Origin of the sequence: Amycolatopsis albidoflavus (assembly GCF_039525725.1) — a bacterium.
Taxonomy (GTDB): Bacteria; Actinomycetota; Actinomycetes; order Mycobacteriales; family Pseudonocardiaceae; genus Amycolatopsis; species Amycolatopsis albidoflava.
Map to the genome: position 1 here is coordinate 132,153 of NZ_BAAAHV010000006.1, position 91,391 is coordinate 223,543.

Sequence of the window (91,391 nt, forward strand, 5' to 3'; positions counted from 1 at the left end):
AGGCGGGAAAGATGCCTTGACAAGCACCCCCGCGCCGCGTTTTTGGCTTCGTATCGGGGTGCGGGGGTGGGGTGGGTGCCTCGATGGTTGGGTGTATCGGTGCGGTTTGGGGCTTGCGCCCCGATGAGGTTTCTTAGTCGCGCGTGGGGGTCTTGCCTCAGGAGACGGGCCTGGTGCGTGGTGCCAGGCTGACGGACCTTCTGCCTGGCGAGTGACGCAGCTTGTCTCGTCGGGCGGTGCTCCGCGTCTCCCTGGCCAGTATCGATGCTACGAACTCGGTCGCGTTGCTGAGAAGATCCCAATGTGGCGTTGGGTGCGTGCGACGCACCGAACGCCACATTGGTTGCGTCACGGTGGTGGTGGGGCGGTCCGTGAAGGGCACCTTGAGAAGTCCGTGAGGGGGCACTCATGGACATCGGCGGGCCGTGAGGGGGCACTCATGGACATCGGCGGGCCGTGAGGGGGCCCTCATGGAGCTCGGCGGGCCGTGAGGGGGCCCCTCACGGACATCGGCGGGTCGTGAGGGGACCCCTGAGGGAATCAGAGTCCCTCAGGGGGTCCCCACGGACGGCGGCGGGCGGGTTCGACTGGTGCCGTGCTGGATCGCACCTGCGCGTCGAGTTGCTAGCCGCGTTCGATGAGGTGGCCTACTACTTCCGGGCCGGGGTGGGCGTGGCCTGAGCCGTCGCGGCGGAGGTCGATTTCGGGGAGTTCCACGGGGTCTCCGGTGCGGCTCGCGCCTGCGGGACGCGGGCCGATCCAGGCGACTTGTACTTGGGTTTCTCCCTTGAGGAACCGGTGGGTTCGCACGCCGCCGGTGGCTCGGCCCTTGGCTGGGTATTCGCTGAAGGGCGTGACCTTCACGCTCTGGCCCGTCGCGGTGACGACCATCGGTTCGCCGTGTTCTTCGTCGTCGGTGCGGATGGCGCCGAAGAAGACCGCGGTGTTGTTCGCGGACAGTTTCACTCCCGCCATGCCGCCGCTCTTGGTGCCTTGCGGGCGGATCAGGCTTGCGGCGAAACGCAGCAGGGACGAGTCCGACGAGACGAAGGCCAGGGTTTCGTTTCCGTCCGTCAGCCAGGTCGCGCCTACGACTTCATCGCCCGCCTTGAGGCTGATGATCTCGAATTCGTCCGATCGGACCGGCCAGTCTGGGGCGCAGACTTTTACGACGCCGGCGCGGGTGCCGATGGCCAGGCCTGGCGAGTCTCCTGCTTGCTCGCCGAGAGGGGCGATGCCTACTACGCGTTCGCCCTTTTCGAGCGGTACCAACTCTTTTGCAGCCATCCCGCCGCGCAGCGACACTGTGCCTGCTTGTTCTGGGAGCACCGGCAGCGGCAGGACATCAGTCTTGAAGGCGCGGCCTCGGCTGGTCACCAGCAGCACCTGGCCGCGCGCGGTGGTGTGCACGACGGCCGATACAGCATCGTGTTTGACTCGGCCGTTGCGGCGGCGGACTTCTGACGCCTCTTCGGATTCCGCCGCCGTGCGGGCGACCAGGCCGGTGGCCGAGAGGATCACCTGGCACGGGTCGTCGGCGACTTCCAGCGGGCCGGACGGCTTCGAGGCGGCCAGGACTTCCTTCAGGTCGCCGTCGATGAGGCGGGTGCGGCGTTCGGTGGGGAAGTCCTTGGCGATCTTCGCCAGTTCCGTCGAGACGAGCTTCTTCAGGACCGACTCGTCCTCGAGGATCGTGGTCAGCTCGGCGATCTCCGCGCGAAGCTTGTCCTGCTCGTTTTCCAGTTCCAGCCGGTCGTACTTCGTCAGGCGGCGCAGCGGAGTGTCGAGGATGTAGGTCGCCTGGATCTCGGACAGCTTGAACTTCGTCATCAGGCCGTCCTTCGCGGCGGCCGCGTTTTCGCTTTCGCGGATCAGCCGGATGACCTTGTCGATGTTCAGCAGCGCGACCAAGAGACCGTCGACCAGGTGCAGGCGTTCTTCGCGCTTGCGGCGGCGGTAGCGCGTGCGCCGCGTGACGACCTCGTAGCGGTGCCGCAGGAAGACCTCCAGCAGCGCCTTCAGGCCGAGCGTCTGCGGCTGTCCGTCGACGAGCACCAGATTGTTGATGCCGAACGACTGCTCCAGTGGCGTTAGGCGATACAAATCCGCCAGCAGTGCCTGCGGGTTGACGCCCACCTTGCACTCGATGACGAGCCGCGTGCCGTTCTCGCGGTCGGTGAGGTCCTTGACGTCCGCGATGCCGGTGAGCCGCTTGGACTTGTTGACCTCGTCGGTGATCTTCTCGATCACCTTCTCCGGGCCGACGCCGTACGGCAGCTCGGTGACCGTGATGGCCTGCCGTCCGCGGCTGCCTTCCAGCGGGCCGGTCTCGACGTTCGCGCGCATCCGCACCACGCCGCGGCCGGTTTCGTAGGCCTTGCGGACCTCGTCCAGGCCCAGCAGGCTGCCGCCGGTGGGCAGGTCGGGGCCGGGGACGTATTCCATCAGCTTGTCGAGCGTGGCGTTCGGATGGTTGATCAGCCACCGCGCGGCGCCGATCACCTCGCCGAGGTTGTGCGGGATCATGTTGGTCGCCATGCCGACCGCGATCCCGGACGTGCCGTTGACCAGCAGGTTCGGGTACGCGGCGGGGAGCACCGAAGGCTCTTCGAGCGAACCGTCGTAGTTCGGGCGGAAGTCGACGGTGTCCTCGCCGAGTTCGCCGACGAGCAGCATCGCTTCGGGGGACATCCGGGCTTCGGTGTATCGGCTCGCGGCCGGTCCGTCGTCCGGGGAACCGAAGTTTCCGTGCCCGTCGATGAGCGGGGCGTTCATCGAGAAGTCCTGCGCGAGCCGGACCATCGCGTCGTAGATCGCCACGTCGCCGTGCGGGTGGTACTTGCCCATGACGTCGCCGACCACGCGCGACGACTTCACGTACGCGTGCGTCGGGCGGTAGCCGTTCTCGTTCATCGAGAACAGGATCCGGCGGTGCACCGGCTTCAGTCCGTCCCGCGCGTCCGGGAGGGCGCGCGAGTGGATCACCGAGTACGCGTACTCCAGGTACGAGTCTTCGATCTCCGTCTTCAGCGGGTTGTCGAAGACCTGCGCGCCCGGCGAGTCGAACGCGCTCGGGTCGACCCGGGTCACCGGGGTCTTGCTACGGCGAGCCATGGCTCACAACTCCTTGGGAACGAACGGAAAACTCAGACGTCGATGGCGTCGCGGTCGACGCGGTCGGACGATTCGACCAGCCAGTTGCGCCGCGGCTCGACCTTCTCGCCCATCAGCAGTTCCAGCGCCAGCTCCGCGGCCTCGACGTCCTCCAGCGTGATCCGCCGGACCGAGCGCGTCGCCGGGTTCATCGTGGTTTCCCACAGCTCGTCGGCGTCCATCTCGCCGAGGCCCTTGAACCGCGGCACCGGCGTGACGACCGTCTTGCCCGCCGCTTCGAGTTCGGCGACCTTCTGCTCCATCTCGCGCTGGGTGAAGGTGAAGATGGTCTCCGAACCGCGGCCCTTCGTGGTGATCTTGTGCAGCGGCGGCATGGCCGCGTACAGCCTGCCGTCCTCGATCGCCGGGCGCATGTACTTCGCGAACAGCGTGATCAGCAGCGTGCGGATGTGCGAACCGTCGACATCCGCGTCCGCCATCAGGATCACGCGGCCGTAGCGCATCGTCGACAGGTCGAACGTGCGGCCGGTGCCCGCGCCGAGCACCTGCACGATCGACGCGATCTCGGCGTTCTTCAGCGTGTCGCCGAGCGACGCCTTCTGCACGTTGAGGATCTTGCCTCGCAACGGCAGCAGCGCCTGGTACTCCGACACCCGCGCCATTCGCGCCGAGCCGAGCGCGCTGTCGCCCTCCACCAGAAACAGCTCGCTGCGCGAGACGCCGGTGGTGCGGCAGTCGACCAGCTTCGGCGGCATCGCCGCGCCCTCGAGCGCGGTCTTGCGCCGGGCGGCGTCCTTCTGCTGTTTCTGGGTGAGCCGCACGCGCGCCGCGTCGACCACCTTCTGCAGCACGATCTTGGCCTCGGACTTGGTCTTCCGGTCCTCGGTCCAGGCGCGCAGCTGCTTGTCGACGATGCCCTGGATGACGCGCGTGATGCCCGCGGTGGACAGTTCGTCCTTGGTCTGCGAGGTGAACTGCGGCTCCGGCAGCCGGACGTGGATCACCGCGGTCATGCCTTCCAGCACGTCCTCGGTGGTCGGCGGGTCTTCTTTCGCCTTGAGCAGCCCGCGCGTCTTGCCGATCACGTCCTGCAGCGCGCGGGTGACCGCGCGGTCGAACCCGCGTCGGTGGGTGCCGCCGTGCACGTTGCGGATCGTGTTGGTGAAGCACTCCACGGTGCGCTCGTAGCCGGTGCCCCAGCGCAGCGCGACCTCGACCTCGGCGTGTCGCTCCACATTGGACTGCATGACGCCGTTGGCGTCCGCCGCGTTCTCCTTGTACGTGCCCTCGCCGGTGATCATCAGCGTGCCGCAGACGGGCTTTTCGCTGTCCGGGGCGAGGAAGTCGACCATGTCCGACAACCCGTTCGGGAAGTGGAAGGTCTCCTCGTTGATGGTGTCCTCGAACGTGGTGCGCAGCACGTACGTGACGCCTGGCACGAGGAACGCGGTGTTGCGCAGCTTCGCGCGCACGCCTTCCACGTCCAGCACCGCGCCGGTCTCGAAGTACCGCGCGTCGTACCAGTAGCGGATCGACGTTCCGCTGCGCTCGCCGCGCTTCATCTTGCCGACGAGGTTGAGCCCGGAGCGGCGGGTGAACTTCGCCTTCGCGCCGGGGCCGTCGAACACGCCGGGCACGCCGTGCGCGAACGACATCTGGTGGACCTTGCCGTCCTGCTTCACCGTGACGTCGAAGCGGTGCGACAGCGCGTTCACCGCCGAGGCTCCGACGCCGTGCAGGCCGCCCGACGTCTTGTACCCGGAGCCGCCGAACTTGCCGCCGGCGTGCAGCCGGGTCAGCACCAGTTCGACGCCGGAAAGGCCGGATTTGGCGTGCACGCCGGTGGGAATGCCGCGGCCGTCGTCGTCCACCTGGACGCTGCCGTCGCCGTGCAGCGTGACGACGATGCGCGAGGCGTGGCCCGCCACGCCCTCGTCGGTGGAGTTGTCGACGACCTCGGAGAAGAGGTGGTTGATGCCTCGGCTGTCGGTGGAGCCGATGTACATCCCGGGGCGCTTGCGAACCGCCTCGAGTCCCTCGAGGTGGGTCAGGTCATCGGCCCCGTACAGAGTCTCAGCGGTCACGAGGTCGTTCTCCCGGATCGAGGCGAGCTGTTCGGTGGGCAAACAGGCGGCCGGAGCAGGGGCCCCGGGCCGTCACCGTACTGCAGGATATCCGCACCCCCCGACAGGATCTGGCCGCTGCGCCCCCGATGGGGTCCGGCAGCGTGTCCCAGGTCACCGGTATAGTCCTGTTGGAATACATCTTCCACGCGAGTAGTTGTGCCGACAAGCAAGGTAAGAAGCAACCGGCTAGGGAGCGGTCATGCAGTTCGGAATCTTCTCGGTGGGCGACGTCACGACCGACCCCACCACGGGCGTCACGCCCTCGGAGCACGAGCGCATCAAGGCGATGGTCAAGATCGCGCTCAAGGCCGAAGAGGTCGGTCTCGACGTCTTCGCCGTCGGAGAGCACCACAACCCGCCGTTCGCCGCGCCGGCGAACCCCACGGTGCTGCTCTCGAACATCGCGGCGCAGACAAAGAAGATCGTCCTCTCGACGTCGACCACCCTCATCACCACCAACGACCCGGTGCGGCTGGCCGAGGACTACGCCATGCTGCAGCACCTGGCCGACGGGCGGCTCGACCTGATGATGGGCCGCGGCAACACCGGCCCGGTCTACCCGTGGTTCGGCAAGGACATCCGCGAGGGCATCCCGCTGGCCGTCGAGAACTACGCGCTGCTGCACCAGCTCTGGCGCGAGGAGGTCGTCGACTGGCAGGGCAAGTTCCGCACCCCGCTGCAGGGCTTCACCTCGACCCCGCGCCCGCTCGACGGCGTGCCGCCGTTCGTCTGGCACGGTTCGATCCGCAGCCCGGAGATCGCCGAACAGGCCGCCTACTACGGCGACGGGTTCTTCGCGAACCACATCTTCTGGCCGACCTCGCACTTCCAGCAGCTGATCGCGTTCTACCGGCAGCGCTTCGAGCACTACGGGCACGGCAAGGCCGACCAGGCCATCGTCGGGCTCGGCGGGCAGGCCTTCATCCGGCCCAAGTCGCAGGACGCGTGGAACGAGTTCCGGCCCTACTTCGACAACGCGCCGGTGTACGGGCACGGCCCGTCGCTGGAGGACTTCACCGAGCAGACGCCGCTGACCGTCGGCAGCCCGCAGGAGGTCATCGACAAGACGCTGACCTTCCGCGAGCACTTCGGCGACTACCAGCGCCAGCTGTTCCTGATGGACCACGCCGGCCTGCCGCTGAAGACCGTGCTGGAGCAGCTCGACCTGCTCGGCGAAGAGGTCGTGCCGGTGCTGCGCAAGGAACTGGAAGCCAAGCGCCCGGCGCACGTGCCGGACGCACCCACGCACGAATCGCTCAAGGCGGCTCGCGAAGCCCAGTCCGTCACCGCTTGACCTGGGTTCGCCTGACTTAGTGGAGAGGTCATGACTGCACGCACTATCGCCGTGGTCACCGCGGGGCTGAGCCAGCCGTCGTCGACGCGGCTGCTGGCCGACCGGCTGGCCGAGGCCACCCGCGCCGCCTTGGTCGACGACGACGTGACGGTGAAAGTGTTCGAACTCCGCGACATCGCGGTGGACGTCACCAACAACATGCTCACCGGGTTTCCCAGTCCGCAGCTGCGGGAAGTGATCGACACCGTGACGCGCGCGGACGGCCTGATCGCCGTGACGCCGGTGTTCACCGCTTCCTACAGCGGGCTGTTCAAATCGTTCTTCGACGTGCTGGACAAGGAAGCGCTCGACGGCAAGCCGGTGCTGCTCGCCGCGACGGGCGGTACGGAACGGCATTCGCTCGCGCTCGACTTCGCGCTGCGGCCGCTCTTCGCTTACCTTCGCGCGGCCGTGGTGGCGACGGGCGTGTACGCGGCGTCGTCGGACTGGGGCAGCGTCGAGGCGACCGGTGCACTGCAGCAACGCGTGGAGCGGGCTGGTCGCGAGCTGGCGCAGCTGGTCGCGGCAGCGCCTGAGGCGAAGCCGGATGACGAGTACGCGTCGGTGTCGTTCGAGCAGCTGCTGGCGGGTCATTAACGGCTCCTGGCAGTCAAGATCGCTTGCGGCGCCAGGGTTTCCGGATCGAGGAGCAGTTCGGCCTCGACGGTGAACCCGGCGTCGCGCAGCCAGTTCGTCATGCGTTCCCGTGGGCGGCGGTGCACCTGGAGCTTCATCGGGTGGCCGCCGTAGCCTTCGGTTTTGAGCCGGGTTTCGTCGCCGACGTGGAACAGCAGCTGGAGCAGTCCGCCGGGCCGCAGGGCTTGGCGGAAGTTCGCGAAGACGTCCGGGACCAGGTCGTCCAGCAGGTGGATGACCGACTGCCACGCCACGATCCCGGCCAGCGAAGCGGCGGGCAGCGGGTCGGTCATCGAGCCGACTTCGAATCGCAGCGCGGGGTGGTCGCGCCGGGCGACCTCGATCATGCCGGGGGACAGGTCGATGCCGTACGCGGTGACGCCCAGGCCGTTCAGATAGGCCGTCACTTGGCCGGGGCCGCAGCCGACGTCGGCGACGGGGCCTTCGCTGACCTGTTCGGCGAATAACCCCAGTGCGGCAAGCAGATACGGCTGTCTGCCGAGCGCGTCACGGACGAAGGCGGCGTAGTCCTCCGCGACGGTGTCGTACGAAGTCCGGGTGTCGGTGAGCCATTCCATGTCAGCCTGCCGGGGTCTGGGCGATGAGGACGGTGGCGCGCGTGGTCCAGCCCAGCGCTGAATACAGCTGTTGACCCTCCGCGGTGGCGATGAGAATCCCGGTGGTCGCGCCGTGCGCCACGGAGCTTTCCGCGAGCGCGCTCATCACGACGCTGCCGAGACCGCGGCGGCGATGCTCGGGCTCGGTGGCGATCCGGTCCGCGATTGCGTCCGTGCCGACCACGGCCATGGTTCCGCGCGCCGCGACGCCCGAGGGATGCCTCAGCACGGTTTCGCACACCGTTCCGTTCATGACGGTCTCGCAGGTGTAGGGCGGCGGAGCCGGACGCCGTGGATGTCGGCGCAACGGAATGGTCATGAGCGCTTCGCGTTCGTCTCGCAGCTTCAGACCGGCCTCGCGCACGATCGCCTCGACCGACTCGGGCCGGTTGGTCGGCACGGTCAGCCAGGTCGGGCGCGAAGCAGTGGCCGCCTCGTCGGCGAGACCGCGCAGGACCTCGGGTTCGGCGGACAGCGCGACGATCTCGCGGTGCCGACCCGGTTGTCCGACCAGGACGTGCAGCCCGCCTCGGGCTTGTTCGGCAGGACGGAAGCCTCGGGATGCGCCCCATCCCGCCTGCCAGCGGAGGATGAGGTCAGGCAGCGATTCGACCACGCTGAGCAGCTAAGCATTCAGCACCGACAAAAACGCGCGCTCCGTCGCGAGGACGGGGGTCCAGTATGGACAGTCCGGCAAGGTTTCGCCTGGCAGCACTGCGAGCCGGACGGCACACTGACCCGATGGGATTGGGCAAGCCAGTGCGCCGGGTGCTCCTGTCGGTCGTCGGCGGGGCGCTGGTGATCGTCGGGGTCGTGCTGCTCGTGCTGCCGGGACCGGGATTGCTGCTCGTGCTCGCCGGATTGCTGGTGCTGGCTTCGGAGTTCCCAGCGCTGCAGCGATTTGTCGACCCGGTGCGGACCCGGGCGATGCAAGCCGCCGAGGAAAGCGTGTCTTCGCCGTGGCGGATCGCCGGTTCCGTGCTGGCCGGGCTCGCGTTGCTGGCCGCGGGCATCGTGTGGGGGACGGTGCGCTCCCTTCCGCTGAGCGGGTGGAGCACCGGGACGAGCCTGATTCTGTCCAGCTTGATTCTGTTCGCGCTGCTGATCTGGAGTTACCGGCGGGTGCGGGCGAAGCGAGTCTCAGGCGAGCAAGGCGGCAAGCCCTAGATAGCCGCCTCCGCCGATCACGACGCCAGCCACCGCGCCAATGGTCACTTGCGCGACGGTGTGGTCTTTCAGCTCGACGCGCGACCAGCAAACCCACGCCACCGCGAGGAAAAGCAAGGCGAGCCAGGGGTGGTAGACCTTCATCAGCATCACGGTCGACCCAGCGGCAACCATGGCGTGCATCGAGATCTTGAACTTCAGCCCGAAAGTCACCGCCAGCGCGACGACCAGGCAGGCCAGCTCAGCGGCGGCCAGCGCGATCATCTCGTGCGGCGCGGAGCCGACGAGCAGCACCACGAATCCCAGCGCGAGGGAGCCGATGCACGCGGCGAACGGCACGAGCCGCCCGGCGCGGTTGGTGACGTGGTGGCTGTCCCACTTCCCGCGTTTCGCGCCGCGCACGATGACCGCCATCGGGATCAGCGAACCGGTGATGCCCACGATCAGGCCCCACAGCACGGCTTCGCCGAGTTGATGGCCGGTGACCTGCCAGGCGACCACGAGCGGCAGGCCGAGCACCCACACCCAGGGAGCGAGCACCTCCGTCGCTGCTCGTGCGAGGCGGCGGCGGGTGCCGGTGGGAGCCAGTTCGTCCGGCGGGGCGGATGGCACGGCTGGGCTCCTCGGGGCTCGGTGTCGGGGCCGGGGAATGGTATCGGGGCCGGGGAAATAAAAGCGCCTGGACCTGCGCGACTCACAGGTCCAGGCGCTCAGTTCAGCAGGCGTCAAGAGGCGTAAAGCTTGGCCACCTCCGCCGCGGACAGCGCCCGGTCGTACACGTGCACCTGGTCAACTGCCCCGTTCAGGAAGTCCACCGGGTTCCCGCCGTACTTCCCGCGCCCGATCACCGTGTGCCCGGTGGACGCCTCGCCGAGACAGACGCTCTTCGACGCAGCGAGCTGACCGTCCACGTACAGCGCGAGCTGCCCGCTAGCGGCGTCGCGGACACCGACCAGGTGGTACCAGCGTCCGGCCTCCGGCGTCATCGGCGCGAGCGCCCGCGTGCCCACGAAGCTGAACGCCAGCTTGTGGTCCGCGCCGGAGTACTGCAGGAAGAACGCGCTGTGGTCGTTGCCGTCCTGGCTCACCACGGTCTGGAAACCGTCGCCGACCGCGTTGAACTTCACCCAAGCCGCGACGCTGTAGCTCAGGTCGGTCTTCGCGAGCGCGGCACCGGTGTCGGCGTACTGGCCGGAGCCGTTCACCGCGAGGGCCGAACCGCTGTGTCCGGCGGTCCAGGAAGCGCCGCCGACGAGGGTCGCGTCGTGGTGGCCCACGGTGTCCGCCGCGGTGGTCCCGCTGTTCTCGTCGAACGGGTACGCGGCGATCCCGTCGATGCCGGGAGTGCCTGGCGGGATCACCGGACCCTGTTGCGGCGAACCGTCAACGCCCTTGATCACCGAAAGGTTCGCGGCGCGGACGGCGGCGAAGTCCATCTTCTTCACCTGGCGGTCGTAGGTGAAGAAGCCGTTGACCTCCTTCTCGACGTCGGTGGTTTGCGTGTACACGCCTGCCGACACCCCGCATTGCCGTCCGGCGAGCAGCAGGCGTTGCTGGAGTTCGCCGTAGCGCCGGGTGAGCGTGGCGCTGTCCGGTTCCATCTCGTAGGCGAAACTGCCGGCCGGGTCGAACTGGTGTCCGTCGACCTTCAGACCCAGGCCGCCGTACTCGCCGTCGACCGCGGCTCGGGTTGCGTCCGGCACCGGGGTTCCGGGGCCGGTGTAGGTGTGATCGTCGTAGAGATCGCCGCGCCCGCTGTCCGGTTCGGACCGGCAGCAGTTCACGCCCGACTCGGCGTCCACGAGCCGCGTCGGGTCCCAGGCCTTGACCTGGTCGGCGATCCGGCCGACGGCGTAGTCGCCCCAGCCCTCGTTGAACGGCACCCAGGTGACGATCGACGGGAAACTGCGGTGCTGGTCGATCATCCGGTGCAGTTCGGATTCGAAGTTCGCCTGGGACGCGGGCGTCGCCTCGATGTCGTCCTTCATCGCGGGCATGTCCTGCCACACCATGAGCCCGAGTTTGTCCGCGTAGTAGTACCAGCGGTCAGGTTCGACCTTGATGTGCTTGCGCACCATGTTGAACCCGAGCGCCTTTTCCTGCTCCAGGTCGAACTTCAACGCCGCGTCGGTCGGCGCGGTGTAGATGCCGTCCGGCCAGAAACCTTGGTCCAGCGGGCCGAGTTGCATCACGAACTTGCCGTTGAGCAGCATCCGCTGCTTGCCGTCCGCGGTCTTGCCGACGGAAACCGACCGCAGGCCGAAGTACGAGCCGACACTGTCCCCAGAGGACAGTGAGACGCGCAGGTCGTACAGGAACGGGTCGTCCGGGGTCCACAGATGCGGCCGGTTCACCTTGAGCTTCAACGGAGTGTTCGCCGGTCCGGACACGCGGCCGACGACGCGGCCGTGGTCGTAGGCGACCGCTTCCACGCGTTGCTTCACCGGTCCGCCCACGACGGCGTTGACGGTGACCGAACCGCTGGCGACGTCCGGCGTGGTGTCCACTTTGGAGATGTAGGCCGGGGTCACCGGTTCCATCCAGACGGTTTGCCAGATTCCGGACGACGGGGTGTAGAAGATTCCGTCGCCGGGTTTGCGCTGCTTGCCGAGCGGTTGCCCGCCCGCGTCATTCGGATCCGTGACGCCGACCACGACTTCCTGGTCTTTCCCGGTGGTCAGCGCATTGGTGACATCCGCGGAAAACGCGTCGTAACCGCCGGTGTGGCGGGCGACCTGATGGCCGTTGACCCACACCGTGGTGTCGTAGTCGACCGCCTGGAAGTGCAGGATCAGCCGCTGGTCCCGGCCGCCGACGTGCCAGTTCTTCGGCACCTGGAACGTCCGCCGGTACCACATCGACGTTTCGTGCCGCATGATTCCCGACAACGCCGATTCGACCGGGTAAGGCACGAGAATGCGTTCGTCGAGACCGCGGTTGATCGGTGGCGAGTCGCCCGGTTTGGCGGCGGAGAATTCCCAGACGCCGTTGAGGTTTTGCCAATTGTCGCGGGTCAGTTGCGGGCGCGGGTATTCGGGAAGGGCGTTGCTCGGCGAAACCTGATTCGTCCACGGGGTGGTCAGGGGAGGGGTGAGGCGTTGCCATTGCGGCGGATCTGCCGCGGCGGCGGGGACACTCGACAACCCGGACACGGCCACGGCGAGCGCGGCGGCCACCGTGGCCAAACGGCCGGGTCTGCGGGCAGGACGGACCATCGTCGAACCTCCTACTAACAGGTGGATCAGCGCGGATGGAACTGCACGGGGTTCAGGATCGGCGGGAACGGGCCAGGAGCCGCTGGATCACGACGACGACCAGCAGGAACGCGCCGCTGACCACCGTCTGGTAGTTGGAATCGAGAGTGCCGACCTGGTTGATGACGTTCTGGATCAGCGTCTTCAGCAGCACGCCGACGAGCGTGCCGACGACGGTTCCCGCGCCGCCGGTGAGCAGCGTTCCGCCGATGACCACGACGGAAATCGCGTCCAGTTCCGTGCCGACGCCGAGCACGGTGACGCCCGATTGCAGATACGCCGCGGTGAGCACGCCGGCGAATCCGGCGAGCGTGCCGCTGAGCGCGTAGAGGGTGATTTTGGTGCGGGCCACCGGAAGACCCATCAGCAACGCGGACTGTTCCGAGCCGCCGAGCGCGAAGACCGACTGGCCGAACCGGGTGCGGCGCAGCAGCAGCCCGCCGAGTCCGAAAAGGACCAAAGCGAGGTACACCGGTACGCCGACGCCGAAGATCTTGCCTTGCCCCAGCCAGAGCAAGGCCGATCCCGGCTCTACTTTGTACGTTGTCGCGCCCTCGTTGGTCAAGGCCAGCAAGAGCCCGCGAGCGAACAACAACGACGCGAGCGTGACGATGAACGGCGCCATTTTGGTACGGGCGATGAGAAGACCGTTGATGAACCCGATCAGTCCACAAACGACCAATGGCAGCAGGATCGCGACGACCAGGCCGTATCGGGAGCCGTACGCGGCCAGCACGCCGCCGAGCGCGTACACCGAGCCGACGGACAGGTCGATCCCGCCGGAGATGATCACAAAAGTCATGCCCAGCGCGATCACTGCCAGGAAGGAACTTTGCAACGCGAGATCGCGCAGGTTGTCCGCAGACCCGAAGCGCGGGAAGGCAAACCACGCAGCGGCCACGCCCAGCACGAGTACTACGGCCGCGCCTTGGCGTTGCAGGACCGCGGCGAACGCGGCACCCCGTTCTGATGGCGGGGCGGCGGTGGTCGCGATCATCGCGTGCTCCGTTCCCGGGCGACGTACACCGCGGCGACGATGATGGCGGCCTGCACCATTTGCGCGGCGGAATCGGGCAGATTGTGCTTGATCAGCGTGGCGTGCACCAATTGCATGAGCAGCGCGCCGAACACCGTGCCGAGCACGCGCACCCGGCCGCCGGTGAGCGGAGTGCCGCCGACCACCACCGCGGTGATCGCGGAAAGTTCCATCAGCAGGCCGAGATCGTTGGGGTCACTCGCGGCGAGCCGTGCGGTGGACAGCACGCCAGCGATCGCCGCCAGCGCACCGGACATCGCGTACACGCCGATCAGGACGCGTTTCACCGGCAGCCCGGCGAGTGTCGCAGCAGGACGGTTGCCGCCGACTGCGACCAGGTGCCGGCCAAACGTGGTGCGCCGCACCAGCAACCCGGCCAGCACGGAGAGAACCGCGGCCACCAGGACCATGATTGGCACGCCGAGGACATCGCCGGTGCCGAGCGCGAGGAAGTCCGGGTTGTGCAGCTGCACCAGCTGTCCGTGCGCGATCACGAGCGCCAGCCCGCGACCGCCGACCAGTAAGGCCAGCGTGGCGATGATCGGCTGAATACCGAGCTGTGCCACCAGAAATCCGCTGAACAGCCCGGAAGCGACCCCGGCGATCAGCGCCACCACGATCACCATCAGCGGGCCCGCACCGAGATACAGCGGGACGAGCGCGGCGGCGACCGACATCACCGAACCGACCGACAGGTCGATGCCCTCGGTGCCGATCACCAGCGCCATGCCGAGCGCGACGATGCACACGGGTGCGGCCTGCACCAGTTGCGTGCGGAAGTTGGCCGCGGAGAGGAAGTTCTGCGTGAACGCGATGTTGAACAGCAGCAGCACGACCACGGCCAGGTACACACCGTAGTTCTGCAGCCAGCTCGTGACGCGGGCGCGGTCAGGTCTCGTCAGTGTCGCCGTCGACATCGTTGTCACCCCCTGCGGCGATGGCCGCCAGCACGTTGTCCTCGGTGACCGCGTCGCCGGCCAGTTCGGTGGCGACGCTGCCGTCGCGCAGCACGACCACCCGGTCCGCGCCGTCGAGAATCTCTTCCAGTTCGGACGAAATCAGCAGGACGCCGAGCCCGTCCTGGGCCAGTTCGTCGATGAGCGCCTGCACCTCGGCCTTGGCTCCGACGTCGATGCCGCGCGTTGGTTCGTCCAGCAGCAGCACTTTCGGCCCGGTAGCGAGCCAGCGCGCCAGCAACACCTTCTGCTGGTTGCCGCCGGACAGCTCGGACACCTTCTGCTCCGGGCTGGACGCCTTGATCCGCAATCGTTCCATGAACTTCTTCACCACCCGGTCCTGTTTGGACCGGCTGACGAAGCCGAAAGTGGACAGTCGCGGCAGCGCGGCGAGCACGATGTTCTCGCGCACGGACAGGTTCGGAATGATCCCGTCCGCCTTGCGATCCTCGGCCAGCAAAGCGATCCCGGCTCGCATCGCGGCGGAGATCTTCCCGCGCTTCAACGGCTTTCCGGCTAGCAGTACGGTGCCGCCGTCGAGCGGGAACGCCCCTACGACGGCTCGCGCAGTTTCGCTCCGGCCAGACCCGAGAAGCCCAGCCAGGCCGACAACCTCGCCCGGCCGAACACTCACCGAAACGTCGTGCAGCTTGTTCCCGCCGGATAAATGAGAGGCCTGCAGTAGCGGTTCCTTCTCCGCATGATGCTCCTCGCCGAACGCGGTGACGCCTTCAGCGCGGATCTGCCGGATCTCCCGGCCGAGCATCATCGACACCAGTTCGATGCGCGGCAACGGCTTCAGCGGTCCACTGTGGACCACGCGGCCGTCGCGCAACACCGTGACGCTGTCGCACACCCGATACAGCTCGTCCATCCGATGGCTCACGTAGAGCACCGAGATGTCGTCGGCGTGCAACCGAGCTAACACGTCGAACAGGGTGTCCACTTCGCGCGGTTCGAGCGACGAGGTCGGCTCGTCCATCACGACTACACCGGCCTTTGTGGACACTGCACGGGCCAGCGCGACCATCTGCTGCGCACCGACCGCGAGCGTGTGCAACGGACGCCGCACGTCGGTGTCGATCCCGTACCCGCTGAGCAACTCGCGCGCCTGCTCGTTCATCGCCGACCAGTCCACCAATCCGGTGCGGGTGCGCGGTTCCCGGCCGAGGAAGACGTTGCTCGCCACGCTCATCAGCGGGACGAGGTTGACCTCCTGGTAGATGGTGGAGATCCCGGCGCGCTGCGCGTCGATCGGCTTGCGGAAATCGACGGGCTCGCCGAGGTGGCGGACCTCGCCCTCGTCCGGCCGGTACACGCCGGTGAGGACTTTGATCAAAGTGGACTTGCCCGCGCCGTTTTCCCCGACCAGCGCGTGGACTTCGCCGCGGCGCAGGCTGAAGGAGACGTCGTCGAGGGCCACGGTGCCGGGGAACCGCTTGGTCACCCCGGTCACCTCGAGCACTGGTGCGGTCATGGTCGCCACCTCGGTGTCGGCCGTGCTCGTCATCAGTACGCGTTCCCGACCTTCTGGGCCGCGTTCGATTCGTCGTAGGAGTCGTCGGTGATGACGATGCTCGGCGGGATCGGCTTGCCGTCCTCGAACTGCTGCAGCGTCTGGAACGCCAGTTGCCCGAACCGCGGGTTCGACTCGATGACCGCGTTGTAGCTGCCGTCCACGATCAGCTGCACCGCGTTGCGCGTGCCGTCGACGGACACGACCTTGACGTCCTTGCCGGGGTTCTTGCCCGCGGTCTTGAGCGCGTTGACCGCGCCGATGCCCATCTCGTCGTTTTCCGCGTACACGGCGGTGAGGTCCGGATGGCTCTGGATCAGCTGTTCCATCACCGACTGTCCCTTGGACCGGTCGAACTCGCCGGTCTGCTCGGCGACCACGGTCAGGCCGGGCGTCTTCGCGAGCTCGTCCTTGAACCCCTTGGTGCGGTCGGTGGTCACGTTGTTGCCCGAGGATCCGAGCAGGATCGCGACCTTGCCGTTGCCGCCGGTCGCCTTCGCCAGCGAGGCGGCCGCGCGGTGGCCCTGTTCGATGAAGTTGGACCCGATGAAGGTCAGGTAATCGGTGCACGCCTTCGACGTCACCTGCCGGTCGATGGTGACCACCGGGACCTTCTTCGCCTTCGCCGCGTCGAGGGCGGGCTGCAGGCCGTCGGAGTTCAGCGGGGCCACGATGAGCAGCTGCGCGCCCCGGTCCAGCAGCGATTTGATGTCCGAGATCTGCTTGTTGAGGTCACTCTGCGCGTTCGTGGTGAGCAGGTGGTCGGCCGGGATGCCGAGCTTGCCCGCCTCGCTGCGGATGGATTGCGTCTCGGCGATCCGGAACGGGTTCGCCTCTTTCTCCGACTGGGAGAAGCCGACGATCGCCGTCTTCGGGTCGAGCTTCGGGTATCCGGTCTTGTCGATGGTGCAGCCGTCGGCGCTCGGCGCGGCGGACGCGGCCGAGGCGGCCGGGCCGGAGCCGTTGCTTTGCGCGGCCGGGGTTTCCTCGCGGCTGGTGCAGCCGGCGAGCACGAGTGCCGTGGCGGCGCCGGCGACCAGAGCGAAGCGGGCAGGGACGGACGGGGACACGGCGGACTCCTCGCAGCCGACGACTGGGGCAACCCGCTCGGCGGCGTGACGCCCGTCACCCCGCTGAGCTCCGGCTATTTTTACATCGTTGGAACAACGTTGTAAACAGGCAAAACGTCGCTACACTACGTGGTCGTCGGGGCTGGTGCCGGAAGCCTCGCGGGCTCGTGATGGGCTCTGGGCGGACGAGATGAGGAGTCAGCGTGGCCGTGACCCTGAAGGACGTCGCTACGCTGGCGGGCGTTTCGGTGAAAACCGTGTCGAACGTGGTGAACGGCTACGCGTTCGTGAAGCCGGAGAACCGGCGACGCGTCGAAGAAGCGCTGGCCGCGACCGGGTACCGGCCGAACGTCGGCGCGCGCAACCTGCGGCGCGGGCGGACCGGGTTCCTGGCGTTGATGGTGCCGGAGTTGAGCATTCCGTACTTCGGCGAGATGGCCGGACTGGTGATCACCGCCGCGCAGCGCCGCGGGTGGAGCGTGCTGATCGAGCAGACGCAAGGGACTCGTGACCGGGAACGGGCCACTGTGGACTCACTGGGTCCGCATTTAGTAGACGGTGCCCTGGTGCATCCCGAAGCGCTCGAAGCAGGCGATTTCCCTGCTGCGGAAGGGAAAATCCCGCTGGTGCTGCTCGGCGAGCATGCGGTGGACGTCGCGCTGGACCGGGTGGCGATCGACAATGTGCGGGCCGCGCACGTCGCGGTGTCGCACCTGGTTTCGCTCGGCCGTCGCCGGATCGCCGCTATCGGCGCGAATCCCCAGCGCGGGACGTCGTCGCTGCGGCTCGCCGGTTATCGGGCCGCGCTGGCGGATGCTGGTTTGCCGTCGGCGGATTCCTTGGTGGAGCCGGTGGCGAAGTATCACCGGGCTGAGGGTGCGGCGGCGATGAAACGCTTGCTGGCAAAGGAAGAACCGCCGGACGCGGTGTTCTGCTTCAACGACCTGCTGGCCGTCGGCGCGTTACGCTCGGCGGCCGAGCACGGTCTTCGGGTGCCCGACGACATCGCGATCGTCGGCTTCGACAACACCGAGGAGAGCGCGTTCAGCCTGCCAGCGCTCACCACGATCTCGCCGGACAAGGCGGCCATCGCCGAGGCCGCGATCGATCTGATCCACAGCCGCCTCGCCGGAACCGAGAGCGCCGCGCCGCGTTCGGTGCAGCCGCCGTTTTCCCTGGAGGTAAGGGAAAGCACGGTCGTTTCCTAGAGCAGTCGCACCGCCAGCACGAGGATCACCGCGCTGGACAGCAAAGCGGTGCCGAGCCGTCCGCGCGGACCGGTCAGACCGCGTCCGAGCAACGCGCCGCCGATGGCGAGCAGCAGTTGCCAGCTGGCCGAAGCGGCGAACGCGGCGGCGGCGAACACGGTGCCGTTCGCCGGTCGTTCGCCGAGGACGAGTGCGGTGAAGTAGATGATGGTGGACGGGTTGAGCAGGGTCAGGCCGAGCAGAGTCGCGTATGCCTTTAGCGGGTGTGGTTCCGTTGCCAGCAAAGGAGTTTCGGCGGATCGATAACGCCGGATAGCCCGGACAGCGGTCCACGTGGCGAGCAGGAACAGGGCGACCGCGGAGGTCAAGCGCAGGGGCGTGGTGATCGGGGCGAGCAGCGGGGCCAGCGCGGCACCGCTGGTGGTGGCGAGAACGGCGTAGACGCCGTCCGCGGTGGCCACGCCCATCGCCGCGGCCGCCCCGACCCGCCACGACGTGCGCGCGGTGAGCTCGACCAGATACACGCCGATCGCACCGACCGGCATGGCGATCCCGTACCCGGCAACAAGCCCCGCGACCAGCGCGGCGCTCATCGGACGGCCTGGCTGGTCCCTTCTTGAGCCGTCTGCTGCTTGCCGCGGGAGGCAAGACAGCGGGACGGGGAACGGCGCGCGGGTTCGGTGGTCATGGCGGGAATACTCGGCTGTCCGATCGGGACTGGGCAACTGAATTTCCGCCGTGCCAGGATGGGCGGATGCCGGTTGAACTGCCTGTTCCGCTCGTGGTCCGGTACCGGGCGGTGGATCGGGAAACGGTGGGCTCCGCGCTGGTGGACACCCCGCGACACCTCGACGCCCTCGCCGAGGACATCGCGCGGCACGGAATCCGCACGCCGTTGCGGCTCGGGTTTTGCGAGGAGTTCGGCACGCTGGACGGCAACCATCGGATCGCAGTAGCGCTGCGGCTCGGGCTGGCGACGGTGCCGGTCACCGTGGTCTGGGAGCCGCGAACTCCGCGCCCCGGACACGCGCGACCGATGCAGGCGGCGGATTTCGAGGTCCTTAAAGCCGCTGCGGGGAAGTAGCCGCTACTCGCCGCGGGTAGCGATCTTGTCGATCACCGTCGCCACCGCCTCCGGCTGGGACAGCAGCGAGTAGTGGCTAGCCGCCAGCTCGACACAATCAGCCCCAGCCCGCTCAGCTAACCAGCGCTGCAGGTCCGGGTGGAGAATCCGGTCCTCTGTGGACACTGCGTAGGCCGTCGGCAGATCGTGCCAGGCACCAGGACCCGCGGGTACCGCGAAGCATTCGGCGCGAGCGCGTCGTTGCACCGAGGCCAGCGCGGCGGCTCGTTCGGGAGCCACGTCGGCGGCGAAGCCGTAATGGAAGCGATCCGGGTCGATCGACGACCACCCGTCCTCGCGGAACACCATCGCGTCGTTGCCGGGAGAGTCCGGGAACTTGCTGTTCAGCGAAGGCACGTTCTCGCCCTCGTCCGGGACATACGCCGCGAAGTAAGCCAGGGCGTTGACCTGCGGATTGTCCTTTGCCGCACCGGAAATCACCGCGCCGCCGTAGGAATGACCAGCCAGCACGACCGGGCCGCCGAAGGTCGTGATCTCCCGGCGGACCTCGGCGATGTCGTCCGCGAGCGAGGTCATCGGCAGGTGTGCCGCGCGGACCCGGTGTCCTTGCCGATGCAGCGCCGGAATCACCTCCAGCCACGCCGACCCGTCGCTCCAAGCGCCGTGAACCAGAACGATTTCCGCCATGAATGCCTCCCTTTCGTCTGAAGGCAAGCCAACCACCGGCGGCGTCCGGGGTTTCGCTGTCGCGGCGGAAAGAGGAGGATTCCGACCTCAACCCGGGCCCGAACGGCGCTATCTGACAAGGAAGCCTTGACAGCGAAGCGGCGGCCGGGACGCGCCCGGCCGCCGCTCGCTCAGCCGATCAGCCGACCGGCACCTGCTCGTAGATCCGCTGCTGCGGTCCGGCCGCCGCGCGGATTCCGTTGACCCACAACCGCTGCACCCGGGACGCTTCCTGCGAGTTCGGGTTGGCGTTGTGGCAGGACGGGCCGGGGCCGCCGCCCGACATCAGCTCCGAGCACGGGCCCGAGTAGTGGTCCGGCAGACCGAGCGCGTGGCCGGTCTCGTGCGCGGTGATCCGCGTGTTGTCGTACTGGCGGGCCTGGGTGTAGTCGATGAAGATGGTGCCGTAGCCGTGTCCGTCGGTCTGCGCGTACGACCCGCGCGGGTCGTTGCCCTCGACGTACCGCAGCGAGGCCCCGGACGAGCGCTCGACCAGCTTCACGTTGGTCACCGCGCGGTTCCAGTTCGCCGCGCCCGCGTTGATCGCGGCCCGGAACGACGGCGCGCCTGCCGTCGAGTAGTAGACCGTGGTCGCCGCGGCGACGGAAGGAGCCGGAGCAGCGACTGCTACGGCGCCGACGAGCGGCGTGGCGGCGACGGCGAGTGCGACCGCGCCGGACAGCACGAACTTCCTGGACATAAGAAAGCTCCTGGGGGATTGGGGAGTTTGCCGGGTTTGCGCGCGCTCAACCCAAAGTAGGCAGAAGCTCCCGGAATGTGACCCCCCATTCGTACGGTCCGGTAACTGGTGATTTCCCACCACTAACGACGGGTTGACAAGCCGTTACCAGGGCTGCATCTCGTCGTCGTCCTCGCCGGCGGCGCGTCGGCGGTGCGGGCCGGACGTCGGCCGGGGCGGTTCGGGCGCGGCCGGGGGCGGCGGGGTGGTGCCGGGAGGCGGCATCGGCGGACGGCTGTGGGTCGCGCCGGCCGGCGGCGGCATCGGGCGGCCGAAAGCGGCGCTGCCCGGCGGAGTGGTGCTGCCCGGCGGAGGTCCCGGGTACCGCGCGGGCGGTTCGGACCGCGGCGGCTCGGCCGGGGGTTCCGGCTCCCGCTCTTCCTCCGGCTCCGGCAGGTACGACTTGACCACGTTCATCATCTCGCTGTCGCCGGCGATCGGCTCGAACGCGTCGATGACGTCGCGCGACACCTGGCGCTGCGCCTTGCCGTAAGCGTCCATGATCGAGGCGGTGAGCCGGGCGCCACCGTGCCGGAGGGCGCGGTCGTCGATCTCGAGGTTCTTGAGCGTGCCGTTCGGGGCGACCGAAACCGACACGAGCCCGTCGCCCGATTTGGCGCGGCCCTCCGCGGTGCTCAGCGTCTCCTGCAGGGCAGCGCTTTTGGCCTGCATCTCGTCAATCCGCCGCTGGAAGTCGTCCAGCCACCCCTGATCGTCCACCGGCGAACGCTATCGGCCGCCCCCGCCCAGTTGGTGAACCTCGGATGGCTGCCGGGCGACGAAACGATCGACATCCGCGGCGGGCCGGAGCCGGATGAGGCAACGCGAGCGGTAACAATGGGCAAGTGTCCGAAGAAGTCCAGGCCCGCACGCGCAACCGCTGGGGCGAGGGCGAACGGCTGCGCGGGGAAATCCTCGCCGCGGCCAGCAGGCTCCTGTCGGAACTCGACGGCGAGGACGCGCTCACCATCCGCGGGGTCGCCCGCGCCGTCGGCATCGCCCCGGCCAGCATCTACCAGCACTTCAGCGACCGGGCCGCGCTCGTCACCGGGCTCGCCGAGTACGAGTTCGGGCGGCTGCGCGTCGCGATGGACGCGGCCGAGTCCCGAGTTCCCGCCCGCGACGCGGTGGGCCGGGTGCGCGCGCTGCTGCACACGTACTGCCGGTTCGCGATGGCCAACCCCGGCCACTACCGGCTGATGACGGCCAACGGGGCCAGCCGGCCGTCCCCGGAGGTCCGGCCGCACGGTCCGGCGGTCGATCTCGTCGACCGGATCACCGCCGCGTTCGCCCGCTGTGCCGAGTCCGGCGCCGAGCTCCGCGTGCCCGCCGAACGGGCCGGAGTGATCGCGTTCGTCGGCGCGCACGGCCGCGTCGCGCTGTTCCATTCGACCGGAAGGCAGCCGGGCGGAGACGAAGTGGTGAGCTTCGCCGACGAGCTGCTGGCGCTCATTTTCGCTTGAGCCACGGGCGTTTTCTCCCCGTTTGCCACGCTCGTCCACGGCCATCCCAGTGATCTTGAGCCGCACTGCTGGGCAATCGTTCACCACAACGCCTAACATGTGTTCAGTAAGTATCCGAACACTCGTTTGGTGACTTCTCCTCCAGGAGGCTGTGATGCCGGAGGCCCGGCCCGTAGAGCAATTCCCGATGGCCCGCGGGCGCTGCCCGTTCGATCCGCCGCCCGAGCTCGACCGCAGGCTGCGCGACGAGCCGGTGTCGCGCGTGCGGATCTGGGACGGCAGCGAACCGTGGTTGTTCACCCGCTACGAGGACGTTCGCGCGCTGCTCGCCGACCCTCGGGTGAGCGCCGATCCGGACCGGGCCGGCTATCCGCCGCAGACGCCGGGGATCAAGGCGCGGCGCAGCCGGTTCAAGTCGTTCATCGGCATGGACGAGCCGGAGCACGCCGCCCAGCGCCGGCTGCTCACCGGCGATTTCATGGTGAAGAAGATCCAGGCGATGCGGCCGCGGATCCAGCAGATCGCCGACGAACTGCTCGACGAGATGCTGGCCGGTCCGAAACCCGCCGACCTCGTGCAGGCGTTCGCGCTGCCGGTGCCGTCCTTGGTGATCTGCGAACTGCTCGGCGTGCCGTACGACGATCGCGACTTCTTCCATCGCTGCAGCAAGGTCCTGGTCTCCCGGGAGGCGACCGCCGAAGAGTCGCTCGCGGCGGCGGGGGAACTGCAAGGCTATCTCGGGCGGCTGGTCGAGAAGAAGATCGACGATCCGGCTGACGACGTGTTCAGCAGGCTCGCGACCGGACCGGTCGCCACCGGAGCGATGACCGTCGAGGAAGCGGCCGCGATGGGGCAGCTGCTGCTCGTGGCCGGCCACGAGACCACGGCGAACATGATCGCGCTCGGCACGGTCGCGTTGCTGGAGAACCCGGACCAGCTCGCCGCGGTCCGCGACGGCGACGACGCCTTGCTCGCCAACGCGGTCGAGGAACTGCTGCGCTACTTGACGATCGTCCACTCCGGACGCCGCCGCGTCGCGCTCGAAGACCTGGAGATCGGCGGGCAGACCATCCGCGAGGGTGAGGGCCTGGTCGCGGCCACGGACGTCGCCAACCGCGACGAGACGCAGTTCCCCGAGCCGGACAAGCTCGACGTCACCCGCAAGGCGCGCCACCACGTCGCGTTCGGCTACGGCGTGCACCAGTGCCTCGGCCAGCCGCTCGCGCGGGTCGAGCTGCAGGTGGTGTACCGGACGCTCTACCGGCGGATCCCGACGCTCCGGCTGGCGACGCCGGCGGACGAGCTGAAGTTCAAGCACGACATGGTCGTCTACGGGGTGCACGAACTCCCCGTGACCTGGTGAAAGGAGTCGCGAGATGAAGGTGGTCGTCGACCAGTCCCGCTGCGTCGGGGCCGGGCAGTGCGTGCTCGTCGCGCCCGAGGTGTTCGATCAGCGCGACGAGGACGGGATCGTGGTGCTGCTGCAGGAAAATCCGCCCGCGGAACTGCACGCGCAGGCGAAGGAGGCGGCTCAGCTCTGCCCAGCGCTCGCGATCGAGGTGGACGGCTGAGCCGGCGGCCCCGGCGGTCCTTTATCCTGTAAGGAGAAAGGGGTCGCCGGTGGTCGTGTTCGCGGGGCAGGGCGACGCCCGCCGTTCGATGGAGCTGTTGTGGCGCGCGGGCGTCGAATCGCGCAGCGCGCCGGGGCCGAAACCGGCGCTGAGCGTCGACCTCATCGTGGGCGCGGCGATCGAACTCGCAGACGCTGAGGGCATGTCGGCGTTGTCGATGCGCGCGGTCGGGGAACGGCTCGGGCGCACGGCGATGGCGCTGTACACGTACGTGCCGAGCAAGACCGAGCTGATCGACCTGATGTGCGACCAGGTGTTCGGCGATCTGCGCGACGACCACGACCTGTCCGGCGGCTGGCGTCCCGCGCTGGTGTCTTTGGCCGGCGACCTGTGGGACTTCCATCTGCGCCACCCGTGGCTGCTGCAGGTCTCCTACGCGCGCCCAGTGCTGGGTCCGGGGGAGTTCCGGATGCAGGAAACGGTGCTGCGGGTGCTGTTCGCGACCGGCCTGCCAGCCGGTCAGGTGCGGCGGCTGGTGGCCGCGCTGCTCAACGTCGTGCGCGGCGCTGTGCAGATCGCCGCCGAATCCCGGCTGGCGTTGAAGGAAACCGGACTGTCCGATGAGGACTGGTGGCGAGCGCGGACGTCCGCGCTCGGCGAGCTGGCTCCCGATCTGGCTGAGCGGTACCCGCATGTCGCGCGGCTAGGCGAGGAGAGCGCGCCGCCACCGCCCGCCGGAGTGTCCTATTTGGAGCATGAAGCGCGGCTGAGCTTTGAAGCCGGTGTGGCGGTGCTGGCGGACGGCATCGAGGCGGCTATCGCTTGCGCGCCTCGATCAGATACCGCGTAGTCGTCGCCACGAACGGCCCCTTCTGCAACTCCTCGTGCAGCTCGCGCAGCCGGGGCAGGTATTCGGCCACCGTAAACCCCGGAACCATCCAGATCACCTTGCGCAGGAAGTAAATCACCGCACCGATGTCGTGGAACTCGGTGCGCAGCTCCTCGAAGCGCAGGTCCACGACCTCAAGCCCGGCCTTCTCCGCTTCGGCCTTCGCACGGTCTGGATGCCTGCTGTTGCGAACCTCCGGCGTCTGCGGCCCGAGAAAGTACTCGACCAGCTCGAACACACTCCACGGCCCCACGTGCTGCGACAGATAGCTGCCGCCAGGTTTGAGGACGCGGGCGATCTCGTCCCACCAGACCGTCACCGGATGCCTGCTGACCACCAGCTCGAACGTGTTGTCCTGAAACGGAAGCGGCGGCTCGTCGGTGTCCGCGACGACGGTCGCACCGCGAGGTTCGAGCAGCGCGGCGGCCTTCTCGAGATTGGGCGGCCACGATTCGGTGGCGACCGTCAGCGGTGGCAGCACCGGAACGCCTGCCAGGACTTCACCGCCGCCGGTCTGGATGTCCACAACGGACTGGACGTCCCGCATCCGCTCGCCGATCAGCCGCTGATACCCCCAGGACGGCCGCTGTTCGCTGGCCCGTCCATCGAGCCACGAGAAATCCCAGCCGTCCACGGATACCGACGAGGCCTCGTCCACCAGTTCGTCGAAGGTGCGCATCCGGTGATCGTCACAAATTCGGCTCGGACGGGCCACTCGATTTTCGTTGCGGCGCCGGCGGCACCGGTTTGGCCGCGACCACCGCGGCCAACGGGACGACAACCAGCCCGCGTTTGGTCTCGACAGTGCAGGTCTCGGCGTCGCGAGCGCGGAGCGGGCCGAGGGCGTCGGTGAATCCACCCTCGATCCGGTATCGCACGACGACCCGCGTGCCCAGCGGGAGTTCAGTCAGCGGAGTCACCGCGACAGGTGTGCGTTGAGTTCGTCGTCGCTCGGTTCCACGAGGTGGCTGCCGTCCGCGAAGACGATGGTCGGGATGCGGCGCGCGCCGTCCTGCAGCTGGCGTACGCGGGCTTCGGCGGCGGGGTCGGCCTCGACGTCCACGTAGTCGTACTCGACACCCTTCGCGTCGAGCAGCGCGCGGCTGCGTTTGACGTCCGGGCACCAGCTCGCGCCGTAGACGATTGGGTTGCTCATGACACTACCTCCGAGGGGACGACAGCGGTTTTGTCTTTGGCCGCACCGGGTTCCGGATGGCCGAGGAACGTGAGCCAGTCGCGGAACACGCGGTGCACGGCCTCTGCGCCGACGGGTTCGCCGGGCGCGGGGAATTCTCGCGGATGCAACAGGAAGCCGCGCTGCTGCGGTCCGCCGAGACCGCCGTGTGAGCCGACGTGCCGTTCGAACGGCGAGGACTGGTCGGAGTCCGCGTCGTACCGGCTGTTGATCATGATGTCCGCGCAATGCGGGAAGCTGTCGACGCGCTGGACCAGCTCAGCGGCGTACGGTCCGTAGTCGGCCAGCGGATCTTCGCCGATCACGATGCCGGTCGCCAGCCGCTTCAAGCCGTCGCGGCCCAGCACCACCGGGCCGAATTCGCGGCTGCGGACCAGCAGGAATCCGACGCCGTCGTGATCGACCAGGGTCGGCAGCAGGTCCGGGTATTCGCGTTCGATCGTCTCCAGTTCGACCCGGCCCTCGTGTTCGGTGAACGACACCATCGCCAGGTGCCCGGACACCACGGCGACCACTCCGGGAGCCACGCGGGTGACCTGGCCCGGCGAGCCGGTCGCGGTGCGCGGCCGGTTCTCGGCTCCTTCCGCGCCTTCGACCCGGGCACGCAGCCGTCGCGCGATCAGACCGCCGGTCGCGGTCGCCTCGGCGAGGGCGGCGTTGACCTGCCAGCTTTCCGCCTGCCGGCGCTTTCCTTGCTCAGCAACAGGTTCGCCGCCGCAGAGCCGTCCGACGAGCGCCTCGACGGTCTCGCCGAACCGGTCGACGAACGCCTGGCCTTGAGTCTGTCCGTGATCCGACAGCCCGACGATGTGGTACTTCCGCGGCGAGAGCCGACCGGCTCGCAGCAGCCGCGCGAACTGCTGGTCGATCGAGCGCAGCACCTCCAGCGTGTCGAACCGTTCGATGCCGGAGTGGTGCGCGACCTCGTCGTAGCCGAGGAAATCGGCGTACACCACGGGCCGTCCGGCGAGCATGTCGCCGATGATCGCGGACACCACGACGTCGCGCGCGATCACCGTCGTGCCAGGCCGGGCGAGCGGGTAGACGCCGCCGCGCGGGATCCGCGGCAGGACGCCGGCGCGCCGTTGTTTGGCCGCCGCGGACAGCTCTCGGACGACGTCGGCGAGCGCGACACCGAAGGTGCGTAACACGTTGACCGGGTTGGCGAAGTAGGCGCGGTACCCAGCGCCGACGCGGTCCCGGCGACGCTTGCGCGGCGTGAGGACCGGCACCGAACTCATGGTCAGGCTGACGTGCGGGGCGTCGCCGGAGAAGAGGTTGCCGTGGCTCGCGCCGCCGATCGACAGCAGGCCTTGTCCGTCGCTGTGCCGCCGCTCGATCTCGGCCGCGTCGGACGGATGCGCGCACGCCATGACGTGGTCGCGATCCTTTTCGTACCAGCGGAAACCGAGGATGTCGTGGTTCGAACCGTGCAGGATCCCGCAGACGCTCGCGCCGGTCTGCGAACTCCAGTCGGTGTGCCAGCGGGTGAGCGAATGCGTGTCCTCGGACAGCCACTTGGCGAAGGTCGGCATGTCGCCGTCCCGGACAGCGCGGCGGACGGTGTCGTAACCCAGCCCGTCGATCTGCAGGAAGACCACGCCGGGCGGCTGGTCGGCGAAATCGGTGCGGTGCTTCGCTTTCCGCCGGCGGCGCGCGGCACGGCGGAAGAAGATCTCGTCCTCGTCGACGGCGAGCACGCTGGAGATCACCGCGCCCACCGCGGACATCGCGACGGTGATGACGACCGCGGTGGAGAACCCGTGCAGCTCAACCCCGGGCACGGCCTGCAGGATCGCCAGGGCAGCGGCGCTGAGCAGGATGTACGTGCCGACGCCGAGGGTGAAATACGCGATCGGCCACGCCACCCGGACCACGAGCGGCCACACCACGGAGACGAGCAGCCCGAGGATCAGCGCGCACACCGTCGGCTGCCACCAGGACTGCATCGTGAACCCGTCGAGCCACGCGTCGAGCAGCCGCAGCGCTCCGGTGACCGCCACCCAGACCAGCAGGACCCGCGCGACGACCCGGCCGCCGCGCAGCAACCGGCCCTTCGCCGGAGCAGGGTTCGTCATCGATGTCCTCCCGTCTGGTTGGCCGCCCGTTTCCTGGAGATCAGCGTGGTCAGCACGGTCACCAGCAGCACCAGGACGGTGGCGAGCAGCGTCGCGATGAGCGGCGAGTCGAAGATGCCGCCGCTGAGGATGCCGAGCAGCGAGTACGCCACTGCCCACAGCACGCAGGCCAGGAGGCCGGACGGCAGGAACTTGCGCCAGGGGTAGCCAAGTGTGCCCGCGGCCAGCAGGACTGGGATGCGTCCGGCGGGTACCAGACGGCCGATCACCACGAGCTGCCAGCCGCGTCTCGCGAATTGCTCTCGGCCTTTCGCGAGGCGTTCGGCTTGCTGGCGTCGTTCTACGAAGCGCAGCAGTGGTTCGCTGCCGAATCTCGGGACGGCGAAGGTGATCACGTCGCCCAGGTACGCGCCGAGTACTGCCAGCAGGATGACCAGGGGGAGCGAGAGATGGTCGGTGGTCATCGCGACCGCGGCCGCCGCGCCGACGACCGCGCCGGTCGGGACGATCGGGATGACGGAGCCGAGCAGTACTCCGCCGAACAGCGCCGGGTAGCCGATCGCTGACGGGTCTGTCCAGTTCACCCGCGCTCCTTGCGGGCCGGGAACAGGACGTCGGAGCCGGGGCGGGTGTGCAGGACCTCGGTGTCCAGTCCTAGGCAGCGGACGTGGTGCGCGAAGGTGCGCGGGGGTTCCACGAGGAGCCGGCGCATTTTGGCCGTGCGGTGGAGGCCAGGGAGGGCGAGGGTGCCCCAGTGGACGGGCACTGCCGTGCGGGCCCGGAGGAGGGCGGCGGCTTGGGCGGCTCGTTCTGGGGTGAGGTGGCCTGGGCCGAGGTTGGGGCCCCAGCCCCAGACTGGGAGCAGGGCTACGTCTACTGGGCCTAGGTCTGCCATGCCGGGGAAGAGGTCGGTGTCGCCTGCGGAGTAGATCCGCTGGTTGTCGGCTTCTAGGAGGTGGCCTAGGGCTGGGCTTTGCGGGCCGTGGGTTAGGCGGGGGCCCCAGCGGTGGCCTGAGTGGATCGCTTCGGTGGCGGTGATTTTTAGCGGGCCGGAGGTGGTGGATTGGCCTGGGGAGAGTTCTTCTACCTCGGTGAAGCCGCGTTTGGTTAGCCAGCGGCCTGCGCCTCGGGGGACGACGATTCTTGTGGCTTTGCCTAGGAGGTTGAGGGAGGGGAGGTGGAGGTGGTCGCCGTGGAGGTGGGAGATGAGGACGATGTCTACTGCTGACCAGGCGGTGATGTCCGGTTTGGGGACTACCCGGGTTAGGGGGCCGATCCAGCGGGTTAGCACTGGGTCGGTCAGGGCGACTTGCCCGGCTAGTTCCACGCGGGTGGTCGCGTGGCCTAGGAAGTGGAGGTTCGGGCTGGTCACGGTGTCGAGTATTGCTGGATGTTCCGGGAGATGCTCGGTGGAGTGGTGGGGGGCACCGTTTTGAGGGGTCGGCTCGTCGCCTGGCGGCGACATTGCGCGCCTTGGTTGCGTGGGGCACCCCGAAGGTTGATTGTGCTGACGGTCTGGGGGTGCTTGTCAAGGCGGGAAAGATGCCTTGACAAGCACCCCCAGACCGCAGGGAGGCTTCGTATCGGGGTTGGGGGAGGGGCTGGGTGCCTCGATAGTTGGGTGCAGCGGTGCGGGTTGATTGGGTGGGAGAGCCGGGTGCCTCGATCGTGGGTGCGCTGGCTGCGGTTTGGGTGAGTGGTGTGCGCGGCTGAGTGGCTGGTTGCGTTGGGTTCGCGGGTGGGGTTTAGCGCCCCAATGTGGCATTGGGTGCATCTGACGCACCGAACGCCGCATTGGGTGCGTGCGGCGCACCGAACGCCGCATTGGGTGCATCTGACGCACCGAACGCCACATTGGGTGCGTGCGGCGCACCGAACGCCACATTGGGTGCATCTGACGCGCCCAACGCCGCATTGGGTGCGCCGCACGCACCCAGCGCCGCATTGGGTGCGTGCGGCGCGCCGGATGCCGCGTCGGGTGTGTGGGATGTGCCGAGGACTGCGTCGGGTGTGTGGGGATGCGCCGAGGACCGCGTTGGGTGCATCGTGGCGGCGGGGCGGGTCCGTGAAGGGCTCCTTGAGGGAATCTAAGTCCCTCAAGGGGTCCCTCACGGACCGGCGAGGGTTGTGAGGGGAACCCTGAGGGACTCAGAGTCCGTGAAGGTGGCCCTCACGGAACGGGTCAGTGGGCGGCGGTGCTGGCTGGTGCGGGGATGTGCAGCGATCGGGTGCCCAGGCCGGTCGGGCCGCGGGGGTGGGGGCTGGGTTTTGTGCCGATCGGGACGGGGTGGGTGCCGGTGCAGCCTGGGTGCAGCAGTGCCCTGGAGGTGTCAGGGGGTGTCGCAGCGTCGCTCGGGTCGTCGGGCGCTTCGGGGGCGGCCTTTGTGTCTCGGACTCGGTCCAGTTCTTCGTCGGTGTACCGGGCGGATTCGTGGTGCCAGTTCGCGATTCCGGTCATCAGGTTCTTCAGCAGGTCCGCGTAGTCGGTGAGCGTGGCCTGCGCCGAAGCGTCCAGGTTGTAGTCGGCGAATAGGCTGGGCAGGCCTACGTCAACTGCGTGGTGGAATTCTGTCAGTCTTGCTTCTGCCAGGTTGGCGACGATGCGCAGGGCTTGATCTTGCTCCACGTCCAGGAATGATCGGACTACCAGCACCGCATTGTGCAGGCCGCCTTCGTATTCTATTTCCTTGCGGTAGGAGACTAAATCGTTGATCAGCCAGGCGTAGTCGGAGGCTGAATCTTCCAGGGCTTCGATGACGCGGTTTCGGTGGATTTCCGGGGGCACCGTGCTGCTGTTGGTGAGCCGGCTGATGCTGGTCACCAGGTTGGAGCCGAAGGCTTGGCGGCGCATTTCCACGTAATCGATCGGGTCGGGAATGCGGTTTTGCGCCTGGTTGGCCAGTTCCCACACCCAGGCGTCGATCATCTCCTCGACCGTGTGGCGGAAGGCCTCGCGTTCGGCGGAGGTCAGGGGGCCGGTGGTGCGTTGCCACAGGTCGGTCAGACCGGTTTCCAGTGCGGTCACGGGCGGCGGGGGAGTGGCGCCGTCGGTGGGCATGAAGAGTTTCAGGCGTTCGGTGGCCACTCTGGCAGCGGGCAGGTCGTGGGCGAAGACTTCTGCGTAGTAGTCGTCGGCGTAGGTGCCCCAGGTTAGCCAGTCGTTGGTCAGGGACAACTGTTCCGGGGGAGCGTCTGGGCAGATTCCCGCGGAGGCCAACGGTATGTCGGAGACGCGCAGCCGGGTGGAGTCCCACACCGATTCGGACAGCATGCCTATTCGGCGCGGCCAATCGGTGATTTTCTTGCGTTCGGCCGCCAGGTGTGGGCTCAGGCGCAGGGGGAAGGGCAAAGGCAGGGTGGGCAGGGTGACTGGGCCTAATTGTTCATACGGTTGATGCGTGAAGGCTCGTGCGCGTTGCGGGGCGGTGGTGGCGACGGAACGGAAGATTCTAGCTGCGGAGGTGCCCAGGCCGGTCGGGCCGCCTAGTAATTCTGGGCCGTTGTGGGCGTCTAGGGCGCCTTCGTTCATGTAGCGGCTTGAGCGCAGGTGCCATTCGTGCCCGCCGGATTGCCAGTCTTGCAGGCCTTTGACGTAAGAGAACGTTTCGGCTCGTCCGGCGGGGTGTATTCCGTTTTCCTCGAAGAGAGCGGGGATTTCGGTGAGAGCGGTGTGTTCGAATTGGTGCAGGCGCGAGGTGAGGAGATCGTTTACCGCGTCTGCGGCCTCTTGAGTGGTGCAGCCCAGGAACCTCTCGAAGACCAGGACGCTGTTGGACAGTTCGCCCTCGTCTTCGACTTCTCGCTGGTAGGAGAAGAGGTCGTTGCGCAGGTGCACGGCGTCGGCGAAGCAGTCGCGCAGGACTTCCATCGGGCGTTTGGCCGCGATTTCGTCGGGGACTTCGGCGTTCAGGGAATGTTCGATCAGGTTCGCCGACCATGGGGCGCCGCCGACTTTGCGGCGCATCGCGACGTATTCGATGGGGTTCGCGACGCGGCCCTCGTTGATGTTGGCGAGTTCCCAGAGGGATTCGTCGAGGAGGTTGCGCGTGCTTTCGCGGAAGCGGCGGCGCCAGCCCTTGGAGCGGTGGGGGACGGTGCGGTTCCACAGATCGGTCAGGCCGCGTTCGACGGGGTTTTCCGGGGTCTCGGTGATGGCGCCTTCGGCGGGCATGAAGCGAGCGATGCGGTCCAGGTAATCGCGTGCGTGTTCGATGTCGCCGGTGCGTTTGAAGAGTTCCAGGAAATGGTCGTCGAAATAGAAGACCCAGACGTACCAGTCGGTGACCAGGTCGAGTTCCGGCGGGGCGGCGTCGGGGTGGGTGTAGGAGCACAGCAGCGCGTAGTCGTGGGAGTCGAGGTCGTGTTCGTTCCAGATGACGGTCCCGTGCTGGGGCACGTCGATCATGTCCATCGAGTACGCCCACGCCTTGCTGTGCTTCCGCGCGCCGTCCAGGTGCGGGTTCAGCCGGGCGGGATACGACAGATAGAACTCGGGCAGGACGAACGGCTGCACGCGTGCTCCCCTCGCGTTCCGTGGGTGCCGACTCCACGAGGCAAACAGACCGGACCGGCGCGGAGGAAGTGCCGCCACTCCGCCGATTCCGGGGATCGCCCGGGCGGACCAGCGCGGTCCGTTCAACGGTCTTCGCTGCGTGCTCCCGCGTCGCTCGTCGGTGGGCGGCGGGCGGACATCCGGGTGTGGGCGGGTGATGGCGATTGTCTGCCGGACAGTTTCTTGCAACGTGTGCAAATCGGAGTACGCTCAGGTTTTCACACGATGGCAAAGCGGCCTGGGTCCACCGGCGGCCACCTCCCGAGAAGCTTCGCGCGGCGACGGCGCACAGCTGCCGCGCGCGGGTCGTTGTGCCGGGAGGGGGAGTGCCAGGAGGTTGTGGCGCCGTCCCGTCCTAGGAGTGACGCTTATGTCGCCTGGTCCCCTCCCCTCTCGATCTCGCCCGAGACGGCGCGGTGCGCTGGTCGCCGCTGTCGTGCTCGGCGCTGCCCTCGCGGCCGCGTTTCCGGCGGGCACCGCCACCGCGGCCACCACCTCCGGCGGGGTGCTTTACCGGCCCAGCACCGCCAGTGGTTCCACTGAGGACGCGAGCTATCCGCGCGTCATCCGCCTCGCGCACAACGGCAGCGCGAACGGCACTCTGCTGGCCACCTTCTCCCACTCCGGCACCGGCGTCGGGAAGGCGAACTTCCCGGTCTACCGCTCGACCGACAACGGCGTGACCTGGACGTCTTCGCCGATCAGCACGGTCACTGACACCCAGCACGGCTGGGATCTCGACGGCCCGACGCTGTACGAATTGCCGCGCGCCGAAGGATCGCTCCCGGCCGGGACGCTGCTCGCCGCGGGCACCGCCTGGAACCACGGCGACTACACGCAGCAGGCGGTCGAGGTCTTCGTGTCCACCAACCAGGGCGCGAGCTGGACTTACCGCAGTTCGTGCGCGGCCGAGTCCGGGATGGCGAACACGATCGGCCACGGCATTTGGGAACCCGAGTTCGCCACCACCGATCACGGGCTCATCTGCTACTTCTCCGACGAACGCCCGTCGGTCAACAACTACGCCCAGGTTCTCGCGCACGCGGTCTCCACCGACGGCGGCCTGACCTGGGGCAACGAGGTCTACGACGTCGCGGTGCAGAACGGAGTCGAGCGGCCCGGGATGGCCACCGTCGTCCCGCTGCCCAACGGCACCTACGCGATGACCTACGAGGACTGCAAAGCCGGCTTCGATCCAGACCAGGCTTGCGACGTCTACTTCAAGACCTCTCCGGACGCCGAAGCGTGGAATCCCGGCAGCCTCGGCACCCGGATCGAGACCGCCGACCACCGGTTCCTGCTGCACACGCCGTACCTGACCTGGTCGCCGGCGGGCGGCGCGAACGGGACCCTCGTCGCGTCCGGACAGCGGGTCGTCGCGGGCACGGACGGCTCGCTGGCGATCCAGCCGGAGGACGGGCACGTGCTGTTCGTGAACCGGAACCTCGGATCCGGTGCCTGGCAAGAGATCACCACGCCGGTGACCACCGCACCGACCGGCGGCTACGACGCGGGCGAGACGGCCTGCGCCGGGTACAGTTCGCCGTTGCTCGGCGCGCCTTCGGGCAACACCTTCCTGATGCTCGCGGGCACGCATTTGTCCACCGGCAAATGCGAAACGGACTTCGGCACGGCGACGCTGCCGAACGCGCAGGGCCAGATCACCGGTCCCGGCACCACCGGCAAATGCGTCGACGTGAACACCAACACCTCGGTCAACGGCAACGCGGTGCAGCTCTACACCTGCGGCATCGCGACCGGTCAGCAGTGGTCGCTGGAAACCGACGGCACGATCCGGGCTTTCGACAAGTGCCTGAACATCGTCGGCGGCGGCACCGGGAATTCGTCCAAAGTGGAGCTTCGCGACTGTCTCGGCACGCCCGCGCAGCAATGGCAGGCGCGGGCGGACGGGTCGATCTATAACCCGCAGTCGGGTCGCTGCCTCGACGATCCGCAGGCGCAGACCGCGGATGGCACACAGTTGCAGATCTATGACTGCAACGGCTTGTTCACTCAGGTCTGGCACGTTCCAGCCTGATCAGGAAGGGCGGCCAGTTCAGCTGGCCGCCCTTCCCCGTTGTCAGCTACGCGCGCCGCGCCGGTTCAATTCCTCCACCACCGCTGCGTCCACAAAGGTCCGCGCGGTCACCTTGCCGTCCGTTTCCAGCCACAAGTGCAGTCGCGCCGGACCGCCCGGTGCCGGGACGGTCAGCGGGAACGCGTCGCTGAGCCGGAACGGTTTCGCCTGCGCGGCAAGGGAAGTCACCGCGAGAGGCAGATTGTGCGAACCTGAAGCTCCCCAGCCGGCGTGCAGAGTTCCCGCGATCGGCTCCCGGCCGGTGTGCGAGATGTGCACGTCGAGGGTCAACGGTTCCGTCGGGACCGGCAGGTCGGCACCCGCGTGCGCGGGCACGAGGTCAACGACCAGGGTGGTCGCCGCGAAGGCGTCGGCCGGGTTGAGCCCGCCCCAGTCCTTCGGCCGGCGGTGCGCGTCCAGCAGGCCCGCCATTTCGTGTTCCACGTCGGTCAGTTCGGTGTAGATATAGCCGGAAAACCGGTCGTGCCTGCGGATTTCCTGGGTCTGCCAGCGTACGTGCCACGCCCGCTCCAGGCTGGTGAACCCGGCGCCGTACTCGCTGTTCAGCACCGGCACGCCCGAGCGCTGGAAGTCAGCGGAACCGTAGAACGATTTGTCGACCAGGAAGTCCGGCCGGAGCTTGACCTCGAACGATTCCCGCTCCCCGGACGCGAGCGCGGCGAGGTTTTCCGCCCAGTTGCGCGGGTTCTCGTCGTAGTAATGCCAGTCGACCAGATCGGTCTTCACGTGCGCCCAGCCGGAGTTCTCCACGATCGGCCGGGTGTCGTCGAGCGAGCGCATGAGGTCGTAGGCGCGTACGGCCGCGGCAGCGCGCTCCGGGCTGCCGGGGATGTCCCAGTCCAGGCCCCATTCTTCGTTGTACAGCCCCCAGATCACGATCGACGGATGGTTGCCGTCGCGCCGGACCAGGTCAGGCAGTTGCGCCTCGAACGCCGCGGCGGCGGCCGGGCTGAACCGGCTCGGCGCAGGGGGTTCAGCCCAGATCAGCATTCCGATCCGGTCGGCGTGGTCGAGCCATCGCGGTTCCTCGAACTTCAAGTGCTTGCGTACCAGCGAAAAACCGAGTTCCCGCGCCAGTTCGAGGTCGCGGACCAGAGCTTCGTCGTCGGGCGCGGTGAGCCCCGACTTCGGCCAATAGCCCTGGTCGAGCACGCCGCGCACGTACAGCCGTTCCCCGTTGAGATACAATGCTTCGCCGCGTGTTTCGATCCGGCGAAGCCCGCCGGTCACGGTCAACTGGTCGGCGTAGTCGCCTTCGCCCACGGTCAATGCGATGGAGTACAAGTGCGGCGATTCTGGGCTCCACAATCGCGGCGACGGAATTTCCAGCCGACCGGAGAACTGCCCGTCCCGCACCGAAAGGACGGTCTCGCGGCCCTCCAGAAGCGCGACCACGGCGGCGCTGTCCGGAGCGTCCCCGGCGAGTTCGCCCGCGATGTCGAAGCCGGTCAACGAATCTCCGCGTACGGAAACCTCGGCGGCGTAGGTGCGTCCGCGTGCCTCAAGCCAGACACTTTGCCAGATTCCGGACGTCGGCGTGAACGAGACGCCGTCGTAGTCGTCTCGCGGGATCGAACGCTGTTTGCCGTGCGGGATTTCGCGTTTGTCCGCGGGTGCCTCTACCTCGACGGTCAGCTCGGCGGACCGGCCGGGCTCCAGCACGTCGGTGACGTCGAACTCGAACGAACTGTGCCCGCCGACGTGCGAACCGATGGGCTTCCCGTCGATCGAGACGACCGCCCGGTGATGCACCGCGCCGAAGCACAGCGCCACCCGGCGTCCGGTCCACTCCGGCGGAACCGTGATCGTCCGTGTGTAAACCGCGTGTTCCAGCCAGGTGCGGTGTACGCCGGAAGCCTCAGTCTCCCAAGCGAACGGGACGGTGATCGACTCGGGCGCACCGTCGGCCGCGGCGAATCGCCAGCGGCCGTTGAGGCTCAGCCATCTCGCGGACCGGTCCCGGTCGGGACGCGGGTACCCCGGCCGCGGGACCGCCTCCGCGGCGGTCGGGTCGGCGGCGTTCTCGGCAATCGTCATGTGTGTCAGCCCTTTACGCTTCCGGCGAGGATGCCGTTGATGAAGTGCTTCTGCAGCACGATGAACAGGATCAGCAGCGGGACGAGCGCGATCGACGCGGCGGCGAGCAGTTCGCCGGTGACGGTCGCGTAATCGGCGCCCACCCGGTTGCCCGAGATGTTCTGGGCCAGCGTCGAGAGGACCACCTGGAGGGTGGCCATCCGGCTGGAACTGGCCGCGACGACCGGCCAGACGAAATCGTTGTAGATGTTCATGATCGTCAGCACGCCGAGCCCGGCGAGGCCCGGCCGGATCGCCGGGACCACCACGCGCCAGAAGATGCCGAACTCGCCGCAGCCGTCGACGCGGGCGGCGTCGAGCAGTTCGTCCGGCACCGCCGCGATCACCTGGCGCATCCAGAAGATCGCGAACGCGTCGACCGAACCGGGCAGGATCAGCGCCTGGTAGGTGTTGACCCAGCCGAGTTCCTTCATCTCCAGCAGCAGCGGGATGACGAGCACGATCGTCGGCAGCATCAAGGTGAGCAGCACGGCGCCGAAGATCAGGTTGCGGCCGGCGAACCGGTATTTCGCGAACGCGTAGGCCGCCAGCGGCGCGCAGAACATCGTGATCGCGCCCTTCGCCACGAGCACGATCCCGGTGTTGAGGAACCCGCTGCCGATCGGGACGTCCTGGAACATCCCGCGGAAATTGGCGAGGGTGAAGGTCGCCGGGTCGAACCCGAGCGGGTTCCGGATGATCTCGCCCGCCGGTTTGAACGACGACAGGATCGCCCACACCACCGGTGCGAGCAGGGCGACGGTCAGCACGAGCAGGAACGCGTGCGAGCCGAGCAGCGGCCGGGGCTTTCGTTGGCGGACGCCGAGGGTGGTCATGTCAGTCCTCCGCTCGGAGCAGCCGGACGAAAAGCAGCGACACCGCCATCACGACGATCACCAGCAGGAACGAGTTCGCCGCCCCGGTGCCGAGATCCGCGCGCGTGATGTGGTTGTAGAGGTAGAGCCCGGCCGTCGTGGTCGAGGTGTACGGCCCGCCTTTCGTCACCACGTACGGCTCGGCGAACATCTGGAACACCGCCAGCGTCTGCAGAACGAGGCTGAACATCAGCGAACGGCGCAGCAGCGGAACGGTGATCGTCCGCAGTTGCCGGATCCGGCCCGCCCCGTCGAGCGAAGCCGCCTCGTACAGGCCGCGGTCGATCTGCTGGAGTCCGGAAAGGACGATCAGCACCACGAATCCGGTGGTCTTCCAGAGAAACAGCAACGCGAGCGTCGGCTTGGCCCATCCGCTGGTGACGAGCCAGCCGACCGGTGGAAGGCCGACCGCGCCGAGCATCGCGTTCACCGCGCCGTTGTCCTGATCGAACAGCACGATCCAGATCTGCGCGACCGCGACCAGCGGCGTCACGAACGGCACGACGAACGCCACCCGGTAGAACCCGCGCAGCCGTTTGATCGCGTTGAGCAGCACGGCCACGAGTACCGCCAGCACTATCTGGGCCGGGACGATCAGCAGCCACAGCACGCCGGAGTTGCCGAGCGACGACCAGAATCCGCTGCTGGTCAGCAGATAACGGTAGTTGTCGAAGCCGATCCAGTGCGCGGCACCGGATCCGTGCCAGTCGGTGAAACTCAGACGCAGCGTGAAGAACAACGGGTAGACGCTGAAAGCCAAGAACACCAAGACAAACGGCAGCACGAACACGTATGGCGCGAGCAGACGGCGCAACGGAAGAGTGCGCCGCCGCCGACGCGGTGCCCGGGCGCGCGGCTCGACGGCCGGTTCCCGGAACACCTTCGTCGCGGGGGAGGCGGAACGAGTGGTCATTTGCGGTCGATCAGGTTGGTCTGGATGTCCTTGCCCGCCTTGTCGATCACCTGCTGCGGGGTGAGCGCGCCGTCCAGCATCTTCTGCAGGTCGGTGCCGAGGTAGTCGACCGCGCCGGACCACCAGGCCGGGATCGGGGCCCCGCCGGGGATTTCCCGGCCCGCTTCGACGGCGGTCTTCCAGACGTCCTGGCCGCCCATCGCGTCGATCGGCCGGAACAGCGGTTTCGCCGGATCGGCGGCGGGCTGGTAAGCCGGGACCGAGGTGTTCAGGCCGCCCGGATAGACCGAGTTGGGACCGTACACGGCGGTGTAGCCCGCCTGGTCGAACATCAGGAAGCGGTAGAACAGCCAGGACAGCTTGGGATTCTTGGCGTCCTTGGGGATGACGAACGACGAGCCGCCCATCGCGCCGCTGCGCGCGCCGCCCGCGGTCCACGCCGGCAACGGCATCGCCCGCCAGTCGCCCTTGGTCGCGGTCAGTTGCTGCTGCGGGGCGAAGTCGAACCAGATCGCCCACGGGTAGAAGACCTCGTCGGCCGAGTCCAGCGCGCTGACATCGCTGGGCTTGAGGTACTCCGCGCGGGTGCCGAGCCCTTCCTTGCGCACGGTGTCCAGCCAGGTCAGGATCTGGTGGTACTGCGGGGAATTCAGCCGCAGCTTGCCGTCCGGGCCGGCCAGGCCGGTGCCCAGCTGGCTGGCGAACATCTCGAGCTGGAGCTGGCTGTTGAAGGCGTTCTGCTCCAGGTGGATCGGCTTCGCGCCGGGCTTGAACTGCTGGTATTTCTTCGCCGCGGCGAGCAAATCGTCGTAGGTCTTGATGCCGTTCGGGTCGATCCCGGCCGCGCTCAGCGCCTTCGCGTTGTAGAACAGCAGCCCGGGGTCGAGGTCGAAGGGCACGCCGTAGATGCCGCCGCCGACGGTGTTGACGTCGACCTTCTGCTTGGCGATGTCCTTGGTGTAGGGCGCGAGCACGTCCTTGAGATTCCACAGGTGGCTGACGTAGCCGCCGACCTTGGCGTCGTCGAGGAAGACGCCGTCGGGCACGTCGGTGCCGGTGATCAGCGTGTTCTGCAGCTTGGAGTCGATGTCGACGGCCTCGTGCTTGACCGTGACGCCGGGGTACTTCGCGGTGAACTTCTTGATCGCCGCGTCGAAGACCTTGTACAGGTCGCCGGAGCGGTCCCAGACGGTGATCTCGCCCTTGGGCGCCTCGTCGGACGAGGCCTGCAGCACGGCGTTGCCCGTGGCCGGGGCGTCGGAGCTGATGTCCGGGCCGCAGGCGCTCAGCCCGGTGACGAGCAGGGCCGCCGCGGCGACGGCGGCACCGCGGCGGGGGAGGAGGCGGGCTGTCCGTCCGCTCCGTCGGAGAGTGGGGTTCATGGCACTCCTTTGTGCGGGACGGCGGCAACTCGGCGTGCGGAGAGGGGCTCGCCGTGGATTTGCCAACGTAGGCAAACTGTACGACATGCTTGCACACGTTGCAAAAGGTAGGATGACTTCCGGCGAAGGGGGCTCCATGGCGGCGACGTTGCGGGACGTGGCGGATCGGGCGCAGGTTTCGGTGCGCACGGTGTCGAACGTCGTCAGCGGGTACGAGCACGTCAGCGAGAAGATGCGCCAGCGCGTGCTGCGGGCCATCGAGGAACTCGGCTATATCCCGAACCCGGTCGCCCGCACGCTGCGCACCGGCAAGACCGGGCTGCTCTCGCTGGTGGTGCCGGAGATCGACGTGCCGTACTTCAGCCAGCTCGCCCGCGAGGTCATCGACGCCGCCGCGAGCCTCGGCTTCCAGGTGATGATCGACCAGACCGGACACGACCACGAGCGGGAACGCCAGCTGCTGCGCGGAGGGGGTCGGCGCAATCTGTTCGACGGCATGCTGTTCGCGCCGCTCGCGACCGGCGACGAACTGCGCGACGTGGACCCGGCGCGCTCGTCGCCGCTGATCCTGCTCGGCGAGCACGTCTTCGACAGCCGGTTCGACCACGTGGCGATCGACAACGTCGTCGCGGCCCACGACGCGACAATGCATCTGCTCGACCGCGGTCGTACTCGCGTCGCGGCGATCGGCGCGCAGCCGAAGGAGATGTACGCGACGCCGTTGCAGCGCACCGAGGGATTCCGCAAGGCGCTCGACGAGCACGGCCTGGAGCCGGTGAACGCGCTGCAGGCCACGGCCGCCCATTACGGCCGGGCGGACGGCTACGCGGCCACCGCGTCGCTGCTTCGCGAATCTCCGCGCCCAGACGCCATTTTCTGCTACTCCGACCTGCTGGCGATGGGCGCGATCCGCGCGGTGTTCGACGCCGGGCTGCGCGTCCCGGAGGACGTGGCGATCATCGGCATCGACGACATCGAGGAAGGTCGCTACTCGCGACCCTCGTTGAGCACCGTTTCGCTGGACACCCCGTTCATCGCACGGACCGCGGTGTCCCGTCTCGCCGCCCGCATCGAGAATCCGGGGCTTCCGGCCGAGGAATTCGTCGCGCCGCACAAACTGCTCGCGCGGGAGAGCACGGGCTGAGCGCGGCGCGAGGATTCCGGCGGTGTGTGAGGATGCGGGAATGAGCGAAGAAGAACCCCGGGTATCCCGCAACGACAGCGAAAACCGCTACGAGGTGTATGCGGACGGCAAGCTCGCCGGCTTCGCCGAATTCACCCCGAAGGACACCGAAACCGTCTTCACCCACACCGAGATCGGCGACGAGTTCGGCGGTCGCGGTCTCGGCAAGGTGCTGGCGAAGGCCGCGCTGGACGACGTCGTGGCGCGCGGCGGCGTGATCGTTCCGGTGTGCCCGTTCATCGCCGGGTACCTGCGCAAGAACGAGGGCTACGCCGAGCACGTCCGGTGGCCCGGACAGCACTGACGCAGGTCAGCGGCGCCGTTCGGGGTATTCCAGGTGGTCCGAACGGCGCAGCAGCGTCCGATTAGTCCGCATTTTTTGGTTATTAACCAACCTTCGTCGGTTTCGCGTTGGTTGCCGGGCAACAAAAGTGTGGGGCGTCCCACCGGTCGGTTTCAGCCCACCTGGAGGAAGATCCATGACTTCCCGGAAGACGCTCGTCGCGGGATTCACCGCACTGTCGGCCGCGGCCCTGACCGCGGGCATGTGCGTGAACGCCGCCTCGGCAAGCCCGATGGCGTTCGCCCAGATGCAGGCACAGGCGATCACCCAGGCGACGCAGGTCGCCGACACGCTCGGCGCCGGAAACGGCGGCATCTACCTCGAACGCGGCAAGGCGGTGCTGAACGTCACCGACGCCGCGACGCAGGAGAAGGCGAAGGCAGCCGGCTTCGCGACCAAGCTCGTCAAGCACAGCTTCACCGCCCTCACCGGCGCGAAGAACCAGATGGACACCGTGAAGAACGTGCCGCAGACGTCGTGGGGCATCGACACCAAGACCAACCAGGTCGTGGTGAAGATCTACGACTCGGCGTCGCAGGCCACGAAGGACAAGGTCGCCGCGGCGGCGGCGAAGCTGGGCGACGCGGCGCGCGTCGAGCAGCGCTCGGGCAAGCTGTCCACTTACATCGCGGACGGCGACTCGATCAACAACGGGCAGTTCACCTGCTCGCTCGGCTTCAACGTGACCAAGGGCGGCCAGCCGTACATGCTGACCGCGGGCCACTGCACCAACGAGGGCGGCACCTGGTCCGGCGGCGACGTCTCCGGCGCCCAGGTCGTCCAGAGCGACTGCCCCGGAGCCGACTCCGGCCTGCTGACCCGCCCGAACGGCACCGGCGACGGCGCGATCAACACCGGCCAGAAGATCTCCAGCGCCGGCACCCCGACCGTCGGCGAGCAGATCGAGAAGATGGGCCAGACCACCGGCGGCGGCAGCGGCCAGGTCACCTCGGTCGACGAGTCGGTGAACTTCGACGTCGGCGTCCTGAACCACGAATTCGGCACCACCGCCCACACCGACCACGGCGACTCGGGCGGCCCGGCGTACGACGGGGACAAGGGACTCGGCACCCTCTCCGGCGGCGACACCCAGACCAGCTACTTCTACCCGCTGACTCTGGAACTGCAGTCCTACGGCCTCGAGCTCGCCTGAGGCTCACCTGTTTTTCGGCCCGCCGTCCCTCTTTCGGGGCGGCGGGCTTTTTTCGCGTTTTTGTGTCGTACCCGGGGCTTAGAGTTGCCCGCATGAAGCCGAACCCGGCCCGAAACCTATGGACCGCAACAGAACCCCTCCACGCAGTCGTCTACTTCGCCCCGGAACCCGCCGCGGCGGCGAAGCACGTCGGCCTGCGCGGATGGTGGATGGGCTACTTCGCGGGCCGGGCGGCGCCACTCGGTCCGATCGGCCCGGAACCGGTCACGTCGATGTTTTTTGGGTTCGCACCAGGGATGGTCGCGCGAGCGCTTCCTGACGCGTGGACGTTCGCTTCTCCTGGCGACGTATTGCGCACCCGAGTGGAAGCGGTCGAAGCGGCGTTGACGCGATTGCTCGGGCCGGACACTGTGGACGAGCTGGTCACTTTGCTGGAACAGGCAGTCGCCGCTTGCCAATTCGATGCTCGGCCGCTCGCCGCGGCTTGGTCTGCTGTGCCTCGCCCGGATCGGCCGCTGGCCCGGTTGTGGCTGGCGACCGCGGTCCTGCGTGAACACCGAGGCGACGGCCACGTCCTGGCCGCGGTCGCCTCCGGCCTTACCGGCCTGGAAACGACCCTCACCCACATCGCCACCGGAGCCACGACCCGCGAGCAAGTCCAACGCGCCCGAGGCTGGACCGACGAAGAATGGTCCGCCGCAACAGAAAACCTGGTCGATCGCGGCTTGATTGACGTGGACGGCCTGACCCCAGCGGGCGCGGAAGTCCGCCGCACCATCGAAGAAACCACCGATCGCCTGGCCGCCGCCCCGCTCGAAGCGCTAGGCCCGGAAGGAGTCGACCGAGTACTCGAGCTGGCCACCCCGCTGAGCCGACGGATCATCGATCGCGGCGGCGTCCCGATCCCCAACCCGATGGGGGCACAACGTCCCTGAAGAACGATGTCGATTCTCCGGCTCCCCGCCCGACGCACTAGTGACAGCCACTAGAAGGGAGCCTTGAAGATGCTGCTGGAAGGCAAAAACGCGGTTGTGTACGACGCTGGCGGAGGAATCGGCGGCGCGTTCGCCCGAGCTTTCGCCGAGGAAGGCGCGCGCGTCTTCCTGGCCGGACGCACCCGCGAAAAGCTGGACCTCGTAGCCGACGAAATCCGTACGGCTGGCGGCACCGCTGATGTCGCCGTAGTAGACGCGCTCGACGAGAAATCCGTAGACGCGCACGCCGACGCAGTAGTCGAAGCCGCGGGCAGCCTCGACATCTCGGTGAACGTGATCAGCCACGGCGACGTCCAGGGGACTCCCATGGTCGAGATGTCGCTGGCGGACTACGAACAACCGGTAGTCAACGGCGTCCGCACCACCTTCCTCACCATGCGCGCGGCTGGCCGTCACATGAAACGCCAAGGCAGCGGCGTAGTCCTCCTCTTCGGCGGCGACGGCGATCCGGTCCGCAACCACGCGGTCGGCGGCCTGCAAGTCGGATTCGCCGCTCTGGAAGCGATGCGCCGACAACTCGCCGCCGAACTGGGCCGACACGGCGTGCGCACGGTGACGCTCCGAACCGGTGGCATCCCCGAAACGATCCCGGCGGATTTCCCCGGCGCCGAGGACCTCACCGCGGAGCTCGCCGAACCGACGATGCTTGGCCGTACCGCGACGTTGGCCGATGTTGGTGCGGTAGCGGCGTTCGTCGCGTCCGATCGGGCTCGGTCGATGACCGCTGCCACGGTGAATGTCAGTTGTGGTGCGTTGGTGGACTAGGCCGTCGCGACAGACGGAGGCTCCATCCCGAGGCAGGCCACGACAAGACCACCGAAAGTACCCCGGCCCGGGAGGCGGCACCGCGGATCCGGCCGAGTGCGAAAGACCGGTCTTGAACACCATCCCGACCCACCGTCCTCGCCCTCATAGCGGGCCGTGCGTTTCTGGCCGCGAGTCCGGTGTCTGGGCTCGCGGCCCTGACCGACGCGACGATCGAACGCCGCGTCGATTTCGTGCTGCCACGCGGTCAGGCGGTAACCCCGGCGGCCCGGACGCTGCAGACCGAACTGGCCGAGGCCGTCGCGGGTTAACCCTTGGCGCGGGCGGAGATCTGCTGCACCGACCAGGTGTTGCCGTCGGGGTCGGCGAAGTGGACGAACCCGATGTTGTCCAGGTCCTCGAGCGCGCCGGTGCCCGGATCCGGGCCGTAGACCTGGAGTTCGCCGACCTCGACGCCGCGTTCCACCAGTTCCTCGCGGGCTTTCCGGACGTCGGCGACGACCAGCTGCAGACCCTTGATCGACCCCGGCGGCATGTCCGGCACCACGCCCTTGCCCAGGACGATCGAACAGCCCGAGCCCGGCGGCGTCAGCTGCACCAGGCGCTGCCCCGGCGCGGGGCTGATGTCGTGGTCGAGGCGGAAGCCGACCCGGTCGGCGTAGAACGCTTTCGCCCGGTCGATATCGGTGACGGGAACGACGACGACCTCGAGAGTCCAGTCCATGTGACGAGTTCTAGCGGTGGCCTGAGCAGGCGGTCAAGCGCTCGCCAGCTCCACCCGGTTCCGGCCGGCCTGCTTGGCCCGGTACAGCGCGGCGTCGGCGGCCACCAGCACGTCGTCGACGCTGGCGAGATGCTCGGCCGGGTACAGCGCGCAGCCGATCGAGACGGTCAGGTCGCTGATCACCGAATCCTGGTCCGGCAGCGCGACGACCACCTGCGGAACCCGCCGCCGGATGCGGTCGGCGATGTGGCCGAGGTGCTCGGCGCTCGGGATGTCCGGCAGCGCGATCGCGAACTCCTCGCCGCCCCAGCGGCCGCACACGTCCTGCTCGCGGACCTCGTCGCGCAGCGACAGCGCGATCTCGCGCAGCACCAGGTCGCCGGTGGGGTGGCCGTAGGTGTCGTTGATCGCCTTGAAGTGGTCGAGGTCGAGCAGCAGCACGCCGACGCTGTCCTGGTTCGCCCGCGCGCGTTCGAGATAGCGCTCGGTGACCGTGCGCCACCAGCGTTTGGTGGCAAGCCCGGTGGTGACGTCGGTGCGCGCGTCGCGCTGGAACTGGGTGAGCAGCAGCCCGCGGTGCAGCGCCACGAGCGCGATCACGACGCCCGCCAGGAGCAGCGGGTTGGCCAGCAGCAGGAGCGCCGCGGTGACCAGGCCGAGCCCGATCGCGCCCGCTTCGAGCAGCTGGTCGCCGAAGCCGGAGAACAGGTCCGCGAACGACCGCGGCGGGCTCGACAGCGCGATCGCGACCATGACGAGCGCGGTGTTGATCGCCCAGCGCAGCCCGGCGGCCAGCACGAAGACGACCAGGTCGAGCAGGCCCGGACCGAAGCCGCCCGCGAGCACTCCCGGGTACTCGTGCATGCCGAGCGCGAGCACCGCGACCGCGGCCTGCGTCCCGCACAGGACGGTGGCGCAGGAGAAAATCCAGCGGTGCGGCAGGACCGGCCGTTCGTGCGGCCAGACCCGCCACCAGGCGACGGCGTAGGTGAGCACGACCATCGCCGACGCGAGGATCGCCGGCAACGCCACCACAGCGGCGATGCTCCAGACGGCCTTGGTGTCGACGTACGCGACTGTGGGCGCACGGCTGTACTCGCGCTGTCGCTCGATGTGCCGGGTCGCCTCGATCGCCAGCGCCGCGCACACCGCGAGGACGCCGAAGCGGACTAGATCGATCTGGTGCACCGGGGCGAGCCACGCGGTGGCGAGGGTGGTGCCCACTGCCACGACGTTCACCAGCAGCACATACATGCGGACGTGCGAGGGCAACCGCCATAGGCGCCAGCCTGTGAACCACCCGGCAACTCGTCCGCGCACTCTTCACCTCACCCGATTGGCTTCTACGGTAAACGACGAGGCGCGTTGTGTGCTGCCTGTCGTCCGGACTCTGGGAAGCACCGGGGCGATTTCGCCCGGACAGCCCAGCGCCAGACGGCCGGCGAGGGGAGGTGGCCACTGTGAGTAGTGGCCAGCTGCTCCGAATCCGGGCCGGACCAGGGGATCCACGAGAGTCCCGTTTGGACCCCCATGGCCACTTTCGGTGACCGCCCTACCGGCGATGACGTGCGAAAACCGCCGAAGGCGCGACTCTGAAACGGAGGTGACGACCGTGCGCGACAACAACTGGACGACACCGCGGTGACGCAGGTCGCCCTCGTGGTCTCGACTCGAGGTCGAGACTTTCGGCCCTCGCGGAGGAGAGGAGGTGCCCACAGTGCGGGACAACAACTGGTGAACGGGACGGAACGCGGGAATCCGGGACGCGGAAGGAAAGCGGAAAGGAGGCGGCGGGATGCGCGACAACAACTGGACCCGCTGAGGACGGCCGGGTGATCGCGACGGGTGATCGGAAAGGAGGTGTGCGGTGCGCGACAACAACTGGAACCGGTGAAACGACTGAAACCGCTGGACGAAGTGCTGGGGAAGGAGGTGAACGACTGCCATGCGCGACAACAACTGGACTCGCTGAACCTGCTTGATCGCTGACCGCTGATCCGGGAAGGAGCCGCCGCGATGCGCGACAACAACTGGAACCGCTGAAGCCCGCTGTTCGCCGATTGGCGACGAGGAAGGAGATCGCTGTGCGTGACAACAACTGGACCCGCTGAATCCGCTCGATTACCGACCGTCGATTCGAGAAGGGAGCCGCCGCGATGCGCGACAACAACTGGACCCGCTGAATTCCCGCCGATTACTGACCGCCGACCTCGCGAAAGGAACTTGCCGCCGTGCGCGACAACAACTGGTCCCGCTGAGCCTCGTTGACCACCGACCGCCGAACTGCGAAAGGAGCCGCTGCCGTGCGTGACAACAACTGGACCCGCTGAGTCCCGCCGATCACCGTCCGTCGACTCGCGAAGGGAGCTGCCGCGATGCGCGACAACAACTGGGCTCGCTGAGCTCCGCCAATCACTGCCCGCCGACCAGCGAAAGGACCGCCGCCATGCGCGACAACAACTGGGCCCGCTGAGTCCCGCCGACCACTGCCCGTCGACTCGCGAAGGGAACTGCCGCCGTGCGTGACAACAACTGGACTCGCTGAGCTCCGCCACCACCGCCCGTCGAGCCGCGAAGGGAGCTGCCGCGATGCGTGACAACAACTGGACTCGCTGAGCCCCGCCAATCAATGCCCGCCGACCAGCGAAAGGAGCCGCCGCGATGCGTGACAACAACTGGACCCGCTGAGCCCCGCCAATCACCGCCCGCCAACCAGCGAAAGGACCGCCGCTGTGCGTGACAACAACTGGACCCGCTGAACCGCCCCCAGCCCGCCCCACGAGGAGGTGAGAGGGCGTGCGTGACAACAACTGGACGTGATCCGAACCAGTCCCGCGGCACACCCGTCCCGCGGATTACGGCGCGGGAGGTGGGGTGGCCCCGTCGAGGGGAGTTCGGCGGGGCCGCACCGCGCGGTCCGCTCGCACCGCCCGCGCCCACGCGATCCCGGCCAGACCGGCGCACCCCGCCCCGGCCACAGCCGCGATCGCGACCACCGTCGTCGGCGCGAAGGCCAGCGCCAGCGCGCCCGCGGCCGCGATCGTCAGGCCCTGTGCCGCGCGCAACGCGGCGATCGCGACCCCGATCACCTGGCCGCGCTGTTCCGGCGGCGCGGCGAGGCTGTACTGCACCTGGGTGATCAAGTCGTGCGCGGAAAACATCCCGGACACCGTCCAGACCGCCACGACCATCGGCAACGCGGGCGTCCAGCCGGTCGGCAGCAGCACGAGACTGCTCGCCACCGCGAGCGGACCCAGCCACCGCACCTGCCGCGCCCGCGGCAACCGGCTGATCAGCAGCGCCCCGAGCAGCGTCCCGACCGGGTTCGCCACCAGCAGCCAGCCGAGCACGCCGGTGCCGCCGAGTTGCGCGGCCACCGGCACCGCCAGTCCCTCCGGCACCACGTAGAACCCGCAGCAGCACGCGATCGCCAGCAGCGACCGCAGTTTCCGGTCCCGCGCGACCAGCCGGCAGCCCGCCTTCAGCGAGGCCCACTGCGGCACGTGCTCGGCCACCTTCGCAACCGGGTACAGCCGCAAACCCCAGCGCAGCGCGGCCGCCGACACCGCGAACGTCACCGCGTCCGCCCACAACGCGCCCGAAACCCCGAGCCACGCGACCACCGCCGCGCCCGCACCGAAGCCGATCACCAGCGCGGCCTGGTACGTCGAGGAGAGAATCGCTTGTCCGGTCGCCAGTTTCTCCTCGCCCAGCATGTCCGGCAGGACAGCTTGCCGCGCGGCCTGAAACGGCCCGGCCGCGAGTTGCACGACCACGAGCAGTCCCGCGGCGATCGGCCAGGGCATGCCGGGAATCGCCATCAACGCGACCAGCAGTGCGCGCACGACATCCGCGACCACGAGCACGGTCCGGCGCGGGAACCGGTCGGCGAGCCCGCCGAGCGCGCCGCCGAGGAGGTCCGGCAAATAGGTGAGCGCGTACGTCCCGGCGGCCCAGCCCGCGGACGCCGTTCGGTTGAACACCAACACAGTCAGCGCGACTCGTACTAATTGGTCACCTGCCACCGACAGCACGTGCGCGAGCCAGAGCGCACGGAATTCGCCCATCCGGAACACGCTCCGGAAAGACGGCGCCGTCGTGGTCATGTGCTCACCCTGTCGTGACTCGGCCACCCGGAGCAACCCCGGCCGGGCGCGGGTGGGTCGCGGATCCGGCTCCGGCCGTCCGTGGAAAACTGGGTGATCGCCGTCCGTGGATGATGTCGCACCGAAGGGTTTTCCGTTGACCGAGGAGAGCCGGCAGGTCGCCGGTCGCTACGAGCTCGTCGAACTGATCGGCAGCGGCGCGATGGGGATGGTCTGGCGCGGGGAGGACAAGATCCTCGGCCGCGTCGTCGCCGTCAAGGAACTCCTCATGCCCGTGAACCAGGGCGAGGACAAGGTCGAGGAAGCCCGCAACCGCGCCATGCGCGAGGCCCGCATCGCCGCCCGGCTGCAGCATCCGAACGCCATCTCGGTGTTCAACGTGGTCGAGCACGAGGACCGGCCGTGGCTGATCATGGAGTACCTGCCCTCGCGCAGCCTCGCGGTGAAACTGCGCGAGGACGGCCCGCTGACCGTCGACGAGGCGATCCCGTTCGCGGTGCAGCTGGCGGGCGTGCTCGCCGCCGCGCACCGGGCGGGCATCGTGCACCGCGACGTCAAACCGGGCAACGTCCTGCTCGGCGACGACGGCAGCACGGTCAAGGTGACCGACTTCGGCATCTCCCGCGCGGTCGGCGACGTCACGCTCACCGCGACCGGCGAAATCTCCGGCACGCCCGCGTTCCTCGCGCCGGAGGTTGCCCGCGGCGAGGACGCGACGTTCGCCTCCGACGTGTTCGCTCTCGGCGCGACGCTGTACATGGCGGTGGAGGGCGATCCGCCGTTCGGCACCGCGGACAACGCGATCGCCTTGCTGTACCGGGTTTCCAGCGGTTCGATCAACCCGCCGAAACAGGCCGGGAAGCTGGAGCCGCTGCTGCTGAAGCTGCTGGAGCTCAAGCCGGAGGACCGGCCGTCGATGACCGAGGTCGTCGCGGAGCTGCGCAAGCTCGACGGCGGCGTCACCCCGGTCGCGACGGTTCCGGAACCGCCGACGCTGCCCGAAGCCAAACCGCCGGTCGTGCCCACCACGGTCGCGGTGCCGGCCGCGGGTGCCGCGGACGCGCCGCCCGCTGGTTCGGACCGAAGACGCCGCGGGATGATCTTCGCCGGGGCGGGCGCGCTGCTCGTCGTGATCGCCGTGATCGTCACCGTCGTCCTCACCCGTAACCACGGGGAGGAAAATCCGTCGGCGAACCCGCCGCCTGCTTCTGGGACTTCCGCGCCTTCCAGTGCTCCGGCGTCATCGTCGGTGTCGCAGCCTTCGCCGTCGACTCAGCCGTCAACTACGCCTTCGTCGAGCGCTCCGCCGTCCTCCAGCTCAGCCGCGAACTCGCCGGACGCGATGGCTTCCGCGCTGCGTACGTACTTCTCGTACCTGCCGAGCAATCTGGAGAGCGGCTGGGCGATGCTCAGCGACGGGTTCCGTGCGAGGAAGAATCAGACCTTCGACCGGTACAAGTCCTGGTGGAGCCAGTTCAGCTCGGTGACCGCGAACGACGTCCAGGTCACCGGAGACAACACGCTCAGCGCGAAGATCACCTATCACCGCACCAGCGGCGGCACGACGACCGAGTCGCACCACTACACAATGTCGCAGCGCAACGGCACCTGGCAGATCGACGTGGAGAGCTAGCTCCGGAGAAGCAGCGCGATCGCGGCGGCGGCGTCCTGGCCTTGGCCGACTCGCACGGTGCGCAGGCCCGCGGATCGCCCGGCTTCGACGTCCGCGCCGACCAGCCAAGCGTCGTCCAGCGTCGTTTCGCAGCGTTCGGCGGCGAGCGCGAACAGCTTCGGGTCCGATGTGGACAGTCCGGCCGGCCCGGCGAGCGCCCAGCCGTCCACGAGCCCGGCGATTCCGGTGCACAGCAACGTGGACAGCTGCGCTTCGCCCTCGCCGAGGACGCCGATCCGCCAGCCCGCGGCGCGCAGCCGGGGCAAGCCGGTCAGCACGCCGGGTGCGGCCGGGACGAGCGCGGGATGGCGTTCTCGGTAGGCGTCTTCGAGGTCGGCTTCTTGCAGGTCGAAGCGTTCGCGGAGGTTCTTGAAGAACGTCGCCCGGTCGGCGCGCCCGCGATCGTCGGCGGCGACGAGCCATTCCGCGTCCGCTTCGGCGAGCCGATGTTCCGCGCAGAACTCCCACACCCAGCGGCGGAAGCCCTCCGCGCGATCGACGAGCGTGGTGTCGAGGTCGAACAGGACGAGCCGCACGGGGAGAGACATTAGCGCGTTCCGTCGGGGCTTCGGGAGATTTTTTTACTCCGTTCGAGTGAACGGATCGCGGTTTTTGTCGGTGTTCGATGCGAACATATGTTCGTGACGAGCGAAGGACCGATCCTCCACGCCGACCTCGACGCGTTCTACGCCTCGGTCGAGCAGCGCGACGATCCCCGGCTGCGCGGCAGGCCGGTGATCGTGGGCGGTGGCGTGGTGCTGGCCGCGAGCTACGAGGCGAAGGCGCTGGGCGTGCGCACCGCGATGGGCGGGGCGCAGGCGAGGCGGTTGTGCCCGCATGCCGTGGTGGTGCCGCCGCGGATGTCGGTCTACAGCGCGGCGAGCAAGGCTGTGTTCGAGGTGTTCCGGCAGACGACGCCGGCGGTGGAAGGAGTGTCGATCGACGAAGCTTTCCTGGACGTCGGCGGTCTGCGGCGGATCGCCGGTCGTCCGTCGGAGATCGCGGTGCGCTTGCGCGCGGAGGTGCTGGCGCAAGTCGGGCTGCCGATCACGGTGGGGGTGGCGCGCACGAAGTTCCTCGCGAAGGTGGCGAGCGGCGTCGCGAAACCGGACGGCCTGCTGGTGGTGCCGCCTGACGGAGAGCTGGAATTCCTGCACCCGCTGCCGGTGGAGCGATTGTGGGGAGTGGGAAAGGTGACGTCGGCGAAGCTGCGGGAACGCGGCGTCCGCACCGTGCGCCAAGTCGCCGAACTGCCAGAAGCCGCGCTGATCTCGATGCTGGGCCCAGGCACCGGACGTCACCTGCACGCTCTGGCCCACGGCCGCGACCCGCGCGCGGTCCAGCCAGGAAAACGCCGCCGCTCGATCGGCTCGCAACGCGCCCTCGGCCGCCGCTCCCGCTCACCTGCCGAGCTGGACGAGATCGTGGTGTCCATTGTGGACCGATTGGCGCGACGGCTGCGCGGCGCGTCGAGGGTATGCCGGACGGTGGTGCTGCGAATGCGCTTCGCGGACTTCACCCGTGCTACGAGGTCGCACACGCTTGCCGACAGCACCGACCACACGGAGACGCTGCTGTGCGCCGCCCGCGGTCTGCTGTCCGCGGCGCAACCGCTGGTGTACGACCGGGGTTTGACGTTGCTGGGCCTGTCGTTCTCGAACCTCGACAGCCATGGCGCGGTGCAGCTGGCGTTGCCGCTGGACCAACCGTCCCGCCCAGCGATGTCGGCGGAGGCCACCGCACTGGACTCAGCCGTGGACGCCTTGCGGAACCGCTTCGGCGCGGCGGCGTTGACGCGGGCGGCGCTGTTGAGCCATGAGGCTGGGGTGGAGATGCCTATGCTGCCGGATTGACCGAAAGCGGTGGCCCCGCGGCGATTTCCGCGAGGGCTGTTTCCCTGCTTAGCCTGGCAAGGTCCGTCCGGGCCCGGCGCATCCGACTGGGGCTGGCGGGGCGTGGCGGCTCTGGCTGGGGCCCGAGGTTCTGGCTAACCGCGGCGGTTCTGACTGGGGCCGGCGGACCCGGCTGAGTCCGGCTGAGCGTGGCGGCTCTGGCTGGGCCGGCGGGGCTGGCTGAGCGTGGCGGTTCTGGCCGGGCCCCGAGGTCCTGGCTGAGCCCGGTGGGGCCGGCCGGGGCCGGCGGTTCTGCCTGAGCCCGGTGGGTCCGGCCGCGTCGTGTGGCAAGGTGCCGGCGGGTACTAGACGCCGCGGCGTGCGACCGGGTGCCACGTGTCGCAGCGTGCGGCGGGGGCCAGGTGCCGGAGGGCTCGGCGAGGTGGTCACCGTGGCTGGGCTGTCGTGTACAGCGCTTCGGCCAGTTTGCGTAGCTCGCCGCGGCAGGACTCGCTGCCTCCGTTTGGGCTGGCGGGCGTGTAGCCGACCTGGAAGGTGGCGTTGTGGTCGAGGACGATCAGTTCGCAATCCCGCGGATTCATCCCCGGGAGCCAATGCGCCTTTTCGCCGAAGGGTAAGCCGACGGGGCTGTCGTCCTTGCTCAAGGCGGAGCTGCCGGTGAAGTTGAGCTGTGCGCTTTCCCGGCCTGATTGCCGGTCGGTTTTCGCGTACCAGTTCGCGGCGAGTCGCAGCTCGGGTAGTCGCTGGGCGGCGGGCGTGAAGCTGCAGAGGACGGAACCGTCTTTGCTGATTTCGGGTTGCCAGCTGCGGACTATCTCGAAAGCGGCCTGCGGAATTTCCGGTGCCCGGGCGGCGAAACCGGCGCAGGTGGCGAAGTTGGTCTCGTGGTACTTGTCTGGCGTCGGGTCTGGAGCCTTGTCATGTGCCGCGCCCCAAAGGAGTGCGCCGGTGCCTACTGTTGCCCACGTGACAAGGAGTGCGGTCAGCGCAGTCGCGACGCCGATTCCCGTCCACAGTGCGAGGTGGCTCTTCTTCCGTTTGGGGCGTGGCGGAAGGGGTGGTGCTGCGGTCACGGTGATTTCCTTGCGCTCCGGAGAATGTCATAACTTATACCTGATCAACTGGCGACCGCGCGCAGTGCGTCAAGGCCTGCGCGGACGAGTGGATGGCTTCTGCTTCCACGGCGAACAGCGGTGAGCAATCGACGGGTAGGAATGGACGTTCCCAGCAGCGGAATCCGCTTAACCGCATGCGAAGGCAGCGGCACGATCCGCGGCATCAGGCACACTCCGAGCCCTTCCGCGACTAGGGCTGAGACTGCGTACCATTCCTTCACCTCATGGACGATCCGAGGCGTGAAGCCGGCGGCGGCGCACGCGGCGGTCACCAATGGATAAGTGTCGTTGTTGTGCTTCTTGACAATCCACGGCTGATCGGCCGCCTCGGCGAGTTCGATTCCGGTGCGCCGGGCGAGTGGGTGGGTCGCGGCGACGAGCAGGTCTTGGCGGTCGGTCGTCAGCGATGTCTGCTCGAAGCGGGAGTCGGTGACCGGCGGTGCTTCCGGGCCGGGCAGGACCAGGGCGATGTCTGACTCGTCGGCTAGCAGCAGGCGGTAGCAGTCGACGCTTTCCTCTTCGGTGATTTGCGGTTCCACCAGCGGATGCGTCTTACGCAGGCTGGCGACGGCGGGAGCGGCGAGGGTTGCCAGCGCCGAGGAAACGCCGCACAGGCGCAGTGTGCCGCGGAGTTCCGCGTCCTCCGCGGCGAGTTCTGCGCGGGCGGCTTCCCATTGGAGCCGCAGGGCATCGGCGTGGCGGAGCACGATGCGGGCGGCTGGGGTCAGTTGCACTCGACGGCCGTGCGGCGCAAGCAGTTCCACGCCCAGATCCCGGGCCAGCAAACGCAATTGCTGGGAGACCGCGGACGGCGTCAGATGCAACGCGGAAGCGGTCGCGGTCACTGTTCCGTACTCGGCGAGGGTCCGCAGGACGTGCAACCGGTGGTCGATCATGTAGTCCAGGCTAAACGGTTTCGTGCGGAAAGATTCGTTGGACGTGCACGCTCCCGGGCACAAGCCTGGAGGGCATGAGGGATTTGCCTGCTCCGGCGCTGATGCTGGGGAGTGTGTTGAGTGTCCAATTTGGACAAGCAGTGGGGAAGCAGCTGTCCGAAGAGGTTGGCGCGTCTGGAGTCGTGGCGTTGAGGCTTGGGCTGGCCGCGGTTGTTTTGCTGGTTCTGTATCGGCCTTCGGTGCCGCGCGGCTGGGCGGAAAGAGGGGTGATCCTCGGCTTCGGTACGGCGATCGCGGGGATGAATTTGATCTATCCCGCGTTGACGTTCCTGCCATTGGGGTTGGCCAGTGCGTTGCAGTTGTTGGGGCCGATTTCCCTGGCCTTGCTCGCTTCGAGGCGTCTAAGCGACGTCGCCTGCGCGCTTTTGGCCGGAGGGGGCGTGTGGCTGTTCTACACCCCGCACGGCGTCAGTTTTCCGCTCGCGGGCGTGGCTCTCGCGTTGGCGTCTGGGGTGTGCATGGCCGCCTATTTCCTGCTCAGCAAGCGCGCGGGGGCGAGGAGTGCGGGAGGGGGTCCGCTCGCTCTGGCGTTGGCTTGGGCCGCCATCCTTTCGGTGCCGCTCGGGGTAATCGACCAAGGCGCGCGGCTGGTGACGCCGCGGGTGTTGCTGGTCGGTGTGGTGGTGGCCGCGCTATCGGCAGTGTTGCCGTATTCGTTGGAGTTGGCGGCTTTGCGGAGGCTGCCCGCCCGGACGGTCGGGGTGTTGGCCAGTCTGGAGCCGGCGAGTGCGGGGCTCGCTGGAGTGCTGGTGCTCGGGGAGCACTTGCGCGCGGTGCAGTGGGTGGCGCTGGTCTGCGTGGGTCTGGCGAGCGCGGGGGCGGTGGTCGGGCGGAAGGGTGCGCCGGAAAAAGCTACCCAGCGGATCGGTTGACCAGCGCGGAAATGCCTTCGATCAGGCGGTCCAGGCCGAACGCGTACTCGTGGTCGACGCTGTACGGAGCCTGGTGGGTCTGTCCGGCAGCGGTGCCGACCCGATCCGCGACCGGGAAGCGCCTCGGTTCGTAGACCTCGGCCAGCGCGGGGGCGGTCGCGGCCCACCATTGCTGGTCGGTCATTCCGGTCTGCCGCACGATGCGCGCGGCCTCGACCTTGCGGCGCGCCAGGCCTTCCACGTGCGTGGTGACCAGGGTGATCGTCGAGTCCATTTCCACGTCCGCCAGGCCGATGCCGTCGACGACGGCCAGCTCCAGGTCGTACTTCGCGATCGCGTTGGGACCCAGCGTCGGACGGCCGGAGAAGACCTGCAGCAGCCACGGATGCCGCAGGTACATCGCCCAGTTGACGGCGGCGACGCGGCGGAGGCCGTCGCGCCAGTCGTCGGCGTCTATTTCGGACAGTTCGGCTACCGCTTCGCCGTAGACCGCGTCGACCATCGCTTCGACCAGTTCCGCGCGCGACGCGACATAGGTGTACAGCGACATCGTCCCGACGCCCAGCGATTCGGCTACCCGGCGCATCGACAGCGTCGCCAGGTCCTGTTCGGTGTCGGCGACCTCGACCGCCGCGTCGACGATCCGCGCCGGGGTCAGGCCGTGCTTCGGGCCGCGCTTCGGCAGCTGGCGGGTGCCCCACAGCAGCGCGATCGTCGCGGCGGGGTCGCCGTTGGTGCCGTCAGTCGTCACGTGACCAGCATAGGAACTTTACTCCGTAGGACATACGGAGTGTTGTGCTAGCCTTCTTCGTATGGCATACGGAGAAAGCGGGCTGCTGGCGCGTGGAGTGCAGAAGAGGTATGGCGAACGGGCGGCGTTGGACGGGTTTGACCTGCGGGTGGAGCCGGGGACGGTGTGCGGCCTGCTCGGTCCCAACGGCGCGGGCAAGACGACGGCGGTGCGGATCCTGACGACGTTGCTGCGGCCGGACGCCGGCGAGGTGCGAGTGGCCGGTTTCGACGCAGTCGCCGATCCGGACGAGGTGCGGCGGCGGATCGGGCTGGTCGGGCAGAACGCCTCGGTGGACGAGATCCTGACCGGCAGGCAGAACCTCGAACTCTTCGGAAGGCTCGGCGGGTTGCCGTCGCGGGCGGCTCGGGCGCGGGCGACGGAGCTGCTGGAGCGGTTCGGTCTCGCCGAAGCGGCGGGCCGGTCTGTCTCCGGCTACTCCGGCGGCATGCGGCGCAAGCTGGACCTGGCCGCGGGGCTTCTGCTGAACCCGGCGGTGCTCTTCCTGGACGAGCCCACGACCGGACTCGACCCGGCCGCTCGCATCGACGTCTGGGCGGACGTCCGGGCGCTGGCCGGCACCGGCACCACGGTGCTGCTGACCACGCAGTATCTGGAGGAGGCCGACCAGCTCGCCGACCGGATCGCGGTGCTCGACGCGGGACGGGTCGTCGCCGCGGGCACGCCGGACGAGCTGAAGGCGAAGGTCGGTCCGGACCGGGTCGAGACCGTCGTCCGCAAGCCGACGCTCGACGAGGTCTTCCTGCACCTGACCGGCCACGCCCGCACGCCCGAGGAGGGGCGGCAGGCGGCTTCCCGGACAACCTCGCCCGCCGTCTCCGAGGAGGCTCGATGACCATCCCCGCAGCCGCACCCGCGCACGTGTCCTGGCCGACGCACACCGCCGTCCTGACCCGCCGCATCCTGGTGCACTGGAAGCAACGCCCGGTTTCGATCGCGGTCACGCTGCTGTTCCCGGTCCTGATCGTGGTGATGTTCGGCCAGCTTTTCGGTGGTGCGATGGCCATCCGGGACGGCGCGTACATCGACTTCCTCATCCCCGGCATGCTCGCGATGACCATGCTGTTCGGGCTGGAATCCACGGTCCTCGCGGTGACCTCCGACGCCTCGAAGGGCGTCACCGAACGGATCCGGGCGATGCCGGTCAGCGGGCTCGCCGTGCTGACCGGACGTTGTCTCGCCGACCTGATCAGCGCGGTCGCCGGGCTCGTCGTGATGATGGGGGCCGGGCTCGCGCTGGGGTGGCGTCCGCAGCAGATGTCCGTGCTGGGCGCGGTCGGGCTGCTGTTGTGGCTGCGCTTCGCTTTCGTCTGGGTCGGGATCTACCTCGGGCTGCTGCTGAAGACCCCGGAGTCCGCGGTTTCGGTGCAGGTGCTGGTGTGGCCGGTCGGATTCCTGTCCGGCGTTTTCGTTTCCCCGGACACCATGCCTGCCTGGCTCAGCGCGGTCGCGACCTGGAATCCGCTCACCGCAACGGCTTCCGCGGTGCGCGAGCTCTCCGGCAATCCCGCGTGGGCCGCGAATGGCTGGGCGGCGGAGCATTCCGTGCTGCTCGCGATGGCGTGGCCCGCGCTGCTGACCGCGATCTTCCTGCCGCTCGCCACCCGGCGGTACCGCCTGCTCGGGCGATAAAAAACAGCCGGGCGGCAAGGGAAATCCCCTGCCGCCCGGCTGTACCCCGAGAGGAAATTCAGGCGCGCGCCTTCGCGTGCGTCCGTCCGCGCAGGTCGAGTTCGATTTCCTCCAGCGTGCGGCCCTTGGTTTCCGGGACGAGCCATTTCGTGAGGAAGAACAGGACCACGTTGATGCCCGCGAACAGGAACATCGAACCGCCGAGGCCGAGCGCGCCGGGGTCGGAGATGATCGGGAACACGGCGCTGATGATGCCGGTCGCGGCCCACAGCACGACGCTGCTCACGCCCATGCCCGCCGCGCGGACCTTCAGCGGGAACACCTCGGCCATCATCACCCAGACGACCGCGCCCCAGCCCAATTCGTAGCCGACCAGGTAGAGCACCATCGCGACCAGCATCAGGATGCCCTTGGTCGCGGTGTCGTGGACTTCCAGCACGATGAACCCGGCCGCGACGAGGGTCAGCACCATCAGCACGTTGCCGATCAGCAGCAGCGGCTTGCGGCCCCACCGGTCGACCACGAACACGACCCACGCGGTGAACAGGAACTTGGTCACGCCCAGCAGCACGCCGGACAGCAGCGCCGCCTGGGTCGCGAAGCCGAGGCCGATCAGCATCGTCGGGAAGTACGCGTTCACCGCGTTCACACCGCTGAACTGCTGGCCCATCGCGAGCAGCAGGGCCACCACGAGCATCGGCCGCACGGTCGGCGTCAGCAGGTCGCGGAAGCGGGTCTTCGCCGATTCCGAGTCGAGCCGGATCACCTCGCGGATCGTGCCGATCTCCTCGTCGACGTTCACGCCGCCGCCGTGCGAGCTGAGCAGGACCGCGCGGGCCTGTTCCTCCTGGCCGTTCGCGACGAGCCAGCGCGGCGTTTCGGGCAGGAACACCAAGCCCGCCAGCAGGATCACCGCGGGCACGATCGCGCAGGCGAACATCAGCCGCCAGTTGCCCGACGTGCCGAGCCCGTAGCTGACCAGGAACGCGATCAGGATGCCGAGCACGATGAAGATCTGGTTCAGCGCGCCCATCGCCCCGCGCAGCCGCGCCGGGGCGAGTTCCGACAGATACGTCGGGACCGTCGAGGACGACAGGCCGATGCCGACGCCGATCACGAGCCGGGAAATGATCAGCAACGCGAACGTCGGCGAGAAGGTGGCCGCGATCGTGCCGATGATGACGACGACGGCCGCGACCATGATCGTCCGGCGGCGGCCGAGCCTTTCGTTGAGCCGCGAGGAGAAACTCGCGCCGACGATCGCGCCGATCGAAATGCTCGCCGTGATGACGCCCTTGTCCCAACCGGACAGGCCCCAGAGTTTCCCGATGAACGGCAACACCCCGGAAATCACGCCGAGGTCGTAACCGAACAGGATGCCGCCGAGGGCACCGAAGAAGTACAGCGTCGTTCTGCCGATGGGCCGCCGCGCCGCGGCTGTCTGTGTCATTGCCGAGCCGTCTCTTTCCGGGATGGCCGGCCGGTCCTGGTCCGCTGACCGGGAGGCCAGCGCCGTCCGGGCCGGACGAGTGGGGGTCGAGGGACAAGGACTGCCGGACTGGTCCAGCACTGCGGAACGGCTGAACCCGCCGCCGCGCAACGCCTTTCCTCGTCACGTGCCGGCTTGGCCCGCTCCGGTACGAACTTCGCCGTACACAGTCACACGCTGGTCAGCGGCGGGCAAGACGCGGGCTGATAACTATTCAGTCACGTGACTAGCGTTCACATATGTGGACAAGCTAGGCGAGGGTTTGCGCAGGTCAGAGCCGTGGCGGGGGAATCATGGCAGGAGTTTTCGCGAAGGTCGAACTGTGCGGAACCGGGTGCCGCGGACGTCCGTCGTACGGGTCGTCCGGTCGCCGCGGTGGGGGAGATGCGCATGGGAACGGGTTTCGAGGTCGCTCCGGCGGAGGTCGCGACCGCGGCCGGGCGGGCGCATCAGGCGGCGGCGACCGTGCGGGCGGTCGACCTCGCGGGCGCGCTCGCCGGAGTCGGGTTGTCCGGCGGCACGAGCGTGGCCGCGGCGGATCGGTTGTCTGACACCTGGGGGCGGGCCGTTCCGAAGTGGACAGCCGACACCGAGGCCTATGCGGGGAACCTCGACCAGGCCGCGGCCGGCTACCGCGACACCGACCAGAACGCGACCGGCAAGATCGCGGCGGCGGGCCGATGATCACTTGGGGAGACGTCCGGCGCTGGAACCCCGCCGACCTCGCTTCGGCGGTCGACGCGCTCGGCACCCGGGCCGCGCGGCTCACCGGGGCGAACGACGACGCCGACGCCATGACGAAGTTCGGCTCCTGGCAAGGCGACTCGGCGGATGCGGCCAAAACCAAAGGTACCGCGCTGGCAACGGAATTGCGGCAGCTGGCCACTGATGTGTCGGCGGTCCGGCGCGGGGTGCACGACGCGCAGCTGGCGGTCGAGCGGATCAGTTCGGCGGTGCGCGAGGTCGACGATTTCGCCTCGCGCAACGGAATGCGGATCGACGACGGCGGCGGGGTCAGCGGTGAATCCGGGCGACAGGCCGAGATCGCTGACCGGGTCGGCCAGATTCTCCGTGAGGCCACCGGGGTCGACGCGGATCTGACCGTCGTGCTCGACCGCGCGACGAACGGCGAAAGCGGCGGCTCCGGGGTCGTCGCGCTGGCGATGGCGACGAGCAGCCAGCCGAAACCGAACGGCACTCCGGCGGAGAACAAGGCGTGGTGGGACAGCCTGTCCGACTCCGCGCAGTCCTCGATCCTGCGGGACAACCCGGACCTGATCCGCAATCTCGACGGCATTCCGGTTGTCGATCGCGACGCGGCGAATCGCGTTGTGCTGCAACAGGAAATCGACAAGCGGAAGGGCGACGACGCCCAGCTGCGCGGCCTCACCGCGATTCGCGACCGGCTCGCGGCAACCGGTGACGGCAAACCTCCGGCTTTCCTGATCTCCCTTGACGTCAGCGGCGACGGCACCGCGGTGGTCGCGGCCGGAAATCCGGACACCGCGGCGAACGTCGCGACGTATGTTCCTGGAACCGGCAGCGAACTGGCCAAGATCGGCGGCGACCTCGGCCGGTCGGACAAAATGTGGCAGTCCGCGACGATGGCGGGCTCGCCGTCGACGTCGGTGATCACCTGGGTCGGTTATGACGCGCCGAATGAGCTGGTGGACGCCGCCAGCGAGAAATACGCCGACGGCGGCAAGGAACAGCTGTCGAAATTCGAGGACGGCCTGCGCGCGTCGCATGAGGGCGCACCGTCGCACAACACCGTGCTCGGCCACAGCTACGGCACGACGGTGATCGGCCACGCGGCTCGCGACGGCGGGCTCAACGCGGACGATCTGATCTTCGTCGGCAGCCCCGGCGTCGGCGTCGAGCACGCGAACCAGCTGCATCTCGACGGCGTGCCGCAGGACCAGGTCGCCCAGCACGTGCACTCGACGGTCGCGAAACACGACCTCATCAAGATCACCAACATCGGGCTCCCCGGCCACGACCCGCTCGGCCCGAGCCCGGCGGGCGGCGACTTCGGCGGTCAGGTCTTCGAATCGGCGCCGGGCGACAAGGGCCCGTGGTACGAGGGCGGCCTGTCCGGGGCCGCGCACAGCCAATACTGGGAGGACAACAACCCGTCGCTGCGCAGCTTCGGCCGGATCATCGCCGGGTTGCCGGCGTGACGGCGCGCCGCACCGCGCTGGCCTGCCTCGCCGCCCTTCCTCTCGTAGCCTGCTCCCCAGGAGGTGAAGCCATGAATCCCACGATCACCGAAAACGAAGCCCGCGACCGGGTCGAGGACTACGTGCGCGGCGCGTTCTCCGCGCTGCCCGCGCCCGCAGCCAAGGAACTGTTCTCCCGCAACCGTTCCGAATGCACTGACCCGACCGACAACGGTCCGGCGGGGCGCTTCGAGATCTCCGCCACCTACGAGGTGACCGGCCTCGAACCGGACACTTTCAAGGCGCAGTTCGAGGCCGTCGTGAAGTGGTGGCAGGGACACGGCTTCACCGTCCTGACCGACCGGCGGCCCACCGACCAGTACGTCTTCGCGCGCAACGAGCGGGACGGCTTCGACATGTCCTTGCAGGCCAACGAACTCGGCAAGCTCTACCTCGGTGCGACGTCGCCTTGCGTCTGGCCCAAGGGGACTCCGGAAGCTGCGGCCGTCGTCGAGGAGCCTGAGGTGGTAGAGGCTCCGGAACCTTCGGAACCTGAACGGCCCCGACCGCGTCGCGCTCCGGTGGACGACGAGGACTTCGGCCAGACGTCCTGGTCCGACGGAGGCACTGCGTTCTAGAGTGGACCAGCAGGTCCAATCAGGAGGCAGGCGATGACGCTCACGCGCAAGGGCGAGGCCACGCGGCAACGGATCGTGGAAGGCGCGGCCGAGGTGATCCGCGAGCGGGGAGTGCTCGCGACGACGCTGGACGACGTCCGCGCGCAGACCGCGACCAGCAAAAGCCAGCTGTTCCACTACTTCCCGGACGGCAAGGAAGAACTGCTGCTGGCCGTCGCGCGCTGGGAAGCGGACCGGGTGCTGGAGGTGCAACAGCCGTCGCTCGGCACGCTGCGCACCTGGGACGACTTCCGGACGTGGCAGAAGGTGGTGCTCGGGCACTACACCGAGCAGGGCAAGCACTGTCCGTTGAATGTGGTGATGTCGCAGATCGGCCGCAATACGCCGGGCGCGCAGGCGGTGGTGACGCAGTTGATGCAGCGCTGGCTTGGCGAACTGACCGCGGGAATCGAGAACCTGCGGGCGGCGGGGGAGATCCGGCCGGGATTGGACCCGAAACAGGCGGCGTCGGCGCTGCTGGCGGGGGTGCAGGGCGGGGTGTTGATGCTGCTGACCACCGGGGAGGCGGAGCATCTGGAGGCGGCACTCGAAGTGGGGATCGCGGGTTTGCGCGCCTGAAAAATAGGGGTCCCCGAAATAGGGGTAGCTGGCGGAAATGTGCCGGACCGGCGGCGAGTTGGGCCTGGCATGAGTCAAGGACCCGCACCCCGGCAGCTGTCTGACGAAGCCCTCTCGGCCCTGCTCGGCCAGCAGCAGTTCGGCACGCTCGCGACGATCAAACGCAGTGGTCAGCCGCATCTGACGACCATGCTGTACAGCTGGGATCCCGACACCCGGACGGTGCGTTTCTCCACGACTGCCGATCGCAGCAAGGTCGGCCATCTGCGCCGCAACCCGCGGGCGACGGTGCACGTTCAGGGCGGCGACGTGTGGTCGTTCGCTGTTGCCGAGGGACAGGCGGAGGTTTCCGAGGTCACCGAGGTTCCCGGCGACGCGGTGGGGCAGGAGTTGCTCGCGATGCTTCCGGAGGCCGAGCGGCCCGAGGACCCGGAAGCGTTCCTGAAGCAGCAGGTGGAGGAGCGGCGAGTCGTGATCCGGCTCCCGGTCGAGCGGCTCTACGGCACCGCGCTCGACGTCTGAGACCCCGCGACTGCCCCGCGACACGGTGAAGGGTCCCGGTTCCGGAACCCTTCACCGGCTGTTCGTTCAGGCGTTCTTGATCGCGGAGATCTCGAACTCGAGGGTGATCTTGTCCGAGACCAGCACGCCGCCGGTCTCGAGCGCGGCGTTGAACTTCACGTTGTAGTCGCTGCGGTTGATCGAGGTCGAGCCCTCGAAGCCGACGCGGTCGTTGCCGAACGGGTCCTTCGCGGAGCCGCCGAACTCGAACGGGACGGTGACCGACTTGGTGACGTCCTTGATGGTCAGGTCGCCGGTCACGTCGAAGGTGTCCTCGCCGGTCTGCGTGATCCCGGTGGAGGTGAAGGAGATGGTCGGGAACTCGTCGCAGGACAGGAAGTCGTTGTTGCGCAGGTGGCCGTCGCGGTCCGCGTTGCGGGTGTCGACGCTCTTGCTCTGGATGGTGATGGTGGCGCTGGAGTTCGCCGGGTTCTCGCCGTCCAGGGTGAACGAGCCTTCGAACTCGTTGAAGGAGCCGCGGACCTTGGTGACCATGGCGTGGCGGGCGACGAAGCCGATCCGGCTGTGCGAACCGTCGATCGTGTAGGTGCCGGTCAGGTGGGCGTAGGTGGTCGCGCTGGTCATGTGTTCCGTTCCTTCGGTCCTTGGTTGAGTGTTCAACTAGCACTGTAGCCCACAATAACTGATTGCGCGAGCAAGTGTCGGATATACTCCCCCTCTGTGGTGAACAGAATCCCCCTGACCAGCGAAGAGGAGGCAGTGTGGCGTCCGCTGATGCGCGTCGTCACAGTCCTGCCGAGGGCGCTCGACGACCAGTTCGCGCACGACAACGGCGTCTCGCTGACCGATTACACCGTGCTCGTGTCGCTCTCGGAAGCGGCCGAAGGCAGGCTGCGGCTCACCGATCTGGCGGAGTCCACGGCGCTGTCGCTGAGCCGGATCAGCCGGGTCGTGGAGGCGATGGTGCGCCGGGGCCTGGTCCGGAAGGTGAAGTGCCCGCGGGACCGCCGGGCCGCGCACGCGACGCTCACCGAACTCGGACGGGCGAAGCTCGCCGCCGCGTACCCCGGGCACCTCGATCGCGTGCGATCGTTCCTGTTCGACCACCTCTCGCCCGAGGAGGTCCGCGCCGCGGGCCCCATCCTCGCCCGGCTGGCCGCCGCGCTGGAGCCGCCGGAGTGTTCGGCTTGCCCGGACGACTGACCCGCCCCCGACGAAAGGCTTCCGATGCCCGACCAGGGTGAGTTCAAGCGCGACACGAACTACATCTCCGACCGCGTCACCGCCGACGGCCGCGACGGCTGGCCGGTGGAGCCGGACCGCTACCGCCTGGTGATCGCGCGAGCGTGCCCGTGGGCGAACCGCGCGTCGATCGTGCGCAGGCTGCTGGGCCTCGAAGAGGTGCTGTCGATGGGCCTGTGCGGTCCGACGCACGACGAGCGCAGCTGGACCTTCGACCTCGACCCCGGCGGCCGCGACCCGGTGCTCGGCATCGAACGGCTGCAGGAGGCGTTTTTCGCGCGGTACCCGGATTATCCGCGCGGGATCACCGTGCCGTCCATTGTGGACGTCCCGAGTGGACAGATCGTGACCAACGACTTCAAGCAGATGACCGTGGACCTGTCACTGGAGTGGGGCGCCTACCACCGGGACGGCGCGCCGGAGCTGTATCCGGAACGGCTGCGCGACGAGATCGAGGACGTCGCGGAGAAGGTGTTCCGGGACGTCAACAACGGGGTGTACAAGGCGGGTTTCGCGACTTCGCAGGAGGCTTACGAGGAGGCCTACCGCGCGTTGTTCTCCCGGCTGGATTGGCTTTCCGGGCGGCTGTCCGGCCAGCGGTATCTGGTGGGGGACACGATCACTGAGGCGGACGTGCGGCTGTTCACGACGCTGGTCCGGTTCGACGCGGTGTACCACGGGCATTTCAAGTGCAACCGGCAGAAGCTCACGGAGATGCCGGTGCTGTGGGCGTACGCGCGGGATCTGTTCCAGACGCCCGGGTTCGGGGACACGATCGATTTCGGGCAGATCAAGGAGCATTACTACGTGGTGCACCGGAATGTGAACCCGACTGGGGTCGTGCCGCTGGGGCCGGATCTCGCGGGGTGGCTTACGCCGCACGGGCGGGAGGAACTGGGCGGGCGTCCGTTCGGGGACGGGACGCCTCCTGGGCCGCCGCCGGTGGGGGAGCGGGTTCCTTCGTTGGGCTCGTGAGTGTTTGTGCCGGTTAGCGCGGACACCCGGGCTGGCTGCTTGCGGTAGCGAGCGCCCCAATGAGGTTTCTCAGTGGTGCGGTGTGTGGCGGCATCACGCGTCAGGGCAGCCGCGCGATGCGAGAACCCCGCGCAAACCGGGGTCTCCTCGCAGGGCCGCGCGGTGGCCTGCGGCGCGGGGCCGCTGGCAGCTGCGGCGATGCGGCCGACCCACGCCACGCCGCTCCCCGCTCACGTCCTTCACGGACCTCCCCAAGGCCCACTACCGAGAAAACCCCAATGTGGCATTGGGTGCATGCGACGCACCCAATGTGGCGTTCGGTGCGTTCAGCGCACCCAACGCCACATTGGGGCGCAAGACCGCGCACACCCCGAACCCGCAGAGCACCGCCCTAGGCCGCAGCGTCGAGAAGGATTCGCAGCAGCTCTTCGGGAGCGTCGCGCATCACGTCGTGCTTGCTCTCCAGCGCGTGGACATTCCACTGTGGATCGTCGCCGAGCCGCCGGTAAGTCGGCTCGAAGGGCGATCCGCCGTCCCAAATCCGCGCGTACACATAGTCCCGGCGGCGGAATCGGCTCAGGTCGGCGTCCAGTCGGATCGACTGGAGCAGCGACGCCAGCGGGTGCGCCGAAGCGCGCGGGTCGAAGAACGGCAGCGGCGGCACGGCGTACCCGGTCTCGCCGACGCTCAGGTACCACTCGCGCTGCCGGTCATCGGTCAAACTCCAGCAGGAGTCGCCGTTTTCCGGGACGAAAGCGTCGAGGTACACCAGTGAATCGACCAGTTCCGGCACCCGGTCGGCGGCGCCGGTGATGACCATCCCGCCGTAGCTGTGGCCGACCAGCACCGCGCGTTCGACCTGTTCGGCCTGCAGCATGCGCACGACGTCCTCGATGTGGGTGTCGAGGTTGACCCCGCCGTTCAGCAGGTGCTGCCGTTCGCTGAGGCCGGTGAGCGTCAGCGGGAGCACGCGGTGGCCGCGGTCGCGCAGCTGGCCGGCGAGTCGGTCGAAGCACCAGCCGCCGTGGCAGGCGCCGGGGACGAGGACGTAGGTGGTCATGGGCGCAACGCTAGAAGGGGTGCGGCGAGAAGTCCAAGAGCTGGTTGTTCCGTGATCCAGAAGGGTTGGTTATGCCCGGCCGGGCAGCGGGAGGTCGTGCGCCTTGCGGAAGTCGTTCAGGGCGGCCCACGCGAGGTGCGGGTCTAACGCGAGCCGCCGCCGGGCGATGGCCAGCTCGTGCAGGGCCGGCGTGAGGCGGGACTTGGTGAGGGCGTCGGTGAACATGTCCAGGACAGTGGCGCAGAAGAGGACGAACGCGCTGCTGTGCAGACGGAGCCGGTTGACCGCGTCGGCCAAGTCGGGCGTTGCGCCTTCATATAACGAGGCGGCAAGTTCGGCGAGCTCGACTGCTTCGCGGGTGTCGGGGATGCGGAGCAGTTTCGGCCACAGCTCCGCCAGTTCGGGTGTCTGCGGGAGCCCACGAGCTTGCGCGGTGAAGCCGCTCGACTTGGCCGCCAGGTCGGTGCGGACGAGGATGCCGGTGACGGTCGACAGCGATGGCTCGTAGTGTTCGGTCGTCACGTCCACCATGTCGATCGTGGTGCGGCGCAGGTCGCGCGGCAGGCCGCCGGAGAGGCAGTGGCCGAGGTAGCAGAACTGCTCCGGGACGCCGGGCAGCCGTTGCGCGATCCACAGCCTGCTTTCGTCGAGGGTGAACGATTCCAGGCGCACCACCTCGGAAAACGCGCTGTCGAACGCGTCGCGCACGGCGAGGCCGCGTTGTTCGAAGCTGAGCACCGCGTCGTCGGACACCGCCACGAAATACAGGCAGCCGGGCACGCCGAAGATGCCCTTGATGTCGTTCACCAGCTGCTGGGCCTTGTCCTGCTCGCCGATCTTGTCCAGCTCGTCGATGGCGACCACGACCCGGTCGGTGATCCCTTCCGCGCGCAACGACTCGGCGGTCAGCTGGGCGAACGCGCGGAACTCATCCACGACTTCCGGATGGGTCAGCTGCTGTTCAGCCCGCTGCGTGGTCCGGGTGCGGCCCAGTTCGCCGCCCGCCGGCACGGCGAGTTTGCCCGACCAGCCGGTGGTGTAGGTCAGCAGATACTGGATCCGGAGCAGCTGGCGGCGCGCTTCGGCTTGCAGCGCGCGGGGTCCGGCTGACGACTTCCGTCGCAGGAGGAGTACCAGTGCGCCGACTGTTGCCGTGAGGAGTTTCGCTACCCAACGGAGCGTGAGGACGGCGACTGCGGCCAGTGCGATCCGGTTGGGTACCGGCTGCTCTGTCCATAACGGACCAAGCAGATTCGGGAACTGGAGCCGGGTAAGGTTTTTCCACAGTTCGGTGGGGAAGTCGCCGTTCCACAGCACGCTGCCGATCGCCCAGCCGAGCGCGGCCGACAGGACGAGGTCGATCGACCCGCGCAGGACCCGGCGGGCCCACCATCGCCAGCCGGTTCCCGGTCCCAGCACCTGCCGGATCCGGGCGAGGACGGCTTGGCACAGCAGTTTGTGCAGGTGCAGCACGAAATCGCGGGCGTCGTAAGTGGCGGGCGCGGAGGCGACCACGACCAGCGGCGCCGGGTTTTCGCTGCCGTGCAACAGACCTCGTTGCATGGAACGGATCGCGGTGGTCTTGCCGGACCCGCGTTGCCCGCCGAGCGCGACCGCGCCGGAGCCGGCGCGTTCGAGGACGCGCCGGAGCCGTTTCGCCGCCGCCGTCGGCACGATCCGGCTGCTGTCCTCCTCGCCGAGGTCGTATTGCTGGTCGAAAACCAGTGTCGTGCCGAAATGCAGCCGCCGATGCGCGGAAATGACGTCGCGGACCTCGGGCAGCACGATCTCGCGCGCGGCGAACGAACGACGCGGTCCGAGACCGAATTGCTCCTCGTGGAACTGCATGGATTCCGGGTTGATCCACTCGCGCAACGAGGTGACCTTGCGGACCGCGAGCGCGCCGGTGGCGAACAGGACACACGGCATCATCAGCCCGGCGAAGATCCGGAGGAACAGGGGAAGCTGGCTCCACGCCGCGCTCATCAGGCTGAGGTAGGCGAGCCCGAGCAGCACCGCGACGATCAGCCAGACCACCTCGCGCGGCGACACCGCGCGGTTTCGCGGACGGAAACCGCGGTCGCCTTCGGCCATGACCTGGTCCTGCAGCGTCCGGATCTTCGCGAGGAGGGTCTCGTTCGCGAACAGTTCTTCGCGCACGATTTCGGTCCGCAGCGATTCGCGGGCGAGGAGCTGGATGACCGCGGGCGAGCCGAGCGTTTCGTCGATGAGGGAGGCGAGCGCGGCTTGTGCGGTCCAGGAATCGAAGTCCGCGAGGTCTTCCTCCCCGATGGAGTGCGGGTCGCTCCGCTCGCCGGTCACCGGCGGATGATGCCATATCGAACGCCGCGGACAGGGCGGTTCCGCTGACTGTTAGCGGGAAGCGACCTCCAGCAGCCGCAGCGCGTCCCGGGAAGCGGCGTCGCGCGGGGTGTAAGCCTCCAGCTGGTGGTCGGGGCTGTCGGGCTGGAGCCAGACCTGGTAGTCGATGTTCACGTGGCCGAGCGTCGGGTGGCGCAGGTCCATCGGGCCGCTCGTGCAGTCCACCACGTCGCCGGTCGCCCACAGCGCGGCGAATTCCGGGCTGCCCATGGCGAGTTCGCCGATCAGCTCCGCGAGCCGGGCGTCGGTCGGGTGCTTGCCGGACATCAGGCGCAGGTAGCCGACGTGGGTGCGGGCCATCTCCGCCCAGTTGCGGTACCGGTCGCGGTGCAGCGGGTCGAGGAAGAACATCCGCGGGATCGACGGGCGGGTCTCGGGCGAGTCCGGTGCGGCGTAGTCGAGATGTTCGGCGTGCAGGAGGTGGCCGGTGCGGTTCCAGCCGAGCACGTCGCCGCGGCGGCCGAGGACGATCGCGGGGACGCTGTCGCTCAGCGCGTGCAGCAGGGTCGCGACGTGCGGGTCCAGCGTTTCCGGCGCGGGCCGCACCAGCCGGGGGACTCCGCAGCGCCGCGCGAGGTTGTGCAGGTGGCTCGACTCGGTCTCGTCGAGGTTGAGCACCCGTGCGAGCGCGTCGAGGACCTGCGGCGACGCGGTGCCGGACTGGTCCTGCTCCAGCCGCGTGTAGTAGCCGGCGCTGACGCCCGCGAGCTGGGCGAGTTCCTCCCGGCGCAGACCGGGAACCCGGCGGAGCGTGCCGTACGTCCGCATCCCGGCGGCGTCCGGCGTCACGCGGTCGCGGCGGGTCTTGAGGAACACGCCGAGGGTTTCGGTCTGCATGGTCTCGATCGTAGGCAACCCGGCAGACCAGTGCCTGCACCTGCGAGGGGTACTCATCGCCGGTGCTGGCCGAGCGCGGCCGGGGGTTCCGAGGATCGGGGGCATGACGGAAACTCGCCGCGCCTGGCTGGGACTGCTCGTGGTGCTCGGACCGGTCCTGCTGGTCTCGATGGACGGCTCGATCCTGTTCCTGACCATGCCGACCATCACCCGCGCCCTCGCCCCGACCGCCGAGCAGGCCCTGTGGATCCTCGACAGCTACGGGTTCGCGGTCGGCTCGCTGCTCATCGCGTTCGGCAGCCTCGGCGACCGGTACGGGCGGCGCAAACTGCTGATGATCGGCGTCGCGGTTTTCGGGGCGGGTTCCGCTGGTGCCGCGTTCGCGCCGACGCCGGAATGGCTCATCGGCTGTCGTGTGCTGATGGGGCTTGGCGGTGCGACGCTGTTGCCCTCGGGGCTCGCGGTGCTCAGCGAATTGTTTCCCGAGCCGCGGCGCCGGGCCAGGGCGATCGGGATCTTCGCCGCGACGTTCGCCGCGGGGTTCGCGATCGGCCCGATTCTCGGCGGGCTGCTGCTCAGCCGATTCGGCTGGGGGTCGGTGTTCCTGGTTAATCTGCCGGTCGTCGCGGTGTTCCTCGCGGCCGCGCCGGTGGTGCTCCGGGAGGCCAGGACGACCCGGCCGGGCAAGGTCGATCTGCTCAGCATCGCCTTGTCCGCGGGCGGATTGCTGCTGGCGGTCTACGCGGTCAAGGAATTCGCCGCCTACGGTCCTTCTTGGCCGGTGGCGTTCGCGGGCGTCGCCGGGGCCGGGGTGCTGACGTGGTTCGTGCTGCGGCAGCGGACGTTGGAGTATCCGCTCCTCGACGTGAGCCTGTTCCGCGAGAAGGTGTTCACCGTCGCCGTGATCACCGGGGTGCTGTCCCTGTTCGCGTGGTCGGCGGCGGCGTATCTGACCGGGGTGTACCTCCAGTCGGTGCTGGGATTGTCCGTGCTCCACGCGGCGCTGCTCGCGCTGCCGGGCGCGGTCGCCCTGACCGCGACGTGCGTCCTCACCCCGGCGCTCGCGGCGCGGATCGGGAGCCGGGCGGCGTTGGTGACCTGCCATTTCGCGATCGCGCTGGGGCTGGGGTTGCTGCTGGCGACCACCGTCACCGGCGGGGCCGGATGGTTCGTCGCCTCGACGGTGGTCGCCGGTTTCGGCTACGGGATCTCGTTCTCGCTCGTCGCGGACACTGCGGTCGGCGCGGTCCCGGCTGATCGGGCCGGTTCGGCGGGAGCGATCAGCGAGACGGCCAATGAGATCGGCCATGCGCTGGGGATCGCGTTGCTGGGTTCGGTGGCGGCGTTCGTCTTTCGGTTGCTGGCGCCGGAAGGGGCGGCAGCTGAAAAGGAGGCTGTGGTGAGTGGGTTGCATGTCGCGATGGGTGTTGCGGCGGTGCTTTGTGCGGGGCTGGGAGTGCTTGCGTTGCAGTGGCTTCCCGAATCAGTTGAGGACGTCGAAAGCGAGGGCGATCGGATCGTCGACTGTGCCTGATGGTTCGGCCTGAACGGCGGCTTCGAGAACGGTCGCGTCAGGAAGAGCCAGATGCGGACCACCGAGGAGGCCGTGTGCGGCGGCCAAGAGATCAGCGGCGGCGACTGGGCGGTTGACGCGCAGGGCGTGGTCGGCGACGCCCAGGAGGACGATCGCCAGATACAGCACCTCGCCTGCTTCCGCGGCCAAGGCGAGGGCTTCGCGGCGGCGGTCCCGGGCCGCGGAGAGGTCGCCGGTCTGCGCGTCCAGATAGGCGTGCGAATGCTGGATCATCGCGCGGAACAACGGATGCGGCTCGGATTCGCTCAACAGGGCTTCGGCGCGGTTCAACTCCGACCGAGCTTCCTCCGGATCACCGCGCCAGCGGGCCAGCTCCGCTTTCGTCTGGGCCAGGAACGCGAGCGAATCAGGGAACGGCACACTCCGCGCGTCGCGCTCGGCGGCGATTACCGCGGCCGCCGCCGCTGCCTCGTCGCCGAGTTGCCAGAACAGGTGTGCTTGCCGTCCGCGGGCGAACAGGACGTCCTCGGCCGAACCGATTTCCGACACGACTTGGATCGATTCCTCGTAGCACGCGACGGCTTCCTCCAGCTCGCCGCGGCGGGCGACGACGTCGGCCAGGCTGTTCAGCGCCAGCGACATTCCCCAGCGCTCCCCGCACCGCCGGAACAGCCGGACGGCCTCGCGGACGTCGGCTTCCTGCGCGGCCGAATCGTGCCGGAGGTTCAGCTGCGACCGCGCCCGGTGCAGCCGGGCATGCGCGCGCAGCCACGGGTCGTCGTCGGCCAGCAGCTCGTCCAATGTGGACTCGACAGTGCCGCTGTCCGCGGTGCGCGTGAACACCGGGATGATGGACCGCAGCAAGGAATTCTTGCTGTCGCGGCTGAGTTCGAGTGCTTTGCGGCCCAACTCGTCGGCGGAGGTTTCGGTGCTCATCCCGATGGTCAGCAACAACGCGGCCATCGCGTATCCCATCGCGCGCAGTTCGCGATCCGCGTCGCCGGGCAACGCCAGCGCCGCCTCGATCAGTTCCTGCGCCTCGGTTTTGTGTCCGGTCAGCATCCAGAACCACGCGCACGACGTCGCCAGCCGCAACGACGTCGAGGCTTCGCGAGCGGCGATGGCGCCGCGCGCCGCCGAGATCAGGTTGCCGTGCTCGGCGGCGAAGCGGGCCAGCCATTCGATTTGCTCGGCGCGGCGCAGGTATTTGTCGCCGGTTTCGGCGAAGCGGGCGAACCACTCGGCATGCGCCTGCCGCAGTTCCGAGCGTTCGTCGGCCAGATCGAGCTGCTCCAAGCCGTACGCTTTGATCGTCTCGAGCATCCGGTAGCGCGGCTCGGCGTCCTCGGAAACGGTCAGTAGCGATTTGTCGACTAATGCGCTGAGCAGCTCGGACGTGCCGCCGCAGACCGCTTCCGCGGCGTCGGCGGTCGCCCCGCCGGAGAACACCGACAACCGGCGCAGCAGCTGTCGTTCGTCCGGTTCCAGCAGGTCCCAGCTCCAGTCGACCACCGCGCGCAGCGTGCGATGCCGCGGCAACGCGGTCCGGCTGCCCGCGGTGAGCAGGCGGAACCGGTCGTCGAGGCGGGCGGCCAGCTGCGACACGGTCAGCGACCGGAGCCGGGCCGCGGCGAGCTCCACCGCGAGGGGCATTCCGTCGAGCGCCCGGCAGATCCGCACCACTTCGTCCACAGTGGACTCGTCGACGGTGAATCCCGGCCGCACGGCGGCGGCGCGATCGGCCAGCAGCCGCACCGAGGCGCACGACATCGCTTCGACGGGTGTCGCGTTTTCCGCAGGCAATGTCAGCGGTTCGACCGGCCAGAGCGCTTCGCCAGTGACTGCCAGCGGTTCCCGGCTGGTCGCGAGAATGCGCAGCCGCGGGCATTCGCCGAGCAAGTGTTCGGCCAGTTCCGCGGCGGCTTCGATGACGTGCTCGCAATTGTCGAGCACCAGCACCGCGTCCCGGTCGCGCAGCGCCCTTGCCGCCCGCTCGCGCGGAGTGCCGATGGCGAGCGTTCCGGAGTACATCTGTTCGCGCAGGCCCAGCGCGTCTAGTACGGCCTGCGGGACGTCCGCGCCGTCGGCGAGCGGGGCCAGTTCGGCGAACCACACGCCGCCGCGTTCGGACAGCAGATGTCGTCCGGTTTCCGTGGCCAGCCGGGTTTTTCCGGCTCCACCCGGCCCGGTCAGCGTGGTCAGCCGGTACTCGCCGACCAGTTTCGCCACGCGCGTGACCTCGGTGGTCCGGCCGACGAAACTGGTCAGCCCGGCTCGCAGGTTCGTGCGCGCCTCGTCCTCGTCGGCCACCGTTTCGCGGAGGATTCTGGTGTGTGCGGCGGACAATTCGGGTGCCGGGTCAGCGCCGAGCTCATCCGCCAGCGCCATCCGGATCCGCGCGAACACCTGCAACGCTTCGGCCGGGCGTCCGGCGGCTTGCAGCGAGAGCATCAACGCCGCGGTCAGCCGTTCGCGCAGCGGATGTTCGGCCACCAGTCTCGACAGCTCTTCGACGAGATCCGCGCCGTGCCCCAGCCGGAGGACGGCCTCGGCGAACTCCTCGGTGGCGGAAAGCCGCAGCTCATTGAGCCGCACGATGTGGCCCTGGAAGAACTGCGCGTCGGAGACATCGCCGAGCGCCGGGCCGCGCCACAGGTTGAGCGCCTCGCGCAGCAGCACGACGCGCTTCTCGTCCGGAGCCGTCCTGGCCGCGGTGACCAGCTCCTCGAACCGCGCCGCGTCCACGGTCGCCTCGGGCAGCCGGTAGCCGGACGGCGTGGAATCGAGCCGTGTCCCGGCCCGGCGGAGCCGCGAGACGAGCGCTTGCAACGCGTTGGCCGTGGCCGGCGGACGCGTCCCCCAGACGGCGTCGACCAGCCGCCCGGCCGAGACGACCCGGCCGGGCTCCAGGGCGAGGGCGCTCAGCAGCGTCCGCAATCGGGCACCGGCGATCTCGACTGCGGCACCGTCGTCGTTCCGGACCTCCAGCGGGCCCAGCAAGCCGATCCGCACCTCGTCGATGATGCCGCGCCGGCCACCGCCGCGTCCTCCGGGATCTCCCCGATATCCAGGAGATCTCGGAGAGTAAATGGAGTCGACACCGAGTTTGAAGTCTGCTTCACTCTTCGGCGTGGGACTTCGGGAACGGAAGAAGCAGGAGACGGTGCGGCGGATCGCGGAAACCGCGCTGCGCATGTTCGTCGAGCGCGGATTCGACGCGGTGACGATCGCCGAGGTGGCGGAGGCCGCCGACGTCGCGGTCAACACGGTCTACAACCACTTCCGCGTCAAGGAAGACCTGGTGCTGCCGCCGTCGGAAGCGTCCGCGGGACGGCTGACCGAGATCGTGCAGGCGCGCGGACCGGGAGTGTCCGCGGCACGCGCGGTGCTGGACCGTCTGCGCGAGGAGATCCGGCAGCGCTCGCGGACGATCGGGCTCAGCCCGGGGTTCGGCCGGGTGCTGCCGATGATGCTGGCCGCGCCCACGCTCGCCGCCCGGCTGCAGGAACTCGGTCAGCAGATGGTCGCCGAACTCGCCGACCTGCTGACCGCGGAAACCGGTGCGGCACCGGACGATCCGGTGCCTGGGTTGGTCGCCGCGCAGATCGGCTGGGTGCACAGCCTGCTGTACGGCGAGATCGGCAAACGCACCGTCGCCGGAGAGCGGCCGGACGACATCGCGGAGGCGGCGTTGAGTCTCCTCGACGCGATAGAAGGCCTGCTCAGCGACCAACTACTGACTTATGCGACCCGGAAGGACGCCTGACATGGACGCGTTCCGCGTGATCATCCGCGGCAAATTCGACGCTCTCGACGAGAGCGCCCGTGTGGTGCTGGAGGCCAAGACGGACGTCGCCTTCACCGAGGAAGGCACGTTCAGCTACGACGTCAACGCGACGGCGTTCACGTTCCGCTGCCAGGTCCCCGCCGGTCCGGACGACGACGAACGAGCGGCCAAAGACAGCGCGACCGCCGCGTTGGCCGAGCACGGACTGCCGTACCGGGACCTGAACTACGCGGTCACCGACCTGCGGGCGATCAAGATCCGGCGCGAGAAACGCTGACGACGTCCGCCAGCGCGGTCGCCGGTCGCGAACTGATTCCCTCAACCTCGAAAGCGAGCGGGTATGACCACGCAGCTGATCCTTCTCGGCACGGCGGGCGGCCCCGCGCCGAAACGCACCCGGAGCGCTCCGGCGCAGGCGATCGTCGTCAACGGCGCGACCTATGTGATCGACTGCGGCAACGGCGTCGCCCGGCAGCTGGTGCACGCGGGAATCAAACTGGACTCGCTGCGCGCGGTCGGCATCACGCATCACCACTCCGACCACAACGCCGACTACGGAAACCTCTATCTGCTGGCCTGGGCGGCGAACCTGGACCATCAGGTCCCCGCGTTCGGCCCGCCGCCGCTCGCGGAGATGACCCGGCATTTCCTCGCGATGAACCGCTTCGACATCGACACCCGGGTCGTCGACGAGGGCTTGCGTCCGCTGGACCAGCTGCTCGATCCGCACGAAATCACGACGGACGGCGTGGTCTTCGAGGACGAGAACGTGCGGATCACCGCGGCCCGCGTGGACCACCCGCCGATCGTCGACGCCTTCGCCTATCGCGTGGACACCGAGGACCGGTCCATCGTGATTTCCGGCGACACCGCGCCGTGCGAGAACCTGGTGCGGCTCGCTGCGGGCGCGGATGTCCTGGTGCACGAGGTCATGTACGTGCCGGCGGTCGACGAGATGGTGAGCCAGTTCAACGGCACGACGCTGCGGAATCATCTGCTGGCGAGCCACACGAGCGTCGAGCGGGTCGGGGCGCTCGCCAAAGAAGCGGGCGTCGCGACTCTCGTGCTGTCGCATTTCGTCCCGACTGATGCGGACATTCCCGACGAGGTCTGGCGCGAGCACGCCGCGGCCGGGTTCGGCGGCGAGGTGGTCGTCGGCCGGGACTTGCTGCGGCTTTGACCGGACGCGCTGGCTCGAAGTCGCGTCGTTCCCCGGGTTCGGTGCGTTTCGTACCTACAGTGGCGAGGTGACTACGCCCGCAGAGGACCAGCGCGACCACGTGATGGCGCGCGCGTCCGCGCTCCGCCGCGAGATTCGCGCGGGTCTGGCGCAGCTGCCGGACCAGGCGGACGACGAACGCACGCAGACGCTCGATGCCTTGGTCGAGCGGGCGGAGGCGCTGCTCAGCACCGAAAAGGAAGTCGACGCCGCCGTCGAGCAGGTGCGGCTCGCCCGGCTGGAAGCCAAGCGCGGCAAGGTCCAGCGGACGACGCTGTACCTGGCGGTCGCACCGGTCGCGGTCGGGATGGTGAGCGGCGCGATGATGCTGTTCGGCGCGCTCAACGTGGTCTGGCTGCTGCTCGCGTTGCCGTTGCTGGGTGCCGGCTTGCGGATCGCGTTCGGGCCGCTCGGGCCGACGCCGCTGATGGTCAACCGGCGGCAGCGGGCCGCGTACAGCGGTGCTTTGGCGGCGATCTTCACCGCGGTCGCGCTCATCGGGGCCGGGCCGGCCGTCCAGCCGATCATGGTCATTCTGGCGGCGCTCGCCACTGTCGCGACCGTGGCGTTTCTGGTGCAGGAGGCGCGGTGACCTACTCCGAGTACTACCGCGATACCGAGTACTACCCGGCCGAGGAAGGCCCGGAGGCCGATCCGGAACTGGTTGCTCTCACCGACACTGTCGGCGGTATGCAAGAGACTGTCGACGATCTGGAAAGCCGGACCGTCCGCGACCTTTCCGAACTGCGCGAGACCGTCGAGTCGTTCACCGAAACGCATTCCCGGCACGAAACCCGCCTGGACCACACCGCCCGGCAGCTAGAACGGCTCCGGCAGCGTTTGCTGGTGCTCGAACGCGCGGTGCGGGTGTCGGAGAAGGTCCCGGTAGTCGACCTGGACGACGTCGGCCCGCGGCTGCGACAGCTCGCCGCCGAAGCGGAACGGCGGCACAGCCTCGCCGCGCAGCTGCTCACGCCGAGCCAGCGCCGACCGCACGAAGAGGACCTCGCGCGGCTGCCTCAGGCGCAGAAAGCGTTGGCGGAGTGCGAAGTCGCTCTGATCGGCGTGCTGGAGGCGCTGGCGACAGCCGAGCGCGGCACGCCGGAACGGGACGACGCGGAGTCGCGACTGTCCGAAGTGGTCGCTCGACGGCGTGGTGTGCTGGACCGTCAGCTGCCCGCCGCGCGGGAGGATGCCGAAGCGGCGCAACAGCTTCTGGCCGCGGACGAGGTGACGCGGACGCGGGTGCTGCCGCAGGTCGAGAAGTGCGAGCGTGATTGGGAAGAGCTGCATTCCCGGCTGCGCGAACGGATTACTGAGGCGATCGGGTCGAGCGCGCTGCTGCCGGTGTGGTTCACGCACGCGTTCGGCGTCGCGCCGCCTTCGGGAGCGGCAGGCGACAAGTGGATCCGCGCGGCGACGTCGGCGCTGGCCTACCGGGTGACGCACGGCGTGGTCGACCCGGCGCTGCCGCTGGGGGAGCCGCCGCCGTCGGACACCGACTGGACGGAACCGAAGTGGTCCTGGCGGGCCCGGCTTGAGCACGACATCGAGGAACTGGATCTCGGGGTGGATTAGCGCGGTTCCTCTGGGGTGGCGTCTGTGGTGGGGGCGAGTTCGCGTTGCATCCAGGTGACGTCGCGCCAGGCACCGTGTTTCCAGCCGATTTTGCGCCAGGTTCCGATGAGTTCGAAGCCCATCGCTTTGTGGAGTCCGACGCTGGGTTCGTTCGGCTGGGTCATCCCGGCCACCGCCGTGCGCAAGCCGCGTTCGGCGAGGCGAGCGAAAAGGGCTTCGTACAAGGCTTTCCCGCCACCCGCGCGTCGGCGGTCCTGGGCCAGGTAGACGCTCACCTCGCACGACCACCGGTAAGCAGCGCGCTCCTTGTACGGGCTGCCATACGCATACCCGACGACCGCGCCGTCGATTTCCAGCACCAGCCACGCGTACGATTTCGTCGCCTTCGCGATCCGCGCGGCCATTTCCGTCGGCGTCGGCGGCTCGGTCTCGAAGGTGATCGCGGTTTCCCGGACGTACGGCGCGTAGATCGCCGCGCAGGCCTCGGCGTCCCGTTCTTCGGCAGGTCGGATCAACATGTTCACGATAGTAGACACGATCCGCTGCTATAGTCGATAGCTGTGACCGATCCCCTCTCCGCTTCGCTCGCCGCGGCGCTGCGCGAAGCCCGTCAGGACCGCGAACTTTCGGCGGGCACGCTCGCTGAACGCTCCGGAGTTTCCCGTGCCATGATCGGGAAAATCGAACGCGGCGAGGCGCAGCCGACGGCGGTGCTGCTCAGCAGGCTCGCTGCCGCGCTCGGGCTTTCGTTGTCCGAACTGGTGGCCCGCGCGGAGGGTGACGACGACCGCCGCCTCGCTCGCCGCGAGGACCAGGCGACCTGGCGGGACCCGGTCACCGGCTACGTGCGCCGCGCGGTCTCGCCGCCTGGGCGCGGGGCGACCGAGCTCGTGGAGGTCGACCTGCCGCCCGGCGCGAAGGCGGGTTTCCCTGCGGAGTCCTACGTCTTCGCCGACCATCAGATTTGGGTGCTGTCCGGCCAATTGCGCTTCCACGAAGGCGAAGTGGTGCACGAACTCGGCGAAGGCGACTGCCTCCAGCTCGGCCGTCCGGTCGACTGCGCGTACGAGAACCCGGGAACCCAGTCGTGTCGCTATCTGGTGGTGCTCACTAAACGCTGAAGGTGACGCAGGTCACGCCTGATTTGTCTGATTACCGGGGTCTCCCGCCCGGAGATGATGCGACCGCAACAGCATCCGGGAGGAGAAGCGAGTGGGTTCGTGGCGCGAATTGGGAGCGCACTTCAGCACTGCGGTCGTGCTGGCCGGCGGCGTGCTCGTCGGCGCGGTCAACATCTATGTGGCGGCAAGCCTTTTGCCGACCGCGGTCGCCGACATCGGAGGGGAACGGCTCTACGCCTGGAACATGACGGCGTTCCTGGTCGCACAGGTCGTCGCGACGATGTTCGTCAGCCGGGCGCTCGCGCGGCTCGGCAACGCGGCGGCGTACTACCTCGGGTTCGGTGTTTTCGCGGCGGGTTCGGTGGTTTGCGCGGTGAGCCCGGCGATGCCGGTGCTGCTGGCCGGGCGCGGAGTGCAGGGATTGGGCGCGGGGCTGCTGACCGGGCTCGGGTTCGCGGTGATTCATTCGGCGCTGCCGCAACATCTGTGGGCGCGGGGGAGCGCGTTGATCTCGGCGATGTTCGGCGTCGGCAACCTCGTCGGCCCTGCGCTCGGCGGGCTGTTCGCGCAATTCGGCTCGTGGCGGGCGGCGTTCCTCGTGCTGGCGGTCGCGGCGGTCGTGATCGCGGCGTTGGTGCCGCGGGCGCTTCCGCGCAATGAGCGAAGCGGCGAGACGGCCCCGGTGCCAGTCTTCGCGTTGGTGGCCGTCGTGGGTGCGGTCGGGGCGGTGAGCGTCGCCGGAATCTTGCCGAACGTCGTCGCGATGGCCGCGTTCATCGTGCTGGGATTCGGTTTCGTAGTAGCGTTTCTGCTCGTTGAAAAGCGCGCCGCGATCCGCGTGCTGCCCGCTGAAACGTACGAGTCCGGCTCGTCGTTGCGGTGGATCTACCTGACCATCATGTGTCTCGCGGCCGGAGTCTCGGTGGAATCGTTCCTGCCCTTGTTCGGCCAGCATCTCGGCGGATTGCCGCCTGCCGCAGCGGGGTTCTTCTCCGCCGCGCTGTCGTTCGGCTGGTCCGCGGGGCAGATCGTCAGCTCGTCGGCCCGCCGGGTCCGGCTGCTCTGCCTGGCCGGACCGACGCTGCTGGCTCTCGCGTTCGTCGTACTTGCCTTGCTGCAGCGGGAAAACGCTTCAGTCTTGGCGTGGCTGGTCGTGCTTCTGATTGGTGGCACCGGGATCGGCATCGCCATGCCGCACCTGTCGGTCGCCGCGATGGCCAGCGGTCAGCAAGCGGCGGCCGCGATCGCGACCGTGCTCACGATGGCGACCGCGTTCGGCGCGTCGATCGCCGGTCTGCTGGTGAATGTGGGCGCACCGTCGATGGTGACGTCCGCGCGCTATTTGCTGATCGGCTTCGCTGTCGTTGCCGCGGCGGGGATTTTCACGACAGCCGCGGCAGGCGTTGGTGCACGTCCAGCAGTTGCGCGAACGGGTCTCCCGTCTTCGCCACGCGATCGAGCACCGTCCGGATCGTCCACCGATCCGGAGTGAGGTCGGGGTCGTCGAGTTCGTCCCACTCCAGCGGGACGGACACCGGCGCCCCCGGCTTCGGCCGCACGCTGTACGGCGCGACGAGGGTTTTGTTCAGCACGTTCTGCGTGTAGTCGAGCCGCGCCAGGCCGCCGCGGCGGTCCTTGTGCCACGCCCAGCTCACCAGGTCCGGCAGCGTCTTGCCGATCGACTTCGACACGGTTTCCGCCCACGCCCGAGTCTCGGCATACGTATACCGCGGCTCGACCGGAACCCAGATCTGAATGCCGCGCTGCCCGGTCGTCTTCGGCCGCCCGACGAGCCCGAAGTGGTCGAGCGCGGCGCGGTGCAGCCGGGCGAGCGCGAGCACGTCGTCGAAGGACGTTTCGGAACCGGGGTCGATGTCGAACAGCAGCCAGGTCGGATGCTCGACGTCGGACGTGCGCGACGTCCAGGCGTGCAGCTCCAGCGCGGCGAAATTGGCCAGCCAGGCCAGATCCGCGACGCCGGAGGGCACGAGGTACTGCTGCACGTCGCCGGGGTCGGCTGCCTCGTAATGCCAGCGGTGCAGCCACTCCGGCGCGTGGTCGGGCACTTCTTTGTGCCAGAAACCGGGTTTGCCGACGCCGCCGGGGAACCGGTTGGTGTTGAGCGCGCGGCCGGCGAGGTAGGGAAGCATCGTCGGCGCGATCCGGGTGTAGTACTCGATCAGCTCGCGTTTGGTGATCGGCGCTTCGCCCTCGCGACCGGGGATCAACGTCTTGTCGAGGTTGGTGACCTTCAACTGCCGCCCGGCGACCGTCCACGTGCCCTGTTTGCCAAGCTCGCTCAGCGCTTTGAGTTCGTCTTCCGATGCTGGCTCGAACACCGGATGCAACGGCACTTCCGCCTCGGCCGCGGGCAAATCGCCCCGCCACAACGCAGGCGGCGCCGCGGCGATCTCGTCGTTGGTGAGCCCGCTCTTCACCGACTTCGGATGATCCTCCGCGTCCCAGCCCGTCGTCGCGTGGTCGTCCTGCTTGTGCAGCAGAAACCACTGCTTCCCGTCGCCGTCCCGCTTCGGATGGATCAACACGAAGCGTCCGGCCAGCTTCTCGCCGAACAGGTCGAAGTGCAGGTTCCCGTCCGCGAGCGCCTGCTCGGGATCATCGGTGTCGACCGGCTCCCAGCGCCCGCGATCCCACACGATCACATCGCCGCCGCCGTACTCGCCGTGCGGGATCACGCCCTCGAAATCGGCATACTCCAGGGGATGGTCCTCCACGTGCACCGCCATCCGCCGCGCCTTCGGATCGAGCGTCGGCCCCTTCGGCACCGCCCAGCTGACCAGCACGCCACCCAGCTCGAGCCGGAAGTCGTAATGCTTCCGCCGCGCCCGATGCCGCTGCACGACGAACCGGTAGCCAGGTTCCTTGGGGGCGTTCGCGCCGGACGGCTCGTCGGTCTTCGCGAAGTTGCGCATCGCGCGGTACTTCGCCAGCCGCTCGGCGGCACCGTCCATTTCGCTGCCCCCTCCCCGTTTCAGCAGGCCGGAGGTTCCTCCGTGCAAGAGCTGCTGTCGACCGTTCCCGAAGCCGCCTGCAACAGCAAGTTGTAGAGCTGTTCGCGCTGGTCAGGGTCAAGCGCCGCGAAAACCTCGTCCTCGACCGCCGCGAGCGCGGCCTCCGCCCGGGCCAGCTCCTTCGCCCCGCGCTCGGTCAGCACGACCACGTGGCGCCTGCGGTCCTCCGGCGAGCGCCGCCGCTCGATCAGCTGGTCGGCTTCGAGGTCGTTGAGCAGGCCGACGACGTTGGTGCTGTCCATCTCGAGGATCTGCGCGAGGGACTGCTGAGTGCTCGAACCACGGGTCTGAAGGACGGTCAGCGCGATCAGGTGCCGAGGCCGCAGCCCGAACGGAGCCAGCACGGTTTCCGCGCGCAGCCGGATCCGTCGCGCGAAGTGCTCGAGCAACGCACCAGACCTGCGCGGAGCCTGGGCGACGAGCGGCAGCGGAGCCATCTGTCCATTCTACGAGACACTCCGGGTAGCTGCCGTGCTATAAATGGTTTGTCCAACACAAACTATCTACGGACGGTCATCGACATGGCACACCTGCTGCACCTCGACTCCAGCATCAACGGCGACCGCTCGGTAAGCCGCAAACTCAGCGCCCGTGCTGCTCAGGCCTGGCGCGCAGCCCACCCGGACGGGACGGTGACCTACCGAGATCTCGCGGCGAACCCCATCCCGCACCTGGACCCACTGGCCTGGGAAGCCCGCATCACCCCGTCGTCCGAGCACACCGCGGCCCACCGCGAAGCCGCCCGAATCGGCGAAGACTTGGCGGCTGAGGTACTGGCCGCGGACACCGTCCTGCTGGGCCTGCCGCTCTACAACTACGGCGCCCCCAGCTCGGTGAAAGCATGGGTAGACCGCCTGATCGCCTCCGCGGGCGACGACCCGTCAGTGCTAGGAACCGGCCGAGAACTCCTGGTTTTGGCCAGCCGAGGCGGCGGCTACGGAGAAGGATCCCCAAGGCACGGCTGGGACCACGCGGAAGGCTGGCTCCCGCACGGCCTCTCCCTGACAGGCCTCGAACCGCGCTTCATCACCGCGGAATTCACCATGGCGGACGTCAACCCCGCACTGGCGGAATTCCGCTCACACGCCGCGGAAAGCCTGACCGCGGCGGAACGAGAAATCGACGCCCTCTGGACCCCCGCCACCGCCACCCGCTGACTACCGAACGCCGTGAAGGGCTCCTTGAGGGAATCGAATTCCCTCAAGGAGCCCTTCACGGACTTCAGGGACGGCGAAGTCCGTGAGGGGACCCCAGAGGGACTCTGATTCCCTGAGGGTTCCCCTCACGACCCGCTCGCTCACCACCCACGAAACCGCAGCCGGTGCACTCAACGATCGAGGCACCCACCCCACCCCCGCACCCCGATACGAAGCCAAAATGCGGTCTGAGGGCGGTTGTCAAGGCATCTTTCCAGCCTTGACAACCACCCTCAGACCGTCATCACAATCAAGCTTCGGGGTGCCCCACGCAACCAACGGGCGCAATGTCGCCGCCAGGCGACGAGCCGCCGCCCCCGAGGGGAGACTCAAACAACGTCCCCCCGCCGAACCCGATAAACCTGCAACCTCAAGTCGTAATACTTAGTAGTCTCCCCAACCCACTGCATCCCAATCCGCTCCGCCGTAGCAATAGCCCGGGAATTACTAGGCCGCGCCACCGCGAACAACTCATCCGTCCCGTCCTGCCGGAACGCCCACTCCACCAACGCCCGCGCGGCCTCGGTCGCGTACCCGTGCCCCCACTCCTCAGGCCGCAACTGCCAGCTCAGCTCCAAATCCTCCCGATAAGGAGGCAGCAGCCGAATCCCCACTCCGCCGACAACCCGCCCGTCGGAGCGCAACTCCACCGCCCACCGCCCCCGAGGCGGAATCAAATTGGGCTGCGCCTCCTGCCAAGCCTGCAACACCGACCGCATCGCGGCGGCGTCGCCGACCCGGTCCATGGCGGGTGTCAGCCAGTGCGTCACATCGGAAGAGCCGTAGATCTGAAACGCGGCTTCGGCGTCGTCAGCCGTCCAGTCCCGGATCACGAGACGGTCGGTGGTCAGCGGCAGGGTCATGTACGAACGGTACGCCCGTTCCACCCGGTCCGGGCAGGTGATGCAGGACGCACCGAAGGCTCTTGTCCGGCAAGGACTCCTCCCGATATGGCGCGGGTAGACTGCGCGGGTGGAGATCTGGGTGAACCCGCGGTGTTCCAAGTGCCGCTCGGCGGTGTCGCTGCTCGACGAGGCCGGCGCGGAGTACACCGTGCGCCGCTATCTGGAGGAGCCGCCGACTGAGGCGGAACTCGTCGCGGTGCTCGACCGGCTCGGCCTCGATCCGTGGCACATCACCCGCACCGGCGAGAAAATCGCCGGTGAACTCGGGCTGAAATCCTGGACCCGGACGCCGGAAGACCGTCCACGGTGGATCGCCGCGCTCGCCGAGCATCCGGAGCTGATCCAGCGTCCGATCATCACCGCCGACGACGGCACCACGGTGGTGGCCCGCGACGAGGAAACCGTGCGGTCGGTGATCAGCTGACCGCCACGGCGATCAGCGCCGCCGCCAGCAGCGCCACGTACGCGACGGCGTGCACCTTGTCCGGCAACCGGTCGGCGACCCGCCGGACGAGCGCGATCGTCGGCAGTGAACCGGCCAGCAGCGTCGCGCCGGCGATCGGGTCGAGGTACCCCGACGGTCCACCTCCCGCCGTCGCGTAAACCGCGGTCGCGACCACCGCGACGGGCACGCTGAGCGGGTTCGCCATCGCGGCCGCGTCAGCCATCGGAAGCCCCTTGCGGCGCAACAACGGCACTGTCATGACGCTGCCGCCCACCCCGAGGAAGCTCGCCACCGCGCCGATCCCGACCCCGCCCGCGGTAGTCGTGAACGTGCTCAACGGCTTCGGTTCCCCCTGCGGCTTAAGGAATCCGCCGCGCGCCAGGCTGTCCACAATGGTCACTGCCAGGTAGACGACGAACAGGATGCGCAACAGCCCGTCCCCGGCATAGGTAGCGGCCACCGAACCCGCCACGGCGCCGATCGCGACGAACGCGGCGAGCGGCCAGAGGTAGTCGCGCCGGAGACGTCCGGCCCGGGCTTGCACGACGGTCGCGCTGATCGCGTTCACGACCATCACCGCCGTGGACGTGGCGACGGCGACGTGCATCGCGTCGCCGCGGCTCGTGACCGCCGCGACCACCGGCACGGTGACGAATCCGCCGCCGAAGCCGAACAACACAGTCGTCACGCCGCTGAGGCAGCCGAAGAGCAGAAGAATCAGGATCGAGGTCAACACTGGCTTCAAGGTAGGTCGTGCGGGGTGCGGCGCGCATCCGAAGATTCGCCAGGTTCTTTCGAGTTTCGGACACCTATCCTCGAGATATGCGCAACGTTCCGTTGTCCGAGGTCGACGCCCTGCCCCGGGCCGTGCTCGCGATCAGCACGGACTACCCGCCGGACCACTTCCTGCCGCCGCACCGCCACCGCCGCGCGCAGTTCCTCTACGGCGCGACCGGTTCCATGCGCGTCGGAACGGCCGACGGAACGTGGACCGTCCCGACCCGGCGCGCGGTGCTGATCCCGCCGGAGACCGACCACAGCGTCGTGATGATGAACGTGACCACGCGCAGTCTCTATCTGGAACCGTCCGCCGTGCCGTGGTTCCCGCGCCGCTGCCAGACCGTCGACGTCTCGCCCCTGCTGCGCGAATTGCTCCGGGAAGCGGTCGACGTCGTCCCGGAATACCCTCGCCGCGGCCGCGATGCCGCGCTGATTTCCCTTCTGCTGCACGAAATCTCCCGCTGCGTTCCGTTGCCGCTTGAACTCCCGTGGCCGCGGCACGAAGGCTTGCGCGCGCTGTGTCAGTCCTTTTCGGACGCTCCCGGTGTGCACGATCCGCCGTCGCGCTGGGCGGCCGAGCTGCACGTCAGCGAACGGACGCTGCATCGGCTGTTCCGCGCCGAAACGGGCCTGAGCTTCGCCCGCTGGCGGGAGCGGGCCTGCGTGCTGCACGCGCTCCCGCTGCTGGCCGCGGACCTTCCGGTGGCGGACGTCGCGGTCATCCTCGGCTACGAAAGCCCGGCCGCGTTCACGACGATGTTCAGCCGCCTGCTCGGCGCCCCGCCGCGGGCCTACCGCGAGCCGTGACCCAGATCTCATTGAGTGCAACTTGATTGTGCACAACTAAGTTGTACTGTTGTCCTCGTTCGGAACTTTCTCTGAGGAGGACCCCATGACTGCCACTGTCGTTCTGGTGCACGGCGCGTTCGCGGATTCGTCCAGCTGGAACGGGGAGATCGAGCGTCTCCAAGCAGCCGGGCACCGGGTGATCGCGGCGGCGAACCCGCTGCGCGGAGTCGCTGAGGACGCCGCCTACGTCCGGTCTTTGCTGGACAGCGTCGAAGGCCCGATCGTCCTGGTCGGCCATTCCTACGGCGGCTCGGTGATCTCGGCCGCCGCAGTGGGCCACCCCGGCGTGCGGGCGCTGGTCTACATCGCCGGCTTCGTCCCGGACGAGGGCGAAAGCGCGGGCGAACTGGCCGGGAAGTTCCCCGGCGGGACGCTGGGGGAGACGTTGGAGCAGGTCACCCTGCCCGAGGGCGTCGATCTTTACGTCCGGCAGGACCTGTTCCACCAGCAGTTCGCCGCCGACGTTCCCGCCGCGCAGGCCAGCCTGATGGCAGCGGGCCAACGCCCGATCGCCGCGGCGGCCCTGGACGAGGCGTCGCCCGCTCCGGCGTGGAAGGGCTTGCCGGTGTACAGCCTGATCCCGACCGCGGACAAGAACATCCCGCCCGCGGCGCAGCGTTTCATGGCGGAACGAGCGGAAGCGGAGGTGGTCGAGGTGACCGACGCTTCGCACGCGGTGCTGGTTTCGCAGCCGGACGTGGTGGCGGAGCTGATCCTGCGCGCTGCTCGATGAGGTTGGGGGAGTGCGGCTGGTCCGCGCCGCGCGGGTAGGGGCGCGGCGCGGGCCGGCAAGGTGCGGGTGTGATTCGCGTGGGTGCGGCGGTGGACTCGGTCCGGCTCGATCGCGCCCACCGAACCGGGCCTACAGCACGGCTCCGGTGGAACTGAATTGTCGGCGAACTCAGCGGTCCGACAGCGTGGTTCCCTTGGCCGGGATCTTGTTGATCAGAGCTGGTCAGCGGCCTCGTCGTGCGGTGTTTGGGGTGTCGCCCGGTCCCGTTGTGCGGACTCGTCATGGCTGAGCCGGGCTTTCACCGTTCATCGCGTCGGTGCGGCAGTTACCATCGGCGGCCATGAGTACCTCAGGGGGTCCACAGGATCAGCCAGGCACGCCGCAGGAGCCGGGCGCGGTCCCGCCGGGATGGCAGGCGCCTCCGCCGGGCGCCGGTTACCCGCAGCAGCCCGGCGCTCAGCCGGGGCAGCCCGGCTATCCGCAGCAGCCTGGGCAGTCTCCGCAGTTCGGGCAGCCGGTGCAGCAGTATCCGGGCCAGTCCGCGCCGGGCGCGTACCCGGGGCAGGCCGGGCAGTACCCGGGGCAGCCCGCACCGGGCTCCTACCCAGGGCAGGGCGGGCAGCCGGGCCAAGGCCAGTTCCCGGGCCAGCCGCAACCCGGACAGCCCCAGCCGGGCCAGCCGCAGCCGGGCCAGCCGCAGCCGAGCCAGCCGCAACCCGCGTTGTCCCAGCCAGGACACCCGCAGCCCGGTCAGCCGCAAGCCGCGCAGCCCCAGCCGCAACCCGGCCAGCCCTACCCGGGCCAAGCCGCGTACCCGGGCCAGGGTTATCCAGCACAACAGCCCGGCTTTCCCGCGCAGCCCCAGCAGCCGGGCGCCGGTTACGCCGCGCCTCAGCCGGGCCAGGGCTACCCGGCTCAAGGCCAGCCGCTCACCAGCCCCGGTCTCGGCGCCATTCCGGTTGCCCTCGGCGGCATTCTCGAGATCGTCGCGCTCTTCGTCCCCTGGGTCACCTTCACCAACGGCGCCCAATCCGCCTCGGTCAGCTTCATCGACGCCTTCACCAAGATGCCGTCCGGCTCGGACAGTTTCGCCTCGATGTACGTGCGGTTCCTCGCCTTCATCCTGATCGCCGGGACGCTCGGCGCCACCCTCCCGTGGGTGCTCGGCGCGCTGCGCACCAAGAAGTCCGCCTACTGGCTGAGCGGGATCCGCCGCCGCGAGCTGACTCCGGCGAGCTTCTGGTGGTACCGCACCGTCTTCGCGGGCCGGGCCACTGTCCTGCTGCTTTTCCACATCGCGGGCATCATCGCGATGTTCTACGAGGACCTGTCGCTGATCGGCCTCGGCGCCTATCTGCTGGTCGTCGGCGGGCTGCTCGTGGTCGCCGGCGCGGCGATCGGGCCGAAGCTCAACGCCGCCCGCTGACGTCGCGGATGACCGGGTTCTGACAAATGTCATCGCGCACCGATGCGCGGTGACACTACGGCCCGCTTGCCCGTCCGCCCACCATGGGACGGGCAAGCGGTTCCGGATCCACCGGGCCGATCAAGGGTCCGGAAAGGACAGTCATGAACTCCCGTCCCGCAACGGTTTCCGAACAACCTCGCATCCGGGCGGTCCGCGTCCTCACCGGGGCCTACCTGGCGCTGAGCGTGCTCACCCTCGGCGCGATCGTCCTCCTCCGCGACAATCCGGCGATGGTCACCGACGTCGTCTGGGTCCGCGCCACGATCGTCGCCGCCAGCGCGCTGCTCACGTTCCTGTTCGCAAGAAGTGCGGCCCGTGGGTCGAAACGAGGGTTGTTGCGACTCCGGATCGTTTCGGCGGTGATGACGGCCGCGATCGTCGTCATCGTGTCGATCCCGGGTTTCCTGCCGCTGTGGGTCCGGCTTGAGCAGGGCGTTTGCGGGCTGCTTCTGCTGGGGGTGGTCGTCCTGGTCAACGGACGGCCCGTGCGCTCGCTGTTCTCCGAGTAGCGTGCCGGACGTGGACCGCGGCCCCGATTCCGACGCGCAACGCTGGGTACTGGGCTGGCGCCGGCTTGTGCTGGACGCCGGCCTCCTGGTCTACCCGCTGATCGTTCTCGCCCAGACCGCGGACCAGCCGGTGGCGGTCGTGCTTCTGCTGGTGTTCTGTGCCTGCTACATCGGGGCGGCCGTCGCTGCCTACGGGTTCCGGAGCCGGGCTTTCTGGATTCTGACCGGGGCGTTGACGGTGCTGTTCGGCACCGTGCTGCCGGTCGGTCGCGCCAATGCGTTTTACCTGCTTGCCGTGGTGGTGTCGCTGGCCGTTCCGCGGTTGCCGCGTTGGGGCATGGTCATCGTGCCGGTCGCCGCCGCGGCGACTGTGGTGGTGCCGTGGGCGGTGTGGCGCACCGATCCGGGGTGGGCGCAGGCGGCGGCGTTGGTGTTCACCGTGTTGGTGGTGGTCGCGTTCGCGGAGGCGTTGCGGGCGAATCGGGCGTTGGTGCAGGCCAGGGCTGAGGTGGAGCGGTTGGCTGCGGACGCGGAGCGGTCCCGGATTTCGCGGGATTTGCATGACCTGCTTGGGCATTCGCTTACCGCGATCACGGTGAAGAGCAATCTTGCCCGGCGGCTTGCGGCCAAGGGGGATGAGCGGGCCGTCGAGGAGATCGGCGAGGTCGAGCAGTTGTCCCGGCAGGCGCTCGCGGATGTTCGGGCGGCTGTTTCCGGGTATCGGGACGTGACGCTTGCGGGCGAGCTCGCGCGGGGGCGGGAATTGTTGCGGGCGGCGGGGATCAGCGCGGATTTTCCTACCGCGGTGGACGGGCCGCATCAGGAATTGTTCGGCTGGGTGGTTCGGGAGGGGCTGACCAATGTGGTCCGGCATTCTCGGGCCGCTAGTTGTGCGGTGATCGTTTCGGGGGACGCCGTGGAGATTCGGGACGACGGTGTTGGTTCTGTGGCGGATCCTGGAAATGGACTGTCCGGGTTGCGGGATCGGGTGGTCGCCGCGGGCGGGCGGATGGAGGCGGGGGCGGTGCGGCCTCGGGGGTGGCGGTTGCGGGTGACGGTGGGGGAAGCGTGACTATTCGGTTGTTGCTCGCGGACGATCAGGTGCTGGTGCGGCAGGCATTGGGGACCCTGCTCGATCTTGAGGACGACTTTGAGGTGGTCGCTCAGGTGGGGCGGGGGGACGAGGTGGTGGGGGCCGCGCTGGAGTGTTCCCCGGATGTCGCGTTGCTGGATATCGAGATGCCCGGGTTGGACGGGTTGGCCGCGGCCGCTGTTTTGGCGGAGCAGGTGCCTGGGTGCCGGGTGGTGGTGTTGACGACGTTCGGGCGGGCTGGGTATTTGCGGCGGGCTATGGAGGCTGGGGCGGTGGGGTTTGTGGTTAAGGACGCGCCGGCGGAGGCGTTGGGGGATGCGATTCGGCGGGTGATGCTGGGGGAGCGGGTGGTGGATCCGGCGTTGGCGGTGGCGACATTGGCTGCTGGGGAATCGCCGTTGACTGCTCGGGAGAGGGATGTGTTGATTGCGGCTCGGGGTGGGGGGTCGGTGGCGGAGATTGCGGGGAGTTTGTATTTGTCTGAGGGGACTGTGCGGAATTATTTGTCGGGGGCTATTGCTAAGACCGGGGCTCGGAATCGGATGGGGGCGGTTCGGGTTGCTGATGATCGGGGGTGGTTGTGAGGTTGGCTCGTCGCCTGGCGGCGACATTGCGCCCGTTGGTTGCGTGGGGCACCCCGAAGGTTCATTGTGTGAGGTTCCCCCGGCGGGCCGGACACCCTGATCCTTGGCTTCGGCTTGGGGAAGGATGTTGTTGTGTCTGGTTCGTCGAAGTATCCGGAAGAGTTCCGGCGGGATGCGGTCGCGTTGGTGCGGTCGTCGTCTCGTCCGTTGGCGCAGGTGGCTCGTGAGCTGGGGGTGAATCACGAGACCTTGCGGACGTGGGTGCGTGCCGCCGACCGCGCCGATCAAGTCGCCGAAACGGGCGGCGAGACGGCCGAGCGGGAGCTGCGCGCGTTGCGCAAGCGGGTCGCGGAGCTGGAGAAAGAAAAGGAGATCCTGCGCAAAGCGGCCGCCTATTTCGCGCAGGAGATGGATCGTTGACCCGCAGCTACCGGTTCATCTCCGCCCACCGCGACACTTTCGGTGTCGCCCGGCTGTGCCGAGTCCTCGGGGTCCGCCGTCCCGGGTTCTACGAATGGCTCGCCGCCGCCCCGGTCCGGCAACAGCGGGCCGCGGCCGAGGACCGGCTGGCCGGGGAGATCGCCGGGATCCACGCCGCCCACCAGGGCGCTTACGGCAGCCCGCGCGTCACCGCGGAACTGCGGCGGCGCGGCGACGCGGTCAACCACAAGAAAGTCGAACGGGTCATGCGCGAACGCGGCATCGCCGGGACCACCCGGCGCCGGCGGCATTCGCTGACCAGGCCGGACAAAACCGCAGCAGCACCGGATTTGATCGGCCGC

90 protein-coding genes are annotated in these 91,391 nt (G+C 68.5%); 47 read left to right on the plus strand and 43 right to left on the minus strand.

All coding sequences use genetic code 11. From position 1 onward, the window contains the following. Positions 1-624: 624 nt before the first annotated feature. Together ABD156_RS08960 and ABD156_RS08965 are read right to left on the minus strand one after the other, a co-directional pair. A complete protein-coding gene (locus tag ABD156_RS08960; RefSeq protein WP_344268981.1) occupies positions 625-3,114 on the minus strand; it encodes a DNA gyrase/topoisomerase IV subunit A in 2,490 nt (829 codons plus the stop codon). 32 nt (positions 3,115-3,146) lie between these two features. Continuing rightward, positions 3,147-5,198 carry a DNA gyrase/topoisomerase IV subunit B gene (locus ABD156_RS08965; RefSeq protein ID WP_344268984.1) on the minus strand — a complete coding sequence of 684 codons (2,052 nt, stop codon included), beginning with the start codon at positions 5,196-5,198 and terminating at the stop codon, positions 3,147-3,149. Positions 5,199-5,439: 241 nt separating this feature from the next. Here ABD156_RS08965 and ABD156_RS08970 point away from each other — a divergent pair, with 241 nt between their 5' ends. Both ABD156_RS08970 and ABD156_RS08975 read left to right on the plus strand, forming a co-directional pair. Beyond that, on the plus strand, positions 5,440-6,534 hold the full coding sequence (locus tag ABD156_RS08970; protein WP_344268988.1) for an LLM class flavin-dependent oxidoreductase: 1,095 nt from the start codon (positions 5,440-5,442) through the stop codon (positions 6,532-6,534). Between the two features lie 30 nt (positions 6,535-6,564). After that, positions 6,565-7,170, plus strand: coding sequence for an FMN reductase (locus ABD156_RS08975; protein WP_344268991.1), 606 nt, complete (start codon positions 6,565-6,567; stop codon positions 7,168-7,170). Here ABD156_RS08975 and ABD156_RS08980 read toward each other — a convergent pair. Both ABD156_RS08980 and ABD156_RS08985 read right to left on the minus strand, forming a co-directional pair. Continuing rightward, positions 7,167-7,787 carry a methyltransferase domain-containing protein gene (locus ABD156_RS08980; protein ID WP_344268995.1) on the minus strand — a complete coding sequence of 207 codons (621 nt, stop codon included), beginning with the start codon at positions 7,785-7,787 and terminating at the stop codon, positions 7,167-7,169. The two genes, ABD156_RS08975 and ABD156_RS08980, sit on opposite strands and share 4 nt — an antisense overlap. Position 7,788: 1 nt before the next feature. Beyond that, positions 7,789-8,442, minus strand: coding sequence for a GNAT family N-acetyltransferase (locus ABD156_RS08985; protein WP_344268998.1), 654 nt, complete (start codon positions 8,440-8,442; stop codon positions 7,789-7,791). A gap of 125 nt (positions 8,443-8,567) precedes the next feature. On the opposite strand from ABD156_RS08985, the gene ABD156_RS08990 reads away from it, so the two are divergent. Continuing rightward, entirely contained in the window at positions 8,568-8,993 is a 426-nt protein-coding gene (locus tag ABD156_RS08990) for a PGPGW domain-containing protein (protein ID WP_344269000.1), read from the plus strand. Here ABD156_RS08990 and ABD156_RS08995 read toward each other — a convergent pair. The 6 genes from ABD156_RS08995 to ABD156_RS09020 form a co-directional block, all read right to left on the minus strand. Next, positions 8,967-9,605, minus strand: a complete 639-nt coding sequence (locus tag ABD156_RS08995; protein ID WP_344269003.1) for a hypothetical protein — start codon at positions 9,603-9,605, stop codon at positions 8,967-8,969. The two genes, ABD156_RS08990 and ABD156_RS08995, sit on opposite strands and share 27 nt — an antisense overlap. A gap of 113 nt (positions 9,606-9,718) precedes the next feature. Further along, positions 9,719-12,208 (minus strand): LamG-like jellyroll fold domain-containing protein, encoded by a 2,490-nt coding sequence (locus ABD156_RS09000; protein ID WP_344269006.1) that lies wholly within the window; start codon positions 12,206-12,208, stop codon positions 9,719-9,721. 52 nt (positions 12,209-12,260) lie between these two features. After that, positions 12,261-13,244 (minus strand): ABC transporter permease, encoded by a 984-nt coding sequence (locus tag ABD156_RS09005; protein ID WP_344269009.1) that lies wholly within the window; start codon positions 13,242-13,244, stop codon positions 12,261-12,263. After that, positions 13,241-14,200 (minus strand): ABC transporter permease, encoded by a 960-nt coding sequence (locus tag ABD156_RS09010; RefSeq protein ID WP_344269012.1) that lies wholly within the window; start codon positions 14,198-14,200, stop codon positions 13,241-13,243. Before ABD156_RS09010 ends, ABD156_RS09005 begins: the two co-directional genes overlap by 4 nt. After that, positions 14,172-15,749, minus strand: coding sequence for a sugar ABC transporter ATP-binding protein (locus tag ABD156_RS09015; protein ID WP_344269015.1), 1,578 nt, complete (start codon positions 15,747-15,749; stop codon positions 14,172-14,174). The genes ABD156_RS09010 and ABD156_RS09015 overlap by 29 nt, the downstream gene beginning before the upstream one ends. Continuing rightward, positions 15,749-16,825 carry an ABC transporter substrate-binding protein gene (locus ABD156_RS09020; protein ID WP_344269018.1) on the minus strand — a complete coding sequence of 359 codons (1,077 nt, stop codon included), beginning with the start codon at positions 16,823-16,825 and terminating at the stop codon, positions 15,749-15,751. The genes ABD156_RS09015 and ABD156_RS09020 overlap by 1 nt, the downstream gene beginning before the upstream one ends. A 203-nt stretch (positions 16,826-17,028) precedes the next feature. Between ABD156_RS09020 and ABD156_RS09025 the strand changes: the two genes are divergently transcribed. After that, positions 17,029-18,033, plus strand: coding sequence for a LacI family DNA-binding transcriptional regulator (locus ABD156_RS09025; protein WP_344269021.1), 1,005 nt, complete (start codon positions 17,029-17,031; stop codon positions 18,031-18,033). Here the strand turns inward: ABD156_RS09025 and ABD156_RS09030 are convergent. Beyond that, positions 18,030-18,626: a LysE family transporter gene (locus tag ABD156_RS09030; protein WP_344269024.1), complete on the minus strand. Its 597-nt coding sequence runs from the start codon at positions 18,624-18,626 to the stop codon at positions 18,030-18,032. The two genes, ABD156_RS09025 and ABD156_RS09030, sit on opposite strands and share 4 nt — an antisense overlap. 161 nt (positions 18,627-18,787) lie before the next feature. Between ABD156_RS09030 and ABD156_RS09035 the strand changes: the two genes are divergently transcribed. Then, a complete protein-coding gene (locus ABD156_RS09035; protein ID WP_344269027.1) occupies positions 18,788-19,117 on the plus strand; it encodes a ParB N-terminal domain-containing protein in 330 nt (109 codons plus the stop codon). Between the two features lie 3 nt (positions 19,118-19,120). Here the strand turns inward: ABD156_RS09035 and ABD156_RS09040 are convergent, their stop codons facing one another. The 3 genes from ABD156_RS09040 to ABD156_RS09050 all read right to left on the minus strand — a co-directional run bounded on the left by ABD156_RS09040 (position 19,121) and on the right by ABD156_RS09050 (position 21,302). Then, the gene (locus ABD156_RS09040; protein ID WP_344269030.1) at positions 19,121-19,804 is read right to left on the minus strand and encodes an alpha/beta fold hydrolase; all 684 of its coding nucleotides are present in this window, start codon (positions 19,802-19,804) and stop codon (positions 19,121-19,123) included. Between the two features lie 178 nt (positions 19,805-19,982). After that, positions 19,983-20,543, minus strand: a complete 561-nt coding sequence (locus ABD156_RS09045) for a snapalysin family zinc-dependent metalloprotease (RefSeq protein ID WP_344269033.1) — start codon at positions 20,541-20,543, stop codon at positions 19,983-19,985. Positions 20,544-20,687: 144 nt separating this feature from the next. Beyond that, on the minus strand, positions 20,688-21,302 hold the full coding sequence (locus ABD156_RS09050; protein ID WP_344269036.1) for a YbaB/EbfC family nucleoid-associated protein: 615 nt from the start codon (positions 21,300-21,302) through the stop codon (positions 20,688-20,690). 125 nt (positions 21,303-21,427) lie between these two features. Between ABD156_RS09050 and ABD156_RS09055 the strand changes: the two genes are divergently transcribed. From ABD156_RS09055 to ABD156_RS09070, 4 genes are all read left to right on the plus strand, one after another. Continuing rightward, a complete protein-coding gene (locus ABD156_RS09055; RefSeq protein WP_344269039.1) occupies positions 21,428-22,045 on the plus strand; it encodes a TetR/AcrR family transcriptional regulator in 618 nt (205 codons plus the stop codon). 154 nt (positions 22,046-22,199) lie between these two features. Continuing rightward, positions 22,200-23,408, plus strand: coding sequence for a cytochrome P450 (locus ABD156_RS09060; RefSeq protein ID WP_344269042.1), 1,209 nt, complete (start codon positions 22,200-22,202; stop codon positions 23,406-23,408). 13 nt (positions 23,409-23,421) lie between these two features. Then, positions 23,422-23,616 carry a ferredoxin gene (locus tag ABD156_RS09065; protein ID WP_344269044.1) on the plus strand — a complete coding sequence of 65 codons (195 nt, stop codon included), beginning with the start codon at positions 23,422-23,424 and terminating at the stop codon, positions 23,614-23,616. Between the two features lie 49 nt (positions 23,617-23,665). Next, complete coding sequence (locus ABD156_RS09070) at positions 23,666-24,466, plus strand: TetR/AcrR family transcriptional regulator (protein WP_344269045.1); 801 nt, start codon at positions 23,666-23,668, stop codon at positions 24,464-24,466. On the opposite strand, the gene ABD156_RS09075 is transcribed toward ABD156_RS09070, so the two are convergent. The 7 genes from ABD156_RS09075 to ABD156_RS09105 all read right to left on the minus strand — a co-directional run bounded on the left by ABD156_RS09075 (position 24,432) and on the right by ABD156_RS09105 (position 32,291). Next, complete coding sequence (locus ABD156_RS09075; RefSeq protein ID WP_344269046.1) at positions 24,432-25,184, minus strand: class I SAM-dependent methyltransferase; 753 nt, start codon at positions 25,182-25,184, stop codon at positions 24,432-24,434. The genes ABD156_RS09070 and ABD156_RS09075 overlap by 35 nt on opposite strands. Positions 25,185-25,194: 10 nt before the next feature. Beyond that, on the minus strand, positions 25,195-25,425 hold the full coding sequence (locus ABD156_RS09080) for a putative acetyltransferase (RefSeq protein WP_344269049.1): 231 nt from the start codon (positions 25,423-25,425) through the stop codon (positions 25,195-25,197). Continuing rightward, a complete protein-coding gene (locus ABD156_RS09085; RefSeq protein ID WP_037361625.1) occupies positions 25,422-25,661 on the minus strand; it encodes a glutaredoxin family protein in 240 nt (79 codons plus the stop codon). The genes ABD156_RS09080 and ABD156_RS09085 overlap by 4 nt, the downstream gene beginning before the upstream one ends. After that, positions 25,658-27,778, minus strand: coding sequence for a phage holin family protein (locus tag ABD156_RS09090; protein WP_344269055.1), 2,121 nt, complete (start codon positions 27,776-27,778; stop codon positions 25,658-25,660). The genes ABD156_RS09085 and ABD156_RS09090 overlap by 4 nt, the downstream gene beginning before the upstream one ends. Continuing rightward, positions 27,775-28,362: a DedA family protein gene (locus ABD156_RS09095; RefSeq protein WP_344269058.1), complete on the minus strand. Its 588-nt coding sequence runs from the start codon at positions 28,360-28,362 to the stop codon at positions 27,775-27,777. Before ABD156_RS09095 ends, ABD156_RS09090 begins: the two co-directional genes overlap by 4 nt. Further along, positions 28,359-29,150: an MBL fold metallo-hydrolase gene (locus tag ABD156_RS09100; protein WP_344269061.1), complete on the minus strand. Its 792-nt coding sequence runs from the start codon at positions 29,148-29,150 to the stop codon at positions 28,359-28,361. The genes ABD156_RS09095 and ABD156_RS09100 overlap by 4 nt, the downstream gene beginning before the upstream one ends. An 810-nt stretch (positions 29,151-29,960) precedes the next feature. After that, a complete protein-coding gene (locus ABD156_RS09105; RefSeq protein WP_344269064.1) occupies positions 29,961-32,291 on the minus strand; it encodes a terpene synthase family protein in 2,331 nt (776 codons plus the stop codon). Positions 32,292-32,700: 409 nt separating this feature from the next. Here ABD156_RS09105 and ABD156_RS09110 point away from each other — a divergent pair, with 409 nt between their 5' ends. Further along, positions 32,701-34,368, plus strand: coding sequence for a ricin-type beta-trefoil lectin domain protein (locus ABD156_RS09110; RefSeq protein WP_344269067.1), 1,668 nt, complete (start codon positions 32,701-32,703; stop codon positions 34,366-34,368). Between the two features lie 42 nt (positions 34,369-34,410). On the opposite strand, the gene ABD156_RS09115 is transcribed toward ABD156_RS09110, so the two are convergent. From ABD156_RS09115 to ABD156_RS09130, 4 genes are read right to left on the minus strand one after another with little or no spacing between them, the layout of a single operon-like run. After that, positions 34,411-36,465: a glycoside hydrolase family 2 protein gene (locus ABD156_RS09115; RefSeq protein ID WP_344269070.1), complete on the minus strand. Its 2,055-nt coding sequence runs from the start codon at positions 36,463-36,465 to the stop codon at positions 34,411-34,413. Positions 36,466-36,470: 5 nt separating this feature from the next. Next, positions 36,471-37,340, minus strand: coding sequence for a carbohydrate ABC transporter permease (locus tag ABD156_RS09120; protein WP_344269073.1), 870 nt, complete (start codon positions 37,338-37,340; stop codon positions 36,471-36,473). A gap of 1 nt (position 37,341) precedes the next feature. After that, the gene (locus tag ABD156_RS09125) at positions 37,342-38,292 is read right to left on the minus strand and encodes a carbohydrate ABC transporter permease (protein ID WP_344269076.1); all 951 of its coding nucleotides are present in this window, start codon (positions 38,290-38,292) and stop codon (positions 37,342-37,344) included. Continuing rightward, positions 38,289-39,674: an ABC transporter substrate-binding protein gene (locus tag ABD156_RS09130; RefSeq protein ID WP_344269082.1), complete on the minus strand. Its 1,386-nt coding sequence runs from the start codon at positions 39,672-39,674 to the stop codon at positions 38,289-38,291. Before ABD156_RS09130 ends, ABD156_RS09125 begins: the two co-directional genes overlap by 4 nt. A 136-nt stretch (positions 39,675-39,810) precedes the next feature. Here ABD156_RS09130 and ABD156_RS09135 point away from each other — a divergent pair, with 136 nt between their 5' ends. From ABD156_RS09135 to ABD156_RS09160, 6 genes are all read left to right on the plus strand, one after another. After that, the gene (locus ABD156_RS09135; protein WP_344269085.1) at positions 39,811-40,818 is read left to right on the plus strand and encodes a LacI family DNA-binding transcriptional regulator; all 1,008 of its coding nucleotides are present in this window, start codon (positions 39,811-39,813) and stop codon (positions 40,816-40,818) included. Positions 40,819-40,858: 40 nt separating this feature from the next. Beyond that, a complete protein-coding gene (locus ABD156_RS09140) occupies positions 40,859-41,161 on the plus strand; it encodes a GNAT family N-acetyltransferase (RefSeq protein WP_101435558.1) in 303 nt (100 codons plus the stop codon). 175 nt (positions 41,162-41,336) lie between these two features. Then, complete coding sequence (locus tag ABD156_RS09145; RefSeq protein ID WP_344269093.1) at positions 41,337-42,353, plus strand: S1 family peptidase; 1,017 nt, start codon at positions 41,337-41,339, stop codon at positions 42,351-42,353. 92 nt (positions 42,354-42,445) lie between these two features. Then, entirely contained in the window at positions 42,446-43,288 is an 843-nt protein-coding gene (locus ABD156_RS09150; protein ID WP_344269096.1) for an SCO6745 family protein, read from the plus strand. A gap of 69 nt (positions 43,289-43,357) precedes the next feature. After that, entirely contained in the window at positions 43,358-44,113 is a 756-nt protein-coding gene (locus ABD156_RS09155) for an SDR family NAD(P)-dependent oxidoreductase (RefSeq protein ID WP_344269099.1), read from the plus strand. Positions 44,114-44,292: 179 nt separating this feature from the next. Continuing rightward, on the plus strand, positions 44,293-44,424 hold the full coding sequence (locus ABD156_RS09160) for a hypothetical protein (RefSeq protein WP_344269102.1): 132 nt from the start codon (positions 44,293-44,295) through the stop codon (positions 44,422-44,424). Here the strand turns inward: ABD156_RS09160 and ABD156_RS09165 are convergent. Then, the gene (locus ABD156_RS09165; protein WP_344269105.1) at positions 44,421-44,837 is read right to left on the minus strand and encodes a VOC family protein; all 417 of its coding nucleotides are present in this window, start codon (positions 44,835-44,837) and stop codon (positions 44,421-44,423) included. The two genes, ABD156_RS09160 and ABD156_RS09165, sit on opposite strands and share 4 nt — an antisense overlap. A gap of 33 nt (positions 44,838-44,870) precedes the next feature. Further along, on the minus strand, positions 44,871-46,157 hold the full coding sequence (locus ABD156_RS09170) for a GGDEF domain-containing protein (RefSeq protein WP_344269108.1): 1,287 nt from the start codon (positions 46,155-46,157) through the stop codon (positions 44,871-44,873). A 525-nt stretch (positions 46,158-46,682) separates the two neighbouring features. On the opposite strand from ABD156_RS09170, the gene ABD156_RS09175 reads away from it, so the two are divergent. Then, positions 46,683-46,826 carry a hypothetical protein gene (locus tag ABD156_RS09175; RefSeq protein ID WP_344269110.1) on the plus strand — a complete coding sequence of 48 codons (144 nt, stop codon included), beginning with the start codon at positions 46,683-46,685 and terminating at the stop codon, positions 46,824-46,826. A gap of 866 nt (positions 46,827-47,692) precedes the next feature. Here the strand turns inward: ABD156_RS09175 and ABD156_RS09180 are convergent. After that, positions 47,693-48,943 carry an MFS transporter gene (locus ABD156_RS09180; RefSeq protein WP_344269113.1) on the minus strand — a complete coding sequence of 417 codons (1,251 nt, stop codon included), beginning with the start codon at positions 48,941-48,943 and terminating at the stop codon, positions 47,693-47,695. 136 nt (positions 48,944-49,079) lie between these two features. On the opposite strand from ABD156_RS09180, the gene ABD156_RS09185 reads away from it, so the two are divergent. Next, on the plus strand, positions 49,080-50,576 hold the full coding sequence (locus tag ABD156_RS09185; protein WP_344269116.1) for a serine/threonine-protein kinase: 1,497 nt from the start codon (positions 49,080-49,082) through the stop codon (positions 50,574-50,576). On the opposite strand, the gene ABD156_RS09190 is transcribed toward ABD156_RS09185, so the two are convergent. Beyond that, positions 50,573-51,163: an HAD family hydrolase gene (locus tag ABD156_RS09190; protein ID WP_344269119.1), complete on the minus strand. Its 591-nt coding sequence runs from the start codon at positions 51,161-51,163 to the stop codon at positions 50,573-50,575. The genes ABD156_RS09185 and ABD156_RS09190 overlap by 4 nt on opposite strands. 87 nt (positions 51,164-51,250) lie before the next feature. Here ABD156_RS09190 and dinB point away from each other — a divergent pair, with 87 nt between their 5' ends. After that, the gene (gene dinB / locus ABD156_RS09195) at positions 51,251-52,468 is read left to right on the plus strand and encodes a DNA polymerase IV (protein WP_344269122.1); all 1,218 of its coding nucleotides are present in this window, start codon (positions 51,251-51,253) and stop codon (positions 52,466-52,468) included. Positions 52,469-52,893: 425 nt separating this feature from the next. Here dinB and ABD156_RS09200 read toward each other — a convergent pair whose 3' ends face one another. Together ABD156_RS09200 and ABD156_RS09205 are read right to left on the minus strand one after the other, a co-directional pair. Further along, positions 52,894-53,541: a hypothetical protein gene (locus ABD156_RS09200; protein WP_344269125.1), complete on the minus strand. Its 648-nt coding sequence runs from the start codon at positions 53,539-53,541 to the stop codon at positions 52,894-52,896. A 44-nt stretch (positions 53,542-53,585) separates the two neighbouring features. Further along, positions 53,586-54,479, minus strand: a complete 894-nt coding sequence (locus ABD156_RS09205) for a LysR family transcriptional regulator (protein ID WP_344269127.1) — start codon at positions 54,477-54,479, stop codon at positions 53,586-53,588. Between the two features lie 74 nt (positions 54,480-54,553). Between ABD156_RS09205 and ABD156_RS09210 the strand changes: the two genes are divergently transcribed. Then, positions 54,554-55,411 (plus strand): EamA family transporter, encoded by an 858-nt coding sequence (locus ABD156_RS09210; protein ID WP_344269130.1) that lies wholly within the window; start codon positions 54,554-54,556, stop codon positions 55,409-55,411. Here the strand turns inward: ABD156_RS09210 and ABD156_RS09215 are convergent. Next, the gene (locus ABD156_RS09215; protein ID WP_344269133.1) at positions 55,392-56,162 is read right to left on the minus strand and encodes a TetR/AcrR family transcriptional regulator; all 771 of its coding nucleotides are present in this window, start codon (positions 56,160-56,162) and stop codon (positions 55,392-55,394) included. The genes ABD156_RS09210 and ABD156_RS09215 overlap by 20 nt on opposite strands. A gap of 61 nt (positions 56,163-56,223) precedes the next feature. On the opposite strand from ABD156_RS09215, the gene ABD156_RS09220 reads away from it, so the two are divergent. After that, positions 56,224-57,057, plus strand: coding sequence for an ABC transporter ATP-binding protein (locus ABD156_RS09220; protein ID WP_344269138.1), 834 nt, complete (start codon positions 56,224-56,226; stop codon positions 57,055-57,057). Further along, a complete protein-coding gene (locus tag ABD156_RS09225) occupies positions 57,054-57,854 on the plus strand; it encodes an ABC transporter permease (protein ID WP_344269140.1) in 801 nt (266 codons plus the stop codon). Before ABD156_RS09220 ends, ABD156_RS09225 begins: the two co-directional genes overlap by 4 nt. Before the next feature lie 58 nt (positions 57,855-57,912). On the opposite strand, the gene ABD156_RS09230 is transcribed toward ABD156_RS09225, so the two are convergent. Then, a complete protein-coding gene (locus ABD156_RS09230; protein ID WP_344269143.1) occupies positions 57,913-59,304 on the minus strand; it encodes a sugar porter family MFS transporter in 1,392 nt (463 codons plus the stop codon). Between the two features lie 429 nt (positions 59,305-59,733). On the opposite strand from ABD156_RS09230, the gene ABD156_RS09235 reads away from it, so the two are divergent. The 5 genes from ABD156_RS09235 to ABD156_RS09255 all read left to right on the plus strand — a co-directional run bounded on the left by ABD156_RS09235 (position 59,734) and on the right by ABD156_RS09255 (position 63,280). Further along, a complete protein-coding gene (locus tag ABD156_RS09235; protein ID WP_344269145.1) occupies positions 59,734-60,027 on the plus strand; it encodes a hypothetical protein in 294 nt (97 codons plus the stop codon). Continuing rightward, a complete protein-coding gene (locus tag ABD156_RS09240; RefSeq protein WP_344269148.1) occupies positions 60,024-61,523 on the plus strand; it encodes an alpha/beta hydrolase in 1,500 nt (499 codons plus the stop codon). Before ABD156_RS09235 ends, ABD156_RS09240 begins: the two co-directional genes overlap by 4 nt. Before the next feature lie 71 nt (positions 61,524-61,594). Continuing rightward, the gene (locus tag ABD156_RS09245) at positions 61,595-62,140 is read left to right on the plus strand and encodes a hypothetical protein (RefSeq protein ID WP_344269152.1); all 546 of its coding nucleotides are present in this window, start codon (positions 61,595-61,597) and stop codon (positions 62,138-62,140) included. Positions 62,141-62,173: 33 nt separating this feature from the next. Further along, positions 62,174-62,758 carry a TetR/AcrR family transcriptional regulator gene (locus ABD156_RS09250; RefSeq protein ID WP_344269154.1) on the plus strand — a complete coding sequence of 195 codons (585 nt, stop codon included), beginning with the start codon at positions 62,174-62,176 and terminating at the stop codon, positions 62,756-62,758. A gap of 69 nt (positions 62,759-62,827) precedes the next feature. Beyond that, positions 62,828-63,280: a pyridoxamine 5'-phosphate oxidase family protein gene (locus ABD156_RS09255; protein WP_344269156.1), complete on the plus strand. Its 453-nt coding sequence runs from the start codon at positions 62,828-62,830 to the stop codon at positions 63,278-63,280. Positions 63,281-63,346: 66 nt separating this feature from the next. Here the strand turns inward: ABD156_RS09255 and ABD156_RS09260 are convergent, their stop codons facing one another. Then, a complete protein-coding gene (locus ABD156_RS09260) occupies positions 63,347-63,904 on the minus strand; it encodes a YceI family protein (RefSeq protein ID WP_344269159.1) in 558 nt (185 codons plus the stop codon). Positions 63,905-64,003: 99 nt separating this feature from the next. On the opposite strand from ABD156_RS09260, the gene ABD156_RS09265 reads away from it, so the two are divergent. Further along, positions 64,004-64,483 carry a MarR family winged helix-turn-helix transcriptional regulator gene (locus ABD156_RS09265; protein ID WP_344269161.1) on the plus strand — a complete coding sequence of 160 codons (480 nt, stop codon included), beginning with the start codon at positions 64,004-64,006 and terminating at the stop codon, positions 64,481-64,483. A 24-nt stretch (positions 64,484-64,507) separates the two neighbouring features. Beyond that, entirely contained in the window at positions 64,508-65,497 is a 990-nt protein-coding gene (locus ABD156_RS09270) for a glutathione S-transferase family protein (RefSeq protein WP_344269164.1), read from the plus strand. Positions 65,498-65,888: 391 nt separating this feature from the next. Here ABD156_RS09270 and ABD156_RS09275 read toward each other — a convergent pair whose 3' ends face one another. The 3 genes from ABD156_RS09275 to ABD156_RS09285 form a co-directional block, all read right to left on the minus strand. Further along, positions 65,889-66,557, minus strand: coding sequence for an alpha/beta fold hydrolase (locus tag ABD156_RS09275; RefSeq protein ID WP_344269167.1), 669 nt, complete (start codon positions 66,555-66,557; stop codon positions 65,889-65,891). A 69-nt stretch (positions 66,558-66,626) separates the two neighbouring features. Next, positions 66,627-68,879, minus strand: coding sequence for a hypothetical protein (locus ABD156_RS09280; RefSeq protein WP_344269170.1), 2,253 nt, complete (start codon positions 68,877-68,879; stop codon positions 66,627-66,629). Positions 68,880-68,930: 51 nt separating this feature from the next. Further along, positions 68,931-69,776, minus strand: a complete 846-nt coding sequence (locus tag ABD156_RS09285) for a helix-turn-helix domain-containing protein (RefSeq protein ID WP_344269174.1) — start codon at positions 69,774-69,776, stop codon at positions 68,931-68,933. 103 nt (positions 69,777-69,879) lie between these two features. On the opposite strand from ABD156_RS09285, the gene ABD156_RS09290 reads away from it, so the two are divergent. Further along, positions 69,880-71,310: an MFS transporter gene (locus ABD156_RS09290; protein ID WP_344269177.1), complete on the plus strand. Its 1,431-nt coding sequence runs from the start codon at positions 69,880-69,882 to the stop codon at positions 71,308-71,310. On the opposite strand, the gene ABD156_RS09295 is transcribed toward ABD156_RS09290, so the two are convergent. Further along, positions 71,260-74,322, minus strand: coding sequence for an AfsR/SARP family transcriptional regulator (locus tag ABD156_RS09295; RefSeq protein ID WP_344269180.1), 3,063 nt, complete (start codon positions 74,320-74,322; stop codon positions 71,260-71,262). The genes ABD156_RS09290 and ABD156_RS09295 overlap by 51 nt on opposite strands. Positions 74,323-74,440: 118 nt before the next feature. Here ABD156_RS09295 and ABD156_RS09300 point away from each other — a divergent pair, with 118 nt between their 5' ends. The 5 genes from ABD156_RS09300 to ABD156_RS09320 all read left to right on the plus strand — a co-directional run bounded on the left by ABD156_RS09300 (position 74,441) and on the right by ABD156_RS09320 (position 77,894). Then, a complete protein-coding gene (locus tag ABD156_RS09300) occupies positions 74,441-75,076 on the plus strand; it encodes a TetR/AcrR family transcriptional regulator (RefSeq protein ID WP_344269183.1) in 636 nt (211 codons plus the stop codon). A 1-nt stretch (position 75,077) separates the two neighbouring features. Next, complete coding sequence (locus ABD156_RS09305; RefSeq protein ID WP_344269186.1) at positions 75,078-75,374, plus strand: DUF6204 family protein; 297 nt, start codon at positions 75,078-75,080, stop codon at positions 75,372-75,374. A gap of 63 nt (positions 75,375-75,437) precedes the next feature. Continuing rightward, positions 75,438-76,277 carry an MBL fold metallo-hydrolase gene (locus ABD156_RS09310; protein ID WP_344269189.1) on the plus strand — a complete coding sequence of 280 codons (840 nt, stop codon included), beginning with the start codon at positions 75,438-75,440 and terminating at the stop codon, positions 76,275-76,277. A 67-nt stretch (positions 76,278-76,344) separates the two neighbouring features. After that, positions 76,345-76,908, plus strand: a complete 564-nt coding sequence (locus ABD156_RS09315; protein WP_344269192.1) for a hypothetical protein — start codon at positions 76,345-76,347, stop codon at positions 76,906-76,908. Next, a complete protein-coding gene (locus ABD156_RS09320; RefSeq protein WP_344269195.1) occupies positions 76,905-77,894 on the plus strand; it encodes a hypothetical protein in 990 nt (329 codons plus the stop codon). The genes ABD156_RS09315 and ABD156_RS09320 overlap by 4 nt, the downstream gene beginning before the upstream one ends. On the opposite strand, the gene ABD156_RS09325 is transcribed toward ABD156_RS09320, so the two are convergent. After that, the gene (locus ABD156_RS09325; protein WP_344269198.1) at positions 77,891-78,412 is read right to left on the minus strand and encodes a GNAT family N-acetyltransferase; all 522 of its coding nucleotides are present in this window, start codon (positions 78,410-78,412) and stop codon (positions 77,891-77,893) included. The genes ABD156_RS09320 and ABD156_RS09325 overlap by 4 nt on opposite strands. Positions 78,413-78,454: 42 nt before the next feature. Here ABD156_RS09325 and ABD156_RS09330 point away from each other — a divergent pair, with 42 nt between their 5' ends. Together ABD156_RS09330 and ABD156_RS09335 are read left to right on the plus strand one after the other, a co-directional pair. After that, a complete protein-coding gene (locus ABD156_RS09330; protein ID WP_344269201.1) occupies positions 78,455-79,015 on the plus strand; it encodes a helix-turn-helix domain-containing protein in 561 nt (186 codons plus the stop codon). 91 nt (positions 79,016-79,106) lie between these two features. Continuing rightward, positions 79,107-80,507 carry an MFS transporter gene (locus tag ABD156_RS09335; RefSeq protein WP_344269204.1) on the plus strand — a complete coding sequence of 467 codons (1,401 nt, stop codon included), beginning with the start codon at positions 79,107-79,109 and terminating at the stop codon, positions 80,505-80,507. Here ABD156_RS09335 and ABD156_RS09340 read toward each other — a convergent pair. Continuing rightward, positions 80,398-81,987 carry a non-homologous end-joining DNA ligase LigD gene (locus ABD156_RS09340; protein WP_344269207.1) on the minus strand — a complete coding sequence of 530 codons (1,590 nt, stop codon included), beginning with the start codon at positions 81,985-81,987 and terminating at the stop codon, positions 80,398-80,400. The genes ABD156_RS09335 and ABD156_RS09340 overlap by 110 nt on opposite strands. 20 nt (positions 81,988-82,007) lie before the next feature. After that, positions 82,008-82,484 carry a MarR family winged helix-turn-helix transcriptional regulator gene (locus ABD156_RS09345; RefSeq protein ID WP_344269210.1) on the minus strand — a complete coding sequence of 159 codons (477 nt, stop codon included), beginning with the start codon at positions 82,482-82,484 and terminating at the stop codon, positions 82,008-82,010. An 84-nt stretch (positions 82,485-82,568) separates the two neighbouring features. On the opposite strand from ABD156_RS09345, the gene ABD156_RS09350 reads away from it, so the two are divergent. Further along, complete coding sequence (locus ABD156_RS09350) at positions 82,569-83,204, plus strand: FMN-dependent NADH-azoreductase (RefSeq protein ID WP_344269213.1); 636 nt, start codon at positions 82,569-82,571, stop codon at positions 83,202-83,204. Positions 83,205-83,572: 368 nt separating this feature from the next. Here ABD156_RS09350 and ABD156_RS09355 read toward each other — a convergent pair whose 3' ends face one another. After that, positions 83,573-84,106 (minus strand): GNAT family N-acetyltransferase, encoded by a 534-nt coding sequence (locus ABD156_RS09355; RefSeq protein ID WP_344269216.1) that lies wholly within the window; start codon positions 84,104-84,106, stop codon positions 83,573-83,575. A 109-nt stretch (positions 84,107-84,215) separates the two neighbouring features. Between ABD156_RS09355 and ABD156_RS09360 the strand changes: the two genes are divergently transcribed. Beyond that, complete coding sequence (locus ABD156_RS09360) at positions 84,216-84,572, plus strand: ArsC/Spx/MgsR family protein (RefSeq protein ID WP_344269220.1); 357 nt, start codon at positions 84,216-84,218, stop codon at positions 84,570-84,572. Here the strand turns inward: ABD156_RS09360 and ABD156_RS09365 are convergent. Beyond that, positions 84,565-85,329, minus strand: coding sequence for a sulfite exporter TauE/SafE family protein (locus ABD156_RS09365; RefSeq protein ID WP_344269223.1), 765 nt, complete (start codon positions 85,327-85,329; stop codon positions 84,565-84,567). The genes ABD156_RS09360 and ABD156_RS09365 overlap by 8 nt on opposite strands. Before the next feature lie 86 nt (positions 85,330-85,415). Between ABD156_RS09365 and ABD156_RS09370 the strand changes: the two genes are divergently transcribed. The 8 genes from ABD156_RS09370 to ABD156_RS09405 form a co-directional block, all read left to right on the plus strand. After that, positions 85,416-86,180, plus strand: a complete 765-nt coding sequence (locus ABD156_RS09370; RefSeq protein ID WP_344269226.1) for an AraC family transcriptional regulator — start codon at positions 85,416-85,418, stop codon at positions 86,178-86,180. 85 nt (positions 86,181-86,265) lie between these two features. After that, a complete protein-coding gene (locus tag ABD156_RS09375; RefSeq protein ID WP_344269229.1) occupies positions 86,266-86,955 on the plus strand; it encodes an alpha/beta fold hydrolase in 690 nt (229 codons plus the stop codon). Between the two features lie 340 nt (positions 86,956-87,295). After that, positions 87,296-88,381: a hypothetical protein gene (locus ABD156_RS09380; protein ID WP_344269232.1), complete on the plus strand. Its 1,086-nt coding sequence runs from the start codon at positions 87,296-87,298 to the stop codon at positions 88,379-88,381. Between the two features lie 143 nt (positions 88,382-88,524). Beyond that, the gene (locus ABD156_RS09385; protein WP_344269234.1) at positions 88,525-88,932 is read left to right on the plus strand and encodes a hypothetical protein; all 408 of its coding nucleotides are present in this window, start codon (positions 88,525-88,527) and stop codon (positions 88,930-88,932) included. 10 nt (positions 88,933-88,942) lie between these two features. Continuing rightward, entirely contained in the window at positions 88,943-90,004 is a 1,062-nt protein-coding gene (locus ABD156_RS09390; protein WP_344269237.1) for a sensor histidine kinase, read from the plus strand. Further along, positions 90,001-90,609, plus strand: coding sequence for a response regulator transcription factor (locus ABD156_RS09395; protein WP_344269240.1), 609 nt, complete (start codon positions 90,001-90,003; stop codon positions 90,607-90,609). Before ABD156_RS09390 ends, ABD156_RS09395 begins: the two co-directional genes overlap by 4 nt. Positions 90,610-90,741: 132 nt before the next feature. After that, positions 90,742-91,029 (plus strand): transposase, encoded by a 288-nt coding sequence (locus tag ABD156_RS09400; RefSeq protein ID WP_344269243.1) that lies wholly within the window; start codon positions 90,742-90,744, stop codon positions 91,027-91,029. Beyond that, positions 91,026-91,391: IS3 family transposase (locus ABD156_RS09405; RefSeq protein ID WP_344269246.1), on the plus strand; the 366-nt coding region annotated here is incomplete at its 3' end. The genes ABD156_RS09400 and ABD156_RS09405, both read left to right, overlap by 4 nt.

Excerpts from the sequence above, each read along its gene's own strand:
- ABD156_RS08980 (WP_344268995.1), bottom strand. The coding sequence starts at position 7,787 with ATGGAATGGCTCACCGACACCCGGACTTCGTACGACACCGTCGCGGAG.
- ABD156_RS08975 (WP_344268991.1), top strand. The coding sequence starts at position 6,565 with ATGACTGCACGCACTATCGCCGTGGTCACCGCGGGGCTGAGCCAGCCG.
- ABD156_RS09030 (WP_344269024.1), bottom strand. The coding sequence starts at position 18,626 with ATGAGCGCCGCGCTGGTCGCGGGGCTTGTTGCCGGGTACGGGATCGCC.
- ABD156_RS09205 (WP_344269127.1), bottom strand. The coding sequence starts at position 54,479 with ATGATCGACCACCGGTTGCACGTCCTGCGGACCCTCGCCGAGTACGGA.
- ABD156_RS08970 (WP_344268988.1), top strand. The coding sequence starts at position 5,440 with ATGCAGTTCGGAATCTTCTCGGTGGGCGACGTCACGACCGACCCCACC.
- ABD156_RS09340 (WP_344269207.1), bottom strand. The coding sequence starts at position 81,987 with ATGGACGGTGCCGCCGAGCGGCTGGCGAAGTACCGCGCGATGCGCAAC.
- ABD156_RS09220 (WP_344269138.1), top strand. The coding sequence starts at position 56,224 with ATGGCATACGGAGAAAGCGGGCTGCTGGCGCGTGGAGTGCAGAAGAGG.
- ABD156_RS09240 (WP_344269148.1), top strand. The coding sequence starts at position 60,024 with ATGATCACTTGGGGAGACGTCCGGCGCTGGAACCCCGCCGACCTCGCT.
- ABD156_RS09310 (WP_344269189.1), top strand. The coding sequence starts at position 75,438 with ATGACCACGCAGCTGATCCTTCTCGGCACGGCGGGCGGCCCCGCGCCG.
- ABD156_RS09135 (WP_344269085.1), top strand. The coding sequence starts at position 39,811 with ATGGCGGCGACGTTGCGGGACGTGGCGGATCGGGCGCAGGTTTCGGTG.
- ABD156_RS09250 (WP_344269154.1), top strand. The coding sequence starts at position 62,174 with ATGACGCTCACGCGCAAGGGCGAGGCCACGCGGCAACGGATCGTGGAA.
- ABD156_RS09355 (WP_344269216.1), bottom strand. The coding sequence starts at position 84,106 with ATGACCCTGCCGCTGACCACCGACCGTCTCGTGATCCGGGACTGGACG.
- ABD156_RS09155 (WP_344269099.1), top strand. The coding sequence starts at position 43,358 with ATGCTGCTGGAAGGCAAAAACGCGGTTGTGTACGACGCTGGCGGAGGA.
- ABD156_RS09225 (WP_344269140.1), top strand. The coding sequence starts at position 57,054 with ATGACCATCCCCGCAGCCGCACCCGCGCACGTGTCCTGGCCGACGCAC.
- ABD156_RS09290 (WP_344269177.1), top strand. The coding sequence starts at position 69,880 with ATGACGGAAACTCGCCGCGCCTGGCTGGGACTGCTCGTGGTGCTCGGA.
- ABD156_RS09180 (WP_344269113.1), bottom strand. The coding sequence starts at position 48,943 with ATGACCACGACGGCGCCGTCTTTCCGGAGCGTGTTCCGGATGGGCGAA.
- ABD156_RS09275 (WP_344269167.1), bottom strand. The coding sequence starts at position 66,557 with ATGACCACCTACGTCCTCGTCCCCGGCGCCTGCCACGGCGGCTGGTGC.
- ABD156_RS09005 (WP_344269009.1), bottom strand. The coding sequence starts at position 13,244 with ATGATCGCGACCACCGCCGCCCCGCCATCAGAACGGGGTGCCGCGTTC.
- ABD156_RS09150 (WP_344269096.1), top strand. The coding sequence starts at position 42,446 with ATGAAGCCGAACCCGGCCCGAAACCTATGGACCGCAACAGAACCCCTC.
- ABD156_RS09325 (WP_344269198.1), bottom strand. The coding sequence starts at position 78,412 with ATGTTGATCCGACCTGCCGAAGAACGGGACGCCGAGGCCTGCGCGGCG.
- ABD156_RS09375 (WP_344269229.1), top strand. The coding sequence starts at position 86,266 with ATGACTGCCACTGTCGTTCTGGTGCACGGCGCGTTCGCGGATTCGTCC.
- ABD156_RS09210 (WP_344269130.1), top strand. The coding sequence starts at position 54,554 with ATGAGGGATTTGCCTGCTCCGGCGCTGATGCTGGGGAGTGTGTTGAGT.
- ABD156_RS09145 (WP_344269093.1), top strand. The coding sequence starts at position 41,337 with ATGACTTCCCGGAAGACGCTCGTCGCGGGATTCACCGCACTGTCGGCC.
- ABD156_RS09140 (WP_101435558.1), top strand. The coding sequence starts at position 40,859 with ATGAGCGAAGAAGAACCCCGGGTATCCCGCAACGACAGCGAAAACCGC.
- ABD156_RS09245 (WP_344269152.1), top strand. The coding sequence starts at position 61,595 with ATGAATCCCACGATCACCGAAAACGAAGCCCGCGACCGGGTCGAGGAC.
- ABD156_RS09270 (WP_344269164.1), top strand. The coding sequence starts at position 64,508 with ATGCCCGACCAGGGTGAGTTCAAGCGCGACACGAACTACATCTCCGAC.
- ABD156_RS09040 (WP_344269030.1), bottom strand. The coding sequence starts at position 19,804 with ATGGCGGAAATCGTTCTGGTTCACGGCGCTTGGAGCGACGGGTCGGCG.
- ABD156_RS08960 (WP_344268981.1), bottom strand. The coding sequence starts at position 3,114 with ATGGCTCGCCGTAGCAAGACCCCGGTGACCCGGGTCGACCCGAGCGCG.
- ABD156_RS08990 (WP_344269000.1), top strand. The coding sequence starts at position 8,568 with ATGGGATTGGGCAAGCCAGTGCGCCGGGTGCTCCTGTCGGTCGTCGGC.
- ABD156_RS09035 (WP_344269027.1), top strand. The coding sequence starts at position 18,788 with ATGCCGGTTGAACTGCCTGTTCCGCTCGTGGTCCGGTACCGGGCGGTG.
- ABD156_RS09010 (WP_344269012.1), bottom strand. The coding sequence starts at position 14,200 with ATGTCGACGGCGACACTGACGAGACCTGACCGCGCCCGCGTCACGAGC.
- ABD156_RS09085 (WP_037361625.1), bottom strand. The coding sequence starts at position 25,661 with ATGAGCAACCCAATCGTCTACGGCGCGAGCTGGTGCCCGGACGTCAAA.
- ABD156_RS09350 (WP_344269213.1), top strand. The coding sequence starts at position 82,569 with ATGGCACACCTGCTGCACCTCGACTCCAGCATCAACGGCGACCGCTCG.
- ABD156_RS09120 (WP_344269073.1), bottom strand. The coding sequence starts at position 37,340 with ATGACCACCCTCGGCGTCCGCCAACGAAAGCCCCGGCCGCTGCTCGGC.
- ABD156_RS09190 (WP_344269119.1), bottom strand. The coding sequence starts at position 51,163 with ATGTCTCTCCCCGTGCGGCTCGTCCTGTTCGACCTCGACACCACGCTC.
- ABD156_RS09045 (WP_344269033.1), bottom strand. The coding sequence starts at position 20,543 with ATGTCCAGGAAGTTCGTGCTGTCCGGCGCGGTCGCACTCGCCGTCGCC.
- ABD156_RS09235 (WP_344269145.1), top strand. The coding sequence starts at position 59,734 with ATGGGAACGGGTTTCGAGGTCGCTCCGGCGGAGGTCGCGACCGCGGCC.
- ABD156_RS09000 (WP_344269006.1), bottom strand. The coding sequence starts at position 12,208 with ATGGTCCGTCCTGCCCGCAGACCCGGCCGTTTGGCCACGGTGGCCGCC.
- ABD156_RS09110 (WP_344269067.1), top strand. The coding sequence starts at position 32,701 with ATGTCGCCTGGTCCCCTCCCCTCTCGATCTCGCCCGAGACGGCGCGGT.
- ABD156_RS09015 (WP_344269015.1), bottom strand. The coding sequence starts at position 15,749 with ATGACGAGCACGGCCGACACCGAGGTGGCGACCATGACCGCACCAGTG.
- ABD156_RS09165 (WP_344269105.1), bottom strand. The coding sequence starts at position 44,837 with ATGGACTGGACTCTCGAGGTCGTCGTCGTTCCCGTCACCGATATCGAC.
- ABD156_RS09115 (WP_344269070.1), bottom strand. The coding sequence starts at position 36,465 with ATGACGATTGCCGAGAACGCCGCCGACCCGACCGCCGCGGAGGCGGTC.
- ABD156_RS09090 (WP_344269055.1), bottom strand. The coding sequence starts at position 27,778 with ATGACGAACCCTGCTCCGGCGAAGGGCCGGTTGCTGCGCGGCGGCCGG.
- ABD156_RS09285 (WP_344269174.1), bottom strand. The coding sequence starts at position 69,776 with ATGCAGACCGAAACCCTCGGCGTGTTCCTCAAGACCCGCCGCGACCGC.
- ABD156_RS09230 (WP_344269143.1), bottom strand. The coding sequence starts at position 59,304 with ATGACACAGACAGCCGCGGCGCGGCGGCCCATCGGCAGAACGACGCTG.
- ABD156_RS09130 (WP_344269082.1), bottom strand. The coding sequence starts at position 39,674 with ATGAACCCCACTCTCCGACGGAGCGGACGGACAGCCCGCCTCCTCCCC.
- ABD156_RS09305 (WP_344269186.1), top strand. The coding sequence starts at position 75,078 with ATGGACGCGTTCCGCGTGATCATCCGCGGCAAATTCGACGCTCTCGAC.
- ABD156_RS09060 (WP_344269042.1), top strand. The coding sequence starts at position 22,200 with ATGCCGGAGGCCCGGCCCGTAGAGCAATTCCCGATGGCCCGCGGGCGC.
- ABD156_RS09380 (WP_344269232.1), top strand. The coding sequence starts at position 87,296 with ATGAGTACCTCAGGGGGTCCACAGGATCAGCCAGGCACGCCGCAGGAG.
- ABD156_RS09065 (WP_344269044.1), top strand. The coding sequence starts at position 23,422 with ATGAAGGTGGTCGTCGACCAGTCCCGCTGCGTCGGGGCCGGGCAGTGC.
- ABD156_RS09385 (WP_344269234.1), top strand. The coding sequence starts at position 88,525 with ATGAACTCCCGTCCCGCAACGGTTTCCGAACAACCTCGCATCCGGGCG.
- ABD156_RS09370 (WP_344269226.1), top strand. The coding sequence starts at position 85,416 with ATGCGCAACGTTCCGTTGTCCGAGGTCGACGCCCTGCCCCGGGCCGTG.
- ABD156_RS09075 (WP_344269046.1), bottom strand. The coding sequence starts at position 25,184 with ATGCGCACCTTCGACGAACTGGTGGACGAGGCCTCGTCGGTATCCGTG.
- ABD156_RS09260 (WP_344269159.1), bottom strand. The coding sequence starts at position 63,904 with ATGACCAGCGCGACCACCTACGCCCACCTGACCGGCACCTACACGATC.
- ABD156_RS09125 (WP_344269076.1), bottom strand. The coding sequence starts at position 38,292 with ATGACCACTCGTTCCGCCTCCCCCGCGACGAAGGTGTTCCGGGAACCG.
- ABD156_RS09255 (WP_344269156.1), top strand. The coding sequence starts at position 62,828 with ATGAGTCAAGGACCCGCACCCCGGCAGCTGTCTGACGAAGCCCTCTCG.
- dinB (WP_344269122.1), top strand. The coding sequence starts at position 51,251 with ATGTTCGTGACGAGCGAAGGACCGATCCTCCACGCCGACCTCGACGCG.
- ABD156_RS09345 (WP_344269210.1), bottom strand. The coding sequence starts at position 82,484 with ATGGCTCCGCTGCCGCTCGTCGCCCAGGCTCCGCGCAGGTCTGGTGCG.